The sequence below is a fragment of the Bosea vestrisii genome (genome assembly GCF_030144325.1).
Taxonomy (GTDB): Bacteria; Pseudomonadota; Alphaproteobacteria; order Rhizobiales; family Beijerinckiaceae; genus Allobosea; species Allobosea vestrisii_A.
Genome location: NZ_CP126307.1, coordinates 168,301 through 282,023, shown reverse-complemented (window position 1 = coordinate 282,023; position 113,723 = coordinate 168,301). Strand labels below are relative to the sequence as shown.

Here is a 113,723-nt window from a genome sequence, read left to right as displayed (position 1 = left end):
CGCCCGTATTGAACCAGCAGCGGCTGGTCGAGGCCGTAGCGGGCGATCATCTGCGCCTGCTGCTCGGGCGAGGATCCGACTTGGATCAGATGCTCCAGCGGATCGCCCGGCACGAGGTGGACGATCATGAAGATCACCAGTGAGACGGCGAGGAACACCGGCACGAGCATGGCGAGCCGCCGGATCGCAAAGCGCAGCAAGGGCCCCTCCCGGGTAGGTGCGTGAAGCGCTCAGTTCGCCGGCGCGATGTCCAGCATCGTCGAGCTGTAGAGTCCCATGCCGCGGATCGTCTCCGGCATCACGATGCGCTTGCCATAGGCGAGGCTCTGCACCGGCTGGTAGATCGGCGCGAACGGGTACTGCGAAAGCACGTACTCATGGTACTTGGTGAAGTTCGCGACGCGCTCGTCCCAGCTCTTCGACTTGTTCATGGCGATGTCGTTCAGCCGCTCGGCCTCGGGGTCGTTGAACATCGAGACGTTCGGATAGCCGGCCCGCTTGGCGGCGAAGAACCAGTCGACGATATCGGCATTGGTCCACTGATAGGCGCGGATCGCGAGCTGGTGCTCGGTCTTCTTGCGGTATTGCGCATTGATCGAGCCGGCATCGATGATGCTGATCTCGGCCTGCATGCCGACCGCCTTGAGCTGGGCCTGGACGATCTCGACGAGGCGCTTGAACTCGGTGCCGTTCTGAGTCCAGAGCTTGACCGCGAGGCGCTTGCCATCCTTGACGCGGATGCCATCAGCGCTGGGCTTCCAGCCGGCTTCGTCGAACAGCTTCTTCGCGCGCTCGGAATCGTAGGCGATCCTGAATTTCGGCTCGACCTGCGCCTCCTTCAGCGAGGAGATCAGGAAGGTGTCGGCGGCGGCGCCGTTGCCGCCATAGAGGCTGGTCAGAATCTCCTTCTGGTTGACGGCGAAGGCGGTGGCCTCGCGGACCTTGATGTCGGTGAAGGGTTCGACGCTGGTATTGATCGGCATGTAGACCAGCTCGTTGCCCGGGAAGGTCACGAGCTTCACCGCCTTGTCGGCCTGGATACGCGGCAGGAAGTCGGTTGGGACATTGACCAGCAGATCGGCGCCGCCGGTCTTCAATTCGAGATAGGCGGTCGATTCCTCGCCGATCTCGCGGAAGGTCAGCTTCTTGAACTTGGCCGGGCCCTGGTTCTTCGAGAGGCCGGCGGCCCAGGCGTAGTCGTCGTTGCGCACCAGCACGGTCTGCTGGCCGACGCTGAACTGCTGCATCTTGTAGGGGCCGGTGCCGATCGCCTCGGTCACGCCGAACTTGTCGCCGAGCGCCTCATAGGATTTGGGCTCGGGAATGCACATGAAGGAGCTGGCGAGGTTGAACAGCAGGTTCGGGTCGGGATGCTTCATGTGGAAGCGCACGGTGAGGTCGTCGACGACCTCGACCCGCTCGATCGCCTCGACGGTGAAGGCGTTCTCGCTGCCCTTGAACTGCGGCACCCACCAGGCGACGGTCTTGGCGTTGAACGGCTCGCCATTGTGGAACTTGACGCCGGGCTTCAGCTTGAAGGTCCATTGCATGCCGTCGGGGTTCGTTTCCCACGAGCTCGCCAGCTGCCCGTGGAAACTCTGGTCAGCGTCCTGCACTACGAGCCGGTCGAAGATCAGCGTGGTCGCCGTGTTGAGCTTGGTCGCCTTGATCGGATTATAGGTCGGCGCGCCGACGAGGCGCGCGGTCATCACGAATGTCGCCTCTTGCGCAAGCGCCGTCGTCGCTGCCAGGGCCGTAAGGCCCAGCGCCAGCATGCTCCCCTTCAATATCGTCCTCATCTCGCTTCCCCTTTTGTTTTGAGATGTTGCGAAAGGCTTGGATTGGCTCAGCCCAGTGGCCCGGGACCGCCTCCGACATGGCCGGTGAAGCGGTCGTAGAGCTCCGCCATCCGGTTGAGGCGCGCTTCGACCTGCGGGCCGAGCTCGACGAAGACCGCATTGATCAGGAGGTTACTGAGACTCGCCATTTGCGCGGTCGAATCCCAGAACAGGTTGAATTCGGTCGAGACGACCAGAACTTCGTCGACCAGCCCCGCTCCCCAGTCGCAGAAGGCGTCGGTGACGAGAGTGGTGGAAATGCCGGCGTCCTTCGCCTGCCGGGCCAGAAGCTTGGCCATGCGCGAATAGCGGCGCGCCTCGAAGATCACGAGGCAGCGCCCGGCTTCGTGCGAAAGCAGGAGCTCCGAGAAGTTGCCGGCGGCGAGATCGACCAGATGCACGCCGTCGCGGAGGTACTGGAGTTGGTTGGCGAGGTATTGCGCAAGGCCGCGCTCGGTCTGGAACCCGGTGACATAGACGGACGAGGCGCTCGCCAGCCGGCGCGCGACGCGCTTCCACTCCTCGCTTTGGGCGAGCTCATAGAGCCGGACGAGGCCGGCGATCTCCAGCTGGAGGCTGCGCGCCAGCTGGTCGTCGCCGGCGAGGCTGCGTTGCTGGAAATCACGCAGCCGGTCGCTGATCAGCCAGGGCCTGTCGCCGATCTCCTCGGCGAGGCTGCGCTTGAGGTCCTTCAGGCTCTTGTAGCCGAGCGTGCGGCAGAAGCGCCCGACCGTCGGCTCGCTGACCGAGACCTTCTCGGCCAGGCTCGCCGCCGTCTCGAAGGGCAGGCTCGGCTGCTGCGCCAGCATGTAGCTCGCCAGCGCCTTGTCGGCCTTGGAGCCTATGGCAAGACAGGCCTGCAATCTCTGGCGGAGGGTTTGCGACATGGAATTTCTCTGCGGCAACGCCATCGAGAAAGTTTTCTGTCATTATGTCAATCTGTTTTTATTTTCTTGCAAAATGACGCGGCTTGAGGCTCGCTGCCGATGTGCTCGTTTCGAGCCTTTGGAGACGGGCTTGCCCAAGCGATGAGTCCAGAACGACAGGCCGACGTGATCGTGCTCGGGGCCGGGATCGTCGGCGTCAGCGTAGCCCTGCATCTGCAGGAACGGGGTCGCAGCGTCCTGCTGGTCGATCGCGGCGAGCCCGGGGCCGAGACCAGCCATGGCAATGCCGGCCTGATCGAGCGCTCCTCGGTCATCCCCTACGCTTTCCCGCGCGATCTCCCGACGCTGGCCGCCTTCGCCTCGAACCGCTCGATTGCCGTGCGCTATCGGCTTGGCGCATTGCTGCGGATGGCGCCCTGGCTGGCGCGCTACTGGTGGAACTCGGCTCCCGATCGGCTCGACAGATCAGGACGCGCCATCCTGCCGCTGATCGAGCGCTGCATCGACGAACACCAGCGCTGGGCCAAAGCGGCCGGAACCGAAGCGCTGATGCGCGGCGAGGGCTGGATCGAGCTCTATCGCAATCATCGTAGTCTTCAGCGAGCGGCGGAGGCCGCAAAGGAACTCGCGGCTCACGGCCTCGCTTACGACCTTCTCGACGAGGCGACGCTTCGGACCCGCGAGCCGGGCCTGCTGCCAGGCGCGGTCGCGGGCGCCGTACACTGGCGCGACCCGGTAACCGTCAGCGATCCAGGCGCAGTGACACGAGCCTATGCCACCCTGTTCACTGAGCGCGGAGGCCGGCTGCTGCGCGCAGACGCGGATTCCTTGCAGCACGACGACGCGGGATGGCGACTATCGGTCGATGCCGAGGAATGGCGCGCGCCAGAGGCCGTCGTCGCCCTGGGACCGTGGTCGAACGATCTGTGCAAGCGGCTCGGCTATCGCTTTCCGCTCAGCTTCAAGCGCGGCTACCACATGCACTATGCGGTTGCCGAGGGAGCGGTCCCGCAGCACCCGCTCTGTGACGTGCAGGCCGGGTTCGTGCTCAGCCGGATGGAGCGCGGCATTCGCCTGACCACCGGGATCGAACTCGCGGGTCGCGATGAACCGTCGGATTCCTGGCAGCTCGACCAGGCGGAACGGGTCGCGCGGCGCCTCATGCCGCTCGGCCCACGTCTCGATGCCGAGCCTTGGCGCGGTGCACGGCCCTGCCTACCCGACATGCTGCCGATCATCGGCAGAGCGCCCCGGCATCGCAGCCTGTGGTTTGCATTCGGCCACGCCCATCACGGCTTCACCTTGGGTCCAGTCACCGGGCGGCTCCTGGCGGATGCGATGACCAATCAGCCAACGTTCTGTGATCTCGGGCCATTTGCGGCCGATCGCTTCTAGATCAGTGCCGGCTCGATGTTAACTTCGGACAACATCGTCAGCACGACCTCTGTCTCGCGGCATCCTCCGCAAGGATAGTCGGGACCGCAACTTCGAGGCGGTCGGCGCTCCTCCGAAGCACGGCCAATGTTGGCTCTGCGAGAGGGCAGGATCCGTCGAAACGGCTTCGCGCCTCTGCCGCGCGGTCGCCGGGCAGGCGGATGGGAGCGGCGCCGGGGACTGGCCTCGATTGTCGGATGCGGTCCGTGAACGTCGCAGCAGCGGCCTCGAACTCGGCGAGCGGCCGCATGCCTTCGATCTCGATCGCCATGAACAGGTTGGCGCTGTCATAGGGCCTTGAGAGATCGCCATAGAGCGGCTGCACCTCGCTGCCGATGCCGCCGGCCGACAGGCCGCCGGCGAGAAGATCGATCATTACGGCCAGCCCGAAGCCCTTTGCCCCGGCGGCAGGTAGGAGCACGCCCTTGATCGCCTCGGCCGCATCGCGGGTCGGCAATCCTTCGGTCGTCTGGGCCCAGCCCTCGGGAATGGGTTCGCCCTTGCTCGCCGCCAGCCTGACCTTGCCCATGGCGCCAGCGCTCATGGCGAGGTCGAGGACGATTGGCTCGGAGCCGGTCGGAATGGCGATCGCCAGCGGGTTGTTGCCGACGACAGCTTCAGCCCCGCCGGGTGCCGGCAGCATCGGGCGCGTATTGGCCATGACGATGCCAATCTGGCCGGCGAGCGCGATCTTGCGGGCAAAGCGCCCCGCCGCACCAAAGTGGAAGGCGTTGCGGACAGCCACGATCGCGACGCCGTGCTCGCCCGCGCGGGCGATCGCGAGATCGCAGGCGCGCTCGGCCGTGACATGGCCGAGCCCGTTCCCGGCGTCGATCGTCAGGCGCGCACCCGCGTCGACGACCACCTCGCCGCAGGCCGCCGGATCGACGGATTTCCGTTCGATCCGTTCTAGATACATCGGCAGTTGCAGCAGGCCATGCGAGGCCAGGCCCTCGATATCGGCATCGATGAGGGCCTCGGCCACGAGTGTGGCATTATCGGGCGGCGTCCCGGCCGCCTCAAGCAAGGCGGCCGCGAAAGATCGCAGCGCCTCGGCGGGATAGCGGCCGGAACTCGTCATCAGCGCACCGGCGGCGCGTATTGCAGGCCGCCCTTGGTCCAGAGCTTGTTGAGGCCGCGCTCGATGCCGAGCTTCGAGCCCGAGCCGACATTGCGCTCATAGACCTCGCCGTAATTGCCGACCTGCTTCACGATCTGCAGGGCCCAATCCGGCTTCAGCCCCATCGACTCGCCGAGATTTCCCGAGGCGCCGAGCAGGCGCTGCACTTCCGGCGAGCCGGTGCGCTTCTGCTCCTCGGCATTGTTGGCGGTGACACCGAGTTCCTCGGCGACGAGCATGGCATAGAGCGACCAGCGCACGATGCTGGTCCAGGTCTCGTCGGCCTGGCGCACGACCGGGCCGAGCGGCTCCTTCGAGATCAGCTCCGGCAGGATCACGTATTCCGTCGGGTTGACCAGCTTCAGCCGATAGGCCGAGAGCGCCGAGACGTCGTTGCTGAAGACGTCGCAGCGGCCGGATTCGAAGGCCTTGGCGACCTGGTCGCCGGCCTCGAAGGCGACGCCCTCGTACTTCATCCCGTTGCCACGGAAATAGTCGGCGATGTTGAGCTCGGTGGTCGTACCGGTCGGCACGCAGACCGAGGCGCCGTTCAGCTCTTTCGCCGATTTGATGTTCAGCGACTTGCGGACCATGAAACCCTGGCCGTCATAATAGCCGACGCCGACATAGCGCAGGCCCATCTGGGTGTCGCGCGACAGCGTCCAGGTCGCCTGGCGCGAGAGCATGTCGATCTCGCCGCTCTGCAGGCTGACGAAGCGGTCCTTCGGGCTGAGCGGGGTGTAGCGGACCTTGCCGGCATCGCCGAGCACGGCAGCGGCGACGGCCCGGCAGATGTCAACGTCGAAGCCGCCCCAGCGGCCGGCCTCGTCAGGCACCGAGAAGCCGGCGACGCCCGGGCTGACGCCGCAGATCATCTCGCCCCGGCTCCGCACGGTCTCCAGGCTGCCGGCAGCAGCCGGCATGGCGCAGGCGGCCATCAGGCCGGCGATCAGCAACAAGCGTGTCTTCATTCGGATGCCCTCCCCCGAGTTTCGTATCCGACGTTTCTTTGTCAGACCCCGGAGCAACCGTGACTGCTTTCTGACGCAGCGGGCGCGCGCATCCACTGATTTCGAGATGTGAAACGCGGCGACTTCCGGGCATATCCGGAAGCGGCAGTGCCATCATCCGATCATCGCAATCGGTACGGCCTATTCATGCAGCCCCCTGCCCTCACCAGCTTCCGCCATCGCCTTATCAGCGGCGCCTTTCTGGCGGGGAGCTTCGTCAAGACGCCGAGCCCGCACGCCACCGAGATCCTGGGCAATAGCGGCTTCGACTTCATCGTCGTCGATCAGGAGCACGCGCCCTTCGACCGCGGCACGACCGACCTCGTGCTGCTGGCGGCACGGGCCGCCGGCATCGCCGGCGTCGTCCGCGTCCCGACGCTGACGAGCGATGCGATCCAGGCCTCGCTCGACTGCGGCGCGGTCGGCATCCTCGCCCCGCATGTCGCGAGCGTGGCGGATGCGGAGGCTCTCGTCGCTGCCTGCCGCTATCGCGGCGGCAAGCGCGGCTTCTCCGGCGTCACGCGCGCCGGCCGCTATGGCGGCAGCAAGATGTGGGAGCTCGTCGATGCAGCCGATGCGGCGGTGGCGACGATCGCGATGATCGAGGACCCGTCGGCGCTGGATCAGATCGACGCCATCCTCGCCGTCGAGGGGCTTGATGCCGTCTTCATCGGCCGCGGCGACCTCACCGTCGCCTTCGGCGCGCCGACCCGCGATGCGCCAGCAGTCCGCGACGCAGTCGAGACGATCCTCCAGGCGGCGAAGCAGGCCGGCAAGCCGGTCTGCGTGATGACCGACAATGGCGAGGAATCCGCCGCCTTCGCCGAGCGCGGCGCCAGCGCCTTCATCCTCTCTTCGGACCAGGGCTTCCTACGCAAGGCCGCGAGCGAGACCCTGGCGCAGATGCAGACAGCCAGGAGCCGGGTCGAGAACCCAGGCTCCCGATAGGAGATCCGGACCCGTGAGTTATCCCTCCAGCGATCCGCGCTCGAAGCTGTCCGCGCCCGCAGCGGCCAAGGCCGCCCCGGTCAAGGCCTATGCCGGCGCCGACTATGCCCGCTTCTACGCAGAAGAACCGCAGCAGGCGAACGAGAGCGAGCGCACCTGGCTGGCGCGTGGCCAGAATTTCATCACCGCCTATTCCGAGGTGAAGCCGGGCGCTGTACTGGCACGCGCGGCGCAGCCGGACGAATACTGCCTGATCCTGCCCGAGAAGGAGCTCGGCGCCACGGTCACGGCCGGGACCGAGACGGTCGAGGTCGCGGGCGGCTCGATCGTCTTCGTGCCGCCGGGCGCCTCTCGCATCGCCCTCAAAGGCGCCGGCCGCGTCATCCGCATCTTCTCCAGCGTCGCAGCCGATCTGGCGGCAGCGTGTTCGAATGCAGCCTCCTATGCGCAGCCCCATGCCAATGTGGCGCTGCTGGAGCCCTGGCCGGAACCATCAGGCGGCTTCAAGATCCGCGCCTACAGCCTCGATGCCGGCGCCGGCGAGGGCCGCTTCGGCCGCATTTTCCGCTGCACCACGCTGATGGTGAACATCCTCGACCCGCGCCTCGGCTTGCGCGACGTCACCGCGCTCTCGCCGCATCATCACGATGATTTCGAGCAGGGCTCGCTGGTGATCGACGGCGGCTATATCCACGACATCCGCTGGCCCTGGACGCCCGACATGCGGATCTGGCGCGAGGACGAGCACGAGCTGATGGCGGCGCCGTCGCTGACCGTGATTCCGCCGCCCTCGATCCACACCTCGCGCTCGGTGCTGCCCGGGCTGAACCAGATGATCGACATCTTCTCGCCGCCCCGCCTCGACTTCTCGCAGAAGCCCGGCTGGGTCATCAACGCCGCGGATTATCCGATGCCCGGCGAAACCGCCTGAGGGCCCGCGACATGACCGCCACGACCCAAACCACCGACGCCCGAAGCCGGCAGATCGCCGATCTCCTGGTCGGCGCCGTCGACCTGCATTGCCATAGCGGCCCGGCCGCGATGCCGCGCATCCTCGACCATCACGAGGCGATGCTGGACGCCGCCGCGGCGAAGTTTCGCGCCGTCGTCTACAAGGACCATTTCTACCTCGGCACCGCCCATTCGATCCTGCTCGAGAAGCTGGTGCCGGACACCGGCGTCAGGCTGTTCTCCGGCATCGCGCTCAACAATGCCTCGGGCGGCTTCAACCCGCATGCAGTCGACCACGCCATCAAGCTCGGCGGCAAAATCGTCTGGATGCCGACGCTCTCGGCCAAGAACCATATCGACGTGCTTGCCTCGGGGGCGGTGAAGACCTTCCCCAAGACCGCGCAGAAGATGCTCGACCCGATCCCGCTGACGCCGTTCGGGACCGACGGCAAGCTGACCGACGAGGTCAAGCTGATCCTCGACCTGATCGCGGCCGGCGACATCATCCTCGCAGGCGGCCATCTCTCGACGCCCGAGCTCTTCGCGGTGTTCGAGGAGGCGAAGGCGCGTGGCGTCAGGAAGCTGCTCGTCAACCACCCGACCTACATGGTCAATAATTGCAGCGATGCGGAAATCCGCGACCTCGTCTCGCTCGGCGCGGTGATGGAGCATTCGATCTGCATGTTCGTCGAGGGCAAGTCGAAGAAGTTCGAGCCGCCGGAGCTGCGCCGGGTGATCGAGGTCGCGGGCGTCGAGAACACTGTGCTCTGCTCCGACCTCGGCCTCACCGGCTCGCCGCGCCCGATCGATGGCTATCGCGAGATCGTCGGGCATTTGCTCGACCTGCAGTTTACCGAGGCAGAGATCAGGCGGCTCACTGGCGGGCATGCTGCGGAGCTGCTGGGGCTGGATGACGCCTAAAGCCCAGATTCCGGGTTTTCGCAGAGCTGCGAGCCCGGAACTCTTCCGTCATGGTCGGGCTTGTCCCGACCATCCACGTCTTCATGGTTCGCGTGCGGTGTTCAAGACGTGTATGCTCGCCACAAGGGCGAGCATGACGTGGTGGATGTTGATCCGTCTCCGGATCAATCCAGCGAAATCGCCGCAGCCCGCACGACATCCGCCCATTTCGCAACTTCCTGCGTCTGCGCGGTCCGCACGGCCGCGGCATCGCCGCTCAGCGCGCGCACGCCGATCGTGGCGAGTTTCTCGCGCGCCTCGGCGCTCTCGACATAGCCGCGTACGATAGCGGCGGCGCGCGCCACGATCGGATCGGGCAGCCCCTTTGGGCCGACCAGCGCGAACCAGCTCGTCGCATTGACCCCCGGCAGCCCGGCCTCGGCCAGGGTCGGCACCTCCGGCAATTGCGGCGCGCGCTGATCGCTGGTGACGGCAAGTGCACGGATGCCGCCGCTTTTGACGTGCGGGATGTAGCTCGGCAGGAAGTCGATGGCGACATTCACCGTTCCCGCCAGCAGGTCGTTCGAGAGCGGCGCCGAGCCGCGATAGGGCACATGCGCCATCTGGAAGCCAGCCTTGCGCTGGATCAGCTCGCCGGTGACATGGCCCATCAGGCCGAAGCCGGGGCTGCCGAAGGTCAGCTTGCCCGGATTGGCCTTGCCGTAGGCGACGAGCTCGGCGAAGGACGAGACCGGCAGCGAGGGATGGACCGCGACGATGCCCTGGACGTCGCCCACCAGCGCGATCGGCGCGAAATCAGCGAGCGGGTCAAAGGACAGGCTCTTGTAGAGCAGCTTGTTGGTCGCGAGCGGCCCCGAGGTCGAGAGGAACAGCGTATAACCGTCCGGCGCAGCCCGGACCACGCCGGTCGCCGCGATGTTGCCGCCGGCGCCGATCTTGTTTTCGACGACGAAGCCCTGGCCGAGCTCGCTGCGCAGCTTCTCGGCCAGCAGGCGGGCGACCACGTCGGTCGAGGCTCCTGCTGGGAACGGCACGACGATGGTGACCGGCCGGCTCGGCCAGGTCGCGGCAAAAGCCCGCCCCTGGACGGCCAATGCACCGGCGCCTGCCATAGACGCGATGAAACGACGGCGTGAGATTGGCCGCATCATGTGAGGTTTCCTCCGGACAACATTGCTTTGACGCTGTTGTCCGGACACTAGGCACGGGCGGCGCGCGGTCCGGGGGAAAGCGCCGCTATTTCTCGCCTTGAAACGCGACGCCCATGGATTGCGAGAGAGCTTCGAGCTGCGCCTCGATGTTCGCGGCGGCCTTCTTCAGCGGATGGATGATCCGCGCCTTGTCGTCGGGGTTGGCGACCGCGGCGCGAAAGAAGGTCACGCCGAAGGTCGCAAGCACCCGCTCGCCGAGCTTGATCGGCACCGCGATCGTCGCAGAATTCTTCGGCTCGGCGGCTGGATCGCGCTCGGTGTAGCCGCGCCAGCGGGCCTGCGCGATCATGCGCTCGACATCCTCGTCGGTGAGGCTGCTGTTCTCGGGCTCGGCCGAGCTGCGCATCGCGGCGCGCAGCACCTCGCGCTCCTCGTCAGGACAGAAGGCGAGATAGGCGCGCCCGAGCGCCCGGCCACCGAGATTCAGCCGGTAGCCGAGCGTCGCGTGGAAAGGCGAGATCGGGCTGTCGGGGATCGTCGAGAAGCGCACGACCACCGCGTCATAATCGAGCAGGCAGACAGCGCAGGGCCATTTGATCTGGCGCGTCAGTGCAGTCGCCCAGGGCCGCGCCGCCTCGATCACCATCGGCGCGCCATGGAAGCCCGAGCTCAGATGCGCGACCTGCGAGGTCACGAGATAGCCGCGCATGCGCTCGTCGCGCACGACATAGCCGGCTCCGATCAAGGTCTCGAGCAGGCGCACGATCGTCGGCTTCGGCATGCCGGTGCGGCGATGCAGTTCGCCGACGGTCGCGACACTGCAGCGATTGACCTCGGTCAGCAGCCGCAGCGCCTTGAGGACGGACTGGACAGGCGCGAAGGAGAACACGTTGCGGATCCGGCTAAGCGAGCACGAACCGCTGTTCTAGCTCGGAATCCGCCGGGCTGGCTTCTTTATTCGCAGTCGCCCCCGCGGGCCCTATTCGGGCACGGTGAGGACGACCTTGCCGACCTGGTCGCCGGCATCCATCAGGGCGTGCGCGTCCCGGACGTCGCGCCAGTCGAAGCTGGCGCATACATGGCTGCGGATCGCTCCGCTCTCCAGCAGCGGCCAGATCTGCGCCACCAGTTTGGCGGCGATCCGGCCCTTGTAGGCGGCATCGCGCGGCCTCAGCGTCGAGCCGGTCAGGGTCAGGCGCCGGCGCACGATGTTGCGGACATTGACCTCGGCCATCTGGCCGAGATGGCTGGCGATCAGCACGACGCGGCCGTCGGGCGCCAGCAATTGCAGCTGTTTTTCGGTATAGGGCCCGGCCTGCGCGTCGAGGACGACGTCGACCTTCTCCTTGCCGATCGCAGCCTCGATCTCCGCCACCCAGTCGGCGCGGTAGTCGAGGGCGAGATCGGCGCCGATCTCCAGGCAGACCGCGCGCTTTTCGGCGGTGCCAGCGGTCGCGATCACGCGGGCTGCGCGCAACTGCCTGGCGATCTGGATCGCGGCCATGCCGACGCCGCTGGTGCCGCCCTGGACCAGCAGGGTCTCACCCTCCGCCAAGCGGCCGAGCCAGATGACGTTGTTCCAGGCGGTGAAGAACACCTCCGGCAGCGCCGCCGCCTGCGCGAAGGAGAAGCCTTCCGGCAAGGGCATGCATTGCAGGGCCGGCACCGCGCAGAACGCGGCATAGCCGCCGCCATTGGCGAGCGCGCAGACGGCATCGCCGACCTTCGGCCAGGCGACCTCGGCGCCGACCGCCTCGACCACGCCGGAAACGTCGAGGCCGGGCAGGTCGGTGGCGCCGGGCGGCGGCGGGTAGAGGCCGCGCCGCTGCTGGATATCGGGACGGTTCACCCCAGCCGCCCTGACACGGATCAGCACGTCGCCGGCGCCGAGCACTGGCAAGGGCCGCTCGCAGAAGGCCAGCACCTCGGGGCCGCCCGGCCTGGTGATCTCGATCGCTTTCATCAGATGGTCTCGTTCTTGTTTTCTGAGGAGCGGAGCGAACGCATGATTTCGGGCATCCGCTCGCGAGCCGACGTCATCAGGCGCTCGTAGATCGAGTTGCCGTTGGCATCGATCGCGACGATCACCGGCCCGAAGCCGTCGAGCCGGAGCCGGTTTAGGCGGAACTGCATGATCAGGTCGCGCCAGGCGCAATCGGTCACCGCCTCGACGCCCTCGCTCAACAAGGCCGAGGCGCCGCCGACGAAGGAGAAATAGACGCAGCCGACATCACGCATGGCATCGACGCTCTCCTGCGAGAGCCCGCCCTTGCCGCCGGTCGCGGTCAGGCGCAGGCCCCGGATCAGCGTCGGCATCAGATGGTTGAAGCGGCTCGACGTGGTCGGGTTGACGTAATGGACCGTGCCGGGGCGATCGTCGGCGTCCTCATAACTCACGCCCATATGGAAGAAGGCGCCGTCGCGCAGGGACAGCGGCAGCTCGCGGCCGGCCTCGACCTCCGAGACCATGCGCTTCTGGGTGGGCATGCCGACCGTCGCGACCGCGTCGCCATCAAGCAGCACGACATCGCCGACCTTCAGCGCACGCGCCGCCGCAGGTGTCAGCGGCAGGGTCAGGCGCGGCAACGAGGAGCTCGTCATTCGATCCGCTCCACCACGCCGGAATTGTAGATTCGCGCCCTTGTCCGCCGGTTGATCCAGCAGTTGAACGAGACGGCAACCGGCGTGAAGCCATGGCCGGAGGCGTATTCGATGTGGACGCCGAAGGTCGTGGTCGCGCCGCCGACGCCCATCGGGCCGAACCCCATCTGGTTGACCGCGCGGGTCAGGCGCTCCTCCATATCCGCGACCATCGGCTCGGGATTGCGCTCGCCGAAGGGGCGCAAAGTCGCGTCCTTGGAGAGCTTCGCGGCGTGATCGAAAGTGCCGCCGACGCCGACGCCGATCACCACCGGCGGGCAATGCTGGCCGCCGGCCCTGAGCACGATCTCGAGGATGCAGCGCTCGATCTCGTCGAGGCTCGGGCTGACCAGTATCTCGACTGCAGCCCAACGCCCGCCGCCGAGCGCCTTGGGAGCGCAAGTGATGTCGAGATAGTCGCCCTCACCGACAAGGTCCCAGGAGACCAGCGGCATGTCCTTGCCGTGAAAGCTGCGCTCGTTGGTCAACGGGTTGGTGACGAAGCGCAGCAGCGGCGGCTGGATCGTGCGGGTGAGCTCGGCAAAGCCATCGACGATGGCCTGGCGGATATCGCCTTCCATGCGCGCGCCGGAGCCGATCTTGATGCTGTAGCTTGGCACGCCGGCATCGGAGCAGAGGAACTTGCCGGTGGTCTCGGCCCGCTCGGCACTGTCGAGCATGAAGGCGAGCGTCTGGCGGGCCTGCGGCTCGGTCTCCGTCGCGAGCGCCTTGCGAAATTCGGCCTTGGAGGATTCAGGGATACGGCGCAGCGACCAATCATAGAGATTGGCGGTGACCTCCTTGACCAGATCATAGGTGATTGCCATGCGCACCGTCCGTTCGACGGCGTGAAACTAGTCGAATGACAGACGCCGGCTGGCTGCCCACGCCGCGTTTCGCGAGGTGAAATCGAAGCCACGCTCCTGCCTGCCTCTCGACTTCGCTCTATTGAGCGGATCAGCCGCAGCGACGAGCGGTCCAAGGACAGGACGAGATCATGAGCCATGTCGACATCACCGGCTTCGATCTGACGATCGACGAGATCGTCCGCGTCACCAGGCAGAAGGCACCTGTCACTGTCACCTCGGATGCCGTTGAACGCATGGAGGCGGCCCGCGCCATCGTCGACGAGGCGGTGGCGCGCGGCGACGAGGTCTATGGTGTCACCACCAGCGTCGGCGCCAAGACCGGCGTTCCGCTCGCCCCGGAGCGCATCGGCGAGTTCAACCGCCGCCTCCTGCTCACCCACAACGTCGCGCATGGCCCGTTCGCCCCGCATGAAGCGGTCAGGGCGATGATGGTCGTCCTGCTCAACTCGATGGCAAGCGGGCGCCTCGGCGTGCGGCCGCTGCTGGCCGAGCGGCTCACCGAGGCCCTCAATACGGACCGGCAGATCGACGTGCACATCTGGGGCTCGATGGGCCAGAGCGACATGGCCCCGATCACCGACCTTGCCCTCGCGCTCTACGGCGATCTCGAGCTGCAGGCCGGCGAGGCGCTGGCGCTGCTCAATTCCAGCGCGCTCGCGCTCGGGACAGCGGCGCTCGCCATGGCGGATCTGCAGCGCAGCCTCGACCTCTGGAGCCTGATCGCCGCGCTGAGCATGGAGGGCTTCGCCGCCAACCCTTCGATTGTCTCGGACGCAGCTCTGCGCTCGCGCCCCTTCGCTGGGCTCAAACGGCATGGCACCCGGATTCGCCATTATCTCGACGGCAGCCATCTCTTCGCCAAGGGCGGGCCGCGGCACCTTCAGGACCCGTTGAGCTTCCGCTCGCTGCCATTGCTGCACGGCACGGCGGCGGACAGTCTGGGTTTTGCCTATCGCCAGGTCGAGACCGAGTTTCGCTCCAGCCAGAACAACCCGATCGTCTCGCTGGAGGACCGCGCGCTGGTCTCGGTCGCCAATTTCGACACGGTCTCGCTGACGATGGCGCTCGACATCGCCCGCCTCGCCTTCGCGCCTGTGGTCACGGGCTCGGCCGAACGGGTCGCCAAGCTGGTCGATTCCTTCTGGTCCGGGTTGACCGTCGGCCTGATCGAGGAGGACGGCGTCGGCCTGCCGGGCTTCAACGGCCTCGCCCAGTTCCACAAGGCGATCACCTCGGAGGCCAGGTTGGCCACAGCACCGGTCGTTCAGGAGCTCGCCAGTTCGAGCCATTCCAACGGTAATCTCGACCGTGCCGGCATGGCGGGATTGGCGGCGCGAAAGACAGCTGAAGTTGCAACCCTCTGCCGCTCGATCGCGACAATCGAGCTGCTCGTCGCGGCTCAGGCCGTCGATATCAGGAAGGCCGCTCCGCTTGGCGCGGTCACAGGCAAGCTCCATGCGCTGGTTCGGGAGGTGATCCCGTTTGCCGCCGCGGGCGATCGTGTTCCCCATATCGAGCCGCTGCTGCGGCGTATCGAGGATTGGGACGAGGTCCAGAGCATGATCGAGCTAGACTGACCGACCCCGGGCGCCCAGCTTTTAGGTCGATGCTCTATGTCGCGTTCGCCAACTCGGCCTGGAGGAAGCTCAGAAAGGCGGGATCGTCGGCATAGGCGACATTGATGCGCATGCCGGCGGCTCTTTCGTCGCCTTCGGGCTGGTGCCGCTCGGGCCGGAAAACCGTGCCGGGCGCGATGAAGATGCCTTGCTCGGAGGCGCGGCGCGCGAGCGCGAGGTCGTCCAGGCTGGGCGGCAATCCGACCCAGAGATAGTAGCCGCCGCCCTGGCGCGTGAAGACCGGCAGGCCGAGGCGCTCCAGCCCGCCGAAGGCGCTGCGTGTCGCCTTGCCGATCCGCTCCCGCAGGCGCTTGAGGTGGTGACGGTACTGCCCGCTGGCGATCAGGTCGCTGACCAGGCGCTCCAGATAGCCGGAGCTATTGACCACGGTCAGCATCTTCATGTCGCCGAGCGAGCGGGCGAGCGCCGGGCTCGCCGCGACATAGCCGATGCGCAGGCTGGCCGAGAGCGTCTTGGAGAAGGTGCCGAGATAGATCACGCGCTCTAGCTGATCGAGCGCCGCGAGCCGCGGCGCGCTCGCCGGCATCACATCGGCAAAGGGGTCGTCCTCGACGATGGTGAGATCGTGCTGGGCGGCGATCTGCAGCAGGCGATGGGCGATCGGCAGGGCGATCGAGCCACCGGTCGGATTATGCGCCAGCGACTGGGTGAAGAACACCTTTGGCCGATGCCGCGCGATCTGCGCAGCGAGATCGTCGAGGTCCGGCCCGTCGGCTAAACGCCTGACGCCGGCCATCTCGATGCGTGCCAGTTTCAACTTGCCGAAAAGCGGATAATAGCCGGGGCTGTCGACCAGGACGGTATCGCCGGGCTGCAGCAGCTGGCGGATGATCAGGTCGAGCGCGTGGTTGGCGCCGAAGGTCAGCAGGATTTGCGCCGGCGAGACCTGGATCGAGCGCTCGGCCAGCATCAGCCCGATCTGGGCGCGCAAGGGCGCATAGCCGACAGGATCGCCATAGCCGTGCTCGATCGGCAGGTCGCCCTTGCCGCTGCGGACGCGCAAATGCCGCCCGAGCTCGGAATCCTCCATCCATGAGCGCGGCGGGCGACCGTCGCCGACGCGTACGGGATGGACCTGGCAGAGCTGCTCGCGCAGCAGCGAGACGATGTCGATCGCCTCGCTCATATGCGGCGGAGGCGCCTCGCTCGGCCGCTGGCCGGGCGCGCGGACATAGAAGCCGGCACCGCGGCGGGCTTCGAGCCTGCCGCTGGCGACGAGCCGGTCGTAGACCTCGACCATGGTGTTCTTGGAGACGCCGTATTCGCCGGCCGCCAGCCGCAGCGAGGCCATGCGCCGGCCGGGCTGGAGCAGCCCCTCGTCGATCATCCGCCCGATCCGGGCGACGATCGCGCCGGTGCGGTTGCTGTCGGCCTGCTCGTCCATCGAGCCTCGCATTGTACCAGTCAAATCACTGGTACAGAGAATGGGACATTGCGGAAATTGTGCCTTGCCGCTCTCCGGCGATTGTCCGAGCTTGTCAACCGAAGAAGCGCCGACGCCGATTGCACGGCGCATGAGACAACCCCAGCTGGGGAGGAAACGACATGACGACGGCCGAGGCGCAGAGCGCCGCCGGGCGTGAGGTGAACTCGCGCATCGAGAACTATCGCAATCTGAGCTGTGCGGAGCGGCTGGCCAAGGCCGTGGCCGCAGCCGGGCTCTCCGATGCCGACCGCGCTTTGCTGGCGCAGCCGGGCGCGCTGCCGCTCACCCTCGCCAACGGCATGATCGAGAATGTCGTCGGCACCTTCGAGCTTCCGCTCGGCATCGCCACCAACTTTACGGTCAACGGCAAGGACTACCTGATCCCGATGGCGGTGGAGGAGCCCTCCGTCGTCGCCGCTGCCTCCTACATGGCGCGGATCGCCCGTGGTTCAGGCGGCTTCCGGACCTCCAGCGACCGGCCGATCATGCGGGCACAAGTCCAGCTGCTCGGCCTCAGTGATCCGGAAGGCGCCCGCCACAAGCTGCTGGCGGCGCAGGCCGAGATCGTCGCAGCGGCCAACGCCAGGGACAAGGTGCTGATCTCGCTCGGCGGCGGCTGCCAGGGCATCGAGGTCCATGTCTTCCCGCAGACGCCGCGCGGGCCGATCGTCGTCATGCACCTGCTCGTCGACGTGCGCGACGCGATGGGCGCCAACACCGTCAACACCATGGCCGAGACGGTGGCGCCGATCGTCGAGCGCATCACCGGCGGCACGGTGCGCCTGCGCATCCTGTCGAACCTCGCTGATCTCCGGCTGGCGCGCGCCAGCGTCACCATCCCCGAGGCAGCGCTGGCGACGAAGGAGTTCTCTGGCCGCCGCATGATCGACGGCATGCTCGACGCCTATACCTTCGCCGCGATCGATCCCTACCGCGCCACCACCCACAACAAGGGCATCATGAATGGCATCGACCCCGTGGTGGTCGCGACCGGCAATGACTGGCGCGCCATCGAGGCCGGCGCGCACGCCTATGCCGCGCGCAGCGGCCGCTACACCTCGCTGACGACGTGGGAGGAGGACCGAGACGGCAACCTCGTCGGCTCGATCGAACTGCCGATGGCGCTCGGCCTGGTCGGCGGCGCCACCAAGACGCATCCGCTGGCGCAATGGTCGCTGCGTCTGCTCGGGATCCAGACCGCGCAGGAGCTGGCCGAAGTCACCGTCGCGGTCGGGCTCGCCCAGAACATGGCGGCGCTCCGGGCGCTGGCGACCGAGGGCATCCAACGCGGCCATATGGCGCTTCATGCCCGCAACATCGCCATCGTCGCCGGGGCCGAGGGCGCCGAGGTCGAGGTGATCGCCGCCGAGCTCGCCCGCACGCACGACGTCCGCGTCGACCGGGCGCGCGAGCTGCTGGCGCAGCGGCGCAAGGGCTGACCTTTTTCAAGACTCACCACAGAACCGCATCAAGCGGACGACAACCGGAGGAACGTTCATGGACAATCGCATCACCCGCCGCACGCTCAGTGCCCCTGCTGGTCTCGACCGGCATGGTGCTGGCGCTGCCGGCTCTCGCGCAGAACGAGATCAAGATCGGCTACAATGCCGACCAGTCGGCCTCGGGCGCGGCCGAACTCGGCCTATCGGGTCTCTACGGCTTCCAGGCCGCCATCGAGGATTTGAACGCACAGGGCGGCGTCCTCGGCCGCAAGCTCATTGGCGTCGTTCGTGACGATGCCGGCGCGCCGCCGAAGTCGATCCAGAACATGAACGAGCTGATCGACAACGAGAAGGTCGCGGCCGTGGTCGGCCCGACCAATTCCGGCAATGCGCTCGCCTGGCTGCACATCCCGCAGCAGAAGAAGGTGCCGGTGATCTCGCATGTCGCGACCGCGACCGACATCACCGCCCGCTATGCCAAGGAGCCGCAGAACTACATCTTCCGGGTGTCGATGGTCGATCGCGAGCAGCTCGCTCTGCTCGCCGCCTATGCGGTCAAGGCCTCGAAGAGCAAGAATGTCGCGATCATCGCCGACACCACCGGCTACGGCCAGGCCGCGACCAAGGACCTGCAGGAGATCCTGACCCTGCACGGCATCAAGCCGGTCGGCATCGAGAAGTTCGGGCCGAAGGACACCGACATGACCTCGCAGCTCGCCAAGCTGAAGGCGGCCGGCGCGGACATGATCATCACCGGCTCGCTGGCGGACGCCACGGCGCAGGTGCTGAAGAGCATGGAGAAGATGGACTACTATCCCGGCCTGCTCTCGACCTGGGGCTCGATCAACACGCCGCTGGTCAACATCGCCGGGCCCAAGCTCGCCGAGAAGACGATCTTCGCGGCGTCGACCACCGAGGACGCCAGCGACCGGGCGGCCGCGCTGCACAAGCGCCTCGTCGCCAAGCACCCGAACATGCCGGCCTTCGTCTCGGCTGCGCAGGGCTATGACGCGGTGATGCTGATCGCCGCCGCGATCAAGCAGGCCGGCGGCACCGAAGGGCCGAAGCTGCAGCAGGCGCTCGAAAGCCTCGGCGCGGTGCAGGGCATCATCAAGACGTACGAGAAGCCCTTCAGCAAGGAGCAGCATGAAGCGCTCGGCGTCGCCGACTTCCACCTCGCGCAGTGGAAGGACGGCCGCGTGGTCAAGCTCGACGACGCCGTGGTCAAGGGACTGACGGCGGCCGATCTGAAGCGCTGAGCGTCCTCGTCGGACTCATCCCGTCATGGTCGGCCTTGTGCCGGCCATCCACGTCTTCGCTTCGCTGCTCGCATGTGGTGGTCAAGACGTGGATGCTCGCCACAAGGGCGAGCATGACGGCGTGTCGTGGGATGGCTTGGAGGGGATGGCGGCTCTAGAGGCTGGCTGTTCAGAATGATGGCGCAAACGACCTGAGTCGTGGCGGAGAGACGATGACGGCATTCCTTCAGGCTCTGGCCAGCGGTCTGGCGCTGGGCGCGATCTACGGGCTGATCGCGCTCGGCTTCAACATCACCTACGCCACGACCAAGACCTTCAATTTCGGCCAGGGTGCCTTCCTCGTCCCGGGCAGCCTGGTCGGCGTCTCACTGCTGCTGCTGGCGGCGGGCAAGCCGCATTTCGGCAATCTCACCCAGGCCGAGATGACGATGACGGCCTATGTGCTGGCGACGATCGCCAGCGTCGTCGTGGTCGGCGCCATCGGCGTCGCGCTCTATTACTGCGCGATCAAGCCCTTCGTCGGCGCCGGCGGCCTCAACTGGGTGCTGAGCACGATCGGTTTCGGCATCATCATGCAGAACACCGCGCTGGCGATCTGGGGCCCGGCCTCGATCGCGGTGCCCTCGCCGCTCGGCAGCGAGGTCTGGCGCATCGCCGGCGCCGGCATCCGGCCGCAGGAGGTGCTGATCGCGGTCGTCGCGGTCGCCGTCATGGTCGGGCTCGACATCGTCCTGCGCAAGACGCGCTTCGGCAAGGCGTTGCGGGCCGTCGCCTTCAACCCGCAGGCAGCCGCGATCGTCGGCATCAATGTCGAGTCGATCGTGATCGCCGCCTTCGTGATCTCGTCAGCGCTGGCGGGGCTCGCCGGCATCCTGATCGCGCCGATCACCACGGCTTCCGTCTTCATCGGCCTCGGGGTCGCGCTGAAGGCGTTCTCGGCTGCGATCGTCGGTGGGTTGACCAGTCCGCGCGGCTGCATGCTCGGCGGCTTCCTGCTCGGCGTGGTCGAGGCGCTGGTCGGGCTCTGGCGTGCCGAAATGCGCGAGATCACCATCTTCCTGCTGATCATTATCGTGCTGGTCGTGCGGCCCAGCGGGCTGATGGGCGCGCGCAGCGTGGAGAAGATCTGATGCCTGCGCTCGCCCACGCCATCGGGGTGGCGATGCTGGTCGCGGCGCTCGCGCTCGTGCCTCATCTCGGCTTCAACGATTTCTACCTGCAGATCCTGTTCACGATCGGGGTGAACTATCTCGCCGCCGCCGGGCTCAACGTCCTCGTCGGCTATGCCGGCCAGAAGTCCCTCGGCCATGCCGGCCTCTTCGCCGTCGGCGCCTATACGGCGGCGATCGCCAATATCGAATGGGGCTTCAGCCCCTGGCTCTCGCTGCTGCTGGCCTGCGGCTTCGGCGCGATCTTCGGCCTCGTCATCGCCATGCCGTCGGTGCGCGTCTCCGGGCCAAGCCTTGCCATGGTGACGATCGGCTTCGGCATCGTCGTCGAGAAGATCGTCACGGAATGGACTGACGTCTTCAAGGGCCAGGCCGGCTTCTATGGCATCAATGCGCCCTCGCTCGCCGGGACGAGCTTCACCAACCTGCATTGGGTCTGGTTCGTCGGCGCGCTCTGCATCGCCACCCACCTGATGCTGCGCTCGCTGCTCGCCGGCCGCTATGGCCGTGCCTTCCCTGGCGGTGCAGATGGCGGAGCCGGCGGCGCAATCGGTCGGCATATCCGTCGTGCGGGCCAAGACGCTGGCTTTCGTCATCTCGGCGGTGACCTGCGCGCTCGCCGGCGCCGTGGTGGCGCAGCAGAACCAGTATTTCAACTCCGACTTCATCACCTTCAACCTGTCAATCTTCCTGCTGGTCGTGGTGATCTTCGGCGGCTCGGGGTCGCTCTATGGGCCGCTCTTCGGCGCGGTGATCCTGACGCTGCTCGACGCCTGGCTGGCGCGCTGGCCAGCGCTGCAGCACTTCACCTATGGCGCGCTCCTGCTGTTCTCGCTCTATCTGATGCCGAACGGCATCGCAGGCGCGGTTTCCGGCCTCGCGGCGCGTTGGCGGCGGACCGCCCCTGCCCTGCCCGGTATCGCCGGCCACAGTGTTCTTTCGACAAGGTCGGCGCCGGCGGGCGGCGAGATCCTGATCGTCAAGGATCTCTACAAGGCCTATGGCGGCATCGTCCCGGTCCGCAACGTCTCCTTCGCTATCACTGCCGGAAAAGTGCATGCGCTGATCGGCCCGAACGGCGCCGGCAAGACGACCCTGCTCAACCTATTGTCTGGCCATGTCGCGCCCGATGGCGGCTCGATCCGCTTCGAGGGGCGCGAGACGGCCGGCCTCCCGGCCCATCGTATTGCCTCGCTCGGCATCGCCCGCACCTTCCAGAACCTCAAGCTGTTCGGCGAGCTCTCGGCGCTCGACAATGTCCTGCTCGGCGCGCACCGGCATGTCGAGACCGGCTTTGTCGCCTCGTTGCTCGGCCTGCCGTCGAGCCGGCGTGCGGAAGCCACAGCGCGTGCCGACGCGCTGGCACTACTGGCCGATCTCGGTCTCGGGGAACGCGCTCATGAGCCGGCAAAGAGTCTGCCTTACGGCCTGCAGCGGCGGCTCGAGATCGCACGCGCTCTCGCCTCACGGCCAAAACTCCTGCTGCTCGACGAGCCGGCCGCCGGCCTCAATCCGCAGGAGACGCATGAGCTCGGCGAGGTCATCCGGCGCATCCAGCAGGCCGGTGTCACCGTGCTCTTGATCGAGCACCACATGGACCTGGTCATGGGCATCTCGCAGCATGTGCTGGTGCTCGACTATGGCGCGCTGATCGCCGAGGGACGGCCGGAGGCGATCCGCCGGAATCCCAAGGTGGTCACCGCCTATCTCGGCGCCGATGACGATGCTGCCGCGACCGGAGACGCCGCATGACCATGCTCGCGATCGAACGGCTGAAAGTCCGCTATGGCGCGGTCGAGGCGCTGAAGGGCATCTCGCTCGCTGTCGGCCAAGGCGAGGTCGTCACGCTGATCGGCGGCAACGGCGCCGGCAAATCGACGCTGATGCGGGCGATCGGCGGGCTGGTGAAGGTCGCCGGCGGCTCGATCCGTTTCGAGGGCCACGATACCACCGGTATCAAGGGCCATGAGTGCGTCCGGCTCGGCATTGGCCACTCGCCGGAGGGGCGCATGGTCTTCGGCGACCAGAGCGTGCGCGACAATCTGGTGCTCGGCGCCTATGCCCGCCCCGACGAGGACGGAATCGCCAGCGATATCGAGCGCTATTTCGGCATTTTCCCGCGTCTCGCCGAGCGGCAGGACCAGCTCGCCGGCACACTGTCCGGCGGCGAGCAGCAGATGCTGGCGATCGCCCGTGCCCTGATGGCGCGGCCGAAGCTCCTCCTGCTCGACGAACCCTCGCTCGGCCTGGCGCCGTTGATCGTGCGCGAGGTCTTTTCCGTGATCCGCCGGCTGCGCGAGGAAGGGATGACGATCCTCTTGGTCGAGCAGATGGCCAATCAGGCGCTCGCCATCGCCGACCGCGCCTATGTGATCGAGACCGGCACGATCACGCTCGAAGGCACCGGCGCTGAGTTGCTCCGCGACGAGCGCGTCCGCTCGGCCTATCTCGGTGCCTGAGATGGCTGACAGCGTCACTATCGTCGAGGTCGGCCCGCGCGACGGCTTGCAAAACGAGAAGGCCGAGATCGCCACCGTCGACAAGCTGGCGCTGATCGGCATGCTCGCCGATGCCGGCCTCTCCCGCATCGAGGCGACGGCCTTCGTCTCGCCGCGCTGGGTGCCGCAGATGGCCGACCATGGGGCGGTGATGCGTGGCGTCGATCGGCGGCGGGGCGTGATCTATTCCGCCCTCGTCCCCAATGAGAAAGGCGCGGAGGCCGCGCTTGCCGCCGGCGCCCAGGCGCTCGCCGTGTTCACCGCCGCTTCCGAGAGCTTCTGCCGGAAGAACACCAATTGCTCGATTGCCGAGAGCATCGCGCGTTTCCGGCCGGTGATGGCGCTGGCAGAACGCGCCAGTGTGCCGGTGCGGGGCTATCTCTCCTGCGCACTCGACTGCCCCTATGAGGGGGCGATCGCTCCCGAGGCGGTGGCTGCCGTCACAGCCGAACTGCTCGCGCTCGGCTGCAATGAGATCGCGTTATCCGACACACTCGGCCGTGGAACGCCGGAGCGGACGGCCGCCATGGTCGAGGCGGCGTTGCAACGGGTGCCGGCGACGATGCTGGCCGGGCATTTCCATGATACGTCAGGCCAAGCTATCGCCAATGTCGAGACGGCGTGGCAGCTGGGCCTGCGCGTCTTCGACGGTTCGGTCGGTGGTCTCGGCGGCTGTCCCTACGCGCTCGGTGCGGCCGGCAATCTTGCGACTGAGCGGCTGGTTGTGCATTTCGCAGCCAAGGGCGTCGAGACCGGGGTCGACCTTGCACGCCTTAACGGGATCGCCGAACGGGTTGCCGAGCGCTTTCGACCAGCCGGCGCTGCATCGAGATAACGCGTGCTGCCCGACATGGGCGATGCCTCGGCGGTGGCATCGACGCAGCGCGGGACGCCCGGTATTGATGCTTCACCACAGCGGCATTGAGCGGGGTCGACCAATCGCCTCCGTTCGGGCAGAACGAGTGACGGATGGGCCCGCCCAAGCTGGCTCGAGCGACGAGGGACGGATGACGCAGAAGGTTTATGACAACCCGGCGGCGGCCCTGGATGGGCTGTTGTTCGATGGGATGACGATCATGTCGGGCGGCTTCGGCCTCTCGGGCAATCCCGAGAGCCTGATCCCGCAGGTCCGCGCTTCGGGCGTGAAGAACCTGACGGTGATCTCCAACAATGCCGGCGCCGATGGCTTTGGCCTGTGGATGCTGCTTGAGACGCGGCAGATCAAGAAGATGATCGCCTCCTACGTGGGCGAGAACAAGCTGTTCGAGCAGCAATACCTCTCGGGTGAGCTCGAACTCGAGCTCAACCCGCAAGGCACGCTGGCCGAGCGCATCCGCGCTGGCGGCGCCGGCATCGCGGCCTTCTACACCAAGACCGGCGTCGGCACCGTCGTCGCCGAGGGCAAGCCGGTCGAGGAGTTCGAGGGGCAGCTCTACGTCCGTGAGACCTGGCTCAGGGCCGATGTCGCCATCGTCAAGGCCTGGAAGGCCGATACCGCCGGCAACCTCGTCTACCGGCGCACGGCCCGCAACTTCAACCCGAACATGGCGACCGCCGGCAAGGTGACCGTAGCCGAGGTCGAAGAGATCGTGCCCGTCGGCTCGCTCGATCCGGAGGCGATCCACACCCCCGGCATCTATGTCGACCGCATCATCAAGAGCACGATCAACGAGAAGAAGATCGAGAAGCTCACCGAGCGCAAGAGGGAGGCAGCCTGATGGCCTGGACCCGTGAAGAAGTGGCCGCCCGCGCCGCCAAGGAGCTGCAGGACGGCTTCTACGTCAATCTCGGCATCGGTATACCGACGCTGGTGGCGAACTACATTCCCGACGGCGTCGACGTGACCCTGCAGTCGGAGAACGGCCTGCTCGGCATCGGCCCCTTCCCCTATGAGGGCGAGGCCGATCCCGACCTGATCAATGCCGGCAAGCAGACGATCACCTCGCTGCCGAGCTCCAGCTACTTCTCCTCGGCCGACAGCTTCGCGATGATCCGCGGCGGCCATATCGACCTGACCATCCTCGGTGCCATGGAAGTGGCTGAGAATGGCGACATCGCCAACTGGACCATCCCCGGCAAGATGGTGAAGGGCATGGGCGGCGCGATGGATCTCGTCGCCGGCGTCAAGAAGGTCATCGTGGTGATGGATCACGCCAACAAGGCGGGGGAATCCAAGGTACTGGAGCGCTGCTCACTGCCGCTGACGGGCGCGGGCGTGGTCGACATGATCATCACCGACCTCTGCGTCATGAGCTGCGACAAGGAAAAAGGTGGTGGACTCACCCTGATCGAACTCGCTCCGGACGTCACGCTCGACGAGGTCAAGGCGAAGACCGCCGCGTCCTTCGCGATCGCTCCGGCGTTGGCGAAGGCTGCCTGAAGGCCGCTTGAGAACAACGAGGGCAGCGCCGATTGCACGGCCCTGCCCTCGCCAGCGCTTCTCAATGCATGCCGCCCCAGAGCAGCGGCTGCAGAGACAACACCAGCAGCGCCGCCATGGTGATGTTGAAGATGCGGACATAGCGCGCATCGGTCAGCCAGCGGCGCAGCGTCGTCCCGAAGGCGGCCCAGAGTGCAACGGTCGGCGCGTTGACCACGGCAAAGAGCACCGCAACGAGCAGGATCATGCCCAATCCGCCATTCGCCGGCGTATAGGTCGCGATGGCGCCGATCGCCATGACCCAGGCTTTAGGATTGACCCATTGGAAAGCCGCCGCCTGCCAGAAGCTCATCGGCTTGCTGGCAGTGGTCTTCTCGTCCATGGCGCTGGCGGTCGCGATCTTCCAGGCCAGCCACAGCAGGTAGGCCGCTCCGATCCAGCGCAGCGCCTCGTAGAGCCATGGCGCGGTAATGAACAGGCGGCCGATGCCGAAGCCGACGGCGAGCACCATCACCGCAAAGCCGGAGCTGATTCCGAGGACATGCGGGATTGTTCGGCTGAAACCGTGATTGACGCCCGAGGCCAGCACCATCGTGTTGTTCGGTCCGGGCGTGATCGAGGTCACGAAGGCGTAAGTCAGGAAGGCCAGGAGGAGATCGAGGGGCATAGGCGGCACGCGGTGATTGCGATTGCCGCGACCTTATCGATGTGACACTTTGTAAGAAATTATAATAGTGTCATGTGACGCTTTTAGGTTTCATACATGCGCCTCGCCTCCCCTTGGTCTCCGCGCCTCTCCGACGCGCCTGGCCTCACGCATGAGCGCCTCGTCACCGCTGTGGAGGAGGATCTCGCCGATGGCCGCGTTTCGGTCGGGGCGCGCCTGCCAGCGCACCGTGATCTCGCCTATCGGCTGGGCATCGGGCTCGGCACGGTCACCAAGGCTTATTCGCTGCTCGAAAAGCGCGGGCTCGTGCGGAGCGTGCGCGGGCGCGGGATGTTCGTCGCCGGCGCGGAGCCGAGTCCGAGCAAGATCATCGACCTCTCGGTCAACACGCCGCCGCAGATGCTCGGCGACGGCGTCCTCTCGGCGACGCTCGCCGCGCTCGCCAGGCAGATGGACGCCGACAGCTTCGGGCGATACCGGCCGCCGGCAGGAAGCATCGAGCACCGCGAGGCGATGGCGCACTGGCTTGCGGAGCACCGGCTGCGGATCGCCGCCGATCGTCTGTTTCTCACCAATGGCGCACAGCATGCCCTGGCCATCGCCCTCGCCGCTGCTGCCCGGATCGGCGGAACGGTGTTCACCGAGGCACTCACCTATCCGGGTGCCATCCTTGCCGCGCGCCAGAACCTGCAAGCACTCAAGGCCGTGGCTCTGGATGATGAGGGCCTGCGGCCGGACGCGCTCGCCGCGGCCTTCTCCGCGCATTCCGGCGAACGCCGCGTGGTTTATCTCACCCCCGACCCTGCACAATCCGACCGGCGTCACCATGGGGCCGGCGCGACGACAGGACATCGTCGCCGTCTGCCGCACCCACGACGCCGTCATCATCGAAGACGACGTCTATTCGCTGTTCACGCCCGCCGGACTGCCCGCTCTCGCGGAACTCGCGCCGGAGCGGACCTTTTACATCGCCGGCTTCTCCAAGATTCTGAGCCCGGGGCTGCGGATCGGCGCCCTCGTCGTGCCGCCCGCCGCAGTGCAGGCGGCACAGGGCTTTCTTCAGGCGACGTCGTCGATGGCTTCGCCGCTGATGTGCGCCATCATGGAGCGCTGGATCAGGGATGGCACTGCGAGGGCTGTCGGCGAAGCCATCCGTCGCGAGGCTACGGAGCGCGCCGCCGTTGTGCACGCGGTTCTAGGGAGTACAATCCAGCCCGCGAGCGGTGCCGGGTTCCATCTCTGGCTGCCGATGTCGCTCGCCGATGCGGCGAGCCTCGCCCAGGGCGCTGCGGCGCGAGGCGTGATGGTCACGCCGCCGGCGGCCGTCATGGTCGACGAGAATGATCGCGCGGCTGGAGTGCGGCTGTGCATTGGCGCCACCTCGCGAGAGAATCTCATGCGGGCGCTGCGGATCATCCGGCTCCTGCTGGACGGCGGCGCAGAGGATCGGCTCGCACGCATCTGAGTCGCGGCTCCGGCAGCCTTCCTCGAAGGAGCCGGAAGCTGCCTCCGATGGGCTCACGCGAGCGCCACATTGCCGTGACAGATTGGTTCAGAGGCGCGGAACGCCAACTCGCGTACCTTCGTTTCCTCGCCGACTGCAACGGAACCAGGAGGACGAGATGAGCCATCTTGGCAAGGAGGAGCGCGCGATCCGCAAGATCGCCTACGCGCTCTGGATGGAGCAAGGGCAGCCGGAAGGCCGCGATCACGAGCATTGGGAAGCCGCAAAGGAGATCTGGAACTTCCGCAACCGCACGACGGATGTCGTCGATACGGGCGCCGAAGACGAGCTCAAGGTCGAGCGCGCCCGCCGGCGCGAGCAGGAATTGTTGTCCTGACCCACGTCTTGCAGGGCTGGGGCTGGCCGCAGCCCTGCCATTCCCTGCCTGTATGATCGCAAACGGAGACAAGCGATGCGCGCTTCCGACATTGTGGTCGAGGCGATGCCTTGCCCTGTGGCCGGCGCCCGCGGGGAGCGGTTATGACGCAGCATATCGAAACCGGTCAGCTTCAGGTGCTCGAACGGCCGGAGACCGGACGGTTCGAGCTCGACTTTCCCGGCGGACAGGCCTTCGCCGTCTATCGCAGCGATGGCGACCGGATCGTGGTGACCCATACCGAGGTGCCGCCGGCCTTCAACGGGCGCGGCCTCGGCTCGCAATTGGCCGAAGGCATCTTCCGGATCGCGCGCCAGAGCGGACGTCGCGTCGTGCCACGCTGCTCCTTTGTTGCAGACTGGGCGCGACGCCATCCCGACTATAGCGATGTGCTGGCCTGACGCCTCTCCCCGCTGATCGGATGAGCTTGCCTCGCGCCCGATGATCGCGTTTGAAAGGCCTCGTCATGGAACGGGGCGAACTATGCCGGACGAACTCGTCATCACCGACTTCCCGCTTCGGGCGCGGGACAAGCTCCGCTATGGCGACACCGACCGGCAGGGACACATCAACAACGCAGTGTTCTCGACCTTTCTGGAAACCGGACGCGTCGAGCTGATCTATGATCGCGCCCGTCAGCTGGTCGAGCCGGGGACTGCCTTCGTCATCGCCCGGCTGGAGATGGATTTCCGGGCGGAGCTGCTCTGGCCGGGCGAAGTCGAGATCGGCACGCGCGTCGCCTCGGTCGGCCGCAGCTCCGTCCGGCTCGAGCAGGCGATCTTCCAGGGCGAGCACTGCGTCGCCAGCGGCATCACGGTGATGGTCCAGATGGACGAGGCGACACGCAAGTCGCGGCCATTCTCCGATGTGGTGCGAGAGCAGCTGCTCGCGCTGATGCCGCCGAGCACTTGATAGCGATTGCGCGCCGAGCATCGCGACGGGTTGCGCGGCGTCATCCGCACCGGCGGCACGTCCTTCCTGTTCGGGCTGCTCTTCGGCGACATCACCGGCAGCGGCGCGGTGATCTTCGCCTCGCGTACGCTGATCGACGCCTCGTATTCGCGTGAGGCCGAGACGGCCGCCGACGACTTCACGATCAGGGCGATGACGCGGCTCGGCCGATCGCCGGCACCGCTCGGCGAGTTCCTAGTCCGCATCACTGGTAATGCCGGCAAGACGACGATTATCGACAGCTAGTCGGTCAGCAGCGAAAGGCTGGCGCGGATGAAGCAGGCGGTGCCCATGACGATAGGACCACGGATCCTCAGCGATGCAGAATGGCAGGCGCTCCGGCGCGTTTGCGCGCCGGTGCCGGAGTGATCTACCCGCCCGCCTCCGGCCAGCCGACCAGTTCGGTCGGTGTCCAGCGCGCCTTGCGGCGTTCGCGCCGTCCCGCCAGTGCTTCGCCGCTGAAATCCCGCGGCTCGGCCGGTTTGATGAAGCGGGCGCGCTCGTCGAGCGTGTCGATATTAATCGTCGTCCAGGCTTTGCCGTCCTCGACCATCAGCATGGCGACATAGACGCCGCAGCGGCGGCATAAAACGACTTCGGAGGCAGTAAGGCCGAAACGGTAGCGCTGAAGGTGCGCCGGCTCATGCACGATGAGGCGGGCATGCGCGCCGGGATCCGAGACCGTCCTTGCATTGTGCTTGCGGCAGAACGAGCATTGGCAGGCGCCGATGACCTCCTCCTCAGGCGGGCGCGGCAGCGTCAGTTCGACGCCGATCGCGCCGCAATGGCAGCAGCCAGTCAATCGATGCGTCATGCCGCTTTCTCCATTTGATCTTCGTCACATCACAGACATTGGAGCTGTGCGATGATCCTATCAACACAAGTCATTTGATGCCGCATCGAATCAGGGGAACGGAATCACCCCCGCCGCGTTCGAGCCGCAAAATGCGGGAGGACATCATGAACACCCTTGTTGCAGCCTCGGCGCTGTTCCTTGCCGGCGGCCTTTCGACCGTGACCATGGGGGCCGTGCCCCTGCAGGGTGTTCTCAACGATTTCTTCTGGGCTGGCCTCGCCCTCGCCGCCTTCATCACGACGGCCGGCCTCGAAGCGTCGAGCTGAGGCGCCTTTCAAAATCTTCCCAATGACTTGACCCGCTGGGCCGATCGTCTGGCGCGCATTCTGCGCGCGGCGATCGCCTGCTTCTTTGGGGAGCGGCATCTTTACGCCGCCCTTATGCCCCGGCCTGCCCTTCCCGCTCGACCGCTTAGCAGGTGCGGCACCACATCTCCGGTCTGAACCAGGCTGGAGATTTGTCATGGCCGATATCGTCTTTCTCGCGCTCGGAGCCGGGGCCTTCGCGCTCTTCGGCTGGTACGCAGCGCTGCTGCGCAAGGTCTGACCGTCATGGGCCTGACCTTGCTCTATGCCGCTGCGGCCCTCGGGCTCGCGATCTACATGGTCGCCGCGCTGCTGCGCCCCGACCGCTTCTGACACAACACAAAAAAAGGAGACCTCGCATGGACTGGCGGGGCTGGGCAGAGATCGTCTTCACGATCGCAGTGACGGTGGCCGTGGGCTGGCCACTCGGCATTTACATGGCGCGTGTCTGGGCGGGCGAGAAAACCCCGTTCGACCTCGTGCTGAAGCCGGTCGAGGCCGGCTTCTACGCCGCGCTCGGCATCGACCGGAACAAGGGACAGAACTGGCTCGGCTATGCCGGGGCGGTGCTCGCCTTCAGCGCGGCCGGCTTCGTGCTGCTCTACGGTTTGCTGCGGCTGCAGGGGCTCCTGCCGCTGAACCCGCAGGGCTTCGACGGCCTGTCGCCGCATCTCGCCTTCAACACCGCCGTCAGCTTCGTCACCAATACGAACTGGCAGTCCTATGGCGGCGAGACGACGATGAGCAGCCTCAGCCAGATGCTGGGCCTGACCGTTCAGAACTTCGTCTCGGCTGGCGCTGGCCTCGCCATAGCTGCTGCCGTGGCGCGTGCCTTTGCCGCCGATCGCGGCGAGAGCCTCGGCAGTTTCTGGGTCGATCTGACCCGCAGCGTCCTCTACGTGCTGCTGCCGGTGTCGATCGTCACCGCGCTCGCGCTCGTCGCTGCCGGCGTGCCGCAGAGCCTCCTCGCCAATGTAACAGCCAAGACGCTGGAGGGCGCCGACCAGATCATCGCCCTCTTCCCGGTCGCCAGCCAGGAGGCGATCAAGCAATGGGGCACCAATGGCGGTGGCCTGTTCAACGTCAACTCGGCGCATCCGCTCGAGAATCCGACACCGCTGACCAACCTGATCGAGGTCGTGTCGCTGAACGCGCTCGCCTTCGGCACGGTCATCGCCTTCGGGCGTGTCGCCGGCGCCCGCAAGGAGGCGCGCGCTTTGCTCGCCGCCATGGTCATTCTGGTCGGCTTCGGCGCCGCCGCGATCTACTCCTCCGAGACGCTGACGCCGCAGCCCGCCATGATCGCGGCCGGCATCACCGACGCGCCGGCCAACATGGAAGGCAAGGAAGTCCGCTTCGGCGCGGCCGCCTCGTCGATCTGGGCGGCGCAGACCACCGGTGCCTCGAACGGCTCAGTCAATGCGATGCACGGCTCGTTCATGCCGCTCGGCGGCGGCGTCGCGATGTTCCTGATGCAGCTCGGCGAGATCCTGCCGGGCGGCGTCGGCTCCGGCCTCTACGGCATGGTGGTGATGGCGCTGCTCGCCGTCTTCGTCGCCGGGCTCATGGTCGGACGCACGCCGGAATATCTCGGCAAGAAGGTCGAGAGCCGCGAGATCAAGTTCGCCATGCTGGCGGTGCTGATCCTGCCGCTCGCGATCCTCGGTTTCTCGGCGATCGCCGCGGTGCTGCCGGTCGCGCTCGAGGGCTTGCTGAACAAGGGGCCGCGCGGGCTTACCGAGATCCTCTACGCCTATTCGTCGGCGGCAGGGAATAACGGCTCGGCCTTCGCCGGCCTCACCGCCAACGCGCCCTGGTGGAACACCACGCTCGGCATCGCCATGCTGCTCGGTCGCTTCGCCTACATGATCCCGGTGATCGCCCTGGCGGGAGCCATTGCCGCCAAGCCGAAGCTGAAGCCGACCGCCGGCACGCTGCCGAGCGACTCACCGCTCTTCGTCGGCCTGCTCATAGGCATCATCCTGATCCTGGGTGGCCTGCAATTCTTCCCCGCGCTGGCGCTCGGGCCGATCGTCGAGCACTTCCAGGTGCTTGCGGCCTCTCGCTGAGCCGACAAAGGAACTCTCTCAGATGAGTGTCTCACTCGCCAAGTCCAGCGCCTTCAACCAGGCGATCGTCCTGACGGCGCTGAAGAGCGCCTTCGGCAAACTCGACCCACGCAAACTGACCGGCAACCCGGTCATCCTCGCGACAGAGGTTGTCGCTGCGCTCGCCACCGTCTCGGCCGTCGTCGCCATCGCCAATGGCCAGCCTGCGGCCTTCCCGATCCAGATCGCGATCTGGCTCTGGCTCACCGTGGTCTTCGCCAACTTCGCCGAGGCGATCGCCGAAGGGCGCGGCAAGGCGGCAGCGGATTCGCTGCGCGCCACGCGCGTCACCACCAAGGCCAAGCTGATCATCGATGCCTCGCGCAATGCGATGATCCCGACGCCGGCTCACGAGCTCGCACCTGATGATATCGTCCTGGTCGAGGCCGGTGACGTCATCCCAGCCGATGGCGAGATCATCGAGGGCGTCGCCTCGGTCAACGAGGCCGCGATCACCGGCGAGTCCGCCCCGGTGATCCGCGAGAGCGGTGGTGATCGTTCCGCCGTCACCGGCGGCACCACCGTCGTTTCCGACTGGCTCAAGATCAGGGTTACCTCGCGGCCGGGCTCGTCCTTCCTCGACCGCATGATCGCGATGGTCGAAGGCGCCGACCGGCGCAAGACACCGAACGAGCTCGCCCTCGCCGTGCTGCTCGCCGGCCTGACCCTGGTCTTCCTGATCGCGGTGGTCACCCTGACCGGGTTAGGGGCCTTCTCCGGCGTCTCGCTCGATCCGATGGTGCTGGGCGCGCTCTTCATCACGCTGATCCCGACCACGATCGGCGGCCTGCTCAGCGCCGTCGGCATCGCCGGCATGGACCGGCTTCTGAAAGTGAATGTACTGGCGACCTCAGGCAGGGGCCGTCGAGGCTGCCGGTGACGTCGATACGCTGCTGCTCGACAAGACCGGCACGATCACTTTCGGCAACCGCATGGCGGTCGAGGTGATCCCCGTCCCCGGTATGCGTCCCGATGCGGCGCTGCGTGCAGCGCTGATGGCCTCGCTCGCCGACGAGACCCCGGAAGGCCGCTCGATCGTCGAGCTCGCCCGCAACCAGGGCGTCACGGCCGAGGTTCCCGCGGGAGCGACCACGATCCCGTTCAGCGCCACCACCCGCCAGTCGGGCCTCGACCTCGATGGCAAATCCTGGCGCAAGGGCGCGGTCGATGCCGTGATCAAGACACTCGACCTCAGCGATAGCCAGGTGCCGGCGGAACTGCGCCAGGCGGTCGACGGCATCGCCCGCTCGGGCGGCACGCCGCTCGCCGTCAGCGAGAACGGCGCGCTGGTCGGCGTCATCCACCTCAAGGACGTGGTCAAGCCGGGCGTGAAGGAGCGTTTCGCCGATCTTCGCCGCATGGGCGTGCGCACGGTGATGATCACCGGCGACAATCCGGTCACCGCGGCGGCGATCGCCTCCGAGGCCGGCGTCGACGATTTCCTCGCCGAAGCGACGCCGGAGGACAAGCTGCGGATCATCCGCACCGAGCAGGCCAAGGGCCGCCTCGTCGCGATGTGCGGCGACGGTGCCAACGACGCCCCTGCCCTGGCTCAGGCCGATGTCGGGGTCGCCATGCAGACCGGCGCGCAGGCGGCGCGCGAGGCGGGCAACATGGTCGATCTCGACAGCGACCCGACCAAGGTCCTGGAGATCGTCGAGGTCGGCAAGCAATTGCTGATCACCCGTGGCGCGCTCACCACCTTCTCGATCGCCAACGACGTCGCGAAGTATTTTGCGATCATCCCGGCGCTCTTCGTCGTCTCGCTGCCGGCGCTCGGCGCGCTCAACATCATGGGCCTGTCGAGCCCGCAGAGCGCGATCCTCTCGGCGGTGATCTTCAACGCGCTGGTCATCGTCGCGCTGATCCCGCTGGCGCTGCGCGGCGTGCGCTACCGGGCCATCGGCGCGGCCAAGCTGCTCTCGCGCAACCTCACCCTCTACGGCATCGGCGGGCTGATAGCGCCCTTCGTCGGCATCAAGCTGATCGATCTCATCGTCTCGGCCCTTGGGCTCGCCTGAAGGCTCAACTTTTGATTTTGCGCGAATTCTTTTCGTTCGGCCGATTCTGGCCGAACGGAAAGCGCACGACAGGACACATGTCATGATCGCCAATCTTCGCCCGGCCATTGTCTCGATGGCCCTCTTCAGCCTCCTGCTGGGCTTGGCCTATCCGCTCGGTGTCACCGGGCTGGCGCAGGCCCTGTTCCCGGCCCAGGCCAGCGGCTCGCTGATCCGCAATGCCTCCGGCGACGTCGTTGGCTCGCGCTGGATCGGGCAGAACTTCAAAGACGAGGCCTACTTACGTCCCCGCCCCTCGGCTGCCGGCAAGGATGGCTATGATGCCTCGGGCTCGTCCGGCTCCAATCTCGGGCCGTTGAACGAGGACCTCGCAGCCCGCATCAAGGCCGATGCCGAGGCGCTGCGCCCCGAGAGCCCGGCGCCGATTCCGGTCGACGCCGTCACGACCTCAGGCTCGGGTCTCGACCCGCATGTCTCGCCGGCCAACGCGGCCCGGCAGGTTGCGCGCATCGCCGCGGCCCGCAAGGCGCAGCCGAACGAGGTCCTGGCCGTGATCGCGGCGAATACCGAGGGCTCGACCTTCGGCCTGCTCGGTGAGCCGCGCGTCAATGTGCTCGCCGTCAATTTGGCACTCGACGCGCGCTGGCCGCGGCCGCAACGTTAGGATCGATGGCAAGCGACGAATCCCAGTTCCGCGAGGCAGGGCGGCCCGACCCCGACGCCCTGCTTGCTTCAGCCGGCCGCGGCAAGCGCGGCCGGCTGAAGATATTTCTCGGCATGGCGCCGGGCGTCGGCAAGACCTACGAGATGCTGACGCAAGGTCGGCGTGCCCAGAAGGAGCATGGCGAGGTCCTGGTCGGCGTGGTCGAGACGCATGGCAGGCGTGAGACAGAAGAATTGCTCGACGGGCTCGAGGTGATGGCGCGCCGGCCGCTCGAGCATCGCGGCCGGCTGATGATGGAGTTCGATCTCGACGCAGCCCTCGCCTTGAAGCCGAAGCTGCTGCTGGTCGACGAGTACGCCCATTCCAACGCCCCGGGCAGTCGCCATCCCAAGCGCTGGCAGGATGTCGAGGAACTGCTCCATTCCGGGATCGACGTCTGGACGACGCTGAACGTCCAGCATCTGGAAAGCCTGGTCGATGTCGTCTGGAAGATCACCGGCGTGCGCCAGCGCGAGACGGTGCCGGACAGTGCGCTCAGCCGCGCCGACGAGATCGAGCTGATCGACATCACGCCGACCGAACTTCGCCAGCGCATGGAGGAAGGCAAGGTCTACGTTCCCGAGACCGCCCGGCTCGCCGCCGGCAATTTCTTCAAGTCGGAGAACCTGACGGCGCTGCGTGAGCTAGCGCTGCGCCGCGCCGCTCAGACCGTCGACGACCAGCTCAGCCAGGCGATGAAGCGCGCCGGCGTCGAGGGGCCCTGGGCGGCGGGCGAGCGCATCCTCGTGCTGATCGGTCCTGATGCCATGGCCGGCTCACTGGTCAGGGCCGGGCGGCGCCTCTCCGACATGATGATGGATGCGCCCTGGACCGTCGCCCATGTCGAACGGCCCAGCGGGGCGGAGCCGGATTCTGCCCGTGGCGCGCATCTCGCGGAGGCGTTGAAGCTTGCCGAACAGCTTGGCGGCGCCAGCGTCGTGCTCAATGGCGACGACCTCGTCGGCGCAGTGCTCGATTATGCCCGCCGCAACAACGTCACCCAGATCGTCGTCGGCAAATCGCATCGCAAGGGTTGGCGCGCCTGGTTGCGCCCTTCCCTCGCCCCAGAGCTGCTGAAGGCGCAGAACGGCGCCGCCCTGCACATCGTCACCGAAATTACGAGCGGGCCGGTGCAACAGGTCATGCCGAGCACGCCACGGGGCCGATTCAACTGGCTCACCCATCTCGGCGCGGTCGCCATGGTCGGGGTCGTGATCGGTCTCGCCGAGCTGATCGACAAGCGGGTCGAGAACGTCAACCTCGCCATGCTGTTCATGGTCAGCGTGCTCGGGGCCGGTCTCGCCTTCGGCCTCTGGCCGGCAGTGACGGCAGCCGCGCTCGCAGCCTTCGCCTACAACTTCTTCTTCCTCGAGCCGCGCCTGTCCTTCTGGATCGGTCATCCAGCCGACGTGCTGACTTTCCTCGTTTTCTTCGCGGTGGCGCTGACGACCGGTGGCCTGACCGGGCGCATCCGTGACCAGGCCAAGGCGACGGCGCGACGCGCCTCGGCGATCACCGCCTTGCTCGCCGCCAGCCGCCGGCTTTCGGCGGCAGCGCGACGCGAGGATGTCGCGTCGATCCTGGCCGAACAGGTCTCGGCTGCGACCTCCGGCAAGATCGTGGTGCTGCTGCCGGCCAATGGCGAGATTGCCCCGGCTGCCGGAGCGCCCGAGCTCGAAGCGCTCTCGACCGCCGACATGACCGCGGCGCGCTGGACCTGGAACCGCGGCGAACCGGCCGGGGCCGGCACTGGCACCTTGCCGAACGTCGCCTGGACCTTCAGGCCACTGCAGGGCGTGCGCGCTCGCTCCGGCGTGGTCGGCTTTGAGCCAAAGGCGCTGGCGACCGCCGAGAATGCGCGCTTCGCAATGGCGCTGCTCGACCAGGGCGCGATCGCGATCGAGCGGGCCGAGCTCGCCGCCGCTGCAGTCGATGCCGAAGCGCTGCGCCGCAGCGACCGCCTGCGCTCGGCGCTGCTCAACTCGGTCAGCCATGATCTGCGCACGCCGCTCGCCACCGTGCTCGGCTCGGCGACGACGCTGATCGACTTTGGCGAGGGCATGCGGCCAGCCGTGCGCGACGACCTCCTGCTCTCGATCCGCGAGGAGGCCGAGCGGCTCAACCGCTATGTCGGCGATCTGCTCGACATGACCAGGCTCGAAGGCGGGGCGCTGGTGGCGCGGCGCGACTGGATCGATGTCCGCGACGTGATCGCGGCGGCACTGTCGCGCATCTCGCGTCGGCTCGGCCAGCGCCGGGTCCAGCGCGATTTCCCGGCCGAGCTCTCCCTTGTCAGGGCCGACGGAGGCTTGCTGGAGCAGGTGCTGGTCAACATCCTCGAAAACGCCATCGCCTATAGCGAGGACGGCGCACTGATCGAGGCCGCCGCCTATGAGGACCGCGGCAATGTCGTGATCTCGATCGAGGACGAGGGCCGCGGCATCCCGACCGCTGAATTGGAGCGCGTCTTCGAGAAGTTCCGGCGCCTGGAGGAATCGATCGATCGCGGCGGCGAGCGCGGCAAAGGCGCCGGCCTGGGCCTCGCCATCGCCAAGGGTTTCGTCGAGGCCATGGGCGGGCGCATCGCCGCCGCCAGCCCGATCCATGATCGCCCGGACGGCAGCAAGGGCGGCACCCGTATCCTGATCAGCCTGCGCAAGGACGTCGCGGGCGGAGAGAGCAAGCCATGACCGCCTTTCGCCCGCGCATCCTCGTCATCGACGACGAGCCGCAGATCCACCGTTTCCTCGGCCCGGCGCTCGATGCCGCCGGCTACGAGCCGATCCGCGCCGACGACGCCACCACCGGCCTGCGCGAGATCGCCCGCAAGCCGCCTGACGCCGTCGTGCTCGACCTCGGCCTGCCCGACATGGACGGCAAGGAGGCGCTCGCCAAGGCGCGAGCCTTCTATGACGGTCCGGTGATCATCCTCTCGGCGCGCGACCGCGAGACCGAGAAGATCGACGCGCTCGACGCCGGCGCCGACGACTATGTCGAGAAGCCGTTCGGCGTCGGCGAGTTGCTGGCGCGCCTGCGCGTCGCGCTGCGCCATCGCCTCGAACGCCAGGGGGCGGAGCCGGCGCTGCAGGTCGGCGATGTCGAAATCGATCTCGTCAATCGCCGGATCAGCAAGGGTGGCGCTGCCGTGAAGCTCTCACCCAAGGAGTACGACCTGCTCGCCAGCCTGGCCGGCGGAAATGGCAGGGTCCTGACCCATAAGCAGATCCTCACGGCCGTCTGGGGCCCAGCGCATGAGCACGACGTGCAGTATCTGCGCGTCTTCGTTGGCCAGCTTCGGCAGAAGCTGGAGGACGATCCCGCCGAGCCGAAGCTGATCGAGACCGAGCCCGGTGTCGGCTATCGGCTTGGTGGACTGGTCTGAGGCTGGCGATGCGGCATCTGGCGGTTGGATTGGTGGTTCTCCTCGGCGCGGTCAGCCAGGCTGCCGCCGAATGGAAGCCGAGCATCTTCGACGGCGAGAGCAAGCGGGCGATCCAGGGCTGCTCGGCGACGGTGACCGACGACGCTTGGTCCTGTGCCTTCATCCGCTGCGAGGCGGACAAGCGGCTCGGGCTCTATCTCGATATCCCCGGCGTGCTTTCGGAAGGACCGATCACGCTTGCGATCGACGGCCGCGATTTCCGGCTTGCGCTGCAAGCGACAGGCGGACCTTTCGGCGATGCCTATCGCGTCGCCGGCGCAGAAGCCGACATGTTCGCAGCCTTCCCCACCGGCCGTTCGCTTCGCATCCGCCAGGAAGGGATCAAGAAGGGCTATGACGCGATCCCGCTCGCCGGCATCGGCCCGGCGCTGCGCAGGCTGAGCCAATCCTGTGGGGCGCACTGACGGTTCCGCCGGAGAAAATGCTTCCCCGGATTTGAGCAGCCGAACAGCCGCGAAGAGAGATTTCCTCTTTTCGAACGGGAATAAGAAAAATCACACTACCTGACGTGAATTGATGCTTTGAGGCCTCTGCCTTATGTAAAACGTTCGGAATAGCGAACGTAGCGAGCATCATTCATGGCTGCCGCCAAGCGCCCTGCCCTACCAGTGATCCTGCTGGCCAACGACCTGCTCGACGGCGATGTCGTTTTCGCTGCCGGCGATGCCAATGGCCTGAATTGGTCGCGCGATCCGGGCGCGGCGCTGATCGGCCAGGACGATGCGACGGCCGACCGCCTCGACGCCTTTGCGGCCGCCGAGCTCGGCAACCAGCATGTCGTCGATGCCTATCTCGTCGATGTCGCGATCGAGGACGGCGTGCCGGTGCCGCGCCATTACCGCGAGCGGATGAAGACGACCGGTCCCAGCATCCGGCGCGACCTTGGCAAGCAGGCCGAACTGCCGCTTGCCCAAGCTTTCCTGAGAGCCTGACGCATGTATCGCTACGATGAATTCGACGAACGCTTTGTGCGCGAGCGCGTCGCCCAGTTCCGCGACCAGGTCGGCCGCCGGCTCGATGGTTCGCTGACCGAGGACGAGTTCAAGCCGCTGCGCCTGAAGAACGGCGTCTATCTGCAGCTGCACGCCTATATGCTGCGGATCGCGGTCCCTTACGGCACGCTGTCGTCGAAGCAGATGCGCCAGCTCGCGCTGATCGGCGAGCGCTATGACCGCGGCTACGGCCATTTCACCACGCGCACCAATCTCCAGTTCAACTGGCCGAAGCTGCGCGACATTCCGGACATTCTCGACCTGCTCGCCGATGTCGAGATGCACGCGATCCAGACCTCGGGCAATTGCATCCGCAACGTCACCGCCGACCATTTCGCCGGCGTTGCCCAGGACGAGATCGAGGATCCGCGCCCGACGGCCGAACTGATCCGGCAATGGTCGAGCCTGCATCCCGAGTTCGACTACCTGCCGCGCAAGTTCAAGATCGCGGTGACGGGTGCTGCGCACGACCGCGCGGTGATCAAGGCGCACGATATCGGCCTGCGCATCCTGCGCCATCCGGACACGCACGAGATCGGCTATGAGGTCATCGTCGGCGGCGGCCTCGGCCGCACCCCGATGATCGGCAAGGTCGTGCGCGAATTCCTGCCCAAGGCCGACCTGCTCGCCTATCTCGAGGCGATCATGCGGGTCTACAATCTCGAAGGCCGGCGCGACAACAAGTACAAGGCCAGGGTCAAGATCCTCGTCCACGAGATCGGCACCGAGGAGTTCTCCCGCCGCGTCGAGGAGGAATTCGCCCGGCTCGACGGCCCCTCGGTCAATGCCGATCCGGCCGAGGTCGCGCGCATCGCCGCCTATTTCGCACCCCCCGGCCTATGAGGCGCTGCCGGCGACCAGCGGCGCCTTCGAGGCAGCCAAGGCCGGCAATCCCGATTTCGCCCGCTGGGTCGAGACCAATGTCACGGATCACCGCCAGCCGGGCTATGCCGCGCTGACGATCTCGCTGAAGCCGATCGGCGCGCCTCCCGGCGACGCCACCAGCGAGCAGATGCGCCTCGTCGCGGACCTGGCAGACGAGTTCTCCCTGTCCGAGATTCGCGTCACCCATGCGCAGAACCTCGTCCTGCCGCAGGTGAAGCAGGCCGACCTCTTCGCGGTCTGGCGGCGTCTTGGCGAAGCGGATCTGGCCACGGCCAATGTCGGGCTGATCACCGACATCATCGCCTGCCCCGGCCTCGACTACTGCGCACTGGCGACGGCGCGTTCGATCCCGATCGCGCAGGCCTTGGCCGAGCGTTTCGCCGATGCCGGGCGGCAGAAGGAGATCGGTGTGCTCAACATCAAGATCTCCGGCTGCATCAATGCCTGCGGCCACCACCATGTCGGCCATATCGGCATTCTCGGGCTCGAGAAGCGCGGCATCGAATCCTACCAGATCACGCTCGGCGGCGACGCGACCGAAAACGCCGCGATCGGCGAGATCCTCGGCCCCGGCCTCGCAGCCGAGGATGTGCCCGACGCGATCGAGCGGATCGTCTCGGTCTACCTGGCCCAGCGCCAGGAGGGCGAGAGCTTCATCGACAATGTCCGCCGCCTCGGGCTTGCGCCCTTCAAGGCGGCCTTCCAGGAGGTCAGCCATGCCGTTGCTTGATCGTCACGGCGCCAAGACCGAGATCTGGACGCGCAGCGAAGGCGCTGCGATCGGCAACCTCTCGCATGCGCTCGTCGCCTGGGAGGTGCTGCCTGAGGCTCTGGCGCAGAAGACGCGCGACCAGCGCATCGGCGTCGTCATCCCCAACACCGTCCGCATCCCCGAGCTCAAGCTGCTGATGCGGCAGCTGTCGCTGATCGCGATCAACTTCCCGTCCTTCGGCGACGGCCGCGGCTTCAGCCTGGCGCGATTGATCCGCAATCACGGCTTCACCGGCACATTGCGCGCCAGCGGACCGCTGATCGTCGACCAGTTCGCCTATGCCCTCGCCTGCGGCTTCGACGAAGTCGAATTGCCGGAGGCGAGTGCCGCGCGCCAGCCGGTCGAGCAATGGACCCGGGCGCTCGGCCAGATCAGCCATGGCTATCAGCGCGGCTATGGCGACAGCGGCAATATCCTCGACCGGCGCCGCTCGGCCCGCCTGAAACATGCCGCGGCGAGCTGAAACGGTGCACGGTTCGGCCCAACCCACCTTGCGGCGGCCGGCCGACCGCCATAGCGACGATGAATGGGAGGAGGCCATGTTGAACGACGCCCTGAACCATTCCGCTCCCGGCCCGCGCGAGCGCTGGTTCGATCTTTGCTTCCGGCTTATCATCCTGGTGCTTGCCGGTCTCTGGCTGTTCATGCCACCTGCGGGCGACACCCGGACGCAACCCGACGTGAAGGCCGCAGCGACGCAAAGATGAGCGCAAGACGCCCGGAAGCCACCGCCCCACGCCGGATCGAACGGCTCGCGACCCTGCCGCTCTTCCACAAGCTGGAGGGGCGCAAGGTCGTGCTTGCAGGGGCGAGCGAGGGCGCGCTCTGGAAAGCCGAATTGCTCGCAGCGGCGGGCAGCGAGCTGTTGATCCTTGCCGGCGACCAGCCCGAGATATTCGCCGGTCTTGCGGCCGATCCGCCGGCTGGCTCGGTTACGGTGCTGCCGCGCGCCTGGCAGGCTGATGATCTCGATGGCGCCGCGCTCGCCATCGCCGACATCGATTCCCTCGACGAAGCCAAGGCCTTCGCCGCCGCCGCCCGGCAGTCCGGCGTGCCGGTCAATGTCGTCGACAAGCCCGAATTCTGCGATTTCGCCTTCGGCTCGCTGGTCAATCGTTCGCCGCTCGTCGTCGCGATCTCGACCGACGGCGCCGCGCCCGTCTTCGGCCAGGCGATCCGCGCCAAGATCGAGGCCTTGCTGCCGGCGGGGCTGAAGGCTTGGTCGCAGGCCGCGCATGATTGGCGCCCGCTGGTCAAGGCGCGCGAACTCGCCTTCCCGCTCCGCCGCGATTTCTGGGAGCGCTTCACCAGCCGCGCCCTAGCCGAGCCGCAGCGCCGGCCTGACGAGAGCGACCGGGACAGCCTTTCCACCACGCTCGACGAGATCGAGCGTGGTGGCACGCCGAACGGCCGCGTCACGCTGGTCGGCGCCGGGCCGGGCGATCCGGAGTTGCTGACGCTGAAGGCGATCCGGGCGCTCCAGAGCGCCGACATCATCCTTTACGACGATCTGGTTTCCGCCGGCGTGCTCGAACTCGCCCGGCGCGAGGCCAAGCGCATGTTGGTCGGCAAGCAGGGCTATGGTCCGGCCGTGAAGCAGGACGACATCAACGCGATGCTGGTCTCGCTCGCTGGCCAGGGCAAGCATGTGGTGCGGCTGAAAGGCGGCGATCCCGGCATCTTCGGGCGCGCCGGCGAAGAGATCGAGGCCTGCCGCCGCGCCGGCATCCCTGTTGCGATCGTGCCCGGCATTTCGGCAGCGCAGGGCGCGGCCGCCTCGCTCGGCCTGTCGCTGACCCATCGTGATTATGCCCGCCGGCTGCAGTTCGTCACCGGCCATGCCCGCGACGGCAAGCTGCCGCAGGATCTCGACTGGAAGGCGCTCGCCGATCCGGCCGCGACCACTGCGCTCTACATGGCGCGCGCTACCCTGCCGCTGTTCCGCGAGAAGGCGCTCGCCGCCGGGCTCGATCCTGCGACACCGGCGATCGCGGTGCTCGGAGCCACCACCCCCGCCGAGATGCGGATCGCCACCTCGATCGCGGAGTTGCCGGAGCGGCTTGGTGAGCTTCCGAGCAAGGGGCCGGTCCTGGTCTTGATCGGCCATGCGATGGGTGCCGCCTTGCTGGCTGCCGCCAGCGGAAAATTGGCGCAAGGCTGAGCCGAACCAAAACGCAGGAGATGCGTTTTCTCTCTGGCGTGAAAAGTTTGGAAGGGCTCTACTGCCGCCACCAGTTGAGCGATGACCGCCAATTCAGTACGTTCTGTTTGTTTTTCAGAACAGTTTCAAACCGTTTCGACGGTTCCGGACCTGTTCAGCACGGAGCACTGAGATGACGCGACAGAGACTTCGCCGCCTGCTGCAAGCCGGCCTGACGCTCGGAGCCTTCGCCCTGTGCTTCGGTGTGATCACCGGCGCCCGTGCGCAAACCGAGCTGCTCAACGTTTCCTATGACCCGACCCGCGAGCTCTATCGCGAGATCAACACGGCCTTCATCGCCGACTGGAACGGCAAGAACGCCAAGAAGATCAGCACGATCCGGCAGTCGCATGGCGGCTCGGGCGCGCAGGCCCGCACCGTCATCGATGGGCTCAACGCAGATGTGCTGACGCTGGCGCTCGCCGGCGACATCGACGCGGTCGCCGAGCGCTCGAAGAAGCTGCCGCTCGACTGGCAGAAGCGCCTGCCGCAGAACTCCTCGCCCTACACCTCGACGATCGTGTTCCTGGTCCGCAAGGGCAATCCGAAGGCGATCAAGGACTGGGGCGACCTGGTGAAGCCCGGCGTCCAGATCATCACCCCGAATCCGAAGACATCGGGCGGCGCCCGCTGGAACTATCTCGCTGCCTGGGCCTATGCCGAGAAGGCCTTCAACAAGGACGAGGCCAAGGTCCGCGATTATGTCGGCAAGCTGCTCGCCAATGTCCCGGTGCTCGACACCGGCGCGCGCGGCGCCACTACGACCTTTACCCAACGCGGCATCGGCGACGTCTTCCTGTCCTGGGAGAACGAGGCGTTCTTGGCGCTGAAGGAGTTCGGCGAGGACAAGTTCGACATCGTCGTGCCCTCGCTCTCGATCCTGGCCGAGCCGCCGGTCGCGGTCGTCGACGGCAATGTCGACGCCAAGGGCACCCGCGCCGAGGCGCAGGCCTATCTCGAGTTCCTCTACACCCCGAAGGGCCAGGCGATCATCGCCAAGAACTATTACCGCCCGCGCAATCCAGAAGCTGCCGACCCGAAGGACATCGCCCGTTTCCCGAAGGTCGAGCTCATCACCATCGATGAGAGCTTCGGTGGCTGGGCCAAGGCGCAGTCCGCTCATTTCGGCGATGGCGGCACCTTCGACCAGCTCTACAAGCCGGCCCGGTAAGCCATGACGGCGACGGTCTTCCGCTGGCGCGAGCCCAGCATCCTGCCGGGCTTCGGCCTGGCGCTGGGCATCACGGTGACGGCGCTGTCGCTGGTGGTGCTGATTCCACTCGCCGCCTTGTTCCTCAAGGCGGCGAGTGCCGGTCCGGCCGATATCTGGGCGGTGGCGACCTCGCCGCGCACTCTGGCGGCGTTGAAACTCTCCTTCGGGGGCGCCCTCTTCGCAGCTGCGATCAACGCGGTCTTCGGGCTGATCCTGGCGTGGGTCCTCGTTCGCTACGAGTTTCCGGGCAAGCGCCTGATCGATGCAGCGGTCGACCTGCCTTTCGCCTTGCCGACGGCGGTCGCCGGTATCGCGCTGGCGGCGATCTATGCGCCCAATGGCTGGGTCGGCGGGCTGCTCGCGCCCTATGACATCAAGGTCGCCTATACGCCGCTCGGCGTGATGGTGGCGCTGATCTTCATCGGCCTGCCCTTCGTCGTACGCACCATCCAGCCTGTGCTGGAAGAGCTGCCGGCCGACATCGAGGAGGCCGCAGCGCTGCTCGGCGCCAGTCGCTGGCGCACTGTCTTCAGTGTCCTGCTGCCGCCGGTGCTGCCGGCGCTGTTGACCGGTTTCGTGCTGGCCTTCGCGCGCGCCGTCGGCGAGTACGGCTCGGTGATCTTCATCGCCGGCAACGTGCCGATGGTCTCAGAGATCGCACCGCTCCTGATCGTGATCCGGCTCGAGCAGTTCGACTATGCCGGCGCGGCCGTGGTCGCGACGATCATGCTGCTTTTGTCCTTCGCGCTGATCCTGCTGGTCAATCTGATCCAGGCTCGCGCCCGCCGGAGGTTCGGCGATGTCTGACGCCAGCCTGCCCTATCAGATCGAGGACCTTGCTCCCGCCCGTGCGGCGCGGCGCGTGTCTGGCGAATCCCGCATCGTCCAGTTCGCGATGATCGTCGTCTCGCTCGCCTTCCTCAGCCTGTTCCTGTTCCTGCCGCTGATCTCGGTCTTCGTCGAGGCGGGAGCTCGCGGTTGGCACGCCTATCGCGAGGCGATCCTCGAGCCTGATGCACTGGCGGCAATCCGGCTCACTCTCTTCGTCGCGGCGATCGCAGTGCCGTTCAACGTCATCTTCGGGCTGGCGGCGGCCTGGGCGATCGCCAAGTTCGAGTTCCGCGGCAAGAGCCTGCTGATCAGCTTCATCGACCTGCCCTTCTCGGTCTCGCCGGTGATCTCGGGCCTGGTCTTCGTGCTGCTCTTCGGCGCACAGGGTTATTTCGGCCCCTGGCTCGCGGCGAACGACATCAAGATCGTCTTCGCCGTGCCGGGCATCGTGCTGGCGACGGTCTTCGTCACCTTCCCCTTCGTCGCCCGCGAACTCATCCCGCATATGCAGTCGCTCGGCTCGGCCGACGAGGAGGCAGCACTGACGCTCGGCGCCTCGGGCTGGCGCACCTTCCTGATGGTGACGCTGCCGAATGTGAAATGGAGCCTGTTCTACGGCGTCCTGCTCTGCAATGCCCGCGCCATGGGCGAGTTCGGCGCCGTCGCCGTCGTCTCCGGCAGGATTCGCGGCCTGACCAACACCATGCCGCTGCATGTCGAGATTCTCTATAACGAGTACATGGGTGCCGCCGCCTTCGCCGTCGCCTCGCTGCTGGCGGGCCTGGCCCTCGTCACGCTCGTCCTGAAAACCGTGCTGGAATGGCGCTTCGCGGATTCAATCGCCGCCAGCCGCCGTCACTGAGTGGAAGAGCCCATGTCGGTCGCCGTTACCATCGAAAGCGTCGAGAAACGCTTCCAGAACTTCCCCGCTCTGCGCGGCGTGTCGCTCGACATCCAGCCGGGCGAGCTGGTCGCCCTGCTCGGCCCCTCCGGCTCGGGCAAGACGACGCTGCTGCGCGTCATCGCCGGTCTCGAACAGGCCGAGCGCGGCCGCGTGCTGTTCGGCGAGACCGATACCCGCGATCTTTCGCTGCGCGAACGCCGGATCGGCTTCGTCTTCCAGCATTATGCACTGTTCAAGACGATGAGCGTCGCCGAGAACATCGCCTTTGGGCTGAAATCGCGACCGCGTGCCGAGCGGCCGAGCCCCGTGGAGATCAAGAAGCGCGTCTCCGATCTGCTGGAGCTGATCCAGTTGCCGGGGCTGGAGAAGCGCTATCCGAGCCAGCTTTCCGGCGGCCAGCGCCAACGCATCGCGCTCGCCCGGGCCCTTGCGATCGAACCGCAAGTGCTTCTGCTCGACGAGCCTTTCGGCGCGCTCGACGCGAAGGTCCGCAAGGACCTGCGCGCCTGGCTGCGCCAATTGCACCAGCGCACCGGCCACACCACTGTGTTCGTCACGCACGACCAGGAAGAGGCGCTGGAGCTGGCCGACCGGGTCGCGATCCTGCACGATGGCCGACTCGAGCAGGTCGGCTCGCCCGACGATGTCTACGACCATCCGGCGACGCCCTTCATCTGCCAGTTCCTCGGCGACGCCAACCATCTGCCGGTCAAAGTCGTCGGCAGCCAGGCCTTCTTCCAGGACCGTCCGGTGCTCGGCGGCCTGCGCCAGAACGTCGGCGGACCAGCGTCGCTCTATGTCCGGCCACAGCATTTGCGCATTGTCGATGACGCGCCGCTCGCTTTGCCCGGCGTAGTCGAGTACCTGCGCCGCAATGGGCCGCTGCGGCGTGCCGAGGTCGCCGTCGAAGGGCTGCCCAAGCGGCTCGACGTCGATCTCGCCAGCCAGGTCGCCCCGGCGATCGGCGAGCGCATCCGGCTGCGCATCACGCATGGCAACCTGTTTGCCGCGGCTTGAGGTCACCCTCGCCTTTCGTGTCTCGCGCGGGTTATGCCTGTCGCCCGACACGTTCTGACGACAGGAGACGGCCATGAAGGCGCGGGCGAAATGGGTCGAGGGCATGGCCTTCATGGGCGAGGCCGGCAGCGGCCATGCGGTGATGATGGACGGCGCGCCTGAGTATGGCGGCCGCAACATCGGTACCCGGCCGATGGAGATGCTGTTGATCGGGCTCGCCGGCTGCACCGGTTTCGACGTGGTGCAGATCCTGAAGAAGGGCCGCGAATCCATCACGGGCTGCGAGGTGGAGGTCGAGGCTGAGCGCGCGACCGAGGACCCCAAGGTCTTCACCAAGATCCACATCGCCTATCGTGTCAGCGGTCGCGGCCTGTCGCAGGCCAAGGCCGAACGCGCCGTCACATTGTCGAAGGAAAAATACTGTTCCGCTTCGATCATGCTGGGGGCGACCGCCGAGATGACTACTTCGCTCGTTGTCATCGACGAACTGCAACAGGAGGCCGCGGAATGACGGATATCCCGACTTCGGGGCTGGTATCTCCCAAAGCCCTGGCCGATGCGCTGGGCTCGCCCGGTCTCGTCATCATCGACATTCGTGCCGCCGCCGAGGGTGGGCGCCAGGCCTTCGAGGCCGGCCATATCCCAGGCGCCGTGCACAGCGACTACGCCGCCGATGGCTGGCGCGCCAAGGTCGGCAATGCGCCCGGCATGCTGCCGCCGCTCGACCATCTCGCCGAACTCGCAGGGCGGCTCGGCATCACCCCGCCGAGCAAGGTCGTGATCGTGCCGGCCGGGCTCGCCGCCAGCGATCTTGCTGCTGCCACCCGCGTCTACTGGACGCTGAAGCTGATCGGCCATGGCCAGCAGGCCATCCTCGATGGCGGCTTCAAGGGCTGGCGGACCCAGCCGGGGTTGCCGATCGAGACCGGGCCGGCCAAGCCCATACCGGCCTCGCCTTATCCCGTCGTGGTGCAGCAGGAGCTGCGCAGCACTGCCGATGCGACCCTGATTGCGTCGCGCAGCAAGCTGGCGACGCTCGTCGATGCCCGCTCGGCCAGCTATTTCGAAGGCAAGGAGAAGGCGGCAGAGGCAGCCCGCGCCGGACACATCCCCGGCGCCGTCTCGCGCGACTACGCCGCAGCCTTCGACCCGGCGACCGGGCGCTTCAAGCCAGCCGGCGATCTTTCCGCCTTGTTCGGCTCGGTGCCGACAGGGCCGGCCGTGTCGTATTGCAATACCGGCCACACCGCCTCGCTGAACTGGTTCGTCATGTCGGAGCTGCTCGGCCGCGACGAAGTCTCGCTGTACGACGGCTCGATGACCGACTGGACGCAGGATCCTGAGCGGCCGGTCGCGACCGTGATCGCTTAAGCGGCAGCCGGGAAAGATCGGCGTTGTCGCGCGTTCTCCTCCAGAGGCGGAGGAGAACGCGATGTGGGACGACAAGGTTGCATTCGTGACAGGGGCCGCAACCGGTCTCGGCGAGAGCATCGCGGAAGGGCTTTTCCGGCGCGGGGCGCGTGTCGCCCTGGTCGACGTCGATCTTGATGGCGTACGCCAGGTCGCTGCTCGGCTAGATCCCGCGAAGAAGCGGACGCTCGCGCTGCAGGCGGACGTGGCCGACGCGGCGGCCGTCGAGGCAGCCGTGCAGCAGACCGTCGAGTGCTTCGGCGCTCTGCATCTTGCCGTGAACAATGCCGGCATCACCGGCGATCACAATGTGCCGCTGGCGGAGACCCATCTCGATGCCTGGCAGCGCATCCTCGCGATCAACCTCTCCGGCATCTTCCACGCCATGAAGTATGAGATCCCGGCGATGCTCGCGGCTGGAGGCGGCGCCATCGTCAACATGTCCTCGGGCGCAGGCGCCGTCGGGCAGGCCGGGATCGCTCCCTACAGCGCGACCAAGCATGGCATCGTCGGCCTGACCCGGGCCGCGGCGCTGGACTATGCGACGAAAGGCATCCGCATCAATGCGATCGGGCCCGGCTACATCGAGACACCCGAAATGGCGAAGCTGCCGGAGAGCACGCGAGCCGAGTTTGCCGCAGCTCACCCGCTCGGACGGCTCGGTACGCGGAGGGAGATCGCCGACATGATCGCCTTCCTGCTCTCGGACGAGGCCTCCTTCCTCACGGGCGGCTTCCACATGGCCGATGGCGGACTAACGGCGCGCTGACCCGGGACGAGTTGCAAATTTGTCCAAAAAGGATCAAAGGAAGCGCCATCGCGCCGGCCTTGCCGCGCCCTTCCCTTGCTCCGTTGCCGAGTTCTGTCGCCGATGAATGCCGTCGCGCCGAAAATCTCGTTCGTTTCCCTCGGTTGCCCCAAGGCACTCGTCGATTCCGAACGCATCATCACCTCGCTGCGCTCCGAGGGCTACGAGCTCAGCAAGAGCCATGCGGGCGCCGACCTCGTCATCGTCAACACCTGTGGTTTCCTCGACAGCGCCAAGCAGGAATCGCTCGAAGCGATCGGCGCGGCCATGGCGGAGAACGGCAAGGTCATCGTCACCGGCTGCATGGGCGCCGAACCCGAGCAGATCCGCGACGCCTTCCCGAACCTGCTGGCGATCACCGGGCCGCAGGCCTATGAGAGCGTGGTCTCGGCGGTGCATCAGGCCGTGCCGCCCAAGCACGACCCTTTCCTCGACCTGGTCCCGGATCAGGGCATCAAGCTGACGCCGCGGCACTACGCCTATCTCAAGATTTCAGAGGGTTGCAACAATCGCTGCAGCTTCTGCATCATCCCAAAATTGCGCGGCGATCTGGTCTCGCGGCCGATCGGCGAGGTGCTGCGCGAGGCCGAGAAGCTGGTCAAAGCCGGTGTCAAGGAACTGCTGGTGATCTCGCAGGACACCAGCGCCTATGGGCTCGACATCAAATATGCGCCGTCGATGTGGAAGGACCGCGAGGTCCGCACCCGCTTCTTCGAGCTGGCGCGCGAGCTCGGCCAGATGGGCGTCTGGGTCCGGATGCACTATGTCTACCCCTACCCGCATGTCGACGAGGTCATCCCGCTGATGGCGGAGGGCCATGTGCTGCCCTATCTCGATATCCCGTTCCAGCATGCCTCTCCCTCGGTGCTGAAGGCGATGCGCCGGCCGGCCCATCACGAGAAGACGCTGGAGCGCATCAGGAAATGGCGCGAGATCTGCCCGGACCTCGCCATCCGCTCGACCTTCATCGTCGGCTTCCCCGGCGAGACCGAGGACGATGTCGACTTCCTGCTCGATTGGCTGAAGGAAGCGAAGCTCGAGCGCGTCGGCTGCTTCAAGTATGAGCCGGTCAAGGGCGCTACCGCGAACGATCTCGGCCTGCCGCTGGTCGCGGAGGACGAGAAGGAGGCGCGCTGGCACCGCTTCATGAAGACGCAAGCCGAGGTTTCGGCCCGTATCGTCAAGGCGCGCGTCGGCAAGCGCATTCCGGTGATCATCGACGAGGCCGGTCCGACCGTCGCCAAGGGCCGCTCGAAATGGGACGCGCCGGAGATAGACGGCAATGTCTATGTGTCGAGCCGCCGACCGCTGCGGCCGGGCGATATCGTCACGGTGAAGATCGAGCGCGCCGACGCCTATGACCTGCACGGCATCGCGGTCTGAATAGGTTTTAGCTTACGCGAGGGCGGAAGTGACCGGCCGGGGCGTATTGCGCAATTGCGTGACACGGCCGATACGGGCCCGTGCCGGCTTCTCGGAGACGGCCTGTGACTTGCTGACCTGGGTGGCGAGCTGGAGCGTCGGGCGGGCGGTGAGCTGCGCGTGGAGCGCCATCGCGACGATGACGAAGGAGAGGATGAAACCGACGCGGCGAAGAAACGGGGACATGACGTAAGGACCAAAGTTCTTGTTGTTGGTCCTGCTTTGCCGGCTCCAGGCGCGCTTTCGCTTTCAGGTTCGAAGCTTTCGATTTTTTCTTCCCAAATGGAAACGGTCGCCTGAAGAGGCGGCCGTTGTCACGTCGTGATTCCGGCGAAACCGCCGGAGTTGATCTACGGCACGATCACGGTCGAACCCGTGGTGCCGCGGCTTTCCAGCGTCCGGTGCGCCTCGGCGGCATCCTTCAGGGCGAAACGGGCGTTGATCGCGACGCTGACCTTGCCGGAACCGACGGCCCCGAACAGGTTCTTCGCCATCGCGACCAGGGTCTCGCGCTTGGACGTATGCGTGGCCATAGTTGGGCGGGTGACGTAAAGGGAGCCCTTCGTCGAGAGGATGCCGAGGTTGAAGGCCTCGACCGCGCCCGAGGCATTGCCGAAGCTCGCCAACAGGCCGAAGGGCTTCAGCGAATCGAGCGATCCCATGAAGGTATCCTTGCCGACGCCATCGTAGACGACGTCGCAGCGCTGGCCGCCGGTGATCTCCTTGACGCGCGCCGCAACGTCCTCGTCGCGATAGAGAATGACGTGGTCCGCCTTGTTCGCCTTGGCGAGCTCGGCCTTCTCCTTGCTGCCGACGGTTCCGATCACGGTCGCGCCCAGCGCCTTGCCCCATTGGCAGAGGATCGAACCGGTACCGCCGGCCGCGGCATGGACGAGGATCGTATCGCCTGGCTTCACCTTGTAGGTGCGGTGGAGCAGGTATTCGGCGGTTAGCCCCTTCAGCATCATGCTGGCGGCAGCTTCATAGGAGACGTTTTCGGGCAGCGCGACCACCGCCGACGCCGGAACGATGCGCTCCTCGGCATAGGCACCGTGCGACGAGACGACCGCAATCCGGTCGCCGGGCTTGAACTCGCTCACCCCGGGACCGACAGCGAGCACGTCGCCAGCCGATTCATTGCCGAGCGTAAACGGCAGCGGCGCCGGATAAAGTCCGGTGCGGAAATAGGTGTCGATGAAGTTCAGCCCGATGGCGCGGTTGCGGATCAGTATCTCGCCTGGCCCCGGTGCCGGCAGGCTGATCTCCTCCAGTTGCAGTACTTCGGGCCCACCGGTCGTGTGTACGCGGATAGCTTTCGCCATGGCGATCTCCTGATGTCGATGGCGACAACGATAGGGACTTGCCTTCCTTCGGCGCAACGGCTGCACTGCACACCAGACCCGCGCAAACGCCGAGTCGGTCTGGCAGAACTGCATGATCGGTCTCTGAGATGAACAGCCAAGGCGCCCAGCTCGGCAGCCATGCGGTCCTGCGCGAGGCCTTCACCCCCAAGCTCATCTCCGCCCTGCGCGAGGGCTATGGATTGGCGAGGCTACGGGCTGATGCGCTTTCGGGGCTGACGGTCGCGATCGTCGCGCTGCCGCTATCCATGGCGATCGCCATCGCCAGCGGTGCCACACCGGCCGCGGGGCTGTTCACGGCGATCGTCGGTGGCTTCCTCGTCTCGGCGCTGAGCGGCAGCCGCCACCAGATCGGCGGACCGGCGGGCGCCTTCATCGTCCTGATCGCGGCGACGATCGACCAGCACGGCTTCGACGGGCTCCTGCTCGCGACCATGCTGGCCGGCGCCATTCTAATCGCGGTCGGGCTGCTGCGGCTCGGCACCTACATCAAGTACATCCCGCATCCGGTGCTGGTTGGCTTCACCACCGGCATCGCGATCATCATCTTCGCCAGCCAGATTCGCGACCTGCTCGGGCTGACGCTGCCGGGCAAGGAGCCGGCGGCGCTGATCCCGAAGCTGCAGGCGCTCGCTACCGCTCTCGGCACGCTCAACCCGGCGGCGCTTGGCCTATCCGCTCTGACGATCGCGGCGATCCTGGGCCTGAGGCGCTGGCGGCCGGACTGGCCCGGCCTCCTGATTGCGGTTGCGCTCGCGGCCGCCGCGACCTTCCTGCTGCATTTGCCGGTCGAGACGATCGGCAGTCGCTTCGGCGGCATTCCGCGCGCCCTGCCCGCCCCGCATCTGCCGGTTTTCAGCCTCGACAAGCTGATCTCGGTGCTGCCGGCGGCGCTCGCGATCGCGGTGCTCGGCGGCATCGAATCGCTGCTCTCGGCCGTGGTCGCGGACGGGATGAGCGGGCGACGTCACCGTTCGAACATGGAGCTGGTCGCGCAGGGCGTCGCCAATATCGGCTCGCCGCTGTTCGGCGGCATCTGCGTCACCGGCACGATCGCCCGCACCGCGACGAACATCCGGGCCGGCGGCGTCACGCCGGTGGCGGGGATGCTGCACGCGGCCTTCGTGCTGCTGTTCATGCTCGTCGCAGCGCCGCTCGCCTCCTACATTCCGCTCGCGGCGCTCGCCAGCGTGCTCGCCGTCGTCGCCTGGAACATGGCAGAGAAAGCCGCCTTCACCGCGATCCTCAGGCATTCGCGCGCCGACTCACTCGTACTGCTCGCGACCTTCCTGCTGGTGGTCTTCGAGGACCTGATGGTCGGGATCGGCGTCGGTGTCGTGCTCGGCTCGCTGATCTTCATGCATCGCATGGCCAACATCGTCACGGTCGAGGCCGGCATGGACGCAGCGCTCGTCGACTATGACGAAGCAGGCCAGGACGAGCCGCAGGCGAACGGTAACGGCAAGCGCGACGCCGAGGCCTTCCACTACAGGATCACCGGCCCGCTGTTCTTCGGTGCCAGCAGCCATGTCGCGACAGTGCTCGATCGCGTCGGGCCGTTTCCCGAGCGCATCGTGCTCGACCTCTCCGGCGTGCCCTTCGCCGATTCCAGTGCTGCGGTCTCGCTCAAGACGGTGATCGACAAGGCGCTGCACCATGGCTCCACAGTCGAGATTCGCGGCGCTGGGCGGCAAGTACGGGCCGTGCTCGGCCATGAGGGGATCGATGAACGCCTCGTCTCGTTCCGGGAGATCGCCCAGAAGCCGGCCAAGGGCGTGGTCTGGGGGTAGAGGCTGCGGCAAGCGCGCGCTCGCCAGCAGCATCGGCATCGGCTACCGAAAAGCCATGACTGACCAGAACCATTGCGACATCGCCATTGTCGGGGCCGGCGCGGTCGGCTTCGCGGCAGCGCTCGCGCTCGCCGCAGCCGGGCGCAATGTCGTGCTGTTCGGGTCGGCGAGCGCCCCGCGCGACGGCCGTACCGTCGCCCTGCTGGACGGTTCCTGGCGGCTGCTCGAGGCACTCGGCCTGACGGAGACGCTCGACGCGGTGGCGGCGCCGCTCGCGCTGATGCGGCTGGTCGACGATACCGGCAGCCTGTTTCGTCAGCCGCCGGTCGAATTCAAGGCAGCCGAGCTCGGCCTGCCGGCCTTCGGCTGGAACGTCGAGAATGCCGCGCTCGTCGAGGCGATGGCGGCCAAGGCGGCGGCGGAGCCGCGCATCCGCACGATCCCCCAGGCTGCGACGGAAATCACGCCGGGTGCTGACGCGGTCCGGCTGGCAGGCGACGGTTTCGACCCTGTCGAGGCTCGGCTCGTCGTCGGCGCCGATGGCCGCAAGTCGCGCGTCCGGCAGGCCGCTGGCATCACCGCGCGCGACTGGAGCTATCCGCAGGTCGCGCTGACCGCGATCCTGAGCCATCGCCGCGAGCATCAGGATGCCTCGACCGAGTTCCACACCCGCTCCGGCCCCTGCACGCTGGTGCCGATGACCGGCCGGCGCTCTTCGCTGGTCTGGTTGCTCGAGCCGGCCGAGGCGGAACGTATCGCTGGGCTCGACGATCTTGCCTTCGCCCGTGCGGTCGAGCGGCAGACGCATTCGATCCTTGGCGCGCTGACGGTCGCAGGCCCACGCGGGCGTGTGCCGATGGGCGGCCTGTCGGTCGACCGCTTTGCTGACGCGCGCATGGCGCTGATTGGCGAGGCCGCACATGTCTTCCCGCCGATCGGGGCGCAGGGGCTCAATCTCGGACTGCGCGACGTCGCGGCGCTGCGCGATGCGGTTGCTGGCACCGGGGATCCCGGCGAAGAGGCGGCGCTCTCAGCTTACGATCGCTCGCGCCAGGCCGATGTCCGCCTGCGCACCGGCGCCGTCGATGCACTCAATCGGACCTTGCTGACCGATCTGCTGCCAGCCGATCTGATGCGTGGCGCCGGACTGTTGGCGCTGTCGCGAATCGCGCCGCTACGTCGCCTGGTGATGCGGCATGGCCTTGCCGGCGGCACCGCGGCGGGCTGAGGCTCAGATTTCGTAGTCGCCGATCGGCGGGCTCGCCCGTAATGCCGGCGCAGCGTCGCGGAACACGGGCGCGAGCGGTAGTGGTGTCGAAACCATCCGCCGCCCACCGGGCTCCTCGACTTGCCGGTCGAGCAGACCACGCGCCGTGAGATGCGGATCAGCCAGCGCCTCTTCGAGCGTCCGGACTACAGTGCAGCAGCAGTCGAGCGGCTCGATCGTTGCCCGCCAGTGTTTCGCCGGCTGCGATGCGATGATCGCGGTAATCGCAGCCTGCGTCGCTGCGGGATCGCGCCGGTCGTCGCGCAGCTCAGCGTCGAGTCCGATCCCTTCGCAGAAGCTCGCCCAGAACTTCTCCTCGAGTGCGCCGACGGCCAGAAACCAGCCATCGGCCGTCGCATAGAGGCCATAGCGCGGACTGGCCCCGGTCAGCAGCCCCTCCCCCGCCAGCCGGATAGCGACCGGAGGCCTGGCCCTGTGCCAGCGCGTACCAGGCGAAGGCGAGCATCGAGTCGGTCATGGCGATGTCGAGGTGGCAGCCTTGGCCGGAGCGGTCGCGCTCCCGCAAGGCGAGCAGAATGTTGATCACGGCCGGCATCGCGCCGCCGGCAATGTCGGCGACCAGGGTCGGCGGCAAGGGGGCTTGCCTGCCCTGCGCCAGCGACTGGCCGAGTAGCCCGCCGATCGCCTGGTAGTTGATGTCGTGGCCGGCTTCGAAGGCACGCGGGCCGTCCTGGCCGTAGCCGCTGATCGAGCAGTAGACCAATCGCGGATTGAGCGCCTTCAGTGTTTCGTAGCCGAAGCCGAGCCGTGCCATCACGCCCGGCCGGAACTGCTCGATGACGATGTCGGCCTGCTCGATCAACGGGGTCAACCGCGCCAGCGCATCCGGCGCCTTGAGATCGATGGCGAGGCTCTGCTTGCCGCGGTTGAGGGCGGCGAAGGGAGCGGAGGTCTCGCCGAAGCGCGGCGGGAAGCGGCGCATGTCCTCGCCGTCCGGGCGCTCGATCCGGATTACGCGCGCGCCGGCCTCGGCCAGGAAGAGGCTCGCCATCGGGCCGGGCAGAAGCGTCGAGAAGTCGAGGACGAGGAGATCGGAGAGCGGCTGCATCGATGGGCCCGCAAGCATGGCCCGGCGGGCCGTCAGGGAAAGAGATCGGCCGGCATCCTGCCCGTCTTCACCAGCCACAGGAAGCCCGTCAGCGTCACCGTCGAGACGATGGTTCCGACCAGGATACAGGCCGAGGCGCGCTCGATGCCGACGCGATACTGCGTCGAGATCACGAAGATGTTCAGCGCCGGGGGGAGCGCAGCCATGATCACCGCCGCATAGATCCACGGCGCCGAGAAAGTGCCGAACGCCGAGAGCAGCAGCCAGACCAGCAATGGGTGCAGCAGCAGCTTGATCGCGACGAGCCAGGGCAACTCGCCCGGCATCCGCCGCATCGGCTGCAAGGCCACCGTGACGCCGAGGAGGAAGAGCGCGCAGGGAGCGGCCGCCTGCGAGAGCCAGAGCGTCATCTTGTCGAGTGCGGTCGGCAGCTCGAGCTTCAGGAAGGCTGCGAGCACGCCGGCGACGGTCGCGACGTTGAAGGGATGGGTCACGACCCGCCAGACCACCTCGCCTGCCGTGGCGGCGAGGCTGCGCTTCTCGACGCCGGCCAGCGCCATCAGGAACGGGATCAGCGAGAACAGCAGGAGATTGTCGAAGACGAAGATCAACACCACCGGCGCGCTGGCAGCCGGACCGAGCGCCGCCAGGATCAAGGGCGGGCCCATGTAACCGATGTTCGAATAGGAGCCGGCGACGCCCTGCATCACCGCCTGCGGCATGTCACCGTGGTTATGGCGCCAACCGAGCGCGAAGGAGAGCACGAAGGCGCAAAACGTTGCGAGCGTCGTCACCGCGACGAAGCCCCAGTTCGTCAATTCGCTCAGCGGCTTGTCGGCGATCAGCCGATAGAACAGGCAAGGCAGCGCCACATAGATCAGGAAGAACTGCATCCAGGCCAGCCCTTCTCCCGGCAGCCGCTTGTAGCGACCGACGAGGAAGCCGAGCAGGATCAGGCCGAAGAAGGGCGCGACCAGATTGAACAGGTTGGCGATGTCGGCCATGGCGCCGCTTATAGGATGGCTGTCAGCGCATGAGAACCCGGTAGAGGAAGCACGCCCTGCACCAGGAGCGGAACGCAATGCCGACAACTCGGCCACGCGCAGGCACAACCAAAAATTGCAGAATTCCTATACACGGAAGCGATCGGGTAACATATTTCTGCCATGTTCCAGCACCGGCTCATGGAACAGGCAATGACGACCAGCACTCAGGCGGCGACAGGCAATCCGGAAACCGGGACGTTCTGGCGCTATTTCATGACATCCCCAACATTCTGGATGGTGTTTTTCCTGGCGTTGGTGGTCCTCGGGCTCGCGCTTCCCATACGCCTGCCGCTCGGGCCGAATTACTGGGACACCGATATCTATCTCGATGCCGCCCAGCGCATCTGGCAGGGCCAGATTCCCAATATCGACTTCTTCACATCGATCGGCCCGCTCGGCTTCTATCTCACCGCCGGCATCAAGGCGCTTTTCCCGCAGGCCCAGCCGGCCCTGCTCGCCAACTGGGCGATCGTGCCTGTCTTGCTGCCGATTGCGGCGTTGATCGCCCGGGATGTTGCCCCGCGGTCGCGCCGCTTGGCCCTGGCGATCCTGATACCCCTCCTGTTCCTGACCTCGCTGCCGATCAATCTGCACAGCCTCTATCCGTCGCCGGGCTTCGACGGTTTCGGCTATTACAATCGCCATGTCGCCTTGCTGCTCTATCTCCTGCTGGCGGCGCTTCTCTTCGTCGAAAGCCGGATCCTGCTGACGACGCTCGTCGCGGTGCTCATGGCGGCGCTGTTCCTGGTCAAGGTCACCGGCCCTGTGTCCGGCGCCGTTCTCGTCGGCTACGCGGTTCTGGCTGGGCGCTTGCGTTTTCGCGACGCCGCGATCGCCGCCGGCGCGGTCATCGCCTGCCTGGGTGTGATCGAGATCACGACCGGCGTCGTGTACGCCTATGTCGAGGACGTCCTTGTCCTCGCCATGCTCAATTCCGCTTCGTTCCTGCGGCGTTTCCTGACGCTGGGCTCGATCAAGTTCAACGTGATCGCCCCCTGCCTGATGCTGCTCGGCGTGCTTGCCGTCGCTGCCGGGCGTGAAAAACACTCGTTGGCGAGCTTGCTGGCTTCGCCACTCGGCTGGCTCAGCGCAAGCCTCTTTGCCCTGATCCTGGGCGAGACGCAGAACAGTGGATCACTCGAATTCATCGGCCTCTGGCCGGTCCTGATCCTGATACTCCGGGCCTATTATCCGCGCTCGGACGACCGCCTGCGCCCCTATGTGCTGGTGCTCGTCATGGCCGCCGCCCTGCCGAGCGCGGTGATCTTTCTCGAGAGAGGCGCGCGGGCCGTGATCGCCGCGCCGCGCTACCAGGCGCTGGATGTGCCGGATGTGGGACCACTCGGCCGGGTCAGCCTCAAGCCGGAACTGGCCGAACGTGCGATCGCGCAGGTCGACCACTACCCAAAATATAATGACGCCTATGAAGACCTCGTCCGTCGCGGTCTGCTGCCATCCGCTACGCTGTTCTCGGAAATCGACCATCAGGCGACTTGGCTGCTCGAGGTCCAGCAGGGAATCGATGCGATCAAGCATTGGGAGGCGACCAACGGTCGCCAGCTGAATGGCTTCTTCGCGCTCGATTTCGTCAGCCCCTTCAATCATCTGCTCGGCCGTGCCGCGCCGCTTCATGTCGCGCTCGGCATCGACACCGAGCGCACCAATCCCCGGGTTACGGCCGAAATGCTGGAAGCCCTGCGCGACATCGACGCGATCATGCGGCCGAAATGTCCCGTGGAGGTGAAACGGGCAGCGATCTGGAAGCAATACGCGCAGGCCCTCGAAGGCCGCCAGCTCGTGGCGCTCTCACCCTGCTGGGACATGTACCTGCGCAAGTTGAACCGGCCGGTAGAAGCGCGAATCGACAGCGGCCTGGGCCTATTCGCTGGCGCTAACGCTCTGGATGCGGATGCCTTAAGCTCTGAATGAGAGTGGCGCGGTCTACGGGAGTCGAACCCGTCTCCCCAGCGTGAAAGGCTGGTGTCCTAACCGATAGACGAAGACCGCAGGCCGGAGCGCGAAGCGCTCTAACGAGGCGGGGCGAGCTATAGTGTCCCGGCGAAGCTTGGGCAAGCCCGCTGTCAGGGTTTTTCGCAACTGCTCAGACCGGCCGCGCCAGATCGACCACACGCAGTTCGGCGCGCTCGCTGCCGCCCCAGCGGTTCAGCGTCAGTGTGCCGGCGATATGCACGCTTTCGCCGCGTGCCGCCAGCAGCGCCTGGCCGAGTGGTTCGCGCGCGGCGCGGAAGGCGATTCCCCCGATGGTGGTGCCGTCGCCTGCCCGCAGCTTGATCCGCATGTGGCCGCCTGCGCCGACCTCCACCACCTCGGTCAGGCGATGTGCCGGTAGGACGAAGACCGGTTCGGGGCAGCCGGCGCCGAACGGTCCGGCCTGATCGATCTCCGCGAGCAGGCGTGGATTGGCGCCGCCGGCACTGATTGCAGCATCGACCAGAAGCGCCTCTGCCTCGCGCGAGTTGGCGACGCCCGCAGCCAGCCGCTCGCTGATGAAGCTTGCGAACGCGACCTCCTGTCCCGGCACCAGGGTAATGCCGGCCGCCATGGCATGTCCTCCGCCCTTGACCGCGAGGCCGGCCTCGACCGCCTGCCGCACCGCACTGCCGATATCAACGCCGGCGATCGAGCGGCCGGATCCGGTCGCACCGCCATCGCCGTTGCGCGCGAGTGCGAAAGCCGGCCGGCGGAAGCGCTCCTTCAAGCGTCCTGCGATCAGCCCGACGATACCCGGATGCCATTCGGCCGAGCCGACGACCAGCACCGGATGCGAGGCGGCATCGTCGAAACGGTGCTCGACCTCGGCCACGGCTTCCTCGACTGCGGCGCGCTCGATCTCCTGGCGCTCCTGATTGAGCCGGTTGAGCTCGGCGGCGATGGTGCGCGCCTCGACCTCGTCGCGGGTCAGAAGCAGCCGGGCTCCGAGAGCCGCATCGCCGATGCGCCCGCCGGCATTAATGCGCGGGCCGAGCAGGAAGCCGAGATGCCAGGGCTGCACCGGACCGTCGAGGCCTGCGATATCGAGCAGCGCCACGAGGCCCGGCCGCTGGCGCGTGCGCATCATGGCGATGCCCTGGCGGACAAAGGCGCGGTTGAGGCCGATCAGCGGCACGACATCGGCGACGGTCGCGAGCGCGACGAGATCGAGTGCCGCGAGCAGATCTGGCTCGCTTCCCTTTGCCTGCCAGGCGCCGCGCCGGCGCAATTCGCGATTCGTCGCGACCAGCGCGAGGAAGACGACGCCGGCGGCGCAGAGATGGCCGAGGCCCGCGAGATCGTCCTGGCGATTCGGGTTGACCAGTGCCTGGACGTCGGGGAGCCGCTCGGGCGCCTGGTGATGGTCGAGCACCACGGTGTCGAGTCCGAGCCGCGCCGCCTGCTGCAGCGGCTCATGGCTGGTCGTGCCGCAATCGACGGTGACGAGCAGCGTCGCCCCCTCGCCTGCCAGTATGGCGATCGCATCGGCATTGGGGCCGTAGCCCTCGATCAGCCGGTCGGGGATATGGATGCGCGGCCGCGCGCCTGCCTCGGCGAGAAAGCCGGCGAGCAGCGCCGCCGAGCAGGCGCCATCGACATCGTAGTCGCCGAAGATCGCGACCTTCTCGCCCGCTATCGCCGCTTGAGCGAGCCGCTCGGCCGCACGATCCATGTCGCGCAGAACCGACGGATCCGGCAGGAGGTCTCGCAATTTCGGCTCGAGATGGCGCAGTGCTTCGCTCGATAGGACGCCGCGCCCGGCAAGAATGCGAGCCAGCGTATCGGGCACGCCCTCGACCTGCGCCAGCGCCTCGGCTTGTGCGAGGCCGGCAGCGTCGAGCCGGTCGCGCCAAGGGCGTCCGAGGGCGGAGTGCCCGACACCGAGGAACAGGCGATTCTGGCCGGAGTTCATGTGCCACCGCTGGCGCAGTGGCGCGACTTCGTCAATCGGCGGCGCATCACTCGAGCGGCTTCTGGTCCTCGATCGCCTGCGCCGTCACCTTGCGGGCGCTCACCGGCGCATGGCCGGAGACCTCGGCGCCGGCATCGGGCTTGAGCTGCAACATCCAGAAGACCGACGAGGCGGAAATCAGGCCGACGAGGACGAAGGCGGGCCAGAAATCGCCGGCGCCGAGCGCCTTGCCGCCATTGATAAGATTAGCAGATTCGAGCGCGAAGGCGCCGATGGTGACGCCGACGCTGAGCGACAATTGCTGAGCGACGCTGGAGAGGCTGGTCGCGCTCGACATGTCGCGGTTCGAGACATCGGCATAGCTCAGCGCATTGATGCCGGTGAACTGCAGCGAGCGGAAGCAGCCACCGACGAGCAGGACGCCGAGCATCAGCCAATGTGGCGTCGTCGGCGTGAACAGGCCGGATGCCGCGAGGAAAGCCGAGCCGATCAGCGCGTTGAAGGTCAAGACGCCCCTGAAGCCGAAGCGGGCGAGAATGGTCTTGGCCAGCGTCTTCATGATCAGCGCGCCGGCAGCCGAGGCGAAGGTGATCAGGCCCGATTGCAGAGCATCGAGCCCGAAGCCGAGCTGCAGCATCAGCGGCAGGAGGAAGGGTATGGCGCCGATGCCGATGCGGAAGACCGAGCCGCCGACGACGCCGATCCGGTAGGTGGGGATTCGCAGCAGCGCGAGGTTGAGCACCGGATAGGCCAGCCGGCGCGCGTGAAACCAGTAGAGAACCAGCGCCACGATGCCGAAAGCGACGCAGCCATAAGAGACCGCGATGGGCACGAGATGACGTCCGCCGGTGGCGAGGCCGAGCATCAGGGCGGCAAAGCCGGTCGAAGACAAAAGGAAGCCGGTGATGTCGAGCGGCGCGACGTCTTCCTCCCGAATGTCCTCGAAAAACATCGTGGCCAGCGCGATGCCGAGCAGGCCGATCGGCAGATTGATGAAGAAGATCCAGCGCCAGTCGAAATAGGTGGTGATGAAGCCGCCGACGACCGGTCCGACGACCGGACCGACCAGAGCGGGCACCGTCAGATAGGCGAGCGCGCTGACGATCTGCGATTTCTCGACGCTGCGCAGGATAACGAGCCGCCCGACCGGGACCATCATCGCCCCGCCCATGCCCTGGATGAAGCGCGCCCCGACGAAGGCGCCGAGCGAGTTCGAGAAGGCACACAGGACCGAGCCGAGCATGAAGATGCAGAGCGCGGTGCGGAAGATGGTGCGGGCGCCGAACTTGTCGGCCATCCAGCCCGAGATCGGGATGAAGACGGCGAGGCTGACGAGATAGGAGGTCAGCGCCAGCTTCAGTGCGATCGGGTCTTCGCCGAGCGATTGGGCGATCACCGGCAGCGACGTCGCGATCACCGTCGAGTCGGTGTTCTCCATGAACAGCGCGCAGGCGACGATGAGAGGCAGAAGCTTGGCGCGCTGCAAGGATTCGGACTTTCGGATTTGGCCGCCTGCTGCGCTTTACTGTGGGTGTACCCGGCTGGCGAGAGCGGATTGGAGCATAGTGACGAGGGTTGCGCCCGGTGCATGGCGGGCGGGCCGTGGTTCCGCAATGAGGGCCGGCTTTAGATATGCTCTCATGTCGTCACAAGGACGTGACCGCGGCCCCGTCATGCGCTTGTGGTGGGTCATTCCGGCCGAACTGTACCTATCTCTGGGTTGTAGGGGCAATGTCTAGGCATAGGCCGGCGCGGCTCGACCGCGGGCAAGAGGTGCTTCCATGATCAGTCAAGCCAATGTTTTTCAAGTATCGCGTCATGTACCCTGGGCGAGGCTGAAAGGGCTGGCGCTTGCCGTCGGCATGGGCTGGAGCCTGGCAGGCTTGATCTCAACGCCGGCAGCGGCGCTCGACACGAGCTGGAAAGGCGTGTGTACGTTCGCCATGGCGCCGCAAGGGTATACTGAGATGATGCGCGAACGGCTCTGTCTCGATCAGAACTATTGCCAGCAGATGGCCGACGCTCAGGGCAGTTCTTACACAGGCAATGGCTGCATCATGGTAGCGCCATCTGCTGCCGTCGAGCAGCGGCAGCAGCCGCGTTCGACCTACCCCAAGCGCTAGCCGGGCCGCGCGAGATCCGGGGCGAGTCTTGCCATCCTTCAATCGTGTTGCCTGGATGGGGGCACCCGTAGCGACACGATGATGGCGATGGGCTGCTTCGGCCTCGAGCCCAAGGCGCCGGACACGGCCCGCGCAGCAGCAGTAGGCACATTTTCTCGCAGCTTCGGCGGCCGCGGCTGCATGCCGCGACCGCCCAGGCAGTTTTTGTTGGCGTGCCCCTAGCGGGCGCGTCTCACGCATGATATCGGGCCTCGTCAACTCGGCTTAGGGCATATCCGCCCTGCCCCTTTTCAGTGCCGGCCGTACCGGCCCCGGAGTTGACGATGGCGACGATCACTGACGGTCTCATTCGCGACGGTTTGACCTTCGACGATGTGCTGCTCGAGCCCGGTCCATCCGAGGTGATGCCGAGCGATGTCGACATCGCGACCAAGCTGACCAAGACCATCTCGCTCAACCTGCCGATCATCGCCTCGGCGATGGACACGGTCACCGAAGCGAAGATGGCGATCGCCATGGCGCAAGCCGGCGGCCTCGGCGTCGTGCACCGCAACCTCGATCCCGAGCAGCAGGCGGCGCAGGTCCGCCTCGTCAAGAAGTTCGAATCCGGGATGATCGCCAACCCGATCACCATTCACCCGGACGAGACGCTGGCCGATGCGCTGGCACTGATGAAGAACAACGGGATCTCCGGCATTCCGGTGGTGGAGCGTGGCCCGCAGGGGCACAACGGCAAGCTCGTCGGCATCCTGACCAATCGCGACGTGCGCTTCGCCGCCAATCCCGAGCAGCCTGTCTCCGAGCTGATGACCAAGGACCGGTTGATCACGGTTCGCGAGGGCGTCGGCCAGGACGAGGCGCGCCGCCTGCTCCATCAGTTCCGGATCGAGAAGCTGCTGGTGGTCGACGACCACTATCGCTGCATCGGCCTGATCACCGTCAAGGACATGGAGAAGCAGGTCGCCCATCCCCATGCCGCCAAGGATTCTCGTGGCCGGCTTCTGGTTGCAGCCGCCACTACGACCGGCGATCTCGGCTTCGAGCGCTCGGAGCTGCTGATCGAGGCGGGCGTCGACCTCATCGTCGTCGACACCGCGCATGGCCATTCTGCCAAGGTGCTGGAAGCGGTCACGCGGGTGAAGAAGCTCTCCAACGCCGTCCAGGTCATCGCCGGCAATGTCGCAACCGCCGGCGGTGCGCAGGCGCTGATCGATGCCGGCGCGGACGCGATCAAGGTCGGCATCGGTCCGGGCTCGATCTGCACCACCCGCATCGTCGCCGGCGTCGGCGTACCGCAGCTCACCGCGATCATGGATGCGGCCTCTGCCGGGCAAAAGGCCGGCATCCCGGTCATCGCTGATGGCGGCATCAAATATTCGGGCGATCTCGCCAAGGCGCTCGCCGCCGGTGCGTCTTGCGCCATGGTCGGCTCGCTGCTCGCGGGGACCGACGAGACCCCGGGCGAGACCTTCTTGTACCAGGGCCGCTCCTACAAATCCTATCGCGGCATGGGCTCGGTCGGCGCGATGGCACGCGGCTCGGCGGACCGCTACTTCCAGCAAGACATCAAGGACGCGCTGAAGCTGGTGCCGGAAGGCATCGAGGGCCAGGTCGCCTATAAGGGGCCCGTTTCGAGCGTGCTGCATCAGCTCGCCGGCGGCCTGCGCGCCGCGATGGGCTATGTCGGCGGCCGCGATCTCGAAGACTACCGTGCGAAGGCGCGCTTCATCCGTATCACCAGCGCCGGCCTGCGCGAGAGCCATGTCCACGACGTGACGATCGTTCGCGAAAGCCCCAACTACCCGACGCGCTCCTAACCCTGGATCGCCACAAGGCGATCCATCCTTTATCGAGCATCTGATCAGCCCGAAAACCGGGACCACTTTTCGGTCCGATGCTTCAGGACGAGGCCGACATGACGCTCAAGCTGATCTATCCTGCGCTGGCCCAGATCCTCTGGAGCTTCATCGTCCTCGTCATCATGTTCCTGCGGCGCCAGAAGGCCTTCGCCAACCGCGAGGTCCGGCTGGCGGATATCGCGGTCTCGACCGAACGCTATCCTGAGCCGGCGCGGCTCGCCGCGGCCAATTTCAGTAATCAGTTCGAGACCCCGCTGCTCTTCTTCGCGCTGATCCTGATCGCGATGCATGTCGGGGCGACCGGCTATGTCATGGCGGCACTGGCCTGGGCTTATGTCGCAACCCGAATTGTCCATACACTGATCCACACCGGCTCGAACAGGCTGCAACAACGCGCGATTATCTTCGCAGTCGGCGTCGCATGCCTGTTCTTTATGTGGCTCGGCATTGTGATTGCCGTCGTCTGAACGTTTTTTCTTTGCGCACGCAAGACGTGTGGCGGCGAGTTCTCGCTGCCGATTTGTCGGCTCTGTCACATCCTCGCTACAGCGGCCGATAAACCGTAATCGACACTTGCGTCCAAACTACACCCTCTTCATGCTAAATACTTGCGGTGAGGATGGTTTGGGGAGCGGCCGTCCGGCAGGGTCGGCGTAGCGCTCCCCGTGGCGCAAGGCTTTCTATGGCAGTGCTGACTTTCGGGCGTGTGGCTCTGTTCTCGGCCGCGGGCGTTCTCGCCGCGGGCGCGTTTCTTCATGTGACCGGCCGCCCTGTTCCATGGCCGCTTGACCAGGTACCCTACGGCAAGGTGATCCCGGCGCCGGCAAAGCCGGCTGCAACCGCAGCCGCCCCCGCAGCCGGCAGTAATCGTCCGGGCCAGGCGAACCGGCCGCCGGTGACCATCGTCACCGCCAAGGCCGAGCGCCGCCCGATGCCCGTCCGGATCGATGCGATCGGCACGGTGCAGGCGATCTCCACCGTCAATATCCGCTCGCGTGTCGACAGCCAGATCATGGCGGTCGAGTTCCGCGACGGCGCCATGGTGAACAAGGGCGACGTATTGTTCCGGCTGGACTCGCGCCAGCTCGAGGCGCAGCTGCGCCAGGCCGAGGCCAGTGTCGCACGCGACAAGGCCTCGCTCATCGCGGCCGAGTCCGATCTGCGGCGGGCCGAGGAGCTTTCGCGGCGTGAGATCGCGACCGACCAGCGCCTCGACACCGCCCGCACCGCAGTGAGCACGCTACGCGCCGCGATCCGGGGCGGCGAAGCTGCTGTCGACAGCCTGCGCGTCCAGCTCAGCTATTACACGATCAGCGCTCCGGTCTCGGGACGGGTCGGCGTCGCCGCGCTGAAGGAAGGCAACATCGCCAAGAGCGGCGACAGTTCGGCGATGCTGGCGACGATCAACCAGATCGATCCGATTTATGTCAGCTTCGCCGTGGCGCAGCGCTATCTGCCGGAAATCCGCGAGGCGATGCTGGCGAAGACGACCGCCGTCCAGGCGACCCAGCAAGGCGCCGGCAAGGGCGTCGAAGGCACGATCGCGGTGCTCGACAATTCCGTCGACGCGACGACGGGTACGATCCAGATTCGTGCCAGCTTCGACAATGCCGACGAGACGCTCTGGCCCGGCGCGCTCTGCCAGGTCCGGCTGACGCTGAGGACAGAGCCCGACGCCGTCACGGTGCCGCGCGAGGCGGTCCAGACCGGGCAGAACGGCTCCTATGTCTTCGTGATCGAGAACGGCGCCGCCCGGGCTCGGCCGATCGTGGTCTCCCGCAATATCGAGGATCGCGTCGTCATCGCGTCGGGCCTGACCGGCGACGAGACCGTGGTGATCGACGGGCAACTGCTCCTGACCGATGGTGCGCGCACGATCGAGCGCGGCCGTGGCGGCCAGAGCCCGCCGGCGCCCAATCTGACCTCCCAGCGGGGGAGCGCCGGCTGATGAACCTGCCCGAGGCCTGCATCCGTCGCCCGGTCATGACGACCCTTCTGATGGCGACGTTCCTGATCTTCGGGCTGTTCGCCTTCAAGCAATTGCCGGTCGCCGCCCTGCCCCGGGTCGATTTCCCGACCATCAATGTCAGCGCCCGCCTGCCCGGCGCCAGCCCTGAGACGATGGCCTCCTCGATCGCTGCGCCGCTCGAGCGCGAATTCGCCTCGATCTCCGGCATCACCTCGATGTCGTCGGTCTCGCAGCAGGGCTCGACCTCGATCACGCTGCAGTTCGACCTCAACCGCAACATCGACGGCGCAGCCCTCGACGTGCAGGCGGCGCTCAGCGCCACGACCCGGCGCCTGCCGCCGGAGCTCCCTGCCCCACCGAGTTTCAGGAAGGTCAATCCGGCCGACCAGCCGGTGCTGTTCATGGTGCTGACCTCGGCGACCAAGCCGCTCTACGAGGTCCATGAGTTCGGCGAGAACATCCTGCAGCAGCAGATCTCGCAATTGGCCGGCGTCGCCCAGGTCAACATCTTCGGCGCGCAGAAATATGCGGTCAGGGTGCGGGTCAACCCCGACGCCGTCTCCGCCCGCGGCCTTGCTTTGAGCGATGTCCGCACGGCCATTGCCGCGGCAAACTCGAATTCCCCGGTCGGAACGCTGAACGGCACCAACCAGCGCATGGTGCTCGGCGCGACGGGCCAGATGGAACGCGCCAACGAATACGGCAATCTGATCATCTCGCAGAAGAACGGCGTGCCGATCCGCCTCAACGACGTGGCGCAGATCCTCGACTCGGTCGAGAACGACCAGACCGGCAGCTGGTACAACGGCCAGCGCTCGATCATGCTGGCGGTCTATCGCCAGTCGGACGCCAATACGGTCCAGGTCGTCGACAGCATCAAGAGCCGGCTCGACGCCTATCGCGCGCAGTTGCCGGCTGCGATCGACCTGGTCGTGCTCAACGACCGTTCGATCCCGATCCGCGAGGCGGTCGAGGACGTCGAGGTCTCGCTGATGATCGCGATCGCCCTCGTCGTCATGGTGATCTTCCTGTTCCTGAAGAGTTTCGCCGCGACGGTGATCCCGACGCTGGCGCTGCCGATCTCATTGGTCGGCACCTTCGCGATCATGCACGCGCTGGGCTATTCGCTCGACAACATCTCGCTGCTGGCGCTGACGCTCGCCGTCGGCTTCGTCGTCGACGACGCGATCGTCATGCTGGAAAACATCATCCGGCACATCGAGATGGGCAAGAAGCCGTTCCAGGCGGCGCTCGACGGCTCGCGCGAGATCGGCTTCACCATCCTGTCGATCACCATCTCGCTGGTCGCGGTCTTCATTCCCGTCTTCTTCATGGGCGGTGTGGTCGGCAAGGTCTTCGCCGAGTTCGCCGGCACGATCGCGGCAGCGATCATCGTCTCGGGCTTCGTCTCGCTGACGCTGACGCCGATGCTCTGCGCCCGCTTCCTCAAGGCGCATGACCATCACAAGAAGCCGAACATTGTCGAACGCGTGTTCGAGGCCGGCTTCCAGGGCATGCTGAGCGCCTATCGCTGGACGCTCGACGCCGTGCTCAAGGCGCGCTTCCTGATGCTGCTGGTGACGCTCGGCACGGTCTACGTCTCGGTCCAGCTCTATATCGACGTACCCAAGGGCTTCTTCCCGACCGAGGACACCGGCCTCTTGCGCGGTGCTACCGAGGGGCCGCCCGACACCTCCTTCGAGGCGATGGCGGCACGCCAGATGCGCGTCGCGGAGATCGTCAAGGCCGATCCGGCGATCGACTACCTGACCTCGAACATCGGTGGGTTCAACGCCACCAACAACGGCTTCATGTTCATCGCCCTGAAGCCCAAGGACCAGCGCGACAAGGCCGATGTGGTGATCGCCCGCCTGCGCCGCGCCGTCTCGGAGGTGCCAGGCATCACCGCGGTGTTCCAGCAGGTCCAGAACATCAATCTCAACGCCGGCCGCTCCTCGCGGGCGCAATACCTCTATTCGCTGCAGGGGCCCGACCTTGGTGCCCTCTTCAACTACGCGCCGCTGATGCAGCAGCGCCTGGCGCAGCTGCCGCAACTGCGTGACGCCAATATCGACCTGCAGCTGCGCAATCCGCAGCTCTCGATCGATATCGACCGCGAGCGCGCCGCCAGCCTCGGCATCTCCAGCGACCAGATCCGCCAGGCACTCGGCAACGCCTTCGGCTCGCGCCAGATTGCGACGATCTTCACGCCGGCGACCGACTACCAGGTGATCATGGAGGCCGAGCGCGCCTACCAGCAGGATCCGGCGGTGCTGTCGCGCCTGCTGCTCAAGGCCGCCAATGGCCAGAACGTGCCGCTGGAGACGGTCGCGACGATCAAGCCGAGCGTCGGGCCGCTTGCCGTCAACCGGATCTCCCAGCAGCCGGCGGTGACGATCTCGTTCAACACCGCGCCGGGCGTCTCGCTCGGCGACGCCGTCAACGCGATCCGCGCGGCCGAGCGCGAGATCAACCTGCCCGCCTCGATCGTCACCAGCTTCGCCGGCTCGGCCCAGCTCTTCCAGGATGCGCTGAAGGGCCAGGGCCTGCTGATCTTCGCCGCGATCCTGGTGATCTACATCATCCTCGGCATTCTCTACGAGAGCTTCATCCACCCGATCACGATCCTGTCCGGCCTGCCCTCGGCCGGTCTCGGTGCCCTGCTCGCCTTGCAGTACTTCCACATGGATCTGTCGGTGATCGCAATCATCGGCATCCTGATGCTGGTCGGCATCGTCAAGAAGAACGCGATCATGATGGTCGACTTCGCGATCGAGCGTCGCAAGATGGGCGACGACGCGCTGACCGCGATCCGCGATGCGGCGCTGGTGCGCTTCCGACCGATCATGATGACGAGCTTCGCCGCGATCTTCGGCGTGCTGCCGATCGCGCTCGGCGCGGGCGCGGGCGCCGAGTTGCGCCAGCCGCTCGGCATTGCCGTGGTCGGCGGCCTGATCGTTTCGCAGTTGCTGACGCTCTACATCACGCCCGTCGTCTACTTCTATCTCGACAAGGTCGATAGCTGGCTTTCGGGCCGCGGTCGCGGCGAGCGGGAGGAGGCGGCGGCGCTTCCAGGCGCAGTGCCGGTCGCGATCCCGCAGGCTGTCCATCACCAGCAGGATTGAACCTGCCACCCCAGGCTGCCGCTCTCCCAAGACCGACAGCCCATCTTACGGCGATCCCCGCATTAACGATGACGCCGGCTTTGCGGTGACAGCGGCCGGCTCGCCGTTGAGTCTTAACGAAAAGTAAACTAAGCCCATAAAGCGGCGGACAATGAACTAGCGAGCGATGGAGTAATCGCGGTGCTTCGTGTCCGTAATGTCGATTGCCTGCGTTCCGATCCTGTCCCGCCGACCGGTTCCAGCTCCTCGACGAAGGTGAACCCCGTTTCGCGTGGCCGCAGCAGCGGCCTGCGCCTCGCGGCCATGGCCGGCTTCGGGCTTGCGCTCGGTGCAGGTGGCACGATCCTGACGGTGTCTCTGGTTCAGGCCGAGGACGATGCCGGAATCCGCGCCTTCCATCGCGAGGAAGCCGCCCGTCGGGCAGAGCGTGCACCGCAACGTGCAACCTATGCCTCCGTTCCAGTGTCGGCTTATGCTCCGGCCCGCCAGACCTGGTCCGTGCCGTTTTTCCAGGCACGCCCGGAGGGGCGTCTGAGCCCGCCGCCGGTCGACCTGAACCCCTTCAGGCCGGTCCAGGTCGCGCCGAAGCAGGCGCAGCAGAAGCAAAAGCTGCCGGCGATGCGCTACGACACGGTGTCGGGCGCGGCCGACGTGACGCGAACCATCTGCGTACGCCTCTGCGACGGCTTCCAGGCGCCGATCGGCCATTTGCGCAGCCAGGCTGACTACAAGGCACATGAAGCGCTTTGCCAGGCAGCCAATCCCGGCGTGCCGGTCAAGGTCTTCAAGGTCGCGGCGGGGGCTGCAACCACCGACGATGCCGTGGCGAGCGATGGCAAGACCTATCGCGCATTGCCGATGGCCTATGCCTATGAGCGCGGCGCCGATCCGGCTTGCCGGCCCGCAATCGCGACCGCCAACGATCGCCGTGTCTCGCTACTGCGCGACTTCACCTTGCGGCCGGGCGACAGCATTGTGCTCGACGGGCGGGTGCGTACCTTCACCGGCTCCGGCAAGTGGCCCTATACCGCCGCGGATTTCCGCGACTTCCGCGGCTCGCCCGAGCTGACCGCCAGCGACCGCCGGCAGATCGACGCGAAGGTCGGAATCTCGCACGCCGAAGCGCAGGTTCGTGCCCTGCGCCGGGAGATGCGGGTTCGCGAGGCCAGCCTGCACGACGACAACTATGCCAGCGACGCGCTCGGGCTGCGCGGTGTGCTCGCTCCACGCGACGCCATCGCAAATCCGCCGCGCGTGGTCCTGCAGACACCGTTCGCGCGGAACTGAGCTTCATTTTAGGATGATTGTCCTGGGTTTTTGATCCTAGGACAATTCACCCAAGGTCAGCCGAAAGATCGATGGACGACCGAATGGCCTTCCGGCACATTCGCTGCATTGCAGCATGGAGCCGAGCATGACGACCAAGACGCCGCGCCAGTTTTTCCGTCCGCTGGCGATCGGCGCGCCCGAGCCCTATCGCGATTTGCCGCTGCGGCTGGAGCGGATGATCCATTTCGTGCCGCCGCATCTGGAGAAGGTGCGCGCCAAGGTTCCCGAGCTCGCCAGCCAGGTCGACATCGTGCTCGGCAATCTCGAGGACGCCATTCCGGTCGAGGCGAAGCAGGCGGCACGCGACGGCTTCATCGAACTAGCCAAGGCGACCGATTTCGGCACGACCGGATTGTGGACGCGGGTCAATGCACTGAACTCGCCCTGGTTCCTCGACGACATCGCCGCGATCATGTCCGAGATCGGCGGCAAGCTCGACGTCGTCATGGTGCCGAAGGTCGAGGGGCCCTGGGACATCCACTATGTCGATCAGCTGCTGGCGCAATATGAAGCGCGCCATGCTTTGCCCAAGCCGGTGCTGATCCACGCCATCCTGGAGACCGCCGAGGGCGTCAAGAACGTCGACGCGATCGCCACCGCCTCCCCGCGCATGCACGGCATGAGCCTGGGGCCGGCTGACCTTGCCGCCTCACGCGCGATGAAGACTACCCGCGTCGGCGGCGGTCACCCGGAATACAAGGTCATCGCCGACCCTACGCCCGATGGCGGCGCGCGCGCGATCGCGCAGCAGGATCTTTGGCATTACACCCTCGCGAAGATGGTCGATGCCTGCGCCTCTGCCGGCCTGAAGCCCTTCTACGGCCCCTTCGGCGATTTTTCGGACGCCGCCGCCTGCGAGGCGCAGTTCCGCAACGCCTTCCTGCTCGGCTGCGCCGGCGCCTGGACGCTGCATCCCTCGCAGATCGAGATCGCCAAGCGCGTGTTCAGCCCGGATCCCGACGAGGTCGCCTTTGCTGTGCGTATCCTGGCGGCGATGCCGGATGGTTCGGGCGCGGTGATGATCGACGGCAAGATGCAGGACGACGCGACCTGGAAGCAGGCCAAGGTCATCGTCGACCTGGCGCGACAGGTGGCGGCCCGCGATCCGGCATCGGCAGTGCGTTACGGATTCTGAAGTAGATTTCCTGCCGCGACATCCTTGGATATTGACGCATTTGCGACGTAATCCTAGGTCAAGCGCTGCAAGCGGCGACGATACCGGCAGTGACGGGCCGGCCTGGGACTGAACGAGGACATGGAATCACGCACGGCGAAATTCCGCATCGGCGACGTGGTGCGCCATCGCGTCTATCCGTTCCGAGGGGTGATCTTCGACGTCGATCCGGTGTTCTCGAACTCGGATGACTGGTGGTTGGCGATCCCGGAGCATCTGCGTCCGTCCAAGGATCAGCCCTTCTACCATCTCTTCGCGGAGAACGAGGAGACCGAGTACGTCGCGTATGTCTCCGAACAAAATCTCGTGATCGACGAGTCCGGCCAGCCGGTCCGGCACCCGCAGGCACGCGAATATTTTCGGCGTGACCGCAAGGGTAAGTATCGGATTGACAGATCGGAGCTGAACTAGAGCATTTTCGAGCGAAGTGGGTACCGGTTCGCGTGAAGAAAATGCGATAAAACAAAGAGATAGAGAATTTCAGCGATTCGGAGAAACGCGGAAATGCTCTGAGGATCAGCTTTCGCGCTGCGCCTGCGGAAAGCGCACGGCGAAGGACCCTTCCCGCTCCGGCGGCAGCCTGACCAGCAGGATGAGCGCGCCATCCTCTGCATCCTCTCGATCGAGGATTTCGCCATTGGCGTGCAGCCAGGCCAGCGACTTGCCGTCGCCCGGCGGCAAGGTGAGCCGGTAGACCGGCCGGGTTCGCGCGATGCGTTGCTCGATCGCATCGGTCAACGGGCCCATCCCCTCGCCTGTCAGGGCTGAGACCAGCACTGGGCGTGAAGCATCCGGCTTGAGCGTAGCGAGAGCGCCCTGGCGCTCACGCTCGTCGCCCGAGAGCAGGTCGGCCTTGTTCCAGACCTCGATGACACGGCCGCCATCCTCCGGATCGATGCCGAGATCGCGCAGGATGCCCTGGACATCGGCGGCCTGGGCCTGCGTGTCCTCGTGTGAGACGTCGCGGACATGCAGCAGCACATCGGCCTCGATCGCATCCTCCAGCGTGGCGCGGAAGGCGGCGACGAGCTGCGTCGGCAGGTCGGAGATGAAGCCGACCGTGTCGGAGAGCATGATCCTGGCGCCATGCGGCAGCTTCAGCGCCCGCGCCGTCGGGTCGAGCGTGGCGAAGAGCATGTCCTGCGCCAGCACCTCGGCCGAGGTCAGCCGGTTGAACAGCGTCGACTTGCCGGCATTGGTATAACCGACCAGCGCGACGACCGGATAAGGCACGCGCTTGCGGCTGGCGCGATGCAGCGAGCGGGTGCGCTTCACGCTGTCGAGATCGCGCTCGATCTTGCTCATCCGCTCCTGGATGATGCGCCGGTCGGCCTCGATCTGGGTCTCGCCGGGGCCGCCGAGGAAGCCGAAGCCGCCGCGCTGGCGCTCCAGGTGGGTCCAGGACCTGACCAGGCGGCTCTTCTGATAGTTGAGATGGGCGAGCTCGACCTGCAGCGCGCCTTCGCGCGTGCGGGCACGTCGGCCGAAGATCTCGAGGATCAGGCCGGTGCGATCGATGACCTTGCAGCCGAAGGCCTTTTCGAGATTGCGCTGCTGGACCGGTGACAGGGCGCAGTCCATCACGACAAGACCGATCTCCTCGATCTTGACGCGCTCGCTAAGCTCCTCGACCTTACCCTTGCCGAGATAGGTCGCAGGACGCAGCGCGCCCAGGATGACCGGGATCGCCTCGACAATCTGGAGATCGATGGCGCTGGCCAGTCCGAACGCCTCGTCCAGCCGTGCTGCGTGGCTGCGCTGGTTTTCGTCAGCCCCTGCCCCCGACCGACACTGTGGCGCGCCCGATAGGGGCCGACCACAAAGGCGCGGGTCTCTGCCGCCAAGGCATGTTCGGCCGCGTCGATCGAGAGTCCGATCGAGCGCCCGTCGCCTGCCCCAGCCTTGCCAGCCACGGCTCAGGCCTTGTCCGTTTCCTCGGGCTCGAACAGCTGGACCGGATGGCCCGGCATGATTGTTGAGATCGCGTGCTTGTAGACGAGCTGGGAATGCCCGTCCCGGCGCAACAGCACGCAGAAGTTGTCGAACCAGGTCACGACGCCCTGCAATTTGACGCCGTTTACGAGAAAGATGGTGAGAGGGATCTTCTGCTTGCGGACATGATTGAGAAACGTGTCCTGAAGGTTTTGGGCCCGTTCTGCGGCCATGGGTAGCCCCTGTTGTTGGGATCGCAAATCGGCTTGCGGATGCGATCCAGATCGTCCCGTTAGGCTTCGGCGCCAATCGCCGGGCATTCGGACACCGACGCTTCATTAGATCGTGACCCGGCAAGAACGCGCAAGGGTTGCGAGGCGCGAAATTCAGCCTGCCGCCCTGCGTGCAGTGCAACACGACGGCCGGACTTCAGCCCACTCCGAGCGATTTGAGCTTACGGTGCAGGGCTGAACGCTCCATGCCGATGAATTCCGCGGTGCGCGAGATGTTGCCGGAGAAGCGGGCGATCTGCGCCATCAGATACTCGCGCTCGAAGATCTCGCGCGCATCGCGCAATGGCAGGCTCATCAACTTCTCGCCGCCGGAGCCGGATGGCGTCGTCGGCACCATGGCGCCGACCTCGGCCGGCAGCATGTCGACCGTGATCTCCGCCGTGGGATCGCCCTTGGTCAGGATCATCAGCCGCTCGACGTTATTGCGAAGCTCGCGAATATTGCCAGGCCATTCGTGTGATTGCAGGATCGCCATCGCGTCGCCGCCGATCCGGCGCTTGGGCAGACCGGCTCCGACCGAGATCTGGTCCATGAAGAACTCGATCAGCTCGGGCACGTCCTCGCGCCGCTCCGACAAGGCCGGCACGCGGATCGGCACCACGCCGAGCCGGTGATACAGATCCTCCCGCAACTGGCCATCCGCGATCAGCTTGAGGAGGTCGCGGCTGCTCGACGAGATGATGCGGACGTCGACATGGACCCGGGTCGCGCCGCCGACGCGCTGAAAATTCTGGTCGACCAGGACGCGCAGGATGCGATTCTGCGTCTCGCGCGGCATGTCGCCGATCTCGTCGATGTAGAGCGTGCCGCCATGGGCCTCCTCAAGCGCGCCGACCCGGCGCGAGCGCCCGTCGCCGCCTTCGACGCCGAAGAGTTCCTCCTCCATCGTGTCGGGCGTGATCGTCGCCGCGTTGATCGCGACGAAGGGTCCGGACGAGCGGGTCGACGCCTCGTGCAGCGTGCGCGCGGTCAGCTCCTTGCCGCAGCCCGGCTCGCCGGTGATCAGTACGCGCGCATTGGTCGGCGCGACGCGCTCCAGCGTCTGGCGCAGCTGGTTGACCGCGGTCGAGCGACCGACGATCCGGCTTGCCTGAACCGAACGGGTCTTTAGTTCACGCACCTCGCGCCGCAACCGCGAGGCCTCAAGGGCACGCTCGGCGACCAACACCAGCCGGTCGGCCTTGAACGGTTTCTCGATGAAGTCGTAGGCGCCGCTCTTGATCGCCGAGACGGCTGTCTCGATGTTGCCGTGGCCGGAGATCATCACCACCGCCAGATCGGGATGGCTCTCCTTGACCAGTTGAAGCACCTGCAACCCATCGAGCCGGCTGCCCTGCAGCCAGATATCCAGGAAGACGAGGTTGGGCCGCCGCGCCGCAATCGCGGCCAGAGCCTCGTCGGCGGAGCCGGCTTTGCGCGTGCGATAGCCCTCGTCCTCCAGGAGGCCGGCAACCAGTTCGCGAATATCGACCTCGTCGTCGACGACGAGAATGTCAGCACTCATGCTTTCGTCCCGTTCACTTGTCTTGCGGCAGAATCCGCCGACCTATTGCCCGTATCTGGTCTGTCTTCGCCGGCCGGTGGCGGTCCGGTCTCGACGAACCAGAGCCTGATCCTGGCGCCGCGTGCGCCGTCCGGCCGGTCGAGCAGCTCGATCCCGCCGCCATGGTCCTCGAGGATCTTGCCGACGATGGCGAGGCCGAGCCCGGTGCCGCCGTCGCGTGTCGTCATATAGGGTTCGAGCAGCTTCTGGCGCTGGTCGGCCGGCAGACCCTTGCCGTTGTCGAGGATGTCGATGACGATCCGGCCGTCCTGGAGCCGTTCGAACCCGATCTCGATGCGGCCCTTGCCACGTGCCTCGGCCGGCACGGCCTCGACCGCCTCGGTCGCATTCTTGATAACGTTGGTGAGAGCCTGCGAGATCAGGCGCCGATCGAAATGCGCCAGGACCGGTGCGTCGGGCAGGTTGTCGGACAAGTCGATCTCGGGATTGCCGACGCGCATCAGGAAGATGACCTGCCGGACCGTCTCGACGATGTCGTCGCGCGCCGGCGATGGCTTGGGCATCCGGGCGAAGGACGAGAACTCGTCGACCATGCGGCGGATATCCTCGACCTGACGCACGATGGTGGCGGTGCACTGGTCGAAGATGTCCTTGTCATCGACGATGACGCGACCGAACTTGCGGCGGATACGCTCGGCCGAAAGCTGGATCGGCGTCAGCGGATTCTTGATCTCGTGGGCGATGCGGCGGGCCACGTCGGCCCAGGCGGCGGTACGCTGTGCCGAGACGAGATCGGTGATGTCGTCGAGCGTCACCACGAGGCCGGCGCCCGCCCCCTCGCCTTCGCGCGTGGCCCGGATGTTGACCAGGCGCTCGCGGCCGCCGCGCGTGATCGCGACCTGGCTGGAGCTCAAGCGCTGCCGGCTGGTGAGCGCCTCCGACACGAACGCGGCGATTTCCGGAACGACCCGCGTCACCGGCTCGCCGAGCAGACGGCCGCCGGCGCCGAGCAGCGCCTCGGACGAGCGGTTGCTGATGGTGACGTGTCCGTCTTCATCTATGCCGAGCACACCGGAGGAGACGCCGGAGAGGACCGTCTCGGTGAATCGCCGTCGCCGGTCGATCACTTCGCTTGCAGTTACCAGGCCGTCGCGCTGGCGGCGCAGCTCCGCCGTCATCTTGTTGAAGGTCTCGCCGAGATGGGCGAGGTCGCCTTCCGACCGCCTTATCGGCACCTGGACATAGAAATTGCCGCTGGAGACCTGATCGGTGGCGTGGATCATCCGCCGGATCGGCGCAACCAGGCCGTTGGCGAAGTTGAGACCGAGCCAGATCGCCGAAAGCAGCAGGATCACGGAGATCAGCGCGTACATCGAGGCGAAGGCGATCTGCACGCCTTTGCGCCGGGCGTCGATGCCGAGGTACTCGACCGCAGCGCCGCGAGCCACCGCCGGGAACTCGACCGCGAGCGGATCGACCTCGCGGGCGACATAGAGGAAGGCGCCGTCATAGCTCGGCAGCTTCATCAGGGCGCCAAAGACGCGCCCCGTAGACGGAAGCACGCAGATCGGTTCCGGCGAGCTCTGGGCATCTTCGAAGGCGTCGGCATTCGGCTTGCTGGCGTCCCGCAGAACGTCGATGTTGGCCCGGACGAGAATGGTATCCGGTGACTTCATGATCCAGACCACCGGCATGCCGAGCGCCGTGGCGCGCGCCGTGAGGAAGCTCTCGAACCAGCGCCGATCGGCATCGTAGGCCGTCTTCGCCCGTCCCAGGTCGTCCGCCAGAAGCCTGATCTCGCGACCGAGCGACCTGCACTGCCCGGTGGTGTAGGCGTCGGCGACCTCGACGGATTTGAAGATCACGTCGCGCATGCGGTCGGAGAACCAGGGCTCGAGGCCGCGCTCCAGCGTCGCGGTCGCGATCACCGCGACGAGAACCGCTGGCAGCGCCGCGACAATACTGAACAGGCTGACGATCCGGACGTGCAGACCGGCTGCGGCCACGCCCTTGCGCCGCGCTCGGATCAGCACCGCCGCCTCGAAGGCGACGATAGTCAGCAGCAGCAGAATCAGCAGGGCGTTGATGATGAAGACGCCGACCACGACCTCGTGGACCGGCGCAACCGGCGTTGCGCCGGACAGCACGAGGAAGGTCGTGAGCGCCGAGACCAGCGCAAAGCCGACGACGAGCGCGCCGAGCCAGCCCGAAACCCGACGGGGCGGGTCTTCGGATCGAGGCGTCATGCGCATGTCGCCGGTCGAGACGGTCAAGACGATATCGAAGCTCCGCTGCCTGCTGGCTCCGTGATGGAAGCCGCATGGCGCACTGATGCGCCGCCGCAACGGTGTTGTCAAAATATGACAGATGCAAGGCAGCAACAGGGCCTTGCTGTCAGCGTGGCGAGCGCACCACCTGCATGTCGAGCTCGCGGATCTTCTTGCGCAAGGTGTTGCGATTAAGTCCCAGCAGCTCGGCCGCGCGAATCTGATTGCCGCGCGTCGCTGCCAGTGCGGCCGCGATCAACGGCGGCTCGACCTCGCGCAGGATGCGGTGATAGAGCCCCGGCGGCGGGATCTGGTCGCCGAAGCCCCCGAAATACTGGTTGAGATGGCGCTCGACCGAGCCAGACAGTGTTTCCGCGCGCTCCGGCGCGCTGCTGCCTCCGATCTGCACCGGGCCCCCGGTCGCCGGCTGCAACTCAGCCTCGATAATGGGTCCTGTGATCGTGTCCTGCGGATAGAGCGCGGCCAGACGCCGCACCAGATTCTCGAGCTCGCGGACATTGCCCGGCCAGCGATAACGCCGCAGCACATCCATCGCTTCCGAATCGATCTGCTTGCGCGCCAGCCCCTCCTTCTCGACCAGCGCGAAAAAATGGCGGACGAGATCGGGGATATCCTCGACGCGTTCGCGCAGCGGCGGCAGCCTGATCGGCACGACATTGAGGCGGAAGAACAGGTCTTCGCGGAACAGGCCATGCGCGATCGAGATGCGCAGATCCTTGTTGGTCGCGGCGACAATGCGGACATTGGTCTTGATCGGGGTGCGCCCGCCGACCGTGGTGTACTCGCCCTGCTGGAGTACGCGCAGCAGCCGGGTCTGCGCTTCCATCGGCATGTCGCCGATCTCGTCGAGGAAGAGCGTGCCGCCCTCGGCCTGTTCAAAGCGGCCGGAGGAGCGCGTCAGCGCGCCGGTGAAGGCGCCCTTCTCGTGGCCGAACAGCTCCGATTCGATCAGGTCCTTCGGGATCGCCGCCATGTTGATGGCGACGAACGGCCCGTTGCGGCGCTTGCCGTAGTCGTGGAGGGCGCGGGCGACCAGTTCCTTGCCGGTGCCTGACTCGCCATTGATCATCACCGTCAGGTCGATCGGCATCAGCCGCGCCAGGGCCCGATAGACGTCCTGCATCGCCGGCGAACGGCCGACCAGCGGGATGTCGTCAGGTTCGGCGGCCTGGCTGCGGGGCGCGTCACCGCGCGGACGCGACAGGGCGCGGCCGACGATAGCGACGAGCTCCTTCAGGTCGAAAGGCTTCGGCAGATATTCGTAGGCGCCGCGCTCCGAGGCTTTGATCGCGGTCATGAAGGTGTTCTGCGCGCTCATCACGATGATCGGCAGCTCGGGCCGGACCCGCTTGATGCGTGGTAGGAGGTCGAAGGCGTTGCCATCCGGCATCACGACATCGGTGATGATGAGATCGCCGAGGCCTTGCGCAGCCCAGGTCCAGAGAGTCGCCGCCTGCCCCGTGGTGCGCACCTCGTAGCCGGCGCGCGCGAGCGCCTGGTTGAGGACGGTGCGGATCGCGGCGTCGTCGTCGGCGATGAGAATGTTACCCGTCGGCATGCGGTTCCTGTGTCCTGCTCGCCTCTTACCCAGCCTGAGGCGGCTTCGCCTCGTGCAGGGGCAATCGAATTCGAAATGTCGTGCGTCGCGGCGCGGACTCGCATTCGACGATTCCGCCGTGATCGCCGATCACCTTGGCGACGAGTGCAAGTCCAAGGCCACTTCCCTGCGCCTTGGTGGTGACGAAGGGATCGAACAGGTATTGATGCAGGTCGGGCGGCACGCCGGGCCCGTTGTCGCGGACGCCGATTTCCAGCGGCAAGGCGAGCCGGGCGCTGGAGCCGGGCGCCTGCATGCGGATGCCGGGACGATAGGCCGTGGTAAGCGTGATCTCGCCATCGATCGCGTCGTTGCCGATGGCCTCGGCTGCGTTCTTGACCAGATTGAGCAGAACCTGGACCAGCTGGTCGCGGCTGCCTGCGACCGGCGGCAGCGACGGGTCGTAGATTTCGCTGAAGCGGACGTGCCGGGCGAAGCCGGACTGAGCCAGCCGCTTCACATGGTCGAGCACGTCATGGACGTTGACCGGTCCGCGTTCGCTCGGACGTTCGTCGCCGAACAGCTCGACCCGCTCGACCAGTTTCACGATCCTGTCGGCCTCGTCGCAGATCAATTGGGTCAGCAGGCGATCGTCATCCTGGACTGAAGATTCGAGCAATTGCGCCGCGCCGCGGATGCCGGAGAGCGGGTTCTTGATTTCATGCGCGAGCATTGCGCCCAGCGCCGTGATCGAGCGGGCTGCCCCTCTATGCGTCAACTGCCTGTCCATTTTTTCGGCAATTGTCCGTTCCTGCAGCAAAAGAACCACCGCATCGGGCTGACTGGGCAACAACGAGGCAAAAACGTCGACCACCCGGTCGATGCCGAGCCGGGGCGAGGCCAATTCGACCCGGTACTCGCTGACGCTGGCACCACGCCGCTGAACCTCCTCGACCAATCCCAGCACCGGCGAGCCGAAGGCGACGAGATCGTCGAGGCGCTGGCGTTTCAGCACGAGGGTGCTGGCCTGAAAGAAGTCCTCGGCGGCGGTGTTGGCGTAAAGGACGCCGTGTCCTTCCCCGATCACCAGGACGGGCATCGGCAGGACGTTGAGCGCCTGGACTTCGAGAAGATCGTACAAGGGATCGTGCTGCCCTTCCGCACCGTCGTTGAACATCGCCATCGTCATAGGCATGACTTTCCGGGGTCAGGCGGCAGCGCCGAGAGGGTCGGTGGAGAATAGTCGCCCCAAGGCCGCGATGGCGCGCACAGGCTCGCTCGTCGTCAGCAACTCGCGGCGCGCGGTTTCGTCGGGCTCCAGTCCGCAGGCAAGCGCCTCGTCGGCATAGGCGGCCAGGTGCTTGCGGGCGTGGCGGACGCCACTCTCGCGTCCCATCAGTGAGAGCAGGCTCTCATAGTGCTCGCGGGCCAGATCGTGCTTGACGGTGAGCGGGATGTTCGCCGGCTCGCGGCCCGCGAGCGTGGCCCCGATCGCGCCAGGCAGCCAGGGCCGCCCGAGCGCTGCGCGCCCGACCATGACGTAATCCGCTCCCGATTCCTCCAGACAGAGCTGTGCCTGCGCGGACGTCGCGATATCGCCATTGGCGATCAGCGGAAATTGACCTTCCGCCCGCACCGGACGGATCGCGGCCCAATTGGCCTGGCCCTTGTAGAACTGCTGACGCGTGCGGCCGTGGACCGTGATCGCGGCCGCTCCGGCCATCGCAGCCCGGCGCGCCAGTTCGGGCGCGTTGCGGCTGGTATCGTCCCAGCCGAGCCGCATCTTGACCGTGACCGGCACCTTCACCGCTGCCACGACCGCCTCGACCAGACCGATTGCGTGATCGAGGTCACGCATCAGCGCTGAACCGGCCCAGCCGCCGACCACCCGCTTGGCAGGGCAGCCCATGTTGATGTCGACGATATCGGCGCCCGACGCTTCCGCGACCTGCGCCGCCTCCGCCAGCCAGCGCGCTTCGCAACCGGCAAGTTGCACGACATGCGGCGTCACGCCCGCACCCTCGGCCCGCAGCCGTGCCTCCTCGCTGCCGCGGACGAGCTCGTCGGAGGCGACCATTTCCGAGACGACCAGGCCGGCGCCGAAGCGAGCGGCGATGCGGCGCATGGCCAGATCGGTCACGCCCGACATCGGCGCCAGGAAAGCACGCGAGGCCGGGAACAGTCCGCCGATCGGCACCTCATGCTCGCCCGCATTTGAGGCAGTTTTCATTTTGCCGATTTATTAGACATATGCTGCGTCGCGCAAGAGAATTTCGCAGTATGTTGCATCGCAATATCGAGAGGATCAGCGCTGATTGTCCCGCGAGCGCCGTAGCGGCTTGGCGACGAAGCCGTGCCGTCCTATCAGCGAGACCCAAGTTCATGGAGCCCTAGGATCAATGACGCCCGCCGTCGCAGCCCTGATCGTTGCCGCCGGCCGCGGCCTGCGCGCTGGTGCGGACGCTCCGAAACAGTATCGGCGGCTTGGTGGCATGCCGGTTCTGTGCCGTACGCTCGCCCCCTTCCTGGCCGAGAGCCGGATTGGCGCCGTGCTCGTGGTGATCGGTGTCGGCGACCGGCCACGGTATGACGATGCGATCGGCCAGATTCCGGAGAGCATACGCGGGCGCCTATCCGCGCCGGCCGATGGTGGGGAGACGCGGCAGGATTCGGTCCGCGCAGGATTGGAGGCGCTTGCCGCCGGCGGCTTTGCGGGCAGCGTGCTCGTGCACGATGCGGCCCGCCCCTTCGTTTCAGCCGCACTCATCGAGCGGGTGATGGAGGCCAGTGTGCAGCATGTCGCGGCGGTCCCCGCGCTCACCGTCACCGACACCATCAAGCGCGTGGATGATGCAGGTTTGATCGAGCAGACCCTGCCGCGCGAGCAACTCGTCTCGGTGCAGACGCCGCAGGCCTTCGCCTTCCAGCCTCTGCTCGCCGCGCACCGGGCTGCTCACGGCGCCGGAGCCAGCGGCTTCACTGACGATTCCGCCATCATGGAGTGGGCCGGTCATCGGGTCGCGACCTTCGCAGGAGATCCGATGAACCTGAAGCTGACCCATCCGGGCGACTTCGCGCTGGCCGAACGGCGCTTCGCTCGGCCGCTGGTGACGCGCACGGGCACGGGCTACGACGTTCATGCCTTCGCAGATGGCGACCACGTCTGGCTCGGCGGCATCCGGATTCCGCACAGCCGCGGCGTCACGGCCCATTCCGATGGCGACGTCGCCCTGCATGCGCTTACTGACGCACTATTGGGAGCCTTGGCTGATGGTGACATCGGCAGCCATTTTCCGCCGAGCGACCCGCAATGGCGCGGCGCCTCGTCCGATCGCTTTCTCGCCTTCGCCGCGGATCGCACCCGTCAGCGTGGCGGTCGGATCGATCATCTCGACCTGACGATCGTCTGCGAGGGGCCGAAGGTCGGCCCGCATCGCGATCCGATCCGCGCTCGGATCGCAGAGATCGCGGGCTTGCGCCTCGACCAGGTTGGCGTCAAGGCGACGACGTCGGAACGCCTCGGCTTTACCGGCCGGGGCGAAGGCCTCGCCGCGCTCGCCACCGCGACCGTCCGCCTTCCAGAGCCGGAGTGACGCCATGTTCGACCTCGATATTCGTTCGCTCGCCGCCGAACTCCTGAACATCTCACGCGAGCGCGGCATCACCGTCGCGACGGTCGAATCCTGCACGGGCGGGCTCGTCGCCGGCGCGCTGACAGCAATCTCGGGCTCGTCCAGCATGGTGCTCGGCGGCCTCGTCACCTATTCCAACGAAGCGAAGGCGCTACTGGCCGGCGTCCCGGCTGAGCTGATCCTCGAGCATGGCGCGGTCAGCGAGCCCGTCGCACGGGCCATGGCCGAAGGCGGCCGGGAACGATTGTCGTCGCGGCTCGCCGTCGCGATCACCGGCATCGCCGGCCCCGATGGCGGCAGCGAATTGAAGCCGGTCGGGCTGGTGCATTTCGCCTGCGCCAACGGTGCGCTGACGCTGCATCGCGAAAAGCGTTTCGGCGCTCAAGGGCGCGACGAGATCCGACGCCTCAGCGTGCTGGAGGCGCTCGACCTGCTGCGCGAGGCGGCGCTCAGCCTGAAATGACCGGCGCGGCGACGCCACCGGGACCATAGATCGCATCGGCGCGCTTCTCGAAGGCTTCGGCGAACTTGTGGAAGGCCTTGTCGAACATCGCGCCCATCAGCAGGCCGAGCATACGGCTGGCGAACTCATAGGAGATGAAGAAGCCGATTTCGCAGCCCTTATCGTGCGGCTTGAAGCTCCAGCGGTTCTCGAGATAGCGGAACGGCCCGTCGACATATTCGACCAGGATCTTCAAATTCGTCGGATCCAGCGTGACGCGGCTGGTGAAGGTCTCGCGGATCGCCTTGTAGCCGACAGTCATGTCGGCGAGCACCACCTCGCCGCCGCCGTCGCGCGGCGTGCGCCGGCGAACCGTCAGCCCCTCGCAGAGCGGCAGAAATTGCGGGTATTTCTCGACATCCGCCACAAGCGCATACATCTCTGCGGGCGAGTGCTTCACCCGGCGGGTGCTGTTGAACATCGGCATGTGACTTAAGCCGATCAGCCGCCGAGCTTGGCTGCGCGGGCCGCCTTCAATCGGGCGAAATCCTCGCCGGCATGGTGCGAGGAGCGCGTCAGCGGCGTCGATGACACCATCAGGAAGCGCTTCACATAGGCGATGGTCTCGAAGCTCTTGAATTCGTCCGGCGTGACGAAACGCACGACCGGGTGATGCTTGCGCGACGGCGCCAAGTACTGGCCGATGGTGATGAAATCGACATCGGCCGAACGCAGATCATCCATCAGCTGCAGCACCTCATTCCGCTCCTCGCCGAGGCCGACCATGATGCCGGACTTGGTGAAGATGGTCGGGTCGAGCTCCTTCACCTGCTGCAGCAGCCTGAGCGAATGGAAGTAGCGGGCGCCGGGGCGCACGGTCAGGTACTTGCCGGGTACCGTCTCGAGATTGTGGTTGAAGACGTCGGGCTTGGCCGCGACCACCACTTCGAGCGCACCGGGCTTGCGCAGGAAGTCGGGCGTCAGGATCTCGATCGTCGTGCCAGGCGAAGCCTTGCGGATAGCGCGGATGACCTGCGCGAAATGCTCGGCGCCGCCGTCCTTGAGATCGTCGCGGTCGACCGAGGTGATGACGACGTGCTCGAGGCCGAGCTTGGCGACGGCATCGGCGACCTTGCGCGGCTCATGGGCGTCGAGTGCCTCGGGCACCCCGGTCTTGACGTTGCAGAAGGCACAGGCGCGCGTGCAGGTGTCGCCCATGATCATGAAGGTGGCGTGCTTCTTCTCCCAGCACTCACCGATATTGGGGCAGCCGGCCTCCTCGCAGACGGTGACGAGCTTCTCCGCCTTCACGATCTTCTGGGTCTCGGCCCATTTCGGCGAGCCCGGGGCCTTGACCCGAATCCAGTCCGGCTTGCGCAGGATCGGATTCTCCGGCCGCTTCTGCTTTTCCGGATGGCGCAGCTCCGGCTTCACCTCGGATTTCGGGTTGCCGGCATTGGGGCGCGGATCGCGGTTGAGAAGATCGAGCACGACGGCCATGGACGGGTCCGTTACTGGCGCTGCGCATCAGGGCGCAGCCACTCCCGTCTAGCTAATGCCGAAGCGGCGTCCCGGCAACCCAGGGCGCCGCAGTGGGCTCCAGTTGCGCACCGCGCGCCAGACCACGATCAGCAGGCAGGCGCCGGCGATCGCCGCGATCAGGGTCCGCCAGAAGCCGAAGATCGAAATATCCATCAGCTCGGCGATCCGGCTGCCGATGAAGGAGCCCGCGACGCCGACGATCATGTTGGTGAAGAGCCCATGATCGGACGAGGTGACCCGCTCGGCGATCCAGCCGGCGATCATGCCAATCAGCAGCGTCATGAAGAAGCCGTAGCCCGGCGTGCCGAGCGCGGCATAGATCTGGTCGTTCATGGTAGTCCCCCTGCCCTCAAAGACCGGCCATCCGGCCGCGAACAGCAACGCAGCGAGCGTCGCCTGGTTCCAGCGTCAAGCGATGAAACGGGCGAGCAGCACGACCAGGATCGCGCCGATTACCGCCATCGCCATCGAATCGAGAAAGCGGTAGCCGGTGCTCGCCCGCCAGCCGGTGACGCGCACGATGCCCTGCCCGACCAGCATGCCGAGCACCCCGACCACGGCATGGCGCAGGAAACCGCCGCCACCAACGACGAGGCTGGCCAGGAAGCCAGCCGCCGTGCCGAAGGCGACCGGGGGCAGCAGCCTGCGCCAATCGAGTGCGAGGCCTCTGCCGGGCAGCAGAATCTCGACCTTCTCGTCAGGAACGATCCGGTCGGGCTTGGCGGATTTGCGGGCGCGCGTCATTGGCCGGATATGGCCTGCGCCGCGCGCGAATTCCAGCGCCGGGGGATCAGGCGATCAACCGGGCGAGGAACACCACCACGATCGCGCCGATCGTCGCGGTGACGATCTGCGAGACCAGCGGGTTGCCGATGCCGAGGCTGACACCGAGCGCCTGCAGCAGGAAGCTGCCGACGAAGGCGCCGATCAGGCCGGTAATGATGTAGCGGATCAGCCCGCCACCGCCGACGACGATGCTGGCGAGCCAGCCGGCGACGGCGCCGATGGCGATTGCGACGAGGATTGCGCGCAAATCCATGGATGATCTCCCTGCTATGCCGCTAGGTCATCGCAACCTTGAGCTGAAGCGCGGATGAACGCGCCAATCCCGTTCAGGCGTTCAACACCTTGCCATAGGCGTCGAGCACGGCCTCCTTCATCGTCTCCGACAGGGTCGGATGCGGGAAGATGGTGTGCATCAGCTCTTCCTCGGTGGTCTCGAGGTTCATCGCGACCACGAAACCCTGGATCAGCTCGGTGACTTCGGCGCCGACCATATGGGCGCCGAGCAGCTTGCCGGTCTTGGCGTCGAAGACGGTCTTGACCATGCCGCTATCCTCGCCGAGCGCCACCGCCTTGCCGTTGGCGACGAAGTTGAAGCGGCCGACCTTGAGCTCATGGCCGGTTTCCTTGGCCTTGGCCTCGGTCAGGCCGACGCTGGCGATCTGCGGGTGGCAATAGGTGCAGCCCGGGATCATCGCCTTGTCCATCGGGTGCGGATGCAGGCCCTTGATCGCCTCGACGCAGATCACCGCCTCATGCTCGGCCTTGTGCGCCAGCATCGGTGGGCCGGCGACGTCACCGATCGCGTAGACGCCCTTCACATTGGTGCGGCAGAGCCCGTCGATCGCGATCACGCCGCGATCGAGCTTCACGCCGAGCGCCTCCAGGCCGAGATTCTCGACATTGGCGACGACGCCGACCGCCGAGATCATTCGCTCGGCAGTGATCGTCTGCTTGTTGCCCTTGTCGTCCTCGACATGGGCGGTGACGGAGTTGGCCGATTTCTCGACCTTGGTGACTTTGGTCGAGGTCAGGATTTTCATGCCCTGCTTCTCGAAGGCCTTGCGAGCAAAGGCGCCGATCTCAGCATCCTCGACCGGCACGACCTGCGGCAGGACCTCGACCACCGTCACCTCGGCGCCGAGCGTGCGGTAGAACGAGGCGAACTCGATGCCGATCGCGCCCGAGCCCATCACCACCAGCGATCTCGGCATGGTCGGCGGCACCAGCGCCTCGAAATAGGTCCAGATCAGCTTGCCGTCCGGCTCCAGCCCCGGCAGGGCGCGCGGACGGGCGCCGGTCGCGACGATGATGTGGTCGGCGGTGTAGGTGCCCTCGCCCTTGGCGCCCTTCGGCACGGGTCCCTGCGGCTGCATCGCCGGTTTCTTGGTCGGGGCGACGACGATGGTATTGGCCTTGGTGAGCTTGGCCTCGCCCCAGATCACGTCGACCTTGTTCTTCTTCATCAGGAACTGGACGCCGTTGTTCATCCTGACCGCGATACCGCGCGAGCGCTTCACCACGGCTTCGAGATCGGCTTTGAACGTGCCTTCCAGCGTCAGGCCGTAATCCTTGGCGTGCTGGCCATAGTGCAGGATCTCGGCCGAGCGCAGCAGCGCCTTGGTCGGGATGCAGCCCCAGTTCGAGCAGATGCCGGCGAGGTGCTCGCGCTCGACGATCGCGGTCTTGAAGCCGAGTTGCGCCGCCCGGATCGCCGCGACATAGCCGCCGGGGCCGGAGCCGATGATGATGATGTCGTAATCAGCCATGGGAGGTGCCTCGGCGCACCCCTCCCCCTTGTGGGGAGGGGCTGGGGGTGGGGGGCGACGGACAGAGTTCGAGGTCGCCGGAAAGGGCAGCGTGAATGGTGTCGATCACTATGTCTGCTTCGGTCATGACCTGCCGGTTCGTGAAGCGCAGCACGCAGAAGCCTCGGGCTACGAGCCACGCTGTTCGTTCGGCGTCGTATGCTACAGCCGTCGAGCGCCCGTGCTGGTCACCATCAACTTCGATAATGAGCAGTTTCGACAGGCAGGCAAAGTCGACGACATACGAGCCCAGAGCAACCTGTCGGCGAAAATGCGTCCCGTTCTGCGGCAGCCGCTTGCGCAGCAATGTCCAGAGGCGCTTCTCGGGTTCTGTCAAACTCCGGCGCAGTTTCGGAGCATTTGTGCCAGCTGCCGCCGAGGCCGCTTTCGGTCGCTCTCGCATGAACCGCACTGCGTCCTCCCCACTGCCGGCGAACAGCTTTGCGCCCCCCACCCCCGCCCCGCCCCACAAGGGGGAGGGGTTAGCCTCCGCGGAGAGGGTGCGGAGCGTGTTCATCCGACTCGCCCAGTAATCCGCAGCGCAGGCCCGCGCGCCGGCAGCGGCAGGCCGAGCAGGCCGTCGACGACGGGCGCCAGCGCCAGTCCGATCGCGCGGGTGTTCTCGGCGTCGAGATGGATGCCGTCCTCGCCGGTCACGGTCGCGACCGCGGCCGCGTCGAAGAAGCTGACGCCGACCTCGTCGGCGATGCGCCGGTAATAGGTCGCCAGCAGCGCCATCTTCTCGGGCGCCCCTTCCATGAAGAAATTGGCCTCGTGCTCGGGATCATCAGGCCTGCGCACCAGCGGCGGCGCGACGATCAGCACCTCCGGCACCGGCATGCCGGGCTCGACCGGCGGGCGCTGTGCCACCTGAGCCAGCATCCGCATCGAGCGGGCGACATCGTACGGCGCGAGCGAGTGCTGGCGCTGGCAGTCATTGGTGCCGAGCATCAGGATGACGAGGTCGAGCGGCGCATGGCACTCGATGAACAGCGGCAGCAGCGAAATGCCGGAGCGATAGGGCCGTAAGGGGTCCTCGAGCGCGATCCGCCGGCCGTTGAGCCCTTCCTCGATCACCGTGGCGTAACCGCCGAGCGCCTTCTCCAGCACGCGCGGCCAGCGCACATCGTCGCCGTGCCGTTCCGGGCGATTGGCGATCCGCCCCCAGGTGAGTGAATCGCCGAAAGCTAGGATGCGGGCCTGGCGGGTCATCGCCGCCTACACCAGCATCGCCATCGGCTTCTCGATATAGCCCTTGAAGGCCTGGAGCAGCTCGGCCCCGAGCGCGCCATCGACGGCGCGGTGGTCGGTCGAGAGCGTCACCGACATCACGGTCGCGACCGCGAGCTGGCCGTTCTTGACCACGGCGCGCGGCTCGCCGGCGCCGACCGCCAGGATCGTCGCGTGCGGCGGATTGATCACCGCGGCGAAGTCCTTGACGCCGAACATGCCGAGATTGCTGACCGCCGAGGTGCCGCCCTGATACTCCTCCGGCTTCAGCTTGCGCGTCTTAGCCCGTGCCGCCATGTCCTTCATCTCATTGGAGATTTGCGACAGCGTCTTGTGACAGGCGTCGCGGATGATCGGCGTGATCAGCCCGCCCGGGATCGAGACCGCGACACCGACATCGGCGTGCTTGTGCTTGAGCATGGCGCCGTCGGTCCAGGAGACGTTGGCGTCGGGCACGGCCCGCAGCGCCAGGGCCAGGGCCTTGATCACCATGTCGTTGACCGAGAGCTTGTAGGCCGGCTTGCCGTCCTTCTCGGGTGCCGCGGCATTGAGTTCGGCGCGCAGCTTGAGCAACGCGTCGAGCTCGCAATCGAGCGTGACGTAGAAGTGCGGAATGGTCTGCTTGGCTTCGGTCAGGCGGCGCGCGATCGTCTTGCGCATGCCGTCATGCGGGATCTCCTCATAGGAGCCCGGCGCGAACAGCTTCTTGGTCTGCTCGTCCGAAGGACCGGCTGCGAGCGGAGCGGCGGCAGGCTTCGGTGTTGCGGGCGCTCCGGCCGCGGGAGCAGCCTTGGCGGCTCCACCCTGCTTGGCGGCCTCGATGTCCTTTTCGACGATGCGGCCATGGGGGCCCGAGCCCTGGACCTTGCCGAGATCGATACCGGCGTCCTTGGCGAGGCGGCGGGCCAGCGGCGAGGCGAACGGGCGATCGCCTGAGACGGTCTTGCCACCGGTGTTGAAGCCGGATTCCGCTGTGACCTGCGGCGTCGATTCAGGCTTGGCTTCCGCCTTCGGCGCAGGCGCTTCCGACTTGACGGCTTCGGCCTTAGGCGCATCGGTCTTGGGCGCCTCGGCTTTCGGGGCATCGGCCTTGGCCGGCGCGGAGACGCTCTTGGCGTCCTCGCCCTCGCCGGCGATCACGCCGATCACCTCGTTGACCGCGACGTCGGCGGTGCCTTCCGGCACCACGATCTTGGCCAAAATGCCTTCGTCGACCGCCTCGACCTCCATGGTCGCCTTGTCGGTCTCGATCTCGGCGATGATGTCGCCGGACTTGATCTTGTCGCCTTCCTTCTTCAGCCATTTGGCGAGATTGCCCTTCTCCATGGTGGGAGAGAGCGCGGGCATCAGGATGTTGGTCGGCATCGGTCAGCCCTCTTTCAGCGGTAGCAGACGGCCTTGGCCGCCGCGACGACCTCGCCGATGTTCGGCAATGCCAGCTTCTCGAGATTGGCGGCGTAAGGCATTGGCACGTCCTTGCCGGTGACGCGCGCGACGGGCGCGTCGAGATAGTCGAACGCCGCCTCCATGATCTTCATGCCGATCTCGGCGGTGACACCAGACTGCGGGAAGCCCTCCTCGACCGCGACGCAGCGATTGGTCTTCTGCACGGAGGCGATCACGGTCTCGATATCCATCGGCCGGATGGTGCGCAGGTCGATGACCTCGGCCTCGATGCCTTCCTTGGCCAGCGCCTCGGCGGCGCCGAGCGCATAGTTCATGCCGATGCCGAAGGAGACGATGGTGACGTCCGTGCCGGGTCGCACCACCTTGGCCTTGCCGATGGGAATCGTGAAATCATCGCCCTTGGGCACGTCGAAGGAGCGCCCGTAGAGGATTTCGTTCTCGAGGAAGATGATCGGGTTCGGATCGCGGATGGCGCTCTTCAGCAGGCCCTTCGCATCGGAGGCGCTGTAGGGCATCACCACCTTGAGCCCGGGCACGTTCGAGTACCAGGCGGCATAGTCGTGGCTGTGCTGGGCGCCGACGCGGGCGGCGGCGCCGTTGGGACCGCGGAAGACGATCGGGCAGCCCATCTGGCCGCCAGACATGTAGAGCGTCTTGGCAGCCGAGTTGATGATCTGGTCGATCGCCTGCATGGCGAAGTTGAAGGTCATGAACTCGACGATCGGCTTCAGGCCGGTGAGAGCCGCGCCGACGCCGATGCCGGCAAAGCCATGCTCGGTGATCGGCGTGTCGATCACGCGGCGCGCACCGAACTCCTGCAGCAGCCCTTGCGTGACCTTGTAGGCGCCCTGGTATTCGGCGACCTCCTCGCCCATGACGAAGACGTCGGCGTCGCGCCGCATCTCTTCCGCCATCGCATCCCGCAGCGCCTCGCGCACCGTCATCGAGACGACCTCGGCACCTGCCGGGAATTCGGAGGAGGCGTCGTAGGATTTCACCTGGGCCGGGACGCTTGGCGGCGCCGTGGCAGGCGCCGGAGCGGCAGGAGCCTCGGCGGCCTTCTCCGGCTCTGGCGCTGCCTTGGGGGCCGGTGCTTCCGCCTTGGCGCCGCTGGCGGCCGCGGAGGCGTCCTCGCCATCGGCTGCGATCACGCCGATGGGGGTGTTGACCGCGACGTTGTCGGTTCCGTCAGCGACCAGGATCTTGGCGAGCACGCCCTCGTCGACCGCCTCGACCTCCATGGTCGCCTTGTCGGTCTCGATCTCGGCGATGATATCGCCAGCCTTGATCTTGTCGCCCTCGGCTTTGAGCCATTTGGCGAGCTTGCCCTGTTCCATAGTCGGTGACAGGGCGGGCATCAGAATGTCGATCGGCATGAACGCACCCGGAGTTCTGGAGCGGCCGCAAGGGCCTCGATGTCGGGGAAGGAGGCTAGGCGCGACCCTTCAGGCCTGCGCCGGCTCCCGCAGGATGTCGGTCCAGAGCTCGGAGACGTCCGGCTCGGGATCATGCGTCGCGAATTCGGCTGCGTCGTTGACGATCTCGCGGACCTTGGCGTCGATCGCCTTGAATTCGTCCTCGCCGAGCTTGTGCTCGCGCGTCAGGCGGCCGCGGACCTGCTCGATCGGGTCGTGCTCCTCGCGCATCCTCTGGACTTCGTCCTTGGAGCGGTACTTCGCCGGATCGGACATCGAATGGCCGCGGTAGCGGTAGGTCTGCATTTCCAGGATGTACGGGCCCTTGCCGGTACGGGCGTGCTCGATGGCGCGGCTCGCGGCCTCGCGCACGGCGCGCACGTCCATACCGTCGACCTGCTCGCCGGGAATGCCGAACGAAACGCCGCGCCTGGAGAAATCGGTCTGCGCCGAGGCCCGGTTGACCGAGGTGCCCATGGCGTAGCGGTTGTTCTCGATCACGAACACGACCGGCAGCTTCCAGAGCTGGGCCATGTTGAAGCTCTCATAGACCTGGCCCTGATTGGCGGCACCGTCGCCGAAATAAGCCATCGAGACTCGCCCGTCCTGGCGATACCAGTTGGCGAAGCCGAGGCCGGCGCCGAGCGAAACCTGCGCGCCGACGATGCCGTGGCCGCCATAGAAGTTCTTCTCGCGGCTGAACATGTGCATCGAGCCGCCCTTGCCGTGCGAATAGCCGCCGCGCCGGCCGGTCAGCTCCGCCATCACGCCGCGCGATTCCATGCCGCAAGCGAGCATGTGGCCGTGGTCGCGATAGCCGGTGATGACCTGGTCGCCATCCTTCGAGGCCATCTGCATACCGATCACGACCGCTTCCTGGCCGATATAGAGATGGCAGAAGCCGCCGATCAGGCCCATGCCGTACATCTGGCCGGCCTTCTCCTCGAAGCGCCGGATCAGCAGCATCTCGCGATAGGCGTGAAGTTCCTCGTCCTTGGTGAAGGTCGGGACGTTCGGGATCGCCTTGGCAGAACCCTTCGGAGCGCTCTTCGCCGTCGCCCTTGCCGGCGCCTTTCCGGCGGTATTCGCAGGCGCCCCTGCTTTCGTCTTCCGAGCGGCAATGGCCATGAACGGTTCCTCCAAGCTCTACTGCTTTGGTTGTAGAGGAAGCCCCAGGCCTTGGCGAGACGGGTATCTCGCACTGCAGCATTGAATAAGCTTTTATGATTGCTGCGCTAATTACATTTAACCGATTATCGGTTAATCGAACTTTTTGCGACTATCGACGCCGAAAAATGCTGCCCCCGGAGCGGGATGCGGTCGGGGCCTTACCAGCCCACTCGGGTTGGAGGTCGACCGAAACCCGGCCTAGCGCCCCATCACGACGACATCGTTGCGATGGACACGGCCGAGGATGGCGCGGGCCCTTTCCTCAAGCACGTCGCGATCGACGGCTTCGTCGCGCATCAGGGTCAGGCGTTTCTCCCAGTCCTGCCGTTCGCTGGTCAATGCGGCGATCTCGGTCTCCATCTCGCCGAATTTTTTCGCGAAGGCCGCCCAGGGTTTCGAGCCCGCGGGCACCGTGCTGGGCGTGGAACAGGAAATAGCCGACCACAGCGCTCGACACGAGGTAGAGCGCGAGCGTGACAAGGATGGAGCGGAGACCGCGGCGGATGACCATGCGACCACGGTAGAATCGCTTGGTTGATGCGCCGTTAACGAAGTGCATCGAGGACGCTAAGTGCCGGATCGGCAGGAGCCGGCTTTCCCTGCCCCAGCGCGATCAGGTCGGTCTCGATCCGACGTGCGATCGGCAATCGGTAATGCGCGGGATCCCAGTAATTGGAATCCTCGCGTGTCAGCACCGAGGGATGCGCATAGTCGGCGATCACGGCGCGCTGACGCATCGCAAGCGCGGCAATTTGCGCTTTGCACGCTTCGAAGCGTTGCCAGGCTGCGCTCCCCTGCCGGGGCAGCGCACTCGCATGCACCGGCGGCAGAACGATCAGGCGCTGGGTCGTCGTCGGAAACGCCGCCAGCCCCCGCTCCAGCCAGGCCAGCGCTGGAAAACGCCAACTTGCGCGCTCCGAGGCCACGACCTCCGCAGGTGGCGATTGCGGCGTCAGATCAGGCACTTGGCCGCCATGGCCGTGATAAAGGTGGACACGCGCGCGGGCGAGATCGTAGGTCGCTTCGGGTGGTGTGAAGACCTCGTAGCCATCGCCGCGCAGGCGTTGCGGCTGCAGGCCGAGCCGATGCGCAGCGAGGCGCAGTGCGATCTCGAGCGTGGTGAAGTTGAGTTGCTTGGGCCAATCGTTCCAGGCGCTGTCGTCATAGAGCCAGGGCGGGAATGGCCGCGGTGTCAGCCGGCGCGCCTCGCTGGTCGCATCGGCCTCGCACCAAGTCTGATCGATACCCCAGATGGCGAATTTCGGTGTCGCGACCTGGCGCGCGAACAGCCCTGCGATCTGCGTCTGCTCCCAGGGTGTCGCCGCGTTCATGCCGAGATTCGCGAAGCGGGCCGATAGTCCGGTGGAGAGAATCGCCGGGTCGAGCAGGCGCAGCGTCGAGGTGCCGAACACCGCTGAATCGAAGGCACCCGATTTGACGATCTGCGGGTACATGAAGCGCTGGTTGAGATCCATCAGCGGCCGGGCCGGCTGGCCGGCCTGCACGCGCGCGCCATACGGATCGAGCGCAGCGATGAAACCGAACAGCAGGGCGGTCAGCGCTAGAGCAGCGAGTACGAAGGCCCCCGCCCAGCCGCGCCAGCCCTGCTCCGCACCGGTCGAATCCGCTCCTGTCATGCGTTTGCTCGCCATGGGCGCGGCTTCTGCCACGATGCGCCCGCCGGAACAATGTTGACCGACGCGTCCCACCTGCCTATGTCAGCGGCCCAGTGAGGGCGGGTAGCTCAGTGGTAGAGCACGTGACTTTTAATCATGTGGTCGAGGGTTCGATCCCCTCCCCGCTCACCAAAAGCCAGCAGCACTAGCTGAACTTAACATAGGTCGGGGCGCCGAAAGGCAGCCAGGCGGGCCAACTGCGATAAATGTCGATCGGCGCGCGGGGCTTGGTGTCATACACCGCTAGATGTCGACCAGCGTCTCTGATGGGATGAGGATGGATTTCCCTATCGGCGTCGGAACCATGAGAAAGTTATAGTTCTCGCCAGTGTGGATGTGCTTGGCCCCGAGTGAGTGCAGAACCTCGTGCGCGCCCAGCATGACCAGGGCGCGTTGCGGTGATTTCGTCCCGCTCGGCGACCGCAATGGAGCCCAGCACATCCGCATACCGTTTTTGGATTGGCCGATGGTATCGTCGTCACGACTGCGCACATTCGGGCCGTAAAACAGACTCACGCCAGTGGTCTGATGAAAGCGGCGCAGATCGTCCCAGGTCACCGCCTGCGCGCCGTTCGGCGCAGTGTCGGAATCTTTGAGGATATAGAGAGGTTTGCTTGGGTCGATATCGAATGGCGGTCCGCCGCGATAGCTGACCCGGGGTTCGACCCTGATCGTGATCGGGACGAACAGAATATTGGTTTGCGGGGTGACGATCGTATTCAGCCACGAGAACACCCCACGCGCGAAACCGGCAACGTCCTCGCTTACTGTCCGCGGCCCGAGATAGACCGCATTGAGGTGGACGAGCTGCCGTTCCCTGACCGGCAGCCGAACCGTCTCCTGGCGGCGTCCGTCGATCATCACCTGCAGTTCGGTCGTGCCTGGCCGCTTGCCGAGCAACGTTACGAGGCTGCGCCGCGTGCCGACGCGCGATGCCTCGTGTTGGAAATCAACGACCATCGCGATGGTCGAGTCGTCGACATCGACCGTCAAGGTCCCGGCCCCGGCGTGCTCGAAGCGCAGCATCCGGGTCAATCCCATCGGGATCATCTGATGAATGGGCACCTTGCTGCTGCTGCTTGTCCAGTCGCCACTGTCGCCGTTGCGCTTGAGCCGGTTGCGGCTGAAGCCATTCATATCGCAATCGGCAACGAGATGCCCCCAGCGCGGCGTGACATTGACCTTCACCACGGCTGCGGCCAGCCGCTCGAGCGTTGCCATCTCGTCGTCGAGCCGGGCGATCGTCATTTTGCCGACGACGTTGTCGGCAGCGCCCTGACGCGATGCTGCGACGATCTCGCGCGTGGTCTTGAAATCAAGCACGGCATCGGCCGTTTCGGTGCCATAGACGCCGCTCACCCTGAGCCGGAAATCCTCGCCGCCAGGCAAATCGCGCAATTTGTTGAGCGCCTGCTGGATCAGGACGACATGGTCGCCGCTGCTGCCCCGCGTGACATGTGCTGGATCGCTGATCAGGCACTGCTCGAGTCTGGCATTACGCTTGGGCTCGGTGAAATGTTTGGACCGGAGCGGCATCGTGGACCTGGGAAGCTGGGACGACAGCACGGGTCGCCAGCCTGCAGAGTGTGCTCGGATGGCGCGCGGATGCATCCCCCAAATGAAGGACGAGCGCTGCTCCGTTCAGCCCAGGCGATCGACGATCCCGCCACGCCGCGTCGGACGCCGCCCGCCTGGTATCCGCCAGGGCTCGGCGGGGTCGACGCCATATCCCGGGGCGATCGCGCCGGCATAGCCGTCGAGCTCCCAGCAGCGCCAGCGCTGGTAATCGGCCGCGGTGGCGGCCTCCGAGCAGGCGAGCCATTGTGAGCGCGGCCAGAAGGCAGCCGCTGGTGTCATCGATGCGGCAAGCCCGACTGCGGCAAGCCCCAGAATCGCAAGGCTCCTGCTCATCCTGTCAGGCTCCGGGATCGTTCGTCGGAAGATCAGCAGAAACCGGCAAGTCTTACAGAAGCGCTAAGCCGGCGCGCCGGCGCCTCGCAAAGCGCGTCAAAAGACAGGCTAATGGCCGCCCATCTGCGAACCAAACCCTCGGTTGTGCGTTGTTTGGTCATTCCGCAAATGCGGACACGACAGGAGGATATCCATGTACAAGCGTCACGTTGCATTGACGGCTATCGGCGGCGTCATGCTTGCCGCCGCTGCCGTCGCGCAGACCACTGCGCCCTCGAACCAGCCGCCAAGCCCGCAGCCGGCCTCGCCCTCGACCAGCGCGCCGGCAGCACCAGCACCAGCCGCGACGACCGCCAAGGCCCCGGAGAACAATCTCGCCGGGCAGGGCAAGTGGCGGGCCTCGAAGCTGATGGGTGTCGACATCTACGGTCCCGACAACAAGAAGGTCGGCGACGTCACCGAGGTGGTGTTCGACAAGACCGGTAAGATCGAGCTGGTCACCGTCGGCGTCGGCGGCTTCCTCGGCATGGGCTCGAAGGATGTCGCGATCCCGTTCGAGCAAGTCCAATGGAGCGAAGAGCCGATGGTTACGCCGGCCCCCGCCCCGTCCGGCGGCACCGGAGCGGGCGGTAGCAGCGCTGGTGGCACCACCGCGATGAACGCGGCGCCGGCAGCCAAGAAGGGGCCGGAGATGTATCCGGACCATGGCAAGATCACCATGACCAAGGAGCAACTGACCTCCGCTCCGGCCGTGACCTACGCCGCCCGCTGAGGACGGCTCGAACAGACCATCACGGGCTCGCCCCTTTCGGGGCGGGCCTTTTCCTTGCCTGCCGGCTCAATCGTCGAGCCTGCCCAACAGACCCGGCAACCTCTCCGGCAGGTCGTCGGCGATGAGGCCCATGCCGAGTTCTTCTCCGGCGCGCCCGTGCAGCCAGACGGCGGCGCAGGCCGCCTCGAAGGCCGGCATCTTCTGCGCCAGCAGGCCCGCGACGACTCCACCCAGAACATCGCCCGAGCCGGCGGTCGCCAAGGCGGGCGAGCCAGTATCATTGATCGCAGCACGCCCGTCCGGCTCCGCGATCACCGTATCCGGTCCTTTGAGAACGACGACGGCTCCGGTCAGGCGAGCCGCGTGCCGAGCCCGCTCGAGCTTGCCGCGCTCCTGGTCGAAGCCCGCGACTTCGCCGAACATTCGTTTGAATTCGCCTTCGTGCGGTGTCAGCACCGCTGGGCCGGTGCGACGGCGCAGCAGGGCGGTGAAGGTCGATCCATGCGCGCCGATGTGCGTGAGCGCATCGGCATCGCAGACGCAGGGCCAGGCGCCGCGCAAGGCGGTAGCCACCCATGATCGTGCTTCGGCGTCGAGTCCTAGTGCCGGCCCGATCAGCAGCGCCTCGATCTTGCGCGCCGACAGTACCGCCTCGAAGGCCGGGGCGTCGGCAGCCGCCGCCTGCATCAATGCATCGGGGCCGCGTCCCGCATGGGCCGCGAGCGCCTCCGGCCGGCAGATAATCGTCGCCAGGCCCGCGCCGATGCGCAGCGCCGCGCGGGCCCCGAGCCGCGGCGCTCCAATGCCCGAGAGCCCGCCCGCGGCGACAGCGACCGCGCCGCGGGCGTATTTGTGAACGCCGGCGGCATGGTTCGGTAGATGAGCGTGCCAGAGGGCCGGAGCGTTGCGGAAGGCAGACGGCGCGTCCCTGCCCGGCGCGAAGGCGATTTCAGGCCGGATGCCGATATCCGCCAGCGTGACGATGCCGCAGAAGGCTCGGCCGGGATGGAGCAGATGGCCGGGCTTCAACCGAAAGAAGGTCACGGTCTCGTCGGCGCGAATGGCCGTACCTTGGACCAAACCCGTATCGCCTTGGACGCCGCTCGGCACATCGACCGCGACGACTGGCCGGCCAGCCGCGTTGACGCGCTCGACCAGAGCCGCAAGTTCGCCAGAGATCGGGCGTCTGAGTCCGGCGCCGAACAAGGCATCGACGATGAGATCATGCCGGACGGGATCGACTGCGCCGATCCCTTCGATCGGGCCGGTCCAGGTTTCCGCCGCCTGCGCAGCGTCCCCTTGAGGGCTGCTCGCTCGCCTGCAAGCGCGAGCATCACATGACAGCCGCGTTCTGCCAGAAGGCGCGCCGCGACGAAGCCGTCACCGCCATTGTTACCTGGGCCGCAGAGCACCAGGACGCGCTGTCCCGGTCGGGCTCGCCGCGTCACCGCGTCTGCCACCGCCCTGCCCGCCTTCTCCATCAAGGCGATACCGGGCGTGCCGGCGGCGATCGTTGCCGCATCCGCCGCCGCCATCTCGGCGACGCTCAGCAGGGCAAGGGCGGAGGAAGTGACGGCAGTCATCGGCCGGTCATTGTCCGCCAGCCCGGGCGTTCGGGCAAGGAGATGCGCCGATATCGGCGATTGCACGCAAGATAGGCATGTGCATAATTTTTAGACTGTTTTTCGCCTCTTCAAGAGGCGGTTTGCCCCCGGGGCTATCATGGCGGCCTGCCTGCGCCGATGCTATGAGCAGGACAGGCGAGGTTTTGCTGGACGCGCCGAGTTGATCCGGGTTGGCCGAGATGGTCAGAACGGAGGAAGGCTGCGTACAGTGGTGCAAGCTCACGCCAAGGAGGTCGGTCGGCGCATGAAGAAGATCGAAGCGATCATTAAGCCCTTCAAGCTCGACGAGGTGAAGGAGGCGCTGCAGGAGGTCGGCCTCCAGGGCATCACGGTGCTCGAGGCGAAGGGTTTTGGACGCCAGAAGGGCCATACCGAGCTCTATCGCGGCGCCGAATACGTGGTCGACTTCCTGCCGAAGGTGAAGATCGAGATCGTGCTGGCCGACGACATGGTCGAGCGCGCGATCGAGGCGATCAAGAAGGCCGCCCAGACCGGCCGGATCGGCGATGGCAAGATTTTTGTATCGAGCGTGGAGGGGCGATCCGCATCCGCACCGGCGAGTCCGGCGCGGACGCGATCTGAGGATTATTCCCAACACCCAAGGAATGCGTGCGCCGGCGGACCCGCAGGCAACGTCAGTCGTGAGACCCTAGCAGTCGACAAAGGAAGTCGTGAGATGAAGAACGCCAAAGAAGTCCTGAAGGCGATCAAGGACAATGACGTCAAATACGTCGACTTCCGCTTCACCGACCCGCGCGGCAAGTGGCAGCACGTCACCTTCGACATCACCATGATCGACGAAGAGATCTTCGCCGAGGGCACGATGTTCGACGGCTCCTCGATCGCCGGCTGGAAGGCGATCAACGAGTCCGACATGCTGCTGATGCCGGATCCGACGACGGCCTGCATCGACCCGTTCTTTTCGGCCTCGACCATGGTCATCACCTGCGACGTGCTCGAGCCGGCGACGGGCGAGCCCTATGGCCGTGATCCGCGCGGCATGGCCAAGAAGGCCGAGGCATACCTCAAGTCGACCGGCATCGGCGACACCGTCTATGTCGGGCCCGAGGCCGAGTTCTTCGTCTTCGACGACGTCAAGATCGCCGCCGACCCGTACAACACCGGCTTCAAGCTCGACAATGTCGAGCTGCCGATCAATGGCATGACCGAGTACGAGGGCGGCAATCTCGGCCACCGCATTGCCACCAAGGGCGGTTATTTTCCGGTTCCGCCGCAGGATTCGGCGCAGGACATGCGCGGCGAGATGCTTGCGGCCATGGCAGCCATGGGCGCCAAGGTCGAGAAGCACCATCACGAGGTCGCCTCGGCCCAGCATGAGCTCGGCCTGAAGTTCGACACCCTGACGCACATGGCCGACCAGATGCAGGTCTATAAATACTGCATTCACAACGTCGCCCAGAGCTACGGCAAGACCGCGACCTTCATGCCCAAGCCCGTCTTTGGCGACAACGGCTCAGGCATGCACGTCCACCAGTCGATCTGGAAGAACGGCAAGCCGATCATGGCCGGCAACAAGTATGCCGACCTGTCGCAGGAATGCCTCTGGTACATCGGCGGCATCATCAAGCACGCCAAGTCGCTGAACGCCTTCACCAACCCCTCGACCAACTCCTACAAGCGCCTCGTCCCGGGTTATGAGGCCCCGGTGCTGCTCGCCTATTCGGCGCGCAACCGCTCGGCCTCCTGCCGTATTCCGTGGACGACCTCGCCCAAGGCCAAGCGCGTCGAGGTCCGCTTCCCCGATCCGATGGCGAACCCCTATCTCGCCTTCGCCGCGCTGACGATGGCCGGCCTCGACGGCATCATCAACAAGATCGATCCCGGCCCGGCGATGGACAAGGATCTCTACGACCTGCCGCCGCGCGAGCTCAAGAAGATCCCGACGGTCTGCGGTTCGCTGCGCGAGGCGCTGGATTCGCTCAAGAAGGACAACGCCTACCTCAAGGCCGGCGGCGTCTTCAACGACGACTTCATCGAGAGCTACATCGAGCTCAAGATGCAGGATGTGGCGCGCTTCGAGATGACGCCGCACCCGGTCGAGTTCGCGATGTACTATTCCTACTGAGTGCTTGTCCTCCCGAGCTTTGGGCTCGGGACAGGATTTCCTCCCGACTGCGGCGATCCGCAGTCCACCTTGCGAACCGGGGCGGCAACGCCCCGGTTTTTTTCGTCCATGCGCCGGCTTTTCGGCAGTTGCCTTTACCGGCTGGCAAAACCTTCGAGGTAAGCAGTTTCTGGTCTGCAAGCTCTTGGAGCGCCGCAATGGCTCTTGCCCAGTCCGCCATCGCATTCGATCGCCCTGCCGGCCGCCTCGTCGCCGGTGGCATGGGCACGCGGGCTCTGGTCGGCGCGCTCGATGCCTACGGTGCTCTGTCCCGCCCCCTGCAGCAGCGCGGCCTCTACAAGGCATGCCGGCTGATCGGCAGCGTCGCCTGGAGCGGACGGACCGCGACGATCGCGCTCGGTTCCGATGCGCAAATCAGCTTTCCGGCCAGCGACCCCTACTGGAACAGGATGCTGCTGCGCTCCTATGATCATGAGCCGGAGATGGCGCGTTTGCTGCGGCTGCTGGCCGGCGTCGACTACGGGTTTGTCGATTGTGGAGCCAATATCGGCTACTGGTCGGTCTTTGCGGCCTCGAGCGTCGGTGGCGGCAAACCTGTCCTCGCCGTCGAGGCCTCGGCACCCACCTACGGCCACCTGGTCGCCAATGCCGCGCCGCATGCCGGCCTGATCAAGACCTTTCATCGCGCCATCCTCGATCGCTCAGGGGTCGAGGTGAATCTCAATGCCGAAGCGCATGAGGCCAGGGGCATCGCGGCCGAGGGCGAGGCCTCCAACGGCGAGACGGTGATCTCGATCTCGATCGACGATCTGCTGGAGCAACAGGGCTGGACGGAGCGTCGACTGATCGTCAAGCTCGACGTCGAAGGCGTCGAGCGCGAGGCGCTGGGTGGGATGGAGCGTGCGCTCGGCAGAGACGCGCTGGTGATCTACGAGGATCATGGCTCCGATCCGATACATGCCCTGACCCGGCACATCCTCGAGGAGCGCGGGCTCGCCGTCCACCTGCTGCTCGACGATCGGATTGTGCCACTTGCAAGAGCCGCCGAGCTCGACGCGTACAAGCGCGACCGCACCAAGGGCTACAACCTGATCGCGCTGCGCAATGCGAGGCAGTGGCCGGGCGTCGCTGCGTAACCCGCGGCCGGCATCAAACCTTGTTCGACGATCCGGATGGTGCCGGCGCCGGCGCTGATGGAAGCGGCGCGCTTGCTGCAGGGTAAGCTTGAGGAAGGTCGAAGGCGTCCAAAAGGCTCGCCGCCGCCGGATCTCCTCAGGCCGCGGCAGCGAGTACGGGCCGGTAAGCGCCGATCAGCCGCTGGACATGGCGCTGGATCGTCAGCGGATCGTCCCAGTAGCGGCGATAGGCGGCAGCGCCCATGCGGGACGCGGCGTTGTCGTCCTTCAGCCGCTCCAGAGCCTTCATCAGCCCCCTCCCGTCGCCGCCTTCGACCAGGATTCCGTCTTCGCCATCCTCGATCCAGCTCGCGGGGCCCGTAGTCCGCGCGAGCACGACCGGCACGCCGAGCGAGCGGGCCTCGGCGATAACGAGCGGACCCGGCTCGTACCAGAGCGAAGGCAGCACGAGGCAGCGCGCAGCCGCAATTTCGTCGAAGACGCGTTCGGCCGGCACCCAGCCAAGGATTTCGGCCTGCGGATTGATGCGGCGGATCTCTTCGGCGAGCGGCCCCTCGCCGACGAAACGCACGGGCATGCCGGCATCGCGCGCCGCCTGGGCCAGCACGTCGCCGGCTTTCTCCTGGGTAAAGCGCCCCAGAAAGAGCGCGTGCCGGTTCTTTGCGACATCGACGGGTGACCGCTTCGGCGCCTCCATCATGTTCTCGACCACAACGTGCCGCGCCTGCTTCGGAAGGAAAGGCTCGGCGAAGCGGCGGGCGAAGTCGCTGACATGGACGAAAAGCGGCGTGCGGAGCTTGCGCAGCGCCTCGTCCGAGCGCCACTGCCGGGCGACGCGCACCAGCTTGTGGACATAGGACGCGCGGTCGCAATTGGCGGCGATGCAGCCGGCCGACATCGGTTTCTGCTGACAGGGCGCTCCCGCCTTGAAGTCGAAATAGCCGCCGACCGGGCAGAACGAGAAGTAGTCGTGCATTGTGATCGCGACGGGAAGCCCGCTCTCGCCGGCGGCCGCGATCGCCGCGGGGCTGAACGCCTTGGTCCATTGATGCAGGTGCACCAACGTTCTACCGCGCGGCTGGCGCGCGAGAAGCTCGCTCAGGAAACTATGCGCCGGAGCGTTCCAGATGCCTTGCCGTGCCGCAGCGATCTTGCTGCCGACCTTCCAGATCTCTTCGCCGGGATAGAGCTCGACGCTGATCAGCGGGTGGTCGAGCCGATCCGAGACGGGACCGATCGCACAGGCGAAGACGATCTCAACGCCGGCCTCGGCAAGTCCGCGCGCGCTCTCGATCGCAACCTTGGCGGCACCACCATTGACCGAGCCGAAATCGCTGACGATGACCACGCGCATGTCGAGCCTCCCGAGGGAGCTCTTCTAGCGCTCAAAGGTTGAAGAAGCGCTGACGGCAGGTCAGCGCAGAGCGACGATCGCCAGGCCGATCAGCGCGACGATGGCGGCACCCCACCAGAGCCGATGCAACTGCGTGGCCTCAGCATCCTGTCGCGTCTCGAAGCCGGACAGCTCCTCATAGGCGAAGGACTCACCGGCAAAGCGCGCGGCCCGCTCGAGGCCCGCGATGCGGATTTTCGGGACTGCGGAACGCGACGCCACGTGACCTTCTCCCCTTATGCCAGCTTAGCCGAATGCACGGCCGGGACCAGTCCCGATTCGCAGTACCTATGATGGGGCTGTTGCCGTTAACGGCTGCTGAACCAGGGACCGGCAAGCGAGGTTCCACGAGCCGGCTGTGCCATCCTGAGATGACGGTTCGGCGACGGCCTCGCGCTTCCTGCCTTTCGGCGACACTCCGATCGGTTTATTGCGGATGAACGGCGGGTTATAGGGCTCTGGCAGGCGGCCGATCGACCGATGCGGTATCCTGCAGGCAGCGCGAATCAGTAGGCACAATGGTGATGACGGACGACCTCTTCGGCGATGATGGCGGCAAGGATGCGCGCGCAGAAGCGCCCGCGCCCGCCCCTGCGCCGAAACCGGCTGCGCGCCCTGCCCCCGCCCCACGCGTCGGCACCCCATCGGAGGCCGGCTACGACGCTTCCACCATCGAAGTGCTCGAAGGGCTGGAGCCGGTCCGGCGCCGGCCCGGCATGTATATCGGCGGCACTGATGAGCGGGCCTTGCACCACCTCTTCGCCGAGGTGATCGACAACGCCATGGACGAGGCGGTGGCGGGCCATGCCAGCTTCATCGATGTCGAGCTCTTTGCCGACGGCTCGCTCGCCGTCACCGACAATGGTCGCGGCATGCCGATCGACCCCCATCCGAAATTTCCGGACAAGTCGGCGCTCGAAGTGATCATGACGATCCTGCACGCCGGCGGAAAGTTCGACTCAAGGTCTACGAAACCTCGGGCGGCCTGCACGGCGTCGGCGTCTCGGTCGTCAACGCACTCTCCGACCTGGTCGAAGTCGAGGTCGCGCGCGGGCAAATGCTCTATCGCCAGACCTTCTCGCGCGGCCATCCGCAGGGGCCATTGGAGACGGTCGGCCGGGCGCCCAACCGGCGCGGCACCCGCGTGCGCTTCCATCCCGACGCGCAGATCTTCGGCGAAGGCGCGCATTTCGTCCCGGCGCGGCTGTTCCGCATGGCTCGCTCGAAAGCCTATCTCTTCGGCGGCGTCGAAATCCGCTGGCGCTGCGCGCCCTCCCTGCTCAAGGCCGAGGGCGACGTCGCCGCGGAAGCGGTCTTCAAGTTCCCCGGCGGCCTGCGCGACTATCTCGCCCGCGAGATCGAGGGCAAGGACCTGGTCGCCGAGCCGATCTTCTCGGGCAAGATCACGAAGGAAGGTGGCCACGGCTCGCTCGAATGGGCGATCGCCTGGCTCGCCACCGGCGAAGACGGGTTCTCCTCTTCCTACTGCAATACGATTCCGACGTCCGAGGGCGGCACGCACGAATCCGGCCTGCGCATCGCGCTGTTGCGCGGACTGCGCGACCACGCCGAGCGCATCGGCCAGAGCAAGCGGATGGCGCAGGTCACCGCCGACGATGTGATGGCGACCTGCGCCGCCATGCTCTCGGTCTTCATCCGCGAACCGGAATTCCAGGGCCAGACCAAGGACAAGCTGGCAACGCTCGAAGCTGCCCGCATCGTCGAGAACGCGCTGCGCGATGCGTTCGACCATTGGCTCGCCGCCTCGCCGCAGCAGGCACTGAAGCTGCTCGACTGGTCGGTCGACCGCGCCGAGGAACGCCTGCGCCGGCGCCTCGAGAAGGAGGTTTCGCGCAAGACCGCGACGCGCAAGCTCCGGCTGCCGGGCAAGCTCGCCGATTGCAGCAATGCCGGCGCGGCAGGTTCCGAGCTCTTCATTGTCGAGGGCGACTCGGCTGGTGGCTCGGCCAAGCAAGCGCGCAACCGCGCCAACCAGGCGATCCTGCCCCTGCGCGGCAAGATCCTCAACGTCGCCAACGCGACGCGCGAAAAGCTCAATGCCAATCAGCAACTCGCCGACCTGATCCTGGCGCTGGGCTGCGGCATCGGCAATCAGTTCCGCGAGGACGACCTGCGCTACGAGAAGGTCATCGTGATGACCGATGCGGACGTCGACGGCGCCCATATCGCCTCGCTGCTGGTCACGTTCTTCTGGCGCCAGATGCCGCGTCTGATCGAGAAGGGTCATCTCTATTTGTCGGTGCCGCCGCTCTACCGGCTGCGTCATGGCACCAAGTCCGTCTATGCCCGTAACGATGCCCACAAGGACGAGCTGATGGAGACCGTTTTCAAGGGCAAGAAGCCCGAGATCGGCCGCTTCAAGGGCTTGGGTGAGATGATGCCGGCCGAGCTCAAGGAAACCACCATGGACCCAAGCAAGCGCTCCTTGCTCAAGGTCATGGTCGATCATGAGAACAAGGAAGAGACCTCCGACACGGTCGAGCGGCTGATGGGCAACAAGCCGGAAGCGCGCTTCCTCTTCATCCAGGAGCGGGCCGCCTTCGCCGGCGAGCTGATCGACCTGTGAGGCGCGCCTCTGGCGGCTCGGATGCCGGGCACCCCCGCAAGCTTGCCGGGCTGTGTCACGACACCTGCGCGCCCATCCTGCGTGCATGCCGACCGACCCGCACGACTTCGACCATGACAGCGCCCCGCGACACCATCCTGCGTCCGAGCTCTGGCCGCTGAGCGCATGGGCGAGCCTGCTGCCACTCCACCTCGACGCGATGCCCAGAGCCCGGCCTCGTTCTGGGCCGACATCGAGATCTTCCACGCCATCGCCTCCAGCGGCGGGCTGGCTTTGGCGGCGGCGGCGCTCGGGTTGAGCGAGACGACCGTCGCGCGCCGGCTGAAGGCGTTCGAGGCAAGGCTCGGCCTGCGGCTGTTCCGCCGCGGCGCCAACCGCCTGATCCCGACCGGGATCGGCCTTTCGCTCGCCGCGGACGCAGCCGCCGCAGCCGAAGCCGTCGCACGCTTCGAGGCGCGGGCGACATCTGCGCGTGCCCGCGACGATGAACCCGTCCGCGTTACCGCAACCACCTCGATCAGCCTGTTCCTGACCCAGCACGCGACCACGCTTTCGGCCGCGGCCGGAGGCGTCGAGATCGTCATCCTCAGCACCCGCGCGCGCCTCGACCTGGCTCAGGGCGAGGCCGAGATCGCGATCCGCATGCGCAGGCCGCCGGAGGGTGCCGGCTATTTCGGCCAGAAGGTCGGCAGGTTGGCGCAGGCCTTCTATGTGCGCCGCGACAGCGACCCGGCCACGGCGCCGATCATCTCGGTCAGCCGAGACGTCTCGTCGCGGATCGAGCAGCACATCCTCGCCTGGGCCGCCGGCCGGCCGATCGCCGCGCGGGTCGGCGATTCCGCCGCACGCTATGAAAGCATCCGCTCGTCGGGCGCCGTATCGATGGCGCCCTGTTTCCTGGCGGACGCCGATGCGGCTCTGATCCGCCTGGAAGAGCCGCCCGAAGCGACTGCCGACGAGATTTTCCTGGTCTCGCATGAGAGCGGCCGTCAGCGCCCGGCCGTGCTGGCGGTGCTGGAGGCGCTGCGCAAACTGTTCCGCGAGCATCGGGGCCGGCTGGAGGGCCGGGGCTGACGCCAGCACTCGGTGTTCAGGAGGTCTGGATGCCGAGATAGAGGCAATAGAACGGCATCGTCCAGTTGTGCATGTAGTCGAATTCCTTGTCGATCAGGAGGCGAAAGTGCTGCCATTCCTTGGTCCAGCGCCCGACCGGAAGGAAATCCGATCCCGGCAATGGCGGCGCGTGCGAGGTCACGCCGCTGCGAAACAGCCGCTTCTTGCCCTTGCTGTTCAACGGCCGCGCCTGCGGCTGCGGATCGATGGCGTAGCTCGCGGCGATATCGAACCGCTTCTCCGCCTGTGAGACAAACAGGTTGTGATCGCCGATGCCGCTCGAGAAGGTCATCGTCTCCAATGTGTTGAACGAGAACGACCCGTTCGTCAGGTCGCGCATCTCGATCAGCACCTGTTGCAGGAAGGCCGCGTCCTTGGCGAACGCGCCAAGCTCGCCGCCGGGCGCACCGGAGCGGACGATCTGCATGTAGCCGAGGTTCCGCTTCTGCGCCGCCAGCGTCTGCGCACCCCAGCGATTGATGACGTGATTGAGCAGTACGTACTGGATCAGCGGTTTGGACAGAGGGTCCGTCCAGTTCAGCGCCTTGAGGCGTGCCCGCGTCTTGGCCCCCTGCCCACCGAAGCCGTGGCTGATGCAGATCAGCAGCCGGTCGGGATTGACCTGCGCCGGCAACAGCAGGATCACGGCCCGCTCGATGCCGTCCTTGTTGCGCGCGGCGAAGATCGCGAGCCGCCCCGTCGTACCCGGCATGGTTTGAAAATCCAGCGGCGGGCCGCCAGCGCCCTGCTTGTACGTCGCGGTCTGGATCACCGCGATCGGCGGGATGATCTGTGTGATGAGGCCGTTCGCCGCCGGGAAGGCGCCGACGATCTCGTCGGTGATGAGCCGGACAGCCGAGGGCTTCTTCGGCACCGGCATCGGCGGCGGAACCGGCAGGATGTTGTTGAGATTCCTGAGCAGATTGGCGATCAGGTCGAGGGTCAGCGGGCCAACGACGCCATCCTTGTCGAGCTGGTTGATACCCTGGAACTCCAGCACTCGCCCGTGGGTCCGCGTGCCGAAGATGCCATCGACGACGAGCTTCACGAGCCCCGTCGGCAGCAGATTGAGCTGGCTTTGCAACAGCCGAACCGGTTCACCGCGGGCACCGAGCTTCAGCATGCGACGCCCCTTTCACAAGTGACGACTGTCGGCTGTCGTAGCGTAAGTCATTCATGCGCAGCAAGCGATGGCGATCTGAAGCGGAGACTCTTCGCTAACCAAGTTTTTACAGGCGCTGCTGCATGCTTCGCTTGTCGGCGTCTGACGCCTTTCATCTTGTCCGGAGTTCGCGATGCGCCTTGTCATCGCCTTCCTGCGCAACCAGCGCGGTACCATGGTCGCCGATATCGCCAAGGCCGGCGCCGCGATCGCCTTCCTTTCCGTCATCGCCGTCAATTTCATCTCGAGCCAGACGGCGCAGCTCGACCGGGATGCGATGCGTCAGGCCTCGTATGCCGCGGCCAAGGGGCAACCCTTCGACCCGCTCACCACGGGATCGATCGCCAAACGCGCCGGCGAGACCAAGCTCGATCCTTGCGTGGCCCAGCGCTGAGGCTCAGCCGAGCCAGTCAAGCAGTGCCCGCGTCACGATCTCTGGTGCCTCCATGGTCGAGAGGTGGCCGCATCCCGGTATTTCCAGATAGCGCGCGCTCGCACCGATCCCGGCGGCGATCTCGCGCGCCTCGTCCGGCGGGGTGATTGCGTCTTCCTCACCGACGACGACCAGGGTCGGAACGGAGATCGTCGCGAGAACCTGCCGCGCATCAGCTCGCCCCATGATCGCCCGCTGTTGGCGGACGAAACCTGCCGCGCCGACCGTCTCGGCCATCGCTTTCACGTCGAGGCGCAACGCTTCATCGGCGAGACGGTCGGGCGCGACCAGCTTCTGCCAGAGCAGCGTCACGACATTGTCGAAGGCGCCCTTCTCAGCCAGCGCGATCATCTGTTCGCGCGGCGCGTTGGTTTCGGGCGTCGGCGGCTTGGCCGTGGTGTCGAGCAAGGCCAGCCGCGTCACGCGCTCGGGCGCTCGCCGCATCACGTCGAGGGCGATGTAGCCACCCATTGAGAGCCCGCACAGCGCAAAGCGCTCCGGTGCGGCCGCCAGAAGCCGCTCAACCATCGCGCCGATCGCGTCATCCGCGGTAGTCTCGGCGACGAGAATCTGGCGGCCCGGCGCCAGGGCAGGCCATTGCGGCGCGTACAGTGTAGGCGTGCAATTCAGCCCCGGGATCAGGACCAGAGATTCCGGCGTCTTCATCGTCACGGCGCTCATTCTTCATTGACCTCGGCGAGCCGGAACCGATCAGATCGGTTCAATCTGATCGGTGATCCGGCCCTCACGTTAAGAAGGAAACCATTCTCGCCGATCAGCCTTGCGGCGCAAGCTGATCGGAACCGCCTCTAGAATGTTGACTTTGCCCTGTTTTTTCTGCATTGCACGGGCGTCCGAAGGCGCGCAACCCAGCAAAGTCGCGCCACCGTTGCGGTCGATCGGTCATCCCGCCACGTGTCACCGACCCTTGAGAAGCGCAGCTATCGATGTCTTTTGCCGAACTCGGCCTGAGCGATAAGGTTCTAACCGCGGTCACCACCGCCGGCTACACGACGCCCACCCCCATCCAGGCCCAGGCCATCCCCCACGTGCTCGCCCGCAAGGACGTGCTCGGCATTGCGCAGACCGGCACCGGCAAGACCGCTGCCTTTACCCTGCCGATGCTGACCATCCTGGAAAACGGCCGCGCCCGCGCCCGGATGCCGCGCACGCTGATCCTCGAACCCACCCGCGAACTCGCGGCCCAGGTCGAGGAGAACTTCACCCGCTACGGCGTCAACCAGAAGCTCTCGGTCGCGCTGCTGATCGGCGGCGTCTCCTTCGGCGACCAGGATGCCAAGATCACCCGCGGCGTCGACGTGCTGATCGCCACGCCCGGCCGCCTGCTCGATCATGTCGAGCGCGGCAAGCTGCTGCTCACCGGCGTCGAGCTGCTCGTCATCGACGAAGCCGACCGCATGCTCGACATGGGTTTCATCCCGGACATCGAGCGCGTCTGCAAACTTGTTCCCTTCACGCGGCAGACCTTGTTCTTCACCGCGACGATGCCGCCCGAGATCACCCGGATCAGCGAGCAGTTCCTGCACAACCCGATCCGTATCGAGGCTTCCCGCCCGGCGACCGCGGCGACCACCATCACCCAGCGCCTGATAGCCTCGAACAGCCAGGACTTCGAGAAGCGCGACACACTGCGCAAGCTCATCCGCGAAGCCAAGGATCTGCAGAACGCCATTGTCTTCTGCAATCGCAAGCGCGATGTAGCAACGCTGCACAAGTCCCTGCAGAGCCATGGCTTTCCGGCAGTTGCACTGCATGGTGACATGGACCAGTACGCCCGCATGGCGGCGCTCGAATCCTTCCGCACCGGCGAGTTCCCTATCCTGGTGGCGAGCGACGTTGCCGCCCGCGGCCTCGATATCCCTGCCGTCAGCCACGTGTTCAACTTCGACGTCCCGACCCATGCCGAGGACTATGTCCACCGCATCGGCCGCACCGGCCGAGCCGGCCGTGAAGGCGCGTCCTTCTCCATAGTCACCCGCCACGATGAAAAGCTCGTCGCGGCGATCGAGAAGCTGACCGGCAAGAGCATCGAGTGGGAAGGTCCACGCCTCGACGCGCTGCCGCCGGGCGAACCACGCGAAGAGCGCCGTGGCCGCCGCGGCGACGACCGAAAGGGCGGCCGTCCGCAACGCGGCGGACGCGATGGCAGGCCGCCGCGTGGCGAGGCGAAGACCGAGCCGGCGCCTGCCCGCGAGACTGCTCCGGCCCGCGAGGCCGCGCCGCCCCGCGAGCGCCCGCCCCGCCACGAGCCGGTATCGGACAATGTCGCGCCGCGTCGCGGCAGCGAGCGACCCCGCTCGCCGCGCCGTGACGACCTCGATGACGGACCGCAGGTCAAGGGCCTCGGCGACCACGTTCCCGCCTTCCTGCTCCGGCCTGTTCGCGCCGGCTGAACCGCGCTTCGCAGCAACCTTGCCTTAACCCCAATCGTCCTAGGATCGCCGCGTAGCGGCTGCGGAAGAATTTCGCGGCCGGCGGGGACAGGACGTCATGACAACCAGCCGATCGGGCTTGCCGCAAGCTCATGACCTCGCCGAACAGGTGGTCGCGGCGATGCGCCAGCATTATTCCCCGGGCTACCCCCGCGCCTTTGAAGTCTGGTACGCGCATCTCAGCGGCGAGATGCCGGCGCTGAGCATGGCGATGAGCGCCGTGATCGCTGCAAGCAATGGCGAGGTCGGCGCCGCCGACATCGACACGCTCTACGAGAAATTCATCAGTACCGACCGCATCTCGCGCCAGGCCGAGCGCACCAGCCTGCAGGTGCTCGCCGAGATCGACAGCATGATGGCACTGGTCGACCGTGCGCTCAGCTCGAGCGAAGAGTATCACGGCCGGCTCTGCGCCATGTCGGAGGAGGTTCCGCCCTCGGCCGACCGGCACAAGCTGCGCGAATGGGTCGAAGCGCTCGTGCTGTCGACGCGCGAGGAGGTCGCGCGCAAGACCCAGCTCGAAACCCAGCTGCGCGAAAGCGCGCACGAGATCCATAATCTGCGCGAGGCGTTGGAATCGACACGGGCCGAAGCCCTGACCGATCCCCTCACCGGCCTCGCCAATCGCCGTCACTTCGAAGAAATGCTGCAGAAGGCGATCGATCAGGCGACATTGCGGCGCGAGCCCTTCGCACTGGTCATGGCCGACATCGACTTCTTCAAGAATTTCAACGACATGCACGGCCATCTGACCGGCGATCAGGTGCTGCGCCTGGTTGCCAAGACGATGAAAGACAAGTTCAAGGACAAGGCGATCATCACCCGCTTCGGCGGCGAGGAGTTCGCCATCATCCTGCCGGAAGCCGATGTCGTCGCCGGCAAGTTCGGCGCCGAGACCGTGCGTCAGGCGCTGTTGACCCGCGAGCTGGTGAAGCGCTCGACCAATGAGAGCCTGGGGCGGATCACGATCTCGCTCGGCGTCGCGGTCTATCGGCGCGGCGACACAGCGAGCTCGATCGTCGAGCGCGCCGACAACGCGCTGCTGCAAGCCAAGCGGGACGGACGCAACCGCACCATCACCGAGGACGCGATCCAGGACGCGGCGAAGGTCGCCTGAGCGACCGTCGTTTCATTCACTGAGCGGCGAGCGCGTTCTCTGCGCGCGGCTTGATCTCGACCGATTCGCCGCAGCCGCAGGCCGAGACCTGGTTCGGATTGTTGAAGACGAAGGTCGAGGAGAAGCGGTCGCTCTTGAAATCGAGCTCAGTGCCGAGCAGGAACAGCACCGCCTTGGCATCAACGATCACCGTCGCGTCCTTCTCGGTCACGACCTCGTCGCCCTTCTCGACCGCGCGAGCGACCTCGAAGGTGTATTCCATGCCGGCGCAGCCGCCCTTCTTGACGCCGACG

103 protein-coding genes, 2 tRNA genes and 8 pseudogenes (2 of these 113 only partly in view) are annotated in these 113,723 nt (G+C 66.3%); 64 read left to right on the top strand and 49 right to left on the bottom strand.

Translation table 11 applies throughout. The features are described from left to right. The 3 genes in view from QO058_RS01370 to QO058_RS01360 are tightly spaced (at most 47 nt apart) and all read right to left on the bottom strand, a layout consistent with a single transcriptional unit that may run on beyond the window. On the bottom strand, positions 1-200 hold the beginning of the coding sequence (locus tag QO058_RS01370) for an ABC transporter permease (protein WP_284169962.1). It extends 733 nt beyond the left edge of the window; only the first 200 of its 933 coding nucleotides appear in the window; it begins with the start codon at positions 198-200; its stop codon lies beyond the left edge, outside the window. A 30-nt stretch (positions 201-230) separates the two neighbouring features. Continuing rightward, entirely contained in the window at positions 231-1,799 is a 1,569-nt protein-coding gene (locus QO058_RS01365) for an ABC transporter substrate-binding protein (RefSeq protein WP_284169961.1), read from the bottom strand. Between the two features lie 47 nt (positions 1,800-1,846). Next, positions 1,847-2,725: a MurR/RpiR family transcriptional regulator gene (locus QO058_RS01360; RefSeq protein WP_284169960.1), complete on the bottom strand. Its 879-nt coding sequence runs from the start codon at positions 2,723-2,725 to the stop codon at positions 1,847-1,849. Between the two features lie 141 nt (positions 2,726-2,866). Here QO058_RS01360 and QO058_RS01355 point away from each other — a divergent pair, with 141 nt between their 5' ends. After that, complete coding sequence (locus QO058_RS01355) at positions 2,867-4,120, top strand: NAD(P)/FAD-dependent oxidoreductase (protein WP_284169959.1); 1,254 nt, start codon at positions 2,867-2,869, stop codon at positions 4,118-4,120. A 37-nt stretch (positions 4,121-4,157) separates the two neighbouring features. Here QO058_RS01355 and QO058_RS01350 read toward each other — a convergent pair whose 3' ends face one another. Both QO058_RS01350 and QO058_RS01345 read right to left on the bottom strand, forming a co-directional pair. Next, the gene (locus tag QO058_RS01350) at positions 4,158-5,240 is read right to left on the bottom strand and encodes an Ldh family oxidoreductase (RefSeq protein WP_284169958.1); all 1,083 of its coding nucleotides are present in this window, start codon (positions 5,238-5,240) and stop codon (positions 4,158-4,160) included. Continuing rightward, complete coding sequence (locus QO058_RS01345; RefSeq protein ID WP_432212088.1) at positions 5,240-6,256, bottom strand: amino acid ABC transporter substrate-binding protein; 1,017 nt, start codon at positions 6,254-6,256, stop codon at positions 5,240-5,242. The genes QO058_RS01350 and QO058_RS01345 overlap by 1 nt, the downstream gene beginning before the upstream one ends. A 180-nt stretch (positions 6,257-6,436) precedes the next feature. On the opposite strand from QO058_RS01345, the gene QO058_RS01340 reads away from it, so the two are divergent. Genes QO058_RS01340 through QO058_RS01330 form a run of 3 tightly spaced genes read left to right on the top strand, consistent with a single transcriptional unit; the run spans position 6,437 to position 9,109 of the window. Beyond that, a complete protein-coding gene (locus QO058_RS01340; RefSeq protein WP_284169956.1) occupies positions 6,437-7,237 on the top strand; it encodes an HpcH/HpaI aldolase family protein in 801 nt (266 codons plus the stop codon). Positions 7,238-7,250: 13 nt separating this feature from the next. Then, positions 7,251-8,168 carry a cupin domain-containing protein gene (locus QO058_RS01335; RefSeq protein WP_284169955.1) on the top strand — a complete coding sequence of 306 codons (918 nt, stop codon included), beginning with the start codon at positions 7,251-7,253 and terminating at the stop codon, positions 8,166-8,168. An 11-nt stretch (positions 8,169-8,179) separates the two neighbouring features. Continuing rightward, entirely contained in the window at positions 8,180-9,109 is a 930-nt protein-coding gene (locus QO058_RS01330; RefSeq protein WP_284169954.1) for a DUF6282 family protein, read from the top strand. Between the two features lie 164 nt (positions 9,110-9,273). Here QO058_RS01330 and QO058_RS01325 read toward each other — a convergent pair whose 3' ends face one another. From QO058_RS01325 to QO058_RS01305, 5 genes are all read right to left on the bottom strand, one after another. Continuing rightward, positions 9,274-10,260, bottom strand: coding sequence for a Bug family tripartite tricarboxylate transporter substrate binding protein (locus QO058_RS01325; protein WP_284169953.1), 987 nt, complete (start codon positions 10,258-10,260; stop codon positions 9,274-9,276). A gap of 85 nt (positions 10,261-10,345) precedes the next feature. Beyond that, positions 10,346-11,149: a DNA-binding transcriptional regulator gene (locus QO058_RS01320; protein ID WP_284169952.1), complete on the bottom strand. Its 804-nt coding sequence runs from the start codon at positions 11,147-11,149 to the stop codon at positions 10,346-10,348. Between the two features lie 90 nt (positions 11,150-11,239). Then, positions 11,240-12,223 carry an NAD(P)H-quinone oxidoreductase gene (locus QO058_RS01315; protein WP_284169951.1) on the bottom strand — a complete coding sequence of 328 codons (984 nt, stop codon included), beginning with the start codon at positions 12,221-12,223 and terminating at the stop codon, positions 11,240-11,242. After that, positions 12,223-12,861 (bottom strand): fumarate hydratase C-terminal domain-containing protein, encoded by a 639-nt coding sequence (locus QO058_RS01310; protein ID WP_284169950.1) that lies wholly within the window; start codon positions 12,859-12,861, stop codon positions 12,223-12,225. Before QO058_RS01310 ends, QO058_RS01315 begins: the two co-directional genes overlap by 1 nt. Beyond that, on the bottom strand, positions 12,858-13,727 hold the full coding sequence (locus QO058_RS01305; RefSeq protein ID WP_284169949.1) for a fumarate hydratase: 870 nt from the start codon (positions 13,725-13,727) through the stop codon (positions 12,858-12,860). The genes QO058_RS01310 and QO058_RS01305 overlap by 4 nt, the downstream gene beginning before the upstream one ends. Positions 13,728-13,897: 170 nt before the next feature. Here QO058_RS01305 and QO058_RS01300 point away from each other — a divergent pair, with 170 nt between their 5' ends. Continuing rightward, entirely contained in the window at positions 13,898-15,346 is a 1,449-nt protein-coding gene (locus QO058_RS01300) for an aromatic amino acid ammonia-lyase (RefSeq protein WP_284169948.1), read from the top strand. Between the two features lie 34 nt (positions 15,347-15,380). Here QO058_RS01300 and QO058_RS01295 read toward each other — a convergent pair whose 3' ends face one another. Beyond that, entirely contained in the window at positions 15,381-16,790 is a 1,410-nt protein-coding gene (locus QO058_RS01295) for an aminotransferase-like domain-containing protein (RefSeq protein WP_284169947.1), read from the bottom strand. Between the two features lie 161 nt (positions 16,791-16,951). Between QO058_RS01295 and QO058_RS01290 the strand changes: the two genes are divergently transcribed. From QO058_RS01290 to QO058_RS01250, 9 genes and pseudogenes are all read left to right on the top strand, one after another. After that, positions 16,952-18,271, top strand: coding sequence for a hydroxymethylglutaryl-CoA reductase, degradative (locus QO058_RS01290; protein WP_284169946.1), 1,320 nt, complete (start codon positions 16,952-16,954; stop codon positions 18,269-18,271). An 89-nt stretch (positions 18,272-18,360) separates the two neighbouring features. Beyond that, positions 18,361-19,533, top strand: a complete 1,173-nt coding sequence (locus tag QO058_RS01285; protein ID WP_284169945.1) for an ABC transporter substrate-binding protein — start codon at positions 18,361-18,363, stop codon at positions 19,531-19,533. Positions 19,534-19,745: 212 nt separating this feature from the next. Then, complete coding sequence (locus QO058_RS01280; protein ID WP_284169944.1) at positions 19,746-20,663, top strand: branched-chain amino acid ABC transporter permease; 918 nt, start codon at positions 19,746-19,748, stop codon at positions 20,661-20,663. Continuing rightward, positions 20,663-21,127, top strand: a pseudogene (locus QO058_RS01275) (branched-chain amino acid ABC transporter permease); the annotation flags it as partial. The gene QO058_RS01280 and the pseudogene QO058_RS01275, both read left to right, overlap by 1 nt. A gap of 76 nt (positions 21,128-21,203) precedes the next feature. Next, positions 21,204-22,454: a branched-chain amino acid ABC transporter ATP-binding protein/permease gene (locus QO058_RS01270; RefSeq protein WP_284169943.1), complete on the top strand. Its 1,251-nt coding sequence runs from the start codon at positions 21,204-21,206 to the stop codon at positions 22,452-22,454. 2 nt (positions 22,455-22,456) lie between these two features. Beyond that, entirely contained in the window at positions 22,457-23,161 is a 705-nt protein-coding gene (locus QO058_RS01265) for an ABC transporter ATP-binding protein (RefSeq protein WP_284173068.1), read from the top strand. 1 nt (position 23,162) lies between these two features. Beyond that, positions 23,163-24,035, top strand: a complete 873-nt coding sequence (locus QO058_RS01260; protein ID WP_284169942.1) for a hydroxymethylglutaryl-CoA lyase — start codon at positions 23,163-23,165, stop codon at positions 24,033-24,035. Positions 24,036-24,207: 172 nt separating this feature from the next. Beyond that, positions 24,208-24,918 carry a CoA transferase subunit A gene (locus QO058_RS01255; protein WP_284169941.1) on the top strand — a complete coding sequence of 237 codons (711 nt, stop codon included), beginning with the start codon at positions 24,208-24,210 and terminating at the stop codon, positions 24,916-24,918. Continuing rightward, on the top strand, positions 24,918-25,580 hold the full coding sequence (locus QO058_RS01250; RefSeq protein WP_284169940.1) for a 3-oxoacid CoA-transferase subunit B: 663 nt from the start codon (positions 24,918-24,920) through the stop codon (positions 25,578-25,580). The genes QO058_RS01255 and QO058_RS01250 overlap by 1 nt, the downstream gene beginning before the upstream one ends. A gap of 61 nt (positions 25,581-25,641) precedes the next feature. Here QO058_RS01250 and QO058_RS01245 read toward each other — a convergent pair whose 3' ends face one another. Continuing rightward, entirely contained in the window at positions 25,642-26,247 is a 606-nt protein-coding gene (locus QO058_RS01245) for a LysE family translocator (RefSeq protein WP_284169939.1), read from the bottom strand. A gap of 96 nt (positions 26,248-26,343) precedes the next feature. Here QO058_RS01245 and QO058_RS31310 point away from each other — a divergent pair. From QO058_RS31310 to QO058_RS01215, 6 genes and pseudogenes are all read left to right on the top strand, one after another. After that, positions 26,344-26,973 (top strand): annotated as a pseudogene (locus QO058_RS31310) (aminotransferase class I/II-fold pyridoxal phosphate-dependent enzyme); the annotation flags it as partial. 100 nt (positions 26,974-27,073) lie between these two features. Then, entirely contained in the window at positions 27,074-27,712 is a 639-nt protein-coding gene (locus tag QO058_RS01235) for an aminotransferase class I/II-fold pyridoxal phosphate-dependent enzyme (protein ID WP_284169937.1), read from the top strand. 157 nt (positions 27,713-27,869) lie between these two features. Beyond that, positions 27,870-28,088, top strand: coding sequence for a DUF2934 domain-containing protein (locus tag QO058_RS01230; protein ID WP_284169936.1), 219 nt, complete (start codon positions 27,870-27,872; stop codon positions 28,086-28,088). Between the two features lie 143 nt (positions 28,089-28,231). Continuing rightward, positions 28,232-28,528: a GNAT family N-acetyltransferase gene (locus QO058_RS01225; RefSeq protein ID WP_284169935.1), complete on the top strand. Its 297-nt coding sequence runs from the start codon at positions 28,232-28,234 to the stop codon at positions 28,526-28,528. An 82-nt stretch (positions 28,529-28,610) separates the two neighbouring features. Beyond that, positions 28,611-29,039: an acyl-CoA thioesterase gene (locus tag QO058_RS01220; RefSeq protein ID WP_284169934.1), complete on the top strand. Its 429-nt coding sequence runs from the start codon at positions 28,611-28,613 to the stop codon at positions 29,037-29,039. A 6-nt stretch (positions 29,040-29,045) separates the two neighbouring features. Further along, entirely contained in the window at positions 29,046-29,324 is a 279-nt protein-coding gene (locus QO058_RS01215) for a M48 family metalloprotease (protein WP_284169933.1), read from the top strand. A 124-nt stretch (positions 29,325-29,448) separates the two neighbouring features. Here the strand turns inward: QO058_RS01215 and QO058_RS01210 are convergent, their stop codons facing one another. Then, positions 29,449-29,892 carry a GFA family protein gene (locus tag QO058_RS01210; RefSeq protein WP_284169932.1) on the bottom strand — a complete coding sequence of 148 codons (444 nt, stop codon included), beginning with the start codon at positions 29,890-29,892 and terminating at the stop codon, positions 29,449-29,451. A gap of 146 nt (positions 29,893-30,038) precedes the next feature. Here QO058_RS01210 and QO058_RS01205 point away from each other — a divergent pair, with 146 nt between their 5' ends. From QO058_RS01205 to rimO, 21 genes and pseudogenes are all read left to right on the top strand, one after another. Beyond that, positions 30,039-30,200, top strand: a complete 162-nt coding sequence (locus QO058_RS01205) for a hypothetical protein (RefSeq protein ID WP_164547412.1) — start codon at positions 30,039-30,041, stop codon at positions 30,198-30,200. Positions 30,201-30,485: 285 nt separating this feature from the next. Further along, a complete protein-coding gene (gene kdpF, locus QO058_RS31305; RefSeq protein WP_126116082.1) occupies positions 30,486-30,572 on the top strand; it encodes a K(+)-transporting ATPase subunit F in 87 nt (28 codons plus the stop codon). Positions 30,573-30,598: 26 nt separating this feature from the next. Beyond that, the gene (gene kdpA, locus QO058_RS01200) at positions 30,599-32,308 is read left to right on the top strand and encodes a potassium-transporting ATPase subunit KdpA (RefSeq protein WP_284169931.1); all 1,710 of its coding nucleotides are present in this window, start codon (positions 30,599-30,601) and stop codon (positions 32,306-32,308) included. Between the two features lie 22 nt (positions 32,309-32,330). Beyond that, positions 32,331-34,368 (top strand): annotated as a pseudogene (gene kdpB / locus QO058_RS01195) (potassium-transporting ATPase subunit KdpB). Positions 34,369-34,450: 82 nt separating this feature from the next. Beyond that, positions 34,451-35,032, top strand: a complete 582-nt coding sequence (gene kdpC, locus QO058_RS01190; protein ID WP_284169930.1) for a potassium-transporting ATPase subunit KdpC — start codon at positions 34,451-34,453, stop codon at positions 35,030-35,032. Positions 35,033-35,037: 5 nt separating this feature from the next. Beyond that, positions 35,038-37,761 carry a sensor histidine kinase gene (locus QO058_RS01185; RefSeq protein WP_284169929.1) on the top strand — a complete coding sequence of 908 codons (2,724 nt, stop codon included), beginning with the start codon at positions 35,038-35,040 and terminating at the stop codon, positions 37,759-37,761. Then, a complete protein-coding gene (locus QO058_RS01180; protein WP_284169928.1) occupies positions 37,758-38,453 on the top strand; it encodes a response regulator in 696 nt (231 codons plus the stop codon). The genes QO058_RS01185 and QO058_RS01180 overlap by 4 nt, the downstream gene beginning before the upstream one ends. Before the next feature lie 8 nt (positions 38,454-38,461). Continuing rightward, entirely contained in the window at positions 38,462-38,917 is a 456-nt protein-coding gene (locus QO058_RS01175; RefSeq protein WP_284169927.1) for a hypothetical protein, read from the top strand. A gap of 174 nt (positions 38,918-39,091) precedes the next feature. After that, entirely contained in the window at positions 39,092-39,445 is a 354-nt protein-coding gene (locus QO058_RS01170; protein ID WP_284169926.1) for a DUF2849 domain-containing protein, read from the top strand. 3 nt (positions 39,446-39,448) lie between these two features. After that, positions 39,449-41,120: pseudogene (locus tag QO058_RS01165) on the top strand (nitrite/sulfite reductase). Then, a complete protein-coding gene (locus QO058_RS01160) occupies positions 41,107-41,625 on the top strand; it encodes a DUF934 domain-containing protein (RefSeq protein WP_284169925.1) in 519 nt (172 codons plus the stop codon). Before QO058_RS01165 ends, QO058_RS01160 begins: the two are co-directional and overlap by 14 nt. A 76-nt stretch (positions 41,626-41,701) precedes the next feature. Next, a complete protein-coding gene (locus QO058_RS01155) occupies positions 41,702-41,869 on the top strand; it encodes a hypothetical protein (protein WP_164985716.1) in 168 nt (55 codons plus the stop codon). Then, a complete protein-coding gene (gene cysG / locus QO058_RS01150; protein ID WP_284169924.1) occupies positions 41,866-43,323 on the top strand; it encodes a siroheme synthase CysG in 1,458 nt (485 codons plus the stop codon). The genes QO058_RS01155 and cysG overlap by 4 nt, the downstream gene beginning before the upstream one ends. A gap of 172 nt (positions 43,324-43,495) precedes the next feature. Beyond that, entirely contained in the window at positions 43,496-44,533 is a 1,038-nt protein-coding gene (locus QO058_RS01145) for a sulfate ABC transporter substrate-binding protein (protein ID WP_284169923.1), read from the top strand. Positions 44,534-44,536: 3 nt separating this feature from the next. Next, entirely contained in the window at positions 44,537-45,382 is an 846-nt protein-coding gene (gene cysT, locus QO058_RS01140; RefSeq protein ID WP_284169922.1) for a sulfate ABC transporter permease subunit CysT, read from the top strand. Continuing rightward, positions 45,375-46,268: a sulfate ABC transporter permease subunit CysW gene (gene cysW, locus QO058_RS01135; RefSeq protein WP_432211997.1), complete on the top strand. Its 894-nt coding sequence runs from the start codon at positions 45,375-45,377 to the stop codon at positions 46,266-46,268. Before cysT ends, cysW begins: the two co-directional genes overlap by 8 nt. 12 nt (positions 46,269-46,280) lie before the next feature. Further along, positions 46,281-47,327, top strand: coding sequence for a sulfate/molybdate ABC transporter ATP-binding protein (locus QO058_RS01130; RefSeq protein ID WP_284169921.1), 1,047 nt, complete (start codon positions 46,281-46,283; stop codon positions 47,325-47,327). 73 nt (positions 47,328-47,400) lie between these two features. Further along, positions 47,401-47,838 (top strand): OsmC family protein, encoded by a 438-nt coding sequence (locus QO058_RS01125; protein ID WP_284169920.1) that lies wholly within the window; start codon positions 47,401-47,403, stop codon positions 47,836-47,838. After that, positions 47,835-48,698: a sulfurtransferase gene (locus QO058_RS01120; RefSeq protein ID WP_284169919.1), complete on the top strand. Its 864-nt coding sequence runs from the start codon at positions 47,835-47,837 to the stop codon at positions 48,696-48,698. The genes QO058_RS01125 and QO058_RS01120 overlap by 4 nt, the downstream gene beginning before the upstream one ends. A 61-nt stretch (positions 48,699-48,759) precedes the next feature. Further along, positions 48,760-49,506, top strand: a complete 747-nt coding sequence (locus tag QO058_RS01115; RefSeq protein ID WP_284169918.1) for an SDR family NAD(P)-dependent oxidoreductase — start codon at positions 48,760-48,762, stop codon at positions 49,504-49,506. A 102-nt stretch (positions 49,507-49,608) separates the two neighbouring features. Next, positions 49,609-50,928, top strand: coding sequence for a 30S ribosomal protein S12 methylthiotransferase RimO (gene rimO / locus QO058_RS01110; RefSeq protein WP_284169917.1), 1,320 nt, complete (start codon positions 49,609-49,611; stop codon positions 50,926-50,928). A 12-nt stretch (positions 50,929-50,940) separates the two neighbouring features. Here the strand turns inward: rimO and QO058_RS01105 are convergent, their stop codons facing one another. Both QO058_RS01105 and QO058_RS01100 read right to left on the bottom strand, forming a co-directional pair. Continuing rightward, a complete protein-coding gene (locus QO058_RS01105; RefSeq protein WP_284169916.1) occupies positions 50,941-51,153 on the bottom strand; it encodes a hypothetical protein in 213 nt (70 codons plus the stop codon). A gap of 164 nt (positions 51,154-51,317) precedes the next feature. Beyond that, positions 51,318-52,289, bottom strand: a complete 972-nt coding sequence (locus tag QO058_RS01100) for a quinone oxidoreductase family protein (RefSeq protein WP_284169915.1) — start codon at positions 52,287-52,289, stop codon at positions 51,318-51,320. 128 nt (positions 52,290-52,417) lie between these two features. On the opposite strand from QO058_RS01100, the gene QO058_RS01095 reads away from it, so the two are divergent. Both QO058_RS01095 and QO058_RS01090 read left to right on the top strand, forming a co-directional pair. Next, positions 52,418-54,118: a SulP family inorganic anion transporter gene (locus QO058_RS01095; RefSeq protein ID WP_284169914.1), complete on the top strand. Its 1,701-nt coding sequence runs from the start codon at positions 52,418-52,420 to the stop codon at positions 54,116-54,118. 55 nt (positions 54,119-54,173) lie between these two features. Continuing rightward, the gene (locus tag QO058_RS01090; protein WP_284169913.1) at positions 54,174-55,346 is read left to right on the top strand and encodes a UbiH/UbiF family hydroxylase; all 1,173 of its coding nucleotides are present in this window, start codon (positions 54,174-54,176) and stop codon (positions 55,344-55,346) included. A 3-nt stretch (positions 55,347-55,349) separates the two neighbouring features. Here QO058_RS01090 and QO058_RS01085 read toward each other — a convergent pair whose 3' ends face one another. The 3 genes from QO058_RS01085 to QO058_RS01075 are packed head-to-tail and all read right to left on the bottom strand — an operon-like array spanning position 55,350 to position 57,458. Then, positions 55,350-55,721, bottom strand: coding sequence for a CoA transferase (locus QO058_RS01085; RefSeq protein ID WP_284173066.1), 372 nt, complete (start codon positions 55,719-55,721; stop codon positions 55,350-55,352). After that, the gene (locus QO058_RS01080; protein ID WP_284169912.1) at positions 55,654-56,454 is read right to left on the bottom strand and encodes a CaiB/BaiF CoA transferase family protein; all 801 of its coding nucleotides are present in this window, start codon (positions 56,452-56,454) and stop codon (positions 55,654-55,656) included. The genes QO058_RS01085 and QO058_RS01080 overlap by 68 nt, the downstream gene beginning before the upstream one ends. A 32-nt stretch (positions 56,455-56,486) precedes the next feature. Next, entirely contained in the window at positions 56,487-57,458 is a 972-nt protein-coding gene (locus QO058_RS01075) for an AEC family transporter (RefSeq protein WP_284169911.1), read from the bottom strand. Between the two features lie 192 nt (positions 57,459-57,650). Between QO058_RS01075 and QO058_RS01070 the strand changes: the two genes are divergently transcribed. Beyond that, entirely contained in the window at positions 57,651-59,429 is a 1,779-nt protein-coding gene (locus QO058_RS01070; RefSeq protein ID WP_284169910.1) for a hypothetical protein, read from the top strand. Positions 59,430-59,432: 3 nt separating this feature from the next. On the opposite strand, the gene QO058_RS01065 is transcribed toward QO058_RS01070, so the two are convergent. The 3 genes from QO058_RS01065 to QO058_RS01055 all read right to left on the bottom strand — a co-directional run bounded on the left by QO058_RS01065 (position 59,433) and on the right by QO058_RS01055 (position 62,890). After that, positions 59,433-59,507 (bottom strand) — tRNA-Glu (locus tag QO058_RS01065). A gap of 94 nt (positions 59,508-59,601) precedes the next feature. Beyond that, positions 59,602-61,404 carry a single-stranded-DNA-specific exonuclease RecJ gene (recJ, locus tag QO058_RS01060; RefSeq protein ID WP_284169909.1) on the bottom strand — a complete coding sequence of 601 codons (1,803 nt, stop codon included), beginning with the start codon at positions 61,402-61,404 and terminating at the stop codon, positions 59,602-59,604. Positions 61,405-61,450: 46 nt separating this feature from the next. Then, entirely contained in the window at positions 61,451-62,890 is a 1,440-nt protein-coding gene (locus QO058_RS01055) for an MFS transporter (RefSeq protein WP_284169908.1), read from the bottom strand. Positions 62,891-63,185: 295 nt separating this feature from the next. On the opposite strand from QO058_RS01055, the gene QO058_RS01050 reads away from it, so the two are divergent. The 8 genes from QO058_RS01050 to hspQ all read left to right on the top strand — a co-directional run bounded on the left by QO058_RS01050 (position 63,186) and on the right by hspQ (position 73,394). Beyond that, a complete protein-coding gene (locus tag QO058_RS01050) occupies positions 63,186-63,527 on the top strand; it encodes a hypothetical protein (RefSeq protein WP_284169907.1) in 342 nt (113 codons plus the stop codon). Positions 63,528-63,850: 323 nt separating this feature from the next. Then, positions 63,851-65,344, top strand: a complete 1,494-nt coding sequence (gene guaB / locus QO058_RS01045; protein WP_284169906.1) for an IMP dehydrogenase — start codon at positions 63,851-63,853, stop codon at positions 65,342-65,344. Between the two features lie 98 nt (positions 65,345-65,442). Beyond that, positions 65,443-65,853, top strand: a complete 411-nt coding sequence (locus QO058_RS01040) for an MAPEG family protein (RefSeq protein WP_284169905.1) — start codon at positions 65,443-65,445, stop codon at positions 65,851-65,853. Positions 65,854-66,068: 215 nt separating this feature from the next. Further along, complete coding sequence (locus tag QO058_RS01035; RefSeq protein WP_284169904.1) at positions 66,069-67,334, top strand: efflux RND transporter periplasmic adaptor subunit; 1,266 nt, start codon at positions 66,069-66,071, stop codon at positions 67,332-67,334. Beyond that, positions 67,334-70,480, top strand: a complete 3,147-nt coding sequence (locus QO058_RS01030) for an efflux RND transporter permease subunit (protein WP_284169903.1) — start codon at positions 67,334-67,336, stop codon at positions 70,478-70,480. The genes QO058_RS01035 and QO058_RS01030 overlap by 1 nt, the downstream gene beginning before the upstream one ends. Positions 70,481-70,660: 180 nt before the next feature. Next, entirely contained in the window at positions 70,661-71,767 is a 1,107-nt protein-coding gene (locus QO058_RS01025) for a DUF2865 domain-containing protein (RefSeq protein WP_284169902.1), read from the top strand. Positions 71,768-71,894: 127 nt separating this feature from the next. Then, positions 71,895-72,944 (top strand): HpcH/HpaI aldolase/citrate lyase family protein, encoded by a 1,050-nt coding sequence (locus QO058_RS01020; RefSeq protein ID WP_284169901.1) that lies wholly within the window; start codon positions 71,895-71,897, stop codon positions 72,942-72,944. 120 nt (positions 72,945-73,064) lie between these two features. Continuing rightward, the gene (gene hspQ, locus QO058_RS01015; protein WP_284169900.1) at positions 73,065-73,394 is read left to right on the top strand and encodes a heat shock protein HspQ; all 330 of its coding nucleotides are present in this window, start codon (positions 73,065-73,067) and stop codon (positions 73,392-73,394) included. 105 nt (positions 73,395-73,499) lie between these two features. Here hspQ and hflX read toward each other — a convergent pair. From hflX to dusB, 7 genes and pseudogenes are all read right to left on the bottom strand, one after another. Further along, positions 73,500-74,896 (bottom strand): annotated as a pseudogene (gene hflX, locus QO058_RS01010) (GTPase HflX). Positions 74,897-74,899: 3 nt separating this feature from the next. Further along, on the bottom strand, positions 74,900-75,148 hold the full coding sequence (hfq, locus tag QO058_RS01005) for an RNA chaperone Hfq (RefSeq protein ID WP_069880868.1): 249 nt from the start codon (positions 75,146-75,148) through the stop codon (positions 74,900-74,902). A 196-nt stretch (positions 75,149-75,344) separates the two neighbouring features. Then, positions 75,345-76,712, bottom strand: coding sequence for a nitrogen assimilation response regulator NtrX (gene ntrX, locus QO058_RS01000; protein WP_284169899.1), 1,368 nt, complete (start codon positions 76,710-76,712; stop codon positions 75,345-75,347). Next, positions 76,709-78,964: a sensor histidine kinase NtrY-like gene (locus QO058_RS00995; RefSeq protein ID WP_284173065.1), complete on the bottom strand. Its 2,256-nt coding sequence runs from the start codon at positions 78,962-78,964 to the stop codon at positions 76,709-76,711. Before QO058_RS00995 ends, ntrX begins: the two co-directional genes overlap by 4 nt. 142 nt (positions 78,965-79,106) lie before the next feature. Further along, the gene (ntrC, locus tag QO058_RS00990) at positions 79,107-80,558 is read right to left on the bottom strand and encodes a nitrogen regulation protein NR(I) (RefSeq protein ID WP_284169898.1); all 1,452 of its coding nucleotides are present in this window, start codon (positions 80,556-80,558) and stop codon (positions 79,107-79,109) included. Between the two features lie 25 nt (positions 80,559-80,583). Continuing rightward, positions 80,584-81,636 (bottom strand): two-component system sensor histidine kinase NtrB, encoded by a 1,053-nt coding sequence (locus QO058_RS00985; RefSeq protein ID WP_284173064.1) that lies wholly within the window; start codon positions 81,634-81,636, stop codon positions 80,584-80,586. A 108-nt stretch (positions 81,637-81,744) separates the two neighbouring features. Further along, positions 81,745-82,767: a tRNA dihydrouridine synthase DusB gene (gene dusB, locus QO058_RS00980; protein ID WP_284169897.1), complete on the bottom strand. Its 1,023-nt coding sequence runs from the start codon at positions 82,765-82,767 to the stop codon at positions 81,745-81,747. A 169-nt stretch (positions 82,768-82,936) separates the two neighbouring features. On the opposite strand from dusB, the gene QO058_RS00975 reads away from it, so the two are divergent. Further along, positions 82,937-84,130 carry a bifunctional 2-C-methyl-D-erythritol 4-phosphate cytidylyltransferase/2-C-methyl-D-erythritol 2,4-cyclodiphosphate synthase gene (locus QO058_RS00975; RefSeq protein ID WP_284169896.1) on the top strand — a complete coding sequence of 398 codons (1,194 nt, stop codon included), beginning with the start codon at positions 82,937-82,939 and terminating at the stop codon, positions 84,128-84,130. Positions 84,131-84,134: 4 nt separating this feature from the next. Further along, complete coding sequence (locus QO058_RS00970; protein WP_284169895.1) at positions 84,135-84,632, top strand: CinA family protein; 498 nt, start codon at positions 84,135-84,137, stop codon at positions 84,630-84,632. Here the strand turns inward: QO058_RS00970 and QO058_RS00965 are convergent. The 13 genes from QO058_RS00965 to QO058_RS00905 all read right to left on the bottom strand — a co-directional run bounded on the left by QO058_RS00965 (position 84,619) and on the right by QO058_RS00905 (position 95,603). Further along, complete coding sequence (locus tag QO058_RS00965; protein ID WP_284169894.1) at positions 84,619-85,098, bottom strand: type II toxin-antitoxin system RatA family toxin; 480 nt, start codon at positions 85,096-85,098, stop codon at positions 84,619-84,621. The two genes, QO058_RS00970 and QO058_RS00965, sit on opposite strands and share 14 nt — an antisense overlap. A gap of 14 nt (positions 85,099-85,112) precedes the next feature. Next, on the bottom strand, positions 85,113-86,111 hold the full coding sequence (gene lipA, locus QO058_RS00960; protein ID WP_284169893.1) for a lipoyl synthase: 999 nt from the start codon (positions 86,109-86,111) through the stop codon (positions 85,113-85,115). Between the two features lie 48 nt (positions 86,112-86,159). Further along, positions 86,160-86,486 carry a GlsB/YeaQ/YmgE family stress response membrane protein gene (locus QO058_RS00955; protein WP_284169892.1) on the bottom strand — a complete coding sequence of 109 codons (327 nt, stop codon included), beginning with the start codon at positions 86,484-86,486 and terminating at the stop codon, positions 86,160-86,162. Between the two features lie 75 nt (positions 86,487-86,561). Next, on the bottom strand, positions 86,562-86,897 hold the full coding sequence (locus QO058_RS00950; protein ID WP_284169891.1) for a GlsB/YeaQ/YmgE family stress response membrane protein: 336 nt from the start codon (positions 86,895-86,897) through the stop codon (positions 86,562-86,564). Positions 86,898-86,943: 46 nt separating this feature from the next. After that, on the bottom strand, positions 86,944-87,192 hold the full coding sequence (locus tag QO058_RS00945) for a GlsB/YeaQ/YmgE family stress response membrane protein (protein WP_126111490.1): 249 nt from the start codon (positions 87,190-87,192) through the stop codon (positions 86,944-86,946). Positions 87,193-87,265: 73 nt separating this feature from the next. Next, entirely contained in the window at positions 87,266-88,705 is a 1,440-nt protein-coding gene (gene lpdA, locus QO058_RS00940; RefSeq protein WP_284169890.1) for a dihydrolipoyl dehydrogenase, read from the bottom strand. After that, positions 88,698-89,261, bottom strand: a complete 564-nt coding sequence (locus QO058_RS00935; protein WP_284169889.1) for an endonuclease domain-containing protein — start codon at positions 89,259-89,261, stop codon at positions 88,698-88,700. The genes lpdA and QO058_RS00935 overlap by 8 nt, the downstream gene beginning before the upstream one ends. Then, positions 89,258-89,956, bottom strand: a complete 699-nt coding sequence (locus QO058_RS00930; protein WP_284169888.1) for an SGNH/GDSL hydrolase family protein — start codon at positions 89,954-89,956, stop codon at positions 89,258-89,260. The genes QO058_RS00935 and QO058_RS00930 overlap by 4 nt, the downstream gene beginning before the upstream one ends. Positions 89,957-89,962: 6 nt before the next feature. Then, entirely contained in the window at positions 89,963-91,339 is a 1,377-nt protein-coding gene (locus QO058_RS00925) for a pyruvate dehydrogenase complex dihydrolipoamide acetyltransferase (protein ID WP_284169887.1), read from the bottom strand. 14 nt (positions 91,340-91,353) lie between these two features. Continuing rightward, positions 91,354-92,757 (bottom strand): pyruvate dehydrogenase complex E1 component subunit beta, encoded by a 1,404-nt coding sequence (locus QO058_RS00920; protein WP_284169886.1) that lies wholly within the window; start codon positions 92,755-92,757, stop codon positions 91,354-91,356. A 69-nt stretch (positions 92,758-92,826) separates the two neighbouring features. Continuing rightward, positions 92,827-93,924, bottom strand: a complete 1,098-nt coding sequence (gene pdhA, locus QO058_RS00915; protein ID WP_284169885.1) for a pyruvate dehydrogenase (acetyl-transferring) E1 component subunit alpha — start codon at positions 93,922-93,924, stop codon at positions 92,827-92,829. Between the two features lie 240 nt (positions 93,925-94,164). Then, a complete protein-coding gene (locus QO058_RS00910; RefSeq protein WP_284169884.1) occupies positions 94,165-94,377 on the bottom strand; it encodes an FtsB family cell division protein in 213 nt (70 codons plus the stop codon). A gap of 134 nt (positions 94,378-94,511) precedes the next feature. Then, a complete protein-coding gene (locus QO058_RS00905; protein ID WP_284169883.1) occupies positions 94,512-95,603 on the bottom strand; it encodes a hypothetical protein in 1,092 nt (363 codons plus the stop codon). A 96-nt stretch (positions 95,604-95,699) separates the two neighbouring features. Here QO058_RS00905 and QO058_RS00900 point away from each other — a divergent pair. Then, positions 95,700-95,774: transfer RNA gene (locus QO058_RS00900), tRNA-Lys, on the top strand. Positions 95,775-95,885: 111 nt separating this feature from the next. On the opposite strand, the gene QO058_RS00895 is transcribed toward QO058_RS00900, so the two are convergent. Then, positions 95,886-97,178 carry a peptidoglycan-binding domain-containing protein gene (locus tag QO058_RS00895; RefSeq protein ID WP_284169882.1) on the bottom strand — a complete coding sequence of 431 codons (1,293 nt, stop codon included), beginning with the start codon at positions 97,176-97,178 and terminating at the stop codon, positions 95,886-95,888. Between the two features lie 105 nt (positions 97,179-97,283). Next, entirely contained in the window at positions 97,284-97,553 is a 270-nt protein-coding gene (locus QO058_RS00890) for a hypothetical protein (RefSeq protein WP_284169881.1), read from the bottom strand. 193 nt (positions 97,554-97,746) lie between these two features. Here QO058_RS00890 and QO058_RS00885 point away from each other — a divergent pair, with 193 nt between their 5' ends. Further along, positions 97,747-98,325 carry a PRC-barrel domain-containing protein gene (locus tag QO058_RS00885; RefSeq protein ID WP_284169880.1) on the top strand — a complete coding sequence of 193 codons (579 nt, stop codon included), beginning with the start codon at positions 97,747-97,749 and terminating at the stop codon, positions 98,323-98,325. Positions 98,326-98,391: 66 nt separating this feature from the next. On the opposite strand, the pseudogene QO058_RS00880 reads toward QO058_RS00885, so the two are convergent. After that, positions 98,392-99,908, bottom strand: a pseudogene (locus tag QO058_RS00880) (NAD(P)H-hydrate dehydratase). Between the two features lie 139 nt (positions 99,909-100,047). On the opposite strand from QO058_RS00880, the pseudogene QO058_RS00875 reads away from it, so the two are divergent. From QO058_RS00875 to QO058_RS00865, 3 genes and pseudogenes are all read left to right on the top strand, one after another. Continuing rightward, positions 100,048-100,473 (top strand): annotated as a pseudogene (locus tag QO058_RS00875) (P-II family nitrogen regulator); the annotation flags it as partial. Positions 100,474-100,626: 153 nt separating this feature from the next. Next, complete coding sequence (gene glnA, locus QO058_RS00870; RefSeq protein WP_284173063.1) at positions 100,627-102,036, top strand: type I glutamate--ammonia ligase; 1,410 nt, start codon at positions 100,627-100,629, stop codon at positions 102,034-102,036. Between the two features lie 197 nt (positions 102,037-102,233). Then, positions 102,234-103,172, top strand: a complete 939-nt coding sequence (locus QO058_RS00865; RefSeq protein ID WP_284169879.1) for an FkbM family methyltransferase — start codon at positions 102,234-102,236, stop codon at positions 103,170-103,172. Positions 103,173-103,308: 136 nt separating this feature from the next. Here the strand turns inward: QO058_RS00865 and QO058_RS00860 are convergent, their stop codons facing one another. Both QO058_RS00860 and QO058_RS00855 read right to left on the bottom strand, forming a co-directional pair. Next, positions 103,309-104,526: a glycosyltransferase family 4 protein gene (locus tag QO058_RS00860; RefSeq protein WP_284169878.1), complete on the bottom strand. Its 1,218-nt coding sequence runs from the start codon at positions 104,524-104,526 to the stop codon at positions 103,309-103,311. A 60-nt stretch (positions 104,527-104,586) separates the two neighbouring features. Beyond that, positions 104,587-104,787, bottom strand: coding sequence for a hypothetical protein (locus tag QO058_RS00855; protein ID WP_284169877.1), 201 nt, complete (start codon positions 104,785-104,787; stop codon positions 104,587-104,589). A gap of 296 nt (positions 104,788-105,083) precedes the next feature. On the opposite strand from QO058_RS00855, the pseudogene parE reads away from it, so the two are divergent. Further along, positions 105,084-107,152, top strand: a pseudogene (gene parE / locus QO058_RS00850) (DNA topoisomerase IV subunit B). A gap of 165 nt (positions 107,153-107,317) precedes the next feature. Beyond that, positions 107,318-108,226, top strand: a complete 909-nt coding sequence (locus QO058_RS00845; RefSeq protein WP_284169876.1) for a LysR family transcriptional regulator — start codon at positions 107,318-107,320, stop codon at positions 108,224-108,226. Between the two features lie 16 nt (positions 108,227-108,242). Here the strand turns inward: QO058_RS00845 and QO058_RS00840 are convergent, their stop codons facing one another. Beyond that, the gene (locus QO058_RS00840) at positions 108,243-109,388 is read right to left on the bottom strand and encodes a peptidoglycan-binding domain-containing protein (RefSeq protein ID WP_284169875.1); all 1,146 of its coding nucleotides are present in this window, start codon (positions 109,386-109,388) and stop codon (positions 108,243-108,245) included. A gap of 172 nt (positions 109,389-109,560) precedes the next feature. Here QO058_RS00840 and QO058_RS00835 point away from each other — a divergent pair, with 172 nt between their 5' ends. After that, positions 109,561-109,821, top strand: a complete 261-nt coding sequence (locus QO058_RS00835) for a hypothetical protein (protein ID WP_284169874.1) — start codon at positions 109,561-109,563, stop codon at positions 109,819-109,821. 3 nt (positions 109,822-109,824) lie between these two features. Here QO058_RS00835 and QO058_RS00830 read toward each other — a convergent pair whose 3' ends face one another. Then, positions 109,825-110,541 carry an alpha/beta fold hydrolase gene (locus QO058_RS00830; RefSeq protein WP_284169873.1) on the bottom strand — a complete coding sequence of 239 codons (717 nt, stop codon included), beginning with the start codon at positions 110,539-110,541 and terminating at the stop codon, positions 109,825-109,827. 266 nt (positions 110,542-110,807) lie between these two features. Between QO058_RS00830 and QO058_RS00825 the strand changes: the two genes are divergently transcribed. Further along, positions 110,808-112,274 carry a DEAD/DEAH box helicase gene (locus QO058_RS00825; protein ID WP_284169872.1) on the top strand — a complete coding sequence of 489 codons (1,467 nt, stop codon included), beginning with the start codon at positions 110,808-110,810 and terminating at the stop codon, positions 112,272-112,274. A gap of 97 nt (positions 112,275-112,371) precedes the next feature. Continuing rightward, positions 112,372-113,430, top strand: a complete 1,059-nt coding sequence (locus QO058_RS00820; protein ID WP_284169871.1) for a GGDEF domain-containing protein — start codon at positions 112,372-112,374, stop codon at positions 113,428-113,430. 16 nt (positions 113,431-113,446) lie between these two features. Here the strand turns inward: QO058_RS00820 and QO058_RS00815 are convergent, their stop codons facing one another. Beyond that, on the bottom strand, positions 113,447-113,723 hold the 3' portion of the coding sequence (locus tag QO058_RS00815; RefSeq protein WP_284169870.1) for a HesB/IscA family protein. Its footprint extends 119 nt past the window's final position; the window shows 277 of its 396 coding nt (coding positions 120-396); the start codon falls outside the window, past its right edge; it ends in the stop codon at positions 113,447-113,449.

Bases quoted from the DNA above. Each gene is read 5' to 3' on its own strand.
- QO058_RS01365 (WP_284169961.1), bottom strand. From the start codon at position 1,799: ATGAGGACGATATTGAAGGGGAGCATGCTGGCGCTGGGCCTTACGGCC.
- QO058_RS01360 (WP_284169960.1), bottom strand. From the start codon at position 2,725: ATGTCGCAAACCCTCCGCCAGAGATTGCAGGCCTGTCTTGCCATAGGC.
- QO058_RS01355 (WP_284169959.1), top strand. From the start codon at position 2,867: ATGAGTCCAGAACGACAGGCCGACGTGATCGTGCTCGGGGCCGGGATC.
- QO058_RS01350 (WP_284169958.1), bottom strand. From the start codon at position 5,240: ATGACGAGTTCCGGCCGCTATCCCGCCGAGGCGCTGCGATCTTTCGCG.
- QO058_RS01340 (WP_284169956.1), top strand. From the start codon at position 6,437: ATGCAGCCCCCTGCCCTCACCAGCTTCCGCCATCGCCTTATCAGCGGC.
- QO058_RS01330 (WP_284169954.1), top strand. From the start codon at position 8,180: ATGACCGCCACGACCCAAACCACCGACGCCCGAAGCCGGCAGATCGCC.
- QO058_RS01325 (WP_284169953.1), bottom strand. From the start codon at position 10,260: ATGATGCGGCCAATCTCACGCCGTCGTTTCATCGCGTCTATGGCAGGC.
- QO058_RS01315 (WP_284169951.1), bottom strand. From the start codon at position 12,223: ATGAAAGCGATCGAGATCACCAGGCCGGGCGGCCCCGAGGTGCTGGCC.
- QO058_RS01310 (WP_284169950.1), bottom strand. From the start codon at position 12,861: ATGACGAGCTCCTCGTTGCCGCGCCTGACCCTGCCGCTGACACCTGCG.
- QO058_RS01305 (WP_284169949.1), bottom strand. From the start codon at position 13,727: ATGGCAATCACCTATGATCTGGTCAAGGAGGTCACCGCCAATCTCTAT.
- QO058_RS01300 (WP_284169948.1), top strand. From the start codon at position 13,898: ATGAGCCATGTCGACATCACCGGCTTCGATCTGACGATCGACGAGATC.
- QO058_RS01295 (WP_284169947.1), bottom strand. From the start codon at position 16,790: ATGGACGAGCAGGCCGACAGCAACCGCACCGGCGCGATCGTCGCCCGG.
- QO058_RS01290 (WP_284169946.1), top strand. From the start codon at position 16,952: ATGACGACGGCCGAGGCGCAGAGCGCCGCCGGGCGTGAGGTGAACTCG.
- QO058_RS01280 (WP_284169944.1), top strand. From the start codon at position 19,746: ATGACGGCATTCCTTCAGGCTCTGGCCAGCGGTCTGGCGCTGGGCGCG.
- QO058_RS01270 (WP_284169943.1), top strand. From the start codon at position 21,204: ATGGCCGTGCCTTCCCTGGCGGTGCAGATGGCGGAGCCGGCGGCGCAA.
- QO058_RS01265 (WP_284173068.1), top strand. From the start codon at position 22,457: ATGCTCGCGATCGAACGGCTGAAAGTCCGCTATGGCGCGGTCGAGGCG.
- QO058_RS01260 (WP_284169942.1), top strand. From the start codon at position 23,163: ATGGCTGACAGCGTCACTATCGTCGAGGTCGGCCCGCGCGACGGCTTG.
- QO058_RS01255 (WP_284169941.1), top strand. From the start codon at position 24,208: ATGACGCAGAAGGTTTATGACAACCCGGCGGCGGCCCTGGATGGGCTG.
- QO058_RS01250 (WP_284169940.1), top strand. From the start codon at position 24,918: ATGGCCTGGACCCGTGAAGAAGTGGCCGCCCGCGCCGCCAAGGAGCTG.
- QO058_RS01245 (WP_284169939.1), bottom strand. From the start codon at position 26,247: ATGCCCCTCGATCTCCTCCTGGCCTTCCTGACTTACGCCTTCGTGACC.
- QO058_RS01235 (WP_284169937.1), top strand. From the start codon at position 27,074: ATGGGGCCGGCGCGACGACAGGACATCGTCGCCGTCTGCCGCACCCAC.
- QO058_RS01230 (WP_284169936.1), top strand. From the start codon at position 27,870: ATGAGCCATCTTGGCAAGGAGGAGCGCGCGATCCGCAAGATCGCCTAC.
- QO058_RS01225 (WP_284169935.1), top strand. From the start codon at position 28,232: ATGACGCAGCATATCGAAACCGGTCAGCTTCAGGTGCTCGAACGGCCG.
- QO058_RS01220 (WP_284169934.1), top strand. From the start codon at position 28,611: ATGCCGGACGAACTCGTCATCACCGACTTCCCGCTTCGGGCGCGGGAC.
- QO058_RS01210 (WP_284169932.1), bottom strand. From the start codon at position 29,892: ATGACGCATCGATTGACTGGCTGCTGCCATTGCGGCGCGATCGGCGTC.
- QO058_RS01205 (WP_164547412.1), top strand. From the start codon at position 30,039: ATGAACACCCTTGTTGCAGCCTCGGCGCTGTTCCTTGCCGGCGGCCTT.
- kdpF (WP_126116082.1), top strand. From the start codon at position 30,486: ATGGGCCTGACCTTGCTCTATGCCGCTGCGGCCCTCGGGCTCGCGATC.
- kdpA (WP_284169931.1), top strand. From the start codon at position 30,599: ATGGACTGGCGGGGCTGGGCAGAGATCGTCTTCACGATCGCAGTGACG.
- kdpC (WP_284169930.1), top strand. From the start codon at position 34,451: ATGATCGCCAATCTTCGCCCGGCCATTGTCTCGATGGCCCTCTTCAGC.
- QO058_RS01185 (WP_284169929.1), top strand. From the start codon at position 35,038: ATGGCAAGCGACGAATCCCAGTTCCGCGAGGCAGGGCGGCCCGACCCC.
- QO058_RS01180 (WP_284169928.1), top strand. From the start codon at position 37,758: ATGACCGCCTTTCGCCCGCGCATCCTCGTCATCGACGACGAGCCGCAG.
- QO058_RS01175 (WP_284169927.1), top strand. From the start codon at position 38,462: ATGCGGCATCTGGCGGTTGGATTGGTGGTTCTCCTCGGCGCGGTCAGC.
- QO058_RS01170 (WP_284169926.1), top strand. From the start codon at position 39,092: ATGGCTGCCGCCAAGCGCCCTGCCCTACCAGTGATCCTGCTGGCCAAC.
- QO058_RS01160 (WP_284169925.1), top strand. From the start codon at position 41,107: ATGCCGTTGCTTGATCGTCACGGCGCCAAGACCGAGATCTGGACGCGC.
- QO058_RS01155 (WP_164985716.1), top strand. From the start codon at position 41,702: ATGTTGAACGACGCCCTGAACCATTCCGCTCCCGGCCCGCGCGAGCGC.
- cysG (WP_284169924.1), top strand. From the start codon at position 41,866: ATGAGCGCAAGACGCCCGGAAGCCACCGCCCCACGCCGGATCGAACGG.
- QO058_RS01145 (WP_284169923.1), top strand. From the start codon at position 43,496: ATGACGCGACAGAGACTTCGCCGCCTGCTGCAAGCCGGCCTGACGCTC.
- cysT (WP_284169922.1), top strand. From the start codon at position 44,537: ATGACGGCGACGGTCTTCCGCTGGCGCGAGCCCAGCATCCTGCCGGGC.
- cysW (WP_432211997.1), top strand. From the start codon at position 45,375: ATGTCTGACGCCAGCCTGCCCTATCAGATCGAGGACCTTGCTCCCGCC.
- QO058_RS01130 (WP_284169921.1), top strand. From the start codon at position 46,281: ATGTCGGTCGCCGTTACCATCGAAAGCGTCGAGAAACGCTTCCAGAAC.
- QO058_RS01125 (WP_284169920.1), top strand. From the start codon at position 47,401: ATGAAGGCGCGGGCGAAATGGGTCGAGGGCATGGCCTTCATGGGCGAG.
- QO058_RS01120 (WP_284169919.1), top strand. From the start codon at position 47,835: ATGACGGATATCCCGACTTCGGGGCTGGTATCTCCCAAAGCCCTGGCC.
- QO058_RS01115 (WP_284169918.1), top strand. From the start codon at position 48,760: ATGTGGGACGACAAGGTTGCATTCGTGACAGGGGCCGCAACCGGTCTC.
- rimO (WP_284169917.1), top strand. From the start codon at position 49,609: ATGAATGCCGTCGCGCCGAAAATCTCGTTCGTTTCCCTCGGTTGCCCC.
- QO058_RS01105 (WP_284169916.1), bottom strand. From the start codon at position 51,153: ATGTCCCCGTTTCTTCGCCGCGTCGGTTTCATCCTCTCCTTCGTCATC.
- QO058_RS01100 (WP_284169915.1), bottom strand. From the start codon at position 52,289: ATGGCGAAAGCTATCCGCGTACACACGACCGGTGGGCCCGAAGTACTG.
- QO058_RS01095 (WP_284169914.1), top strand. From the start codon at position 52,418: ATGAACAGCCAAGGCGCCCAGCTCGGCAGCCATGCGGTCCTGCGCGAG.
- QO058_RS01090 (WP_284169913.1), top strand. From the start codon at position 54,174: ATGACTGACCAGAACCATTGCGACATCGCCATTGTCGGGGCCGGCGCG.
- QO058_RS01080 (WP_284169912.1), bottom strand. From the start codon at position 56,454: ATGCAGCCGCTCTCCGATCTCCTCGTCCTCGACTTCTCGACGCTTCTG.
- QO058_RS01075 (WP_284169911.1), bottom strand. From the start codon at position 57,458: ATGGCCGACATCGCCAACCTGTTCAATCTGGTCGCGCCCTTCTTCGGC.
- QO058_RS01070 (WP_284169910.1), top strand. From the start codon at position 57,651: ATGACGACCAGCACTCAGGCGGCGACAGGCAATCCGGAAACCGGGACG.
- recJ (WP_284169909.1), bottom strand. From the start codon at position 61,404: ATGAACTCCGGCCAGAATCGCCTGTTCCTCGGTGTCGGGCACTCCGCC.
- QO058_RS01050 (WP_284169907.1), top strand. From the start codon at position 63,186: ATGATCAGTCAAGCCAATGTTTTTCAAGTATCGCGTCATGTACCCTGG.
- guaB (WP_284169906.1), top strand. From the start codon at position 63,851: ATGGCGACGATCACTGACGGTCTCATTCGCGACGGTTTGACCTTCGAC.
- QO058_RS01040 (WP_284169905.1), top strand. From the start codon at position 65,443: ATGACGCTCAAGCTGATCTATCCTGCGCTGGCCCAGATCCTCTGGAGC.
- QO058_RS01035 (WP_284169904.1), top strand. From the start codon at position 66,069: ATGGCAGTGCTGACTTTCGGGCGTGTGGCTCTGTTCTCGGCCGCGGGC.
- QO058_RS01030 (WP_284169903.1), top strand. From the start codon at position 67,334: ATGAACCTGCCCGAGGCCTGCATCCGTCGCCCGGTCATGACGACCCTT.
- QO058_RS01020 (WP_284169901.1), top strand. From the start codon at position 71,895: ATGACGACCAAGACGCCGCGCCAGTTTTTCCGTCCGCTGGCGATCGGC.
- hspQ (WP_284169900.1), top strand. From the start codon at position 73,065: ATGGAATCACGCACGGCGAAATTCCGCATCGGCGACGTGGTGCGCCAT.
- hfq (WP_069880868.1), bottom strand. From the start codon at position 75,148: ATGGCCGCAGAACGGGCCCAAAACCTTCAGGACACGTTTCTCAATCAT.
- ntrX (WP_284169899.1), bottom strand. From the start codon at position 76,712: ATGAGTGCTGACATTCTCGTCGTCGACGACGAGGTCGATATTCGCGAA.
- QO058_RS00995 (WP_284173065.1), bottom strand. From the start codon at position 78,964: ATGCGCATGACGCCTCGATCCGAAGACCCGCCCCGTCGGGTTTCGGGC.
- ntrC (WP_284169898.1), bottom strand. From the start codon at position 80,558: ATGCCGACGGGTAACATTCTCATCGCCGACGACGACGCCGCGATCCGC.
- QO058_RS00985 (WP_284173064.1), bottom strand. From the start codon at position 81,636: ATGCCCGTCCTGGTGATCGGGGAAGGACACGGCGTCCTTTACGCCAAC.
- dusB (WP_284169897.1), bottom strand. From the start codon at position 82,767: ATGAAAACTGCCTCAAATGCGGGCGAGCATGAGGTGCCGATCGGCGGA.
- QO058_RS00975 (WP_284169896.1), top strand. From the start codon at position 82,937: ATGACGCCCGCCGTCGCAGCCCTGATCGTTGCCGCCGGCCGCGGCCTG.
- QO058_RS00970 (WP_284169895.1), top strand. From the start codon at position 84,135: ATGTTCGACCTCGATATTCGTTCGCTCGCCGCCGAACTCCTGAACATC.
- QO058_RS00965 (WP_284169894.1), bottom strand. From the start codon at position 85,098: ATGCCGATGTTCAACAGCACCCGCCGGGTGAAGCACTCGCCCGCAGAG.
- lipA (WP_284169893.1), bottom strand. From the start codon at position 86,111: ATGGCCGTCGTGCTCGATCTTCTCAACCGCGATCCGCGCCCCAATGCC.
- QO058_RS00955 (WP_284169892.1), bottom strand. From the start codon at position 86,486: ATGAACGACCAGATCTATGCCGCGCTCGGCACGCCGGGCTACGGCTTC.
- QO058_RS00950 (WP_284169891.1), bottom strand. From the start codon at position 86,897: ATGACGCGCGCCCGCAAATCCGCCAAGCCCGACCGGATCGTTCCTGAC.
- QO058_RS00945 (WP_126111490.1), bottom strand. From the start codon at position 87,192: ATGGATTTGCGCGCAATCCTCGTCGCAATCGCCATCGGCGCCGTCGCC.
- lpdA (WP_284169890.1), bottom strand. From the start codon at position 88,705: ATGGCTGATTACGACATCATCATCATCGGCTCCGGCCCCGGCGGCTAT.
- QO058_RS00935 (WP_284169889.1), bottom strand. From the start codon at position 89,261: ATGAACACGCTCCGCACCCTCTCCGCGGAGGCTAACCCCTCCCCCTTG.
- QO058_RS00930 (WP_284169888.1), bottom strand. From the start codon at position 89,956: ATGACCCGCCAGGCCCGCATCCTAGCTTTCGGCGATTCACTCACCTGG.
- QO058_RS00925 (WP_284169887.1), bottom strand. From the start codon at position 91,339: ATGCCGACCAACATCCTGATGCCCGCGCTCTCTCCCACCATGGAGAAG.
- QO058_RS00920 (WP_284169886.1), bottom strand. From the start codon at position 92,757: ATGCCGATCGACATTCTGATGCCCGCCCTGTCACCGACTATGGAACAG.
- pdhA (WP_284169885.1), bottom strand. From the start codon at position 93,924: ATGGCCATTGCCGCTCGGAAGACGAAAGCAGGGGCGCCTGCGAATACC.
- QO058_RS00905 (WP_284169883.1), bottom strand. From the start codon at position 95,603: ATGACAGGAGCGGATTCGACCGGTGCGGAGCAGGGCTGGCGCGGCTGG.
- QO058_RS00895 (WP_284169882.1), bottom strand. From the start codon at position 97,178: ATGCCGCTCCGGTCCAAACATTTCACCGAGCCCAAGCGTAATGCCAGA.
- QO058_RS00890 (WP_284169881.1), bottom strand. From the start codon at position 97,553: ATGAGCAGGAGCCTTGCGATTCTGGGGCTTGCCGCAGTCGGGCTTGCC.
- QO058_RS00885 (WP_284169880.1), top strand. From the start codon at position 97,747: ATGTACAAGCGTCACGTTGCATTGACGGCTATCGGCGGCGTCATGCTT.
- glnA (WP_284173063.1), top strand. From the start codon at position 100,627: ATGAAGAACGCCAAAGAAGTCCTGAAGGCGATCAAGGACAATGACGTC.
- QO058_RS00865 (WP_284169879.1), top strand. From the start codon at position 102,234: ATGGCTCTTGCCCAGTCCGCCATCGCATTCGATCGCCCTGCCGGCCGC.
- QO058_RS00860 (WP_284169878.1), bottom strand. From the start codon at position 104,526: ATGCGCGTGGTCATCGTCAGCGATTTCGGCTCGGTCAATGGTGGTGCC.
- QO058_RS00845 (WP_284169876.1), top strand. From the start codon at position 107,318: ATGGGCGAGCCTGCTGCCACTCCACCTCGACGCGATGCCCAGAGCCCG.
- QO058_RS00840 (WP_284169875.1), bottom strand. From the start codon at position 109,388: ATGCTGAAGCTCGGTGCCCGCGGTGAACCGGTTCGGCTGTTGCAAAGC.
- QO058_RS00835 (WP_284169874.1), top strand. From the start codon at position 109,561: ATGCGCCTTGTCATCGCCTTCCTGCGCAACCAGCGCGGTACCATGGTC.
- QO058_RS00830 (WP_284169873.1), bottom strand. From the start codon at position 110,541: ATGAGCGCCGTGACGATGAAGACGCCGGAATCTCTGGTCCTGATCCCG.
- QO058_RS00825 (WP_284169872.1), top strand. From the start codon at position 110,808: ATGTCTTTTGCCGAACTCGGCCTGAGCGATAAGGTTCTAACCGCGGTC.
- QO058_RS00820 (WP_284169871.1), top strand. From the start codon at position 112,372: ATGACAACCAGCCGATCGGGCTTGCCGCAAGCTCATGACCTCGCCGAA.